The following is a 115343-nucleotide window of genomic DNA, read 5'->3' as shown; positions in this document are numbered from 1 at the left end:
CAATCGTCCATCTCGAACCGCATGCAGCCGAGCGAGGCGACGCCATCGATCATGTACAAGGCCGGGTGGCCGGCGGCATCGATCGCCTTGCGCACGGCCTGCACGTCGTTGACGACGCCGGATGCCGTATCGATCTGCACCATGAGCACGGCCTTGATCTCATGGTTCGTGTCGCGCCGCAGGCGTTCCTCGACGGCCACCGGATCGACCGCTGCGCGCCATGACCCGGCGAGGACCTCGACATCTGCCCCCAGGAAACGGGCCATCTCGCCCCAGCCTACGGCAAAGCGCCCGCTCGCCAGCACGAGAACCTTGTCGCCGCGGGAGAGCACATTGGTCAGGGCCGCTTCCCAGCCGCCATGCCCGTTGGCGGCATAGATGAAGGTCTCGCCCTTGGTGCGGAAGATCTTCCGGAAATCGGTCAGGAGCGTCTCGGTCAGATCGAGGATCGGCTTGGAGCTGAGTTCCTCGGCCGGCCGCATCATCGCCTGCAGCACGCGATCGGGGATATTGGTCGGGCCGGGGATTGCGAGCAAAGCCCGGCCGTTGGCGACACTCATGAAAAACTCCTGCTGGCCTTGCTGCGCCGCATGTCCATGCCCGTTGCGGCCGGGGCTACGACGCATGATGTCCGGCACGATATCCGGAAAGGGGATGTGAGCTAGCGCTGCGCTTCCGTCGCCATCTTCACCGCGAGGCCGGCAAGCACCGTGCCCATCAGCCAGCGCTGCACCACCGCMCAGAACGGCCGTGTGCGAAGGAAGAGGGCAATGCTGCCGGCGGTAAAGATGATCAGCGCATTGACGCTGCCGCTGATCACGATCTGGATCGCGCCGAGCACCAGCGACTGCGTCAGGACATTACCCGCCGCGGGATCGATGAACTGCGGCAGCAGCGCGAGATAGAACATCGCGATCTTGGGATTGAGCAGGCTGGTCAGGAAGCCCATGGCAAAGAGCTTGCGCGGCCCGTCAGGCACCAGCTCGCGAACCTGGAAGGGCGAGCGCCCGCCCGGCCGCAGCGCCTGCCAGGCGAGGTACAGGAGATAGGCCGCGCCACCGAAGCGCAGCGCGTCATAGGCATAAGGCACGGCGAAGAGCAGCGCCGTGATGCCGAAAGTGGCGCAAAGCATGTAGATGACGAAGCCAAGCACGACGCCGATGAGCGAGATCAGCCCGGCAGCATGTCCCTGCGAGATCGAGCGCGAGATCAGGTAGATCATGTTCGGACCGGGCGTCAGCACCATGCCGAACGCGATCAGGGCGAAGGCAAGCAGGCTCGAGAGCTCGGGCATGGCGGGTCTCCGAAACAGCGCCGGCAACCTGCATCGAACCGGAACAATCGACAAGCCGCATGGAACAGTGGGCCGCCATGCCCGTTTCTCACGCCAACCGCCCGAATTTCTGCGGACAGACAGCGCCTCTCATGTTGCTCTTCAGTCGCATCCTCTACACCGCCATTGCGGGTTCCCTGCTCGCCGCCTCGGTGATGCTGATGGTGGTTGCGGTCTGGCGGACGTTCACCGGGTTCCGAACCGGCGACGGCGCACTTGAGACCATGCTCGACGGCATCGGCCTCGTGATCATTGCGGTCGCGGTCGCGGATGTCGGCAAATTCCTGTTCGAGGAAGAGGTGATCAGCGATCGCGAATTGCGGCGCCCGGCAGAAGCGCGCGGCTCGCTGACCAAATTCATGACGATCATCATCATTGCGCTCAGCCTGGAATCGCTGGTGCTGATCACCAAGGCGTCGCGGACCACGATGAGCGACGTCGTCTATCCCGGCCTGCTGGTCCTGCTCGCTGTGCTGGCGATGGTCGGGCTCGGCCTGTTCCAGAAGCTGAGCCAGAACACGACGGCAACCGTGCCTGAAGCGAAAGAAGACAGCGACAAGCCTGCCCCCGTGAAGACTCTGGCCCGGGCGAAACGGACCAAGCAGGCCTGAACCGGAGGGCCGTTCAGCGCGGTTCGTCGACGAGGAGGAGATCGGTATCCTCGGGTCTGGTGCCGGCCGCCGTCAGCATGGCGTGAACCTGCCCGCGATGATGCGTCTGGTGGTTGAACATGTGCATGAGCGCAAAGGCGCGCGGCTTGCCGAGTTCGCGGCCGGCGGCCCCCGAATACCAGATCAGGGTCCCGCGCAGCCAGTTGGCGTCGACGGTAGCAGCCCAGGCCAGGATCGCCTCGTCGCGCTCGGCACGCCGACGGCGGAACTCGGCCCAGTCATCGACATAGATCGGTGCATCGCGGCCGCTGATCGGCGGCTTGGGCGTCCCGATCAGCCGGTGGAGCCAGATTTCGTCGGCCCACAGGATATGGTTCAGCGTACCGTGGATCGACTTGAAGAAGGCGCCGCGATCCCGACGGCGACCTTCCTCGTCAAGCGTATCGGCCGCATCGCACAGGCTCCGGTTCTGCCAGGCGTTGTAGCGCGCCATGGTCTGAACATAAGCCGGATCGACCATGCGTGCCTCCTCAGATGATATTGGCCTCCGTCAGCGGCCGCCCCGCAACGATGCGCTCGTGACCGAGATCGGCAAGATCGAGCGTGCGATAGCCGCCATGCACAATCTGCTCGGCAATCCCCCTTCCCACAGCCGGGGACTGCTGCAGGCCGTGCCCCGAGAAACCATTGGCGAGATAGAGATTCGGCAGGCCGACGGCCGGGCCGAGGATGGCATTGCCGTCGAGTTCATTCATGTCATAGGGGCCGGCCCAGGCGCGACCGGGCTTGATCGCCTCGAAGGCGGGCACACGATGGGCGAGCGGCGCCCAGACATGCTCCTCAAAAAAGGACCAGTCGACATCCTCCACATCGGCATCGGTCTCGATCCATTCGCGATCGAGTTCGGCCGGCGGGGAGGCGCCGCAAATGAACATCTGCCCCTCGCTGCCGCGCTTGCCCTCGGGCCGGCAATAGGCACCGGAGGTATCGATCAGAAGCGGGCAGTTATCGACCTCGCCCTTGCAGGTGAAGCTGAAGACGTAGCGCTTCATCGACCTGACGGGAATCGCGATGCCGGCCGTTGCCGCCAGCCGCGCACCATGCGTGCCCGAGGCGTTGACGACCGCGCCACAGCCGATGCGGCTGCCATCGCCAAGCTCGACGCCGACGACGCGACCGCCTTCCACGATAAAGCGCGCCGCTTCGCCCTGGCGGTACTCGACACCGAGCGCGCGCGCCTTCTTGCGAAAGGCCTGGAGCAGCGCCCAACCGTCGAACCAGCCCTCCCCGCTGACCCCATAGGTGCCGCAGGCGAGATCCTCGACATTGAGCCAGCTAAATTTGCTGCGCAACATATCCGCAGCATAGAGCGCAATATCGGCGCCCTCGTCCTGCTGCAGTTTCTGGTTCGAGGCGAGGACCGGGGCTCCCTCGCCGCTCGCGACATAGAGGTAGCCGCCTTCATGCAGATCGATGGCCGGAACCTCGCCATCGACGGCGAGATGCGTCCCGATATTGCGCAAAAATTCGATGCCGTGGAGCGAGATACGGATGTTCACCGAACTCGAGAATTGCTGGCGGATCGAAGCCGCCGAGAGCGCCGAGGCGGAGTAGCGGTAGGTCGGATCCTTCTCCAGGACCACCACCTTGCCCTTGAAGCCTGGGTCGGCGGCGAGATGATAGGCGACGGAGGAACCGATGGCGGCCCCTCCACAGATCACGACATCGGCGGTCTCGGAAAAGGACGGCATGTCAGTCCTGCGCAGTTCGGGCCACGACGCTCTGTGGCCGGGGTTGGTGAATTTCACGCATGAATGACGCGACTGCGCCGGCTTGTCGAGTGCTCAGGCCGTGAGCCCGCATTCGCCGAGCAGCCAGTCGCGAAAGGCGATCACCGCCGGCAGCGCCGCCCGGGTCTCGGGATAGACCAGGTAATAGCCCTCCGTGCCGCTGACCGGCCGGTCGACCGGAACGACGAGCGCGCCCGAGCGCAATTCCTCCTCGATCAGGAAGCGCGGCACGATCGCAAGACCCAACCCAGCCACGGCCGCCTGCGAGACCATGGCAAATTGCTCGAAGCGCGGCCCCATCAGCGCCCGCTCCGGCGGCAGCCCCTGTTTTTCCAGCCAGTTCGCCCAGGCCCGGGGTCGCGTCGCCTGCTGCAGCAACGGCGCGCGCAGCATATCCGCCGGCTCCTTCAAGCCCAGGCGCTCGACCAGCGAGGGCGCCGCCACGGGAACGACCTCCTCCCCCATCAAGCGATGAAGCACAGCGCCAGGCCAGACCGGATCGCCGAAATGCACGGCGGCATCGATCGGCTCGCGCGCGAAATCAAAGGGCACCAGCTTGGTCGTGAAGTTGATGGTGACGCCGGGATGGGCCTCGATGAAGCGCGGCAGACGCGGAATTAGCCAGCGTGTGCCGAAGGTCGGCAGGATACCGAGATGCAGCACGCCGGCCGCGCCGCGAAAGGCCATGGCCGAGACGGTCGCAGCCGCAAGGCGCGAGAGCCCATCGCGGATCTCGGTCGCATAGGCGCTCCCGGCCGGCGTCAGGCTGACGCGTTTCTTGACGCGCTGGAACAGACTGACGCCGAGCACCTGCTCGAGATGCGCGACCTGGCGGCTGATCGCCCCTTGCGTCAGGTTCAGTTCCTCGGCGGCGCGCGTGAAACTGCCATGGCGCGCAGCCGCCTCGAAGGCCGCGAGCGCCGACAGGGAGGGCACCGAAAGGCGTCCGGGAACGAGATCAAAGGTCATGAGCTATTCTCATCAACTCGTGAGAACATATCGGTTGCCGAGCGCAACCGGAAGAGGGCATTCTGCGCCCTTCCGGCGCGGCGGCTCTTTCCCGCGCCATTTGACATACTAGCAATCGACAGGTCGGAACCAGGACATGGCTTCATCTTTGCCGAAGGATGCGCTCGCGCTGCTCAAGCGTCTCGGCGTGCCGGACACCGTCTTCGCGTCCGCGGGCCTTGCAGCACGCTCCCCCATCACCGGCGAGACGGTGGCGACGCTGCGCGAGACGAGCGTTGCGGAGACCGAGGCGGCGATCGGCCGCGCGCAGTCTGCCTTCCTGGCCTGGCGCAAGGTCCCGGCCCCGCGCCGTGGTGAATTCGTCCGCCTGCTCGGCGAGGAGCTGCGCAACGCCAAGACCGATCTCGGCCTGCTGGTGACGCTGGAAGCCGGCAAGGTCACCTCCGAGGGGCTCGGCGAAGTCCAGGAGATGATCGACATCTGCGATTTCGCGGTCGGTCTTTCGCGCCAGCTCTACGGCCTGACCATCGCCACCGAGCGCCCGAGCCACCGCATGATGGAGACCTGGCATCCGCTCGGCGTCTGCGGCGTGATCTCGGCCTTCAACTTCCCGGTCGCCGTCTGGTCCTGGAATGCGGCGCTTGCATTCGTCTGCGGCGACAGCGTCGTCTGGAAGCCCTCCGAGAAGACCCCGCTGACGGCGCTCGCCGTCCAGGCCATCGTCGAGCGCACCATGAAGCGCTTCGGCCCCGAGGCTCCGGTCGGCCTGTCGGAAGTCCTGATCGGCGGTCGCGAGATCGGCGACGCACTGGTGCAGGATCACCGCGTGCCGGTTCTCTCCGCCACCGGCTCGACCCGGATGGGCAAGGAAGTCGGCCAGAAGCTCGCCGCCCGCTTCGCCCGCGCCATTCTCGAACTCGGCGGCAACAATGCCGCGATCGTGGCGCCTTCCGCCGATCTCGATATCGCGCTCCGCGGCATCGCCTTTGCTGCGATGKGCACGGCCGGCCAGCGCTGCACCACGCTGCGCCGCCTGATCGTCCATGAGAGCGTCTATGACGCGCTGATCCCGCGCCTGATCAAGGTCTATGGCTMGGTCAAGATCGGCGATCCCCGCGAGGCCGGCGTGCTGGTCGGGCCGCTGATCGACGAGGCTGCCTATGAGGGCATGCAGAAGGCGCTCGGCGAAGCCAAGGCTGCCGGCGGCAAGGTCCAGGGCGGCGAGAAGGTCGATGTCGGCAGCGGTGGCTTCTATGTCCGTCCGGCGCTGGTCGAGATGCCCGAGCAGACCGGCCCGGTCGAGCGCGAGACCTTTGCGCCGATCCTCTATGTCATGAAGTACAAGACGCTGGACCAGGCGATCGCGCTGCAGAACGCGGTCGGTGCCGGTCTCTCCTCGTCCATCTTCACCCTCGACATGCGCGAGGCCGAGACCTTCGTTTCCGGCGAAGGCTCGGATTGCGGCATCGCCAACGTCAATATCGGCCCTTCGGGTGCCGAGATCGGCGGAGCCTTCGGCGGCGAGAAGGAGACCGGCGGCGGCCGCGAGGCCGGTTCGGACGCGTGGAAGGCCTATATGCGCCGCGCTACCAATACGCTGAACTACGGCACGACATTGCCGCTGGCGCAGGGCGTCAGCTTCGACGTCGACGCCTGAGCGAACGGGAGAGAAACCATGGCCGAAGCCGCACGCAGCCACTCCGCAAGCCACAAGCTCGCGGAATTCCAGTGGGACGATGCCTTCCTGCTCGACGACCAGCTCAACGAGGACGAGCGCCTGATCCGCGACACGGCCCGCCAATACGCGCAGGAGAAGCTGCTCCCGCGCGTCTCGGAGGCCTATCTCGAGGAGAAGACCGACCGCTCCATCTTCAATGAGATGGGCGAACTCGGCCTGCTCGGCGTGACGGTGCCGGAGGAATATGGCTGCGCCGGCGCCAACTACGTCTCCTATGGGCTGGTGGCCCGCGAGGTCGAGCGCGTCGATTCCGGCTATCGCTCGATGATGAGCGTGCAGTCCTCGCTCGTGATGTATCCGATCTACGCCTATGGCGACGAGAACCAGCGCAAGAAGTACCTGCMCAAGCTCGGCTCCGGCGAGTGGATCGGCTGCTTCGGCCTGACCGAGCCCGACGCCGGCTCCGACCCGGCCGGCATGAAGACCCGCGCCGAGAAGGTGGCCGACGGCTACAAGCTGACCGGCTCGAAGATGTGGATCTCGAATTCGCCGATCGCGGATGTGTTCGTGATCTGGGCGAAGTCGGCCGCGCATGACAACCAGATCCGCGGCTTCATCCTCGAGAAGGGCATGAAGGGCCTGAGCGCGCCGAAGATCGGCGGCAAGCTCAGCCTGCGCGCCTCGATCACGGGCGAGGTCGTCATGGACGGCGTCATCGTGCCGGAAGAGAACCTGCTGCCGAACGTCTCTGGATTGAAGGGGCCGTTTGGCTGCCTCAACCGCGCCCGCTACGGCATCTCCTGGGGCGTGATGGGCGCCGCCGAGGACTGCTTCCACCGCGCCCGCCAGTACGGGCTCGACCGCAAGCAGTTCAACAAGCCTCTGGCCCAGACCCAGCTCTACCAGAAGAAGCTCGCCGACATGCTGACCGAGATCACGCTCGGCCTGCAGGGCTCGCTTCGCGTCGGCCGCCTGCTCGACGACGGCAGGATGGCGCCCGAGATGATCTCGCTGGTAAAGCGCAACAATTGCGGCAAGGCGCTCGACATCGCCCGCCAGGCCCGCGACATGCATGGCGGCAACGGCATCTCGATCGAGTTCCACGTCATGCGCCATGCCGCGAACCTGGAGACGGTCAACACCTATGAGGGCACGCATGACGTTCATGCGCTGATCCTCGGGCGCGCCGTCACCGGGCTGCAGGCGTTCTTCTGAGCCGCGACCTCATGCCTGGGGCTTGCCCCAGGCATGTCTTTTTGCCGCGCACCCTTCAAGGGATGGCTGGGCCAAACCCGGCCATGACGGCAGCCTCGAAGCCGGAATGACCTGATGACGACTCCTCCCCTTGCCGGCCTGCGCGTCCTCGAACTCGCGCGCATCCTTGCCGGCCCCTGGATCGGCCAGTTGCTGGCCGATCTCGGCGCCGATGTCGTCAAGGTCGAAAGCCCAGAAGGCGACGACACCCGCAACTGGGGTCCTCCCTTCGTCGAAGGGACCGACGGCGGCACGCTCTCGGCGGCCTATTTCCACAGCGCCAACCGCGGCAAACGCTCGATCACGGCCGATTTCCGCACGGAGGAGGGCCGCGCCCTGGTGCGCAAGCTCGCCGGCCATGCCGATGTGGTGATCGAGAACTTCAAGGTCGGCGGGCTCGCCAAATACGGGCTCGACGCCGCCTCGCTGCGCAAGCTTCATCCGAACCTGATCTATTGCTCGATCACCGGCTTCGGACAGGACGGTCCCTATGCCGAGCGCGCCGGGTACGACTTCCTGATCCAGGGCATGGCCGGCTCGATGTCGATCACCGGCCAGCCCGACGGCCAGCCGACCAAGGCCGGCTATGCCAAGACGGACATCTTCACCGGGCTCTACGCGACCGTCGGCATCCTGGCGGCGCTGCGGCGACGCGATGCCACCGGCGAGGSCGCAACGCTCKACCTTGCCTTGATGGACACGCAGGTCGCCGTGCTCGGCAACCAGGCGCTGAACTACCTGGTCTCAGGAAAAGCCCCGGCCCGGCTCGGCAACGCCCATCCCAATATCGTGCCCTACGAAGTCTTCCCCGTCGCAGACGGGCACATCATCATCGCGACCGGCAATGACGGGCAATACCGCAGGCTTTGCGACGTGCTTGGCCGCTCCGATCTCGGCAGTCATGCCGATTATGCCGACAACAAGGGCCGGGTCGCCAACCGCGCAATCCTGATCCCGATGCTGGCTTCGCTGACCGCCCGCCGCCACAAGGCCGAACTTCTGGCTGCGCTGGAAGAAGCCGGCGTTCCGGCCGGCCCGATCAACACGATCGACGAGGTCTTTGCCGATCCGCAGGTGGTGGCCCGCGGCATCAAGGTCGACCTGCCTGCCGAGGCTGCGGCCAAGGGCGCGATCCCGACCGTCGCCTCGCCCATCGTCATCGACGGCGAACGGCAGGTCGCATCGCGGCCTAGCCCTCGGCTCGGCGAACATCAAGACGACATCCTGAACGACCCCGCCTGGGGAGGGCATACACATGGCTGAACGGACTGGCGGGCAGATCCTCGTCGACCAATTGCTGATTCATGGCGCGACCGACGCCTTCTGCGTGCCCGGCGAGAGCTATCTCGCCGTGCTCGACGCGCTGCATGACGCGAAGCTGAAGGTCACCATCTGCCGCGCCGAAGGCGGCGCCGCGATGATGGCCGAGGCTGCCGGCAAGCTCACAGGCAAGCCCGGCATCTGCTTCGTCACCCGCGGCCCCGGCGCGACCAATGCCTCGCCGGGCATTCATATCGCCGACCAGGACTCGACCCCGATGATCCTGTTCGTCGGCCAGATCGAGCGCGGCATGCGCGAGCGCGAAGCCTTCCAGGAACTCGATTACCGCGCCGTCTTCGGCACCATGACGAAATGGGCGACGGAGATCGACGACGCTGCCCGCATTCCCGAGATCATCAGCCGTGCGTTCCATGTCGCGACCTCCGGCCGCCCCGGCCCGGTGGTGATCGCGCTGCCCGAGGACGTGCTGACCGACCTCGCCGACGTCGCGGACGCAGAACCCTATCAGGTCACCGAGACGCATCCCTCGCTGCTGCAGACGATCGACCTGCAGAAGCGGCTCTGGGCCGCGAAATCGCCGATTGCCATCCTCGGCGGCTCGCGCTGGAACCCGCAGGCGATCGAGCGTTTCCAGCGTTTTGCCGAGCGCTTCGACCTGCCGGTCGCGGTCTCCTTCCGCCGGCAGATGCTGTTCCCGGCCAACCATCCGAATTTTGCCGGCGATCTCGGCATCGGCCCCAATCCGAAGCTCCTGAAGCGCATCCAGGACAGCGATCTCGTGCTGCTGGTCGGCGGCCGCCTCTCCGAGATGCCGAGCCAGTCCTACACGCTGTTCGGCATCCCCAATCCGGGCCGCCCGCTGGTGCATGTCCATCCCGATCCGGAAGAACTCGGCCGCGTCTACCGGCCAAGCCTCGCGATCAATGCCTCGCCGACCGCCTTCTGCGCCGCCTTGGAGACCGTTCATCCGCCCCAGACGATCAACTGGGCGAGTGCGGCGGCCGAAGCGCATGATGCCTATCTCGCCTGGAGCGAGCAGCCCGCCCCGGTACCTGGCGCCTTCCATCCCGGCGAGGCCGTCACCTGGTTGCGTCGCTACCTCCCCGATGACGCGATCCTCTGCAACGGTGCCGGCAACTACGCCACCTGGGTGCATCGCTTCCATCGCTTCACCAAGTTTGCGACGCAGCTCGCGCCGACCTCCGGGTCTATGGGTTATGGCGTGCCGGCGGCAATCGGCGCCAAGCGGCTGTTTCCCGAGAGAACGGTGGTCGCCTTCGCCGGCGACGGCTGTTTCCTGATGAATGGCCAGGATTTCGCGACGGCCGTGCAGTACGAACTGCCGGTGATCGTCGTCGTCGTCGACAACGGCATGTACGGCACGATCCGCATGCATCAGGAGAAGCACTATCCTGGCCGCGTCTCGGCAACGACGCTGAAGAACCCGGATTTCGCGGCCTATGCCAAGGCTTTCGGCGGCCATGGCGAGCGCGTCGAGACCACGGCCGAGTTCGCTCCGGCCTTCGAGCGCGCGGTCGCCAGCGGCAAGCCGGCGATCATCCACTGCCTGCTCGATCCCGAAGCGATCACGCCGGCAAAGTCGCTCTCCACGATCCGCGAGGAAGCCTTCGCCGCTCAGCGCTGATCGCCGCGGAGCGCGACCCATCTGCGGCCGAACCACATGCGGCGCAGCAGACCGTCACGCCAGATCAGTACGTGAACCAGCGCCGCCGCGACATGAATCGCGGCGAGCGCGAGGAGAAGGTTGCCCGCCCAGGCATGCAGAGCCTGCATCAGCTCATAGGTCGCCTTGTCGGGCCCGATGAGATGCGGGACGGCAAGCCAGCCGAAATAGAGCGTCGGGATCTGCAGCGGCGCGGCCGACACCATGAGCAATCCCGTGACAGGCAGCGCGATCAGGCAGACATACAGGCCTGCATGGACCACGTCGCTGGCCCGCTGCAGCCATCGCCCAGCATTCGCCGGCGGCGGCACAGGGGCGACCATGCGCAGGACAAGCCGCAGCACGATCATGCCTGCGACCGTCAATCCCACCGACTTGTGCAGTTGGTAGAGTTCGAAACGCTCGACGAGGTTGCGGCTTTCATCGCGCATCGGCGACGCGATCAGGAACTGGGCAATGACCAGCAGCAATGTCAGCCAATGCAGCGCGACGAGGGCCGGGTGCCAGCGCATCGGCCGCCCCACCACCTCGCTCATCGCGCAAGCTGCCCCTTGATCACAAGCTCGACCGCGTCATCGACGACATTGACCTCCCGGCCGAGTTCGAATGCAGGGCGCAAAAAGGTGCCATTGGCCTGGAAGGGCAGCTTTTCGCCGCGCCTGGCCCTGTCGATGTCGCCATCGACGACAGCCATCACCGTAATGGGGCGGGTGATCGAACGGATGGTGAGCTGCCCGCGTATCTCGAGGCTGCGGTCGCCGGTGCGGATCACCGCAGCAGAGGTGAAGCTCGCGGTCGGATAGCGCCCCGTATCGAGCATGCTCTCGCCCTTGATGAAGCCATCCATGAGGGCAGAGCCGGCCTGGAGCGAACCCGTCTCGATCGTGACCCTGATGCGGCTGCGTTCAGGCCGATCGAAATCGAGCGCCAATGTCCCGTCATAATGCGTGAAATGGCCGGTCGCGACGACTGCCCCGAAGCGGCGGGTCACGAAGCTGATATCGGTGGCCCCGCGCTCGATACGCCAGGTCGTTTGCGCCGCTGCAGGCTCGGCGACGACCAGGCCGGCAATCACGAGTGCGACATAACGGAGCATCCCGCCATTGTCGCGCCCATGATGGCCGGGCCGTGGCACCCGGCCCCGCACACGCAAAGGTGATGCCGCCCTAATGCATCGGCCTGAAAGGTGGATTGCGGCTTTCGGGAAAGCCGATGCAAACACAAAGGGTTCGATCACCGGACCGGATACGATGTCCGGTCCGGTGATCTAGCCTGCCTGCGGCGTCGCTCGCCTGGCGGCGGCGCCATTGAAGGTCGAACGGATCGCCATGGCCAATGCGATACAAGCCCAGCCCTGGAAGATCAGCTCGATCGCGAGGAAGGTGCCGAGGACCCAGAAGCTCGAGGCCGGCCATTGCGCCAGGATCATCCCGCCGAGCGCGAGTGAAAGCAGCCCGGAGACCAGAACCCAGATCCAGACCGGCGTCGGCCGCGTCTGGAAGGCGACGATGATGCGGAAGATGCCGGCTGCGACCAGGGCAAAGCCCGCCAGAAGCGTCAGCGACGCCGTCGCCACGACCGGGTTGATGAAGGTCATGATGCCGACGCCGAGATAGAGCAGGCCGATCAGCACATGCATCAGCAGGCTTTTCCAGCCGCTGTGCCGGAAGGCGTCGATCAGCATGACCACGCCGCCGGCGAACATCATCGCGCCGAACCAGATGGCGCTGGCAACGCTGAGCAAGGCGGAAGCGCCAAGCCCGAGCACGCCAAGGATGACCAGGGCAATACCGGCTGCAAGCAGCCAGCCCCAGTTACGTCGCAAAGGCAGGAGATGCGTACCGAGAGAAGGTGGTTGATGCGCGGGTGCGTCCGACATGACCAGGCCCCCAGTGGAACTTCACGAAGGCTCCCACCACCGGGGCTCGCCGTCAACTCCGGGCGCACCCTAGGGGCGAACCGCTAATGTTCTCAATAGGTTGCCAGACCGCCCAAAAGATCGAAAACGGCGCCGGCGGAGAAACTGCAGCGCTCACTCGCCAGCCAGGCGACGAGCTCGGCCAGCTCATCGGCCGTTCCCAGCCGTCCGAGCGCGCTCTTGGCGACCGCGCCGGGCCGCCATTCAGGCGAACGCGACCTGAGCCAGCGGCGTGACACGGATCGTCGCGGAACCGGCATCGAAACCATCCAGCAGGGCATTGTGATGCGCCACGATCTGCTCGACCTGCAACGTATCGCTGTCGGCGGTCGTATGCGCATCGGCGACGAGCGTGACATCGAAGCCCAGGCCGACGGCACGCCGGCAGGTGGTGTCGACACAGTACTGCGTCATCAATCCGGCGATCACGAGATGGCCGATCCTCCGTTCCGCGAGCACAACCTGCAGGGCCGTGTCGTGAAAGGAATCGCAGGCCGTCTTGTGAACGACGATGTCGCCGGGTTGTCGCGGCAGGTCGGGATGAAGGTCCCAACCTAGGGTCCCGGTTTCCAGACGGTGTCCGGCCGGGCCGTCATGCTGGATGAAGATCACCGGGCGCTGGGCGGCATGCGCGCGGCCGATCAACTCGGCCAGGCGCTCGCGCACTTTCGCAAAGCGCTCCCCGACGACTGCGCGCGCAGCTACCGGCACGGCCAGGATGTCGCGCTGGACGTCGATGATGACAAGTGCCGACATCAGGCAGCCTTGGCGCCCTCGAGACGGGCATCGACCAGCTTGCGCAGGTTGCGCAGATCCTTGACGAAGCCGCGAATGCCTTCGGCGAGCTTCTCTGTCGCCATTGCATCCTCGTTCAGCGCGAAGCGGAACGCCTTCTCATCGAGCAGCAGCTTCGCGGGTGCCTTCCCGGAATTGTCCGGCGCGAGCCTGCGCGGCAGATCGCCCTGCGCCGCGGCGAGCTCGTCGAGCAGGCCGGGGCCGATGGTCAGCCGGTCGCAGCCCGCCAGCGCCTCGATCTCGCCCGTATTGCGGAAAGAGGCGCCCATCACCACCGTGTCGATGCCGTAAGCCTTGTAATAGGCATAGATGGTGCGGACCGAGACCACGCCGGGATCGGTTTCCGCCGTGTAGGGGCCGCCGCCGGCCTTGACGTGCCAGTCGAGGATTCGACCGACAAAGGGGGAAATCAGGAAGGCCTTCGCATCCGCACAGGCGATCGCCTGCGGCAGCGAGAAGAGCAGGGTCAGGTTGCAGTCGATGCCCTCGGCCTGCAGCACCCTGGCCGCCTGGATGCCCTCCCAGGTCGAGGCGATCTTGATCAGGATGCGCTCCCGCCCGATGCTGCGCTCCTTGTAGGCAGCGATGATGGCACGGGCCTTGTCGATGCTCGCCTGCGTGTCGAACGAGAGATCGGCATCGACCTCGGTCGAGACCCGTCCGGGGACGATTCCGGCAAGTTCGGCGCCGAAGGTCACGGCCAGCCGGTCGCAAACCGCATGCACGCGGGCCTCGCTGGAACCGGCAGCCTTCCGGCCCCAGACAATCGCCTCATCCACGAGATGGGCATAGGCCGGGGTTTCGACGGCCTTGAGCAGCAAGGTCGGGTTCGTGGTGCAATCGACAGGCTTCAGACGGCGCACCGCTTCGATATCGCCGGTATCGGCGACGACGGTGGTCATCTTGCGGAGCTGGTCGAGCTTGGAAGCGGTCATGGCGATCCTGCCGAAATCGGTGTCTTGAACAATGGTCAAACCTGCGGCGCTCTTCCGGTCCGGTCAAGCGAGTAGGCCGGAAGGACGGCTGCGCGCACGGCGCAGATGGGTCAGCTCTTGACTGCCCCCGATGTCAGGCCCCCGACCATGTTCTTGCGGAAGCCATAATAGATCACAGCCGGCGGGATGGCGTAGAGCAGGCCCGCGGCCATCAGCAGATTCCAGGGTGCGTCATCCGCCGAGAGGAAGAGTCCAAGCCCCACTGCCAGAGGCACCGCCTTTTCGCTCGAGAGCAGCAGGAAGGCGTAGAGATACTCATTCCAGGCGAGCAGCAGCGCGTAGATGCCGATGACCACCATCGACGGCTTCATCAGCGGCAGATAGACCATGCGGAAGAGCTGCAGCGAGGTCGCGCCATCCATGATCGCCGCCTCGTCGAGTTCCTTCGGCAGCTTGTCGGAGGCCTGCTTCAGAACCCAGATCGCATAGGGCGAAGCCAGCGCGACCATGGCGAGGATCAGCGCAGTCTGCGTGTTGAGCAGCCCGTAGGAGCCCATCGCCTTGTACATCGGGATGGCGAGGAAGGCGGCCGGGATGAGGTAGGTCGCCAATGCCAGGTTCATGATCGTGCGCCCGCCCCTGACCCGCAGCCGGGCGATGGCGAAGGCGGCGCAGGTGGCAACGAAGAGCGTCAGCAGCCCCGTGGCCACGGCGATGAAGAAGCTGTTGAACATCTGCAGCCAGAAATTGGTCAGGTAATAATGCTGCTGCTTGAAGACGATCTGGAAGTTCTGGAGCGTCGGCTGATCGGGCCAGAGCTTGCCGGCCAGCATCGACTCCTGGTTGGAGATCGAGAGCACGAAGAGATGGTAGATCGGCAGAAGGGTCCAGAGCAGGACCGGGATCGCGATCAGGATCAGCTTGCCTTCGTCGAGAACCTTTTTCATCACTCGGCTCCCTTGGACAGGCGCTTCACCATCACGAAGACCATCGGCAGGATCAGCGGCATCGCGACGATGATGGAGGCGATACCGAGATCCAGGTTGTTGTTGCGCATGTAGCGGATGCCGAGTGTCGCCAGCACATGGTTCAAGTCGCCCGGCCCACCCCCGGTGAGCAGGTAGACGCTGTTGAAATCACCCAGCGTCCAGATCATCGAGAGCATGGTCGAGGTGACATAGAGCGTCGCCAGCGACGGCCAGGTGATGAAGCGGAACTGCTGCCACCCGTTGGCTCCGTCGACGCTCGCGGCCTCATAGAGATCCTGCGAGATCGCCAGGCGGCCGGTGACCAGGATCAGCGTCCAGAACGGCAGCGACTTCCAGATATGGACCATGATCGAGCTCGCGAAGGCGAGTGTCGGGTCGGTGAGCCAGCCCGGCCCCTCGACGATGCCGAACCAGTGGAAGAGCTGCTGGTTGAGCATGCCGTTCTCCGGGTTCAGCATCACCCGGAAGGACAGGATGGTCGGAATCGAGGGCACGGCCCAGGGCAGGATGAACAGCACCAGCACGATGCGCACCCAGGCGCGCTGCTGCACGAAGAAGCCCGAGAGCCAGAGCGCGAGCAGGAACTTGAGGTTCACCGCCACGAACAGGAAGATGATGGTATTGACTACCGTGCGAACGAAGATCGGGTCCGCGAAGAGTGCGCGATAGGACTGCCAGTTGAGCCCCAGCCAGAGGCCGTAACCGACCGGGTAGACCACCATCACGGCGAAGACGAGAATATAGGGCATCAGCATCAGCGCGCCCCAGAGCGCCCTGTCTCGCGTGTGGCCCGAGGTCATTTCGGCCGATACCGTTGCCGGCGCTGACATGGTGGTGGCGGTCATCAGTTGTCCTCCGAGGCCCCGCATTCTTTCGACGGGTCGGCATCCCACGGCGTGTTCGGCCGCAGGATGCCGTTTTCGCGGTCGTTCAGGTCGTCGGGATCAGCCGGCGATCTGCTTGATGCGAGCGATCATCTCGTCCACGGCCTGTTCGGGCGAGATCTTGTCCTGGACAACGCGGTTCACCGCCTTGGCCCAGACGTTCTCGGCATTCACGGTCGTGAAATTGTAGTTGTAGACGAACTGGAACGGAACAGTGCCGTCCTTGTACTGCTTGTAGACGACCGCGCGGTGCGGGTCCTTGCCATCGGACCAGAACGGAGCCTCGATGCCCTTGAGCGTCGTCGGCACCCAGCGCCCGGCCGAGCCCTCGACGAAGGGACGCAGGTTCTCGTCCTTCATCAGGAAGGCCATGAACTCCTTGCCGCGCTTCTTGTTCTTCGCATCGGCGAAGATCACGGCCGTCTTGACCGCCGCCAGGTTCGTCATGGGGCTGCCATCCGGCTTCCTCGGGAACTCGGCCGTGCGGATGTTCTCCTCGTAGTTCTTCTTCGCGGTCGCCCGCTGCTCGGCGGTCAGCGCCGGATTGTTCATGTCGTCCATGTGCTTGCCGGCGATCGAGATCGTGGCGTTATGCGTGGCAACGGTCGTGCGGTTGTGGAATGCGACGTTGTTGTCTGGGTCGAGCCAGTTCACCGACGAGGGCGGGGTGCAGCCGCGTTGGAAGATGTTCGCATAGGCCTTGACCGCCTCGATCATCCCGGCCCGGTTCTTGGGCTGGTCGAGGACGATCTTGCCGTTCTCGTCGACGACCTGCGCGTTGAAGGCGTTGGCGAAGGTCAGGAAGCTGTAGAAAGTGTCGGAGGCGGCGACGCCCATGGGATGGCCGATGCCGTAGATGCGCTTGCCCTTGGCCCGCAATGCGCCCTGAACCTTGTCACACCAGAAATCCCAATAACCGTCCCAGCCCTTGGGGATGTCCGCTTCCTTGAAGCCCGCCTCCTCCAGCATGTCCTTCCAGTAGGTGATGTGCATCATCTGCTGTTCGACGGGGAAGGCGTAGTAGGATTTCTTGCCGGCCTTGTTGTTCATCAGGAAGGTCGTCGCCAGCGCCTGCGGCTGGAACTCTGCCTTCATCGGCTCGATCACGTCGGTGACGTCCTCGAGCTTGCCGTCGAAGGCCCATTTCCCGGTCGTGCGGAAATCATAGGTGGTGCAGAAGCCGACATCGGGAGGCGTTCCGGCCTCGACGGCGCCGACCGATTTGGTCACGCAATCCTCAGTCGCATAGAGCGAGAGATCGACCTTGACGCCCGTCGCCTTCTGGAACTTGTCGACCACCGCGAGCAGGGCATCGTCCTCGCCCTTGTAGAAACCCTTGGTGAACCAGACCGTCACCGTCTCCTGCGCAACGGCGGCGCCGGACCAGCCGGCGGCGATCGCCGCGAAGGCTGCACCGGTCACGAGATAACGCATGGATTTCATTGAGAACCTCCCATTTCAAACGTTTAAATCTGACGTTTTGGTACGCCTTCACCGAGGAGACTAGTCGAAAACCCGTTCGACAAACAAGCCGGGCAGATGCGGGAAATTCGGGCAGGCCGGGCCGTTGGCCCGGTGGCGCATCAGCACCTTGTGGAGCAGTTGCACTGCCGCAAGCGGCCCCGGTGATGACAGGTCACGGATGTGTCATATACGCGGTCTACCGCGAGTGCCGGAGGCCGGCCGGCCGACGGACAGGAGAGAAAGACAATGCATTCGAAGGCGATGATCGCTCTGGCTGCGACGGGCCTTGCCCTTTGCCTGGCCCCTCTCGCTGTCCAGGCGGCCGAGGGCAAGCTGGTTCTTTACACCAGCCAGCCCAATACCGACGCCCAGCAGACCATCGATGCCTTCAAGGCGAAATACCCCAAGGTCGAGATCAGCTTCGTGCGCGACGGCACACCGCGCATCATGGCCAAGCTCAGGGCCGAGATCGAGGCCGGCGCGCCTCAGGCCGATGTTCTTCTGATCGCCGATTCGGTGACGATGGAAGGGCTGAAGCAGGAGAACCGGCTGCTCGCGCATGAAGCCGCCGCGACATCGGCCTATCCCGCCGGCATTCACGACCCGCAGAAGATGTGGTTCGCGACCAAGCTGATCACCACCGGCATCGTCTACAACACCAAGGCGGGACTGAAGCCGACCAGCTGGCTCGACCTCGGCAAGCCGGAGGTCAAGAACCTGCTGGCCATGCCGAGCCCCCTGAACTCCGGCGCAGCTTTGATCCACACCATGACGCTCGCGGGCAACCTGCCCGGTGGCTGGGGCTACTATGAGACCCTCAGGAACAACGGTGCGCTGGCAGCAGGTGGCAATGGCGACATCCTGAGGCAAGTCGCGACCGGCGAGAAGCTCTACGGCATGATCGTCGACTTCATGCCGATCCGCGAGAAGGCCAAGGGCGCGCCGGTCGAGTTCGTGTTCCCGAGCGAGGGCGTCTCCGCCGTCAGCGAACCGGTCGCGATCCTCAAGAGCACCAGGAATCCGGAGGCCGCCAAGGCGTTCGTCGATTTCCTGATCTCCAGGGATGGCCAGGAACTTGCCCTGAAGCAGGGCTATGTCGCGGCACACCCCGACGTTGCGCTGCCCGCGGGCTATCCCGAGCGCGCCGCCATCAAGCTGATGCCGTTCGATGCGGCCAAGGCGCTGGCCGACGAGACCGCAGCGCGCAAGCGCTTCAGCGCGATCTTCGAGTAAGCCCAAGCCAGGCCGGACGCAGCATGACCCTCGTCGCCCGCTCCGACCGGCCGCATATCGGGCAACCTCGGCTCCTGCCGGGGTTGCACCTGCCTTCAGGGCTCGGGCTGCCCGTGCTGGTGGCGCTTTGCGTCCTGGTCTTCGGTGGCCTTCCCTTCCTGCGCCTCCTGCTCGCCGCTTTCGCGCCCGGCGGCCGGTTCATGCCGGATGCAGCCCTCGCCGAAATCGGCAGCCGGGCCGCCCTCACCGCGACCTTGCACAGCATCGAGACCGCCGGTCTCTCTGCGCTCGGCGCCTTCGCGATTGGCGGCGCCGTCGCGATCCTGCTCGCAGTGACCGATCTACGCGGCAAGCGTCCGCTGGCCTTCGCCTTCGTCTTCTCGATGATGATCGCGCCGCAGGTGGCGGCGCTCGCCTTCCTCAGCCTGACCGCCCCCCACTCTCCCATTCTTGGCGCGCTCGGCCTGACACCGGCGCCGGGAACCCCCAATCCCCTGCTGGGCCGCGGCGGGATCATCCTGGTCATGGCGCTGCATCATGCGCCGCTGGTCGCGATCACGCTCTGGAGCGGGCTGCGCAKCATCCCGCATTCCCTGGTCGAGGCGGCGCAGCTCGAAGGTGCGGCGCCACCGACGATCATCACCCGCATCCTGCTGCCGGTGCTGCGCCCGCAGATCGTCGCAGCCGGGTTGATCGCCTTCGTCGCCGGCATCGGCAATTTCGGCATTCCTGCACTGCTCGGACTGCCGATGAACTATCTCACCCTGCCAACCCTGATCTACCGGCGGCTTTCGAGCTTTGGACCGGCGGGGCTGCCGGATGCCGCGGCGCTGTCGTTGCTCGTCGCGCTGGTCGCCGGCCTCGGCATTCTCGCAAGCATCCTTGCGACGCGCCGCGGCGGCAAGGTCGAAATCGAGCGCCCCTTGCAGCCCTTCTGGCCCCTCGGCAGCGCCCGCCCCTTCGTCACGGCCGGCCTCTGGCTCCTGATCGCCCTCAAGCTCGGCCTGCCCTTCCTTGCCTTGCTCAGCGAGGCACTGACGCCAGCGCTCGGCGTCGCGCTCTCCTGGCAGAGCCTGACCTTCGACAAGTTCACCGAGGTGCTGCTGCGCCAGGACGTGACAGCGCGCGCCTTCCGCAATTCCTTCCTGTTCGCCGGCACCGCAGCGGTGATCCTTGCGCTGGCCTCGATCGCCTTCGCCTATGCGCTGGAGCGGCGAATGGGCAAGGCGAGGCGTGTCGTCGAACTCGTCATCGAGCTGCCCTACGCCTTGCCCGGCGTGGTGCTCGCCATCGCCTGCATCCTGATGTTCCTGAAGCCGCTGCCGCTGATCGGCGTCAGCATCTATGCGACACCATTCATCATCCTCTTCGCCTATCTGGCGCGCTTCCTGCCGCTGGCGCTGAAGGCCCCGATCGCGGCAATGGCGCAGATCGAGGCGCATCACGAAGAGGCGGCGAAACTCGATGGTGTCACGCTCTGGCAGATGCTGCGTTTCATCGTGGCGCCGATCCTCGCCCCGGCTGCGACGGTCAGTGCGCTGATGGTGTTCCTCGTGGCCTTCAACGAGCTCACCGTCTCGGCCCTGCTCTGGTCCTCGGGAACCGAGACGCTGGGCGTCGTTCTGTTCAGCCTGAAGGAAGCCGGGCTCGCCGGCGAGGCGGCAGCGGTCGCGATCAGCGCCTCGGCGGTGATCCTTTGCGTGATGCTGCTGCTCGACCTTTGCGCCAAGCGCCTGCCGGAGAATGTCCTGCCCTGGCGGATCTGAGCATCACTCCGCCGCCTGCGTCTCGATCCTGGGCTCGCCCATCATCAGCGAGCGCGCCGCCTTCGCCTCGCGAACAATGAAATCGACGATGGCGCGCACGCGGGCGACATCCTTGAGATCGGCATGGACCAGCAACCAGAACGAGCGCGTGATCGACACCTTATGCGGCAGGACGGGCACCAGGCGCGGCTCTGTCGCCGCCATGAAATGATGGATGACGCCGATACCGGCGCCGGCAACCACCGCATTCATCTGGGCCAGCACATTCGAGCTCTGCACCTGCGCCCGTAGGCCTTTGGCGACCTCGTCGAGATAGTCGAGCTCCGGCGTGAAGATCAGGTCGTCGATATAGCCGACGATCCGATGTTCGAAGAGGTCGTCGGGCTTCGCGACCACCGGCATGCTGTCGAGATACTCGCGCGTCGCATAGAGGCCGAGCCGGTAATCGCAGAGCTTGCGCGCGACGACCTTGCCCTCCTTGGGCGGCGCCAGCGTGATCGCGACATCGGCCTCCCGCTTGGACAGCGACAGCAGCCTCGGCATGGCGATGAGCTGCAGCTCGAGCCCGGGATAGGCCTTGGCGAGGCCGGCCAGGCGCGGCGCCAGGAAACAGGTCCCGAAACCGTCCGGCGCGCCGATCCGCACAGTGCCGGCCAGCGCCATGTCGGCGCCGCCGATATCGCTCTGGATCGCGAGCGCCTCGGTTTCCATGCTCTCGGCCTTGGCCAGCAATCGCTCGCCATGGGCTGTGAGGGTGTAGCCCTGCGGCCGGCGCTCGAAGAGCTTGGCCTTGAGCGATTCCTCCAGAGAGGTGACACGACGTGAGACCGTGGCATGATCGGCGCCCAAACGCCGGGCCGCAGCCGTCAGCCGGCCGGAGCGGGCAACAGCGAGAAAGAAGCGCAGATCATCCCAGTCGAACCTCTCCAAGACGCTCTCCCTGATATTTGCTTTTGCGCACGGCGACCGCTTGATAGTTGCTATAGCCGTGCACAAACGAGAATGGTAGGGGTGAGGCCAATCAAGACACCACACCATTCGTAGGGAGGGCGCGATGCGTCAGGTCGGTCATTTCATTGGTGGCAAGCACGTCGCCGGAACCTCGGGCCGCACGGCCGACATCTACCAGCCGATGGACGGAACCGTGATCGGCAAGGTCGCGCTCGCCTCTCCCGCCGAGATGCGCGCCGCTGTCGAAAACGCACTGGCGGCGCAGCCGAAATGGGCGGCGGTCAACCCGCAGCGCCGCGCCCGAGTGCTGATGAAGTTCCTCGACCTCATCGCGCAGAACAATGACGAGCTGGCCGAGCTGCTCGCCCGCGAGCACGGCAAGACCATCGCCGACGCCAAAGGCGACATTCAGCGCGGCGTCGAGGTCGTCGAGTTCTCGCTCGGCATCCCGAACCTGATGAAGGGTGAATTCACCGACGGCGCCGGCCCGGGCATCGACATCTATTCGATGCGCCAGCCGCTCGGCGTCTGCGCCGGCATCACGCCCTTCAATTTCCCCGCAATGATCCCGCTCTGGAAGCTCGGCCCCGCCATCGCCTGCGGCAATGCCTTCATCCTGAAGCCGTCCGAGCGCGATCCCGGCGTGCCGATGCGTCTGGCCGAGCTGTTCATCGAAGCCGGCGGTCCTCCCGGCATCCTCAATGTCGTCAATGGCGACAAGGAAGCGGTCGACGCCATCCTCGACGATCACGACATCAAGGCCGTCGGCTTCGTCGGCTCGACCCCGATCGCTGAGTACATCTATGCCCGTGGCTGCGCCAACGGGAAGCGCGTGCAGTGCTTCGGCGGCGCCAAGAACCACATGATCATCATGCCGGATGCCGACATGGACCAGGCCGTCKACGCGCTGATCGGCGCCGGCTACGGCTCGGCCGGCGAGCGCTGCATGGCGATCTCGGTGGCGGTTCCGGTCGGCAAGGCCACCGCCGATGAACTGGTGAAGCGCCTCATCCCTCGCGTCGAGAGCCTGAAGATCGGCCCCTCCACCGACTCTTCCGCCGATTACGGCCCGGTCGTCACCAGGCAGGCGCTCGACAAGATCAAGGGCTATGTCGAGACCGGCATCAACGAGGGCGCCAAGCTCGTCGTCGATGGACGCGGCTTCAAGATGCAGGGCTACGAGAACGGCTTCTACATGGGTGGCTGCCTGTTCGACCATGTGACGCCCGACATGCGCATCTACAAGGAAGAGATCTTCGGCCCCGTGCTCTCGGTCGTGCGCGCCAAGGACTATGAGGAAGGCCTCAAGCTCGCCAACGACCACGAATACGGCAACGGCGTCGCTATCTACACCCGCGACGGCGATGCGGCGCGCGACTTCGCTTCCCGCGTCCAGGTCGGCATGGTCGGCGTCAACGTGCCGATCCCGGTGCCGCTGGCCTATTACACCTTCGGTGGCTGGAAGCGTTCGTCCTTCGGCGATCTCAACCAGCACGGCCCGGACTCGATCCGCTTCTACACCAAGACCAAGACGGTGACCTCGCGTTGGCCGTCCGGCGTCAAGGATGGAGCAAGCTTCGTCATCCCGACGATGGGCTGAGACCCCGGACGACAAGGATCGCGACATGTTCTCCCTCACCGAAGACCAGATCGCGATCCGCGACATGGCGCAGGGTTTCGCTTCAGAGACCCTCGCCCCTCATGCCCTGCGCTGGGATGAGGAGAAGCACTTCCCGGTCGAGGAGATGCGCCAGGCCGCCGCGCTCGGCATGGGCGGCATCTATATTGGCGAGGATGTCGGCGGCTCCGGACTGTCACGGCTCGACGCGACGCTGATCTTCGAAGCGCTGGCGACCGGCTGCCCGACGATCGCAGCCTATATCTCGATCCACAACATGTGCGCCTGGATGATCGACCGCTACGGCTCGGAGGATCAACGCCATGCCTGGCTGCCAAAGCTCTGTTCGATGGAGCATCTGGCGAGTTACTGCCTGACGGAGCCCGGTGCAGGATCGGACGCCGCCGCGCTGAAGACCAGGGCGGTCCGCGACGGCGATGATTACGTGCTCGACGGCCAGAAGCAGTTCATCTCCGGCGCCGGCGTCTCCGACATCTATGTCGTGATGGTGCGCACCGGCGAGGCCGGCCCCTCAGGCATCTCGACGCTCGTCGTCGAGAACGGCACGCCCGGCCTGTCCTTCGGGGCCAACGAGAAGAAGATGGGCTGGAATGCGCAGCCGACGCGCGCCGTGATCTTCGAGAATTGCCGCGTCCCCGTGGCGAACCGCCTCGGGTCCGAGGGTATCGGCTTCAAGATCGCGATGGCAGGGCTCGATGGCGGCCGGCTCAATATCGGAGCCTGCTCGCTCGGTGGAGCACAAGACGCGCTCGACAAGGCGCTGGCCTACGCCCAGGAGCGCAAGGCCTTTGGCGCACGCATCGCCGATTTCCAGGCACTGCGGTTCAAGCTTGCCGACATGGCGACCGAACTCGAGGCGGCGCGGACGTTCCTGTGGCGGGCAGCCTCGGCACTCGACCAGAAGGCACCCGACGCGACCAAGCTCTGCGCCATGGCCAAGCGGGTTGCCACCGATACCGGCTTCGCGGTCGCGAACGAGGCGCTGCAGATTCATGGCGGCTACGGCTATCTCGCCGATTACGGCATCGAGAAGATCGTGCGGGACCTGCGCGTGCATCAGATCCTGGAAGGCACGAACGAGGTCATGCGCATGATCGTGGCGCGCTCGCTGGTAGGGCGGGCAAAGGGGAACTAGCCTCAGAGCCGGGATATCCCTGCCCCATGGAAAAGTTTCTCAAACGACGAGGTTAGACCATGACCAGCATCGCCTTCATCGGGCTCGGCAATATGGGCGGCCCGATGGCCGCCAATCTCGTCAAGGCCGGACATCAGGTCAGCGCCTTCGACCTGGTGCAGGCCTCGCAGGACGCTGCGGCCGAACTCGGCGTGCATATCGCGGGCTCGGCCAGGGAGGCGGTCGCCAATGCCGAGGTCGTCGTCACCATGCTGCCGGCGGGCAAGCATGTGCTCGCGGTCTGGGCCGACATCCTGCCCGTGGTGAAGGCTGGCACGCTGATCATCGATTCCTCGACGATCGATGTCGAAAGTGCCCGCAAGGCGCATGCGCTGGCCACCGAACGCGGCTGCCTCTCGCTCGATGCGCCGGTTTCCGGCGGTGTCGGCGGCGCAAGGGGCGCGACGCTGACCTTCATGGTCGGCGGTTCGAAGGAGGCTTTCGAGAAGGGAGACCCGATCCTCTCCGCCATGGGCCGGCGCGTCGTCCATTGCGGACCCTCCGGCAACGGCCAGGCGGCGAAGATCTGCAACAACATGATCCTGGGCATCTCGATGATCGGCGTCTCCGAGGCCTTCGTTCTGGCCGAGAAGCTCGGCTTGTCGCATCAGGCCCTGTTCGACGTCGCATCGACCTCATCCGGCCAGTGCTGGTCGCTGACCACCTACTGCCCCGTTCCCGGCCCGGTGCCGACATCGCCGGCCAATAACGACTACAAGCCGGGCTTCGCTTCCGCGCTGATGCTGAAGGACCTGAAGCTCGCGCAGGAGGCCGCCCAGGCAGCCGGTGCTGCGACGCCTCTCGGCGCAGCCGCAGCCCAGCTTTTCGGCCTGCACAATGCCTGGGGTGAAGGCGGCTCCGATTTCTCTGCGATCATCCATCTGCTGCGCGGACGCGGCGAGCGCTAGATCGCCGATCTTGCATCGGCTTTCCCGAAAACCGCAATCCACTTTTCGGGCCGATGCTTTAAGGCACGACCAACCCGCCGGGAGCAGACCCGCCTCGCGCCTTCCACCTCTGGCGCAGGCGGCACTTTGCCGCTAGCACATCCGCCTATACGGCGGCTGTTCTTAAGCCGCCTGCCAGACGGGTGTGCGCATGAACGATGTCTCCTTTCGACGCGAACGCTCGGCCCTGACCGGCTTTGCCACGAACCCGCTCGACCGCCGCGGCGACCTGCGTGACCGTCCCGACGCGGTCGAGGGCTTTCGGGCTTCGCCCGGTACGCGCCACGCGATCGTCTCCGGCGAGACGCCGATCCTGAAGCGGATCGACGCCGAGACGTTGACGATCTGGTTCGCCGAGAGCGAGGCCGACGCTATCGGCAAGGCGCATGAGGAAGTCTTCCTCGGACTCGACCCGCAAGGGACCGCCTGCTTTGGCCGACTGGTCGACCGGGAGCTCGCCGAGACGCTGCGCGAGCGTGACGACCTCCTGGTCAGCGACCTGCGCTCGATCGCCCTGAAGCGGCTCGTCCCAGCCGAAGAGGTCGGGCCGCTGGGCGAGGCCAAGGCCCTGCTCGACTGGCATGCGCGGCATCGCTTCTGCGCCCGCTGCGGCGGGCTCTCGCCGACGGTGAGCGGCGGCTGGCGGCGCGAATGCTCGCAATGCGGCACGCTGCACTTCCCGCGCACCGATCCGGTCGTGATCATGCTCGCGGTGCGCGGCGATCAGTGCTTCCTGGCCCGTCAGGCCCGGTTCGCGCCGGGCATGTATTCCTGCATTGCCGGCTTTCTCGAGCCCGGCGAGACCTTTGAGGATGCGGTACGCCGCGAAACCCTCGAGGAAGCAGGGCTGCGCACCGGCGCCGTGCGCTATGTCGCCTCGCAGCCCTGGCCCTTCCCGTCTTCCCTGATGATCGGCTGCATCAGCGAAGCGCTGAACGACGACATCACGCTGGACGGGAACGAACTCGAAGCAGGGCGCTGGTTCTCGCGGGAGGAGGCGCTGCAGATGCTGGAGGGGAGGCATCCGGACGGGCTGTCCTGCCCGCCCCATATGGCGATCGCGAACACGATCCTGAAGGCGTGGGCCGAGGACGGCGTCACGCCCTAGCACGTGAGGGCGTCTGCAGCCGACGCGGTTTCCGGTCGGCTGCGATCGGCCTATTCTCCCGGCTCGGCGAGGCTCGCGCGGAACGCGTGCGCCGGGTAGACGCCGAGAATCTTCATCTCCTTGGAGAAATACTCGAGCTCCGTCAGGGCCCGCTTCAGGTCCGCGTCATCAGGATGCCCTTCGACATCGCAGTAGAACATCGTCGCTGAGAAATGGCCGTCGACCATGTAGCTCTCGAGCTTGGTCATATTGATGCCGTTGGTGGCAAAACCGCCCAGCGCCTTGTACAGCGCCGCCGGGATGTTGCGCACGCGGAACATCAGCGTCGTCACGGTCTTCTTCGTGCCCTGGCGGGCGAATTCCGGGTATTTCGAAAGCACGACGAAGCGCGTGGTGTTGTGCTTCTCGTCCTCGATGTCCTCCATCAGGATGTTCAGCCCGTAGACTTCGGCGGCGATATGCGGCGCGATCGCTGCGCGGGTGACGTCGCCGGCTTCCGCGACCTGCCGGGCCGAGCCGGCGGTGTCGGCAGCGACCTCGGCCTTGAGGCCAAGCTTCTTGATGATCTTGCGGCACTGGCCGAGCGCATGGATATGGCTCTGCACGGTCTTCAGGGTGGCGAGCGTCGCTCCCTGCACCGCCATCAGGTGAAAGCGGATCGGCAGGAAATGCTCGCCGATGATGTGCAGGCCGGAACGCGGCAGAAGATGGTGGATATCGGCAACGCGACCGGCGATCGAATTGTCGATCGGGATCATGCCATAGCGGGCCGTTCCGTCGCTGACCGCGGACAGGGCATCCTCGAAGGTTGCGCAAGGCAGCAATTCGCAATCCGGAAAGACCTGCAGGGCGGCCTGAGAGGAGAAGGCTCCGGGCTCGCCCTGGTAGGACACGACGACAGACATGATTCAGGCTCCGAGGCGGGATTTCAGGAGCGCGCGGGCGCGATCCAGGTCAGGAGGCGTGTCGACGCCGCGCGGGACGTGATCGATGACCATCACGTCGATGCGCATGCCGTCTTCCAGTGCACGCAGTTGCTCGAGCTTCTCGCGGAGTTCGAGCGGCGATTGCGGCAGGCTGACGAAGCGATCGAGCGCACGGCGGCGATACGCATAGAGGCCGACATGGTGATAGAGCGGCCCCTCGCCGCTCGGCGCGGTGGCACGGGTAAAGTAGAGTGCGCGCATCCGGCCAGGACTGATCTCGCTGCCGATCAGCTTGACGACGCTCGGTGCGGTCTTCTCGTCCTCGTCGGTAATGACCCCGGCCAGGGTCGCGATGTCGACGGCCGCGTCCGCAAGCGGCTTCACCGCGGCAGCGATCGCGCTCGGCTCAAGCGTGGGAAAATCTCCCTGGACGTTGACGATGATGTCGTGGCGCCCCTGCGGGTCGACGATATCCGCCGCTTCCTTGATTCGATCCGAGCCGGTCTGGTGGTGGATGCTGGTCATCACCGCTCTCCCCCCGGCCTTCTCGATGGCCGCGACGATGCGCGGCTCGTCAGTGGCGACGACCACGGCACCGACGCCCGATTCCATCGCTCGGCGCCAGACATGCACGATCATCGGTTCGCCCAGGATGTCTGCCAGAGGCTTGTCGGGCAGGCGGGTCGCCTGCATGCGGGCGGGAATCAGGATCAGCGGGTCCGACATCGGCAACAGCTCTGGGGGGAAGGTCGCGAGGCTGCGACGGGAGGCGTCAAAAGGTCTCAAAGAGGTGCGTGCTTATACGAGTTGCAATGAAGCGCGCAAAGCGGTTAAGCAACGGCCGTGTGTCGGCGCTCCCAGGCTCCGGCCGGAGCGCTGCTATGCCTTGCCTGTCCTGTGGCGAGGCCCAAGGGTTTCGATGCGATGAATATCGAGCTGAACAAGATTGCCGGCGCGGGACTGTCCACGCTGCTCGTGGTGATGGCCCTGAACATGGCCGCCGGCATTGTCTTCGCGCCGCACAAGCCGGCCGTGCCCGGCTTCGATCTGCCGAGTCCGGAGCCAGCTGCCGCCGGCGGTGCAACCGCTGCGGCTCCAGTTGCGGACGCGCCGATCGTGGAACGTCTCGCCAAGGCCGATCCGGCCCGTGGCGAAAAGGCTGTCGGCGCCTGCAAGGCCTGCCACACCTTCGAGAAGGGCGGCGCCAACAAGGTCGGCCCGCATCTCTTTGACGTCTATGGTCGCAGCAAGGGGTCGATCGACGGCTTCGGCTATTCGGCCGCGATGAAAGGCCATTCCTCCGAGAAGTGGGAAGCCGAGCAGCTCGACGGCTTCCTGAAGGGTCCGAAGGCCTATATGCCAGGAACGACGATGGCTTTCGCCGGCCTGACCAAGCCCGATACCCGTGCCGACGTGATCGCCTATCTCAACACGCTCGCGGATGCGCCGAAGCCGCTTCCGAAATGAGTCTTGCGTCGATTCGGCGCGCCTGAATGATTGCAAGCCGGGCCCTTGAGCCCGGCTTTTGCTTGCTCCCGCCATGCTCTTGCCCTCACCATGGCGAGGAATCTCCTCTCCGCGCTGGTATCGACCTCACGGGTCGACATAATCGGCCAGCGAATCAGTTGCAGGAGGACGAGGCACCATGGCGATGCGCATCACACGCCGCAGGCTGCTCGAAGCCGGTGGAGCAGCGCTGGCAAGTGCGGGCCTGCCCGGCCGGGCCCTGGCCGAGACCGGGGAGGTTCATGGCCTCTCGACTTTCGGCGAACTGGCGCTCCCCGCGGATTTTCCGCATTTCGCCTATGTGAACCCGAAGGCCCCGAAGGGCGGCACGATCACGCTGCAGATCAAGCGGGCCGGCGGCAACCAGAACTTCGACACCTTCAACACGCTGAACACCTTCGTGCTGCAGGGCGATGGCGCCGCTGGCATGGATGCGTGCTTCGACAGCCTGATGTCCGGCTCCGGCGACGAGCCAGGCGCGCTCTACGGCTTGCTGGCGAAGAGCGTCGCAATCTCCGGGGACAGGCTGACCTACCGTTTTCGGCTCAGGCCCGAGGCGCGTTTCCATGACGGAAGCCGGGTGACCGCTTCCGATGTCGCCTTCTCCATGAATATCCTGAAGAGCAAGGGACACCCATCCTACCGCCTGATCCTGAACGAGCTGGTCTCGTCGGTGGCGGAAGGCGACGACATCGTCATCGTCACGCTTTCGCCGAAGCGCGGTCGCGACCTGCACCTCGTCGTCGCAGGCCTGCCGGTCTTCTCCGCGAAATTCTGGTCGACGCGGAACTTCGACGCCTCGACGCTGGAACCACCGCTTGGGTCCGGCCCCTACAAGGTGGGGCGGTTCGAACAAGGCCGCTTCATCGAATTCGAGCGGGTTCCCGACTACTGGGGCAAGGACCTGCCGGTGAATGTCGGCGTCAATAATTTCGACCGCACGCGCTGGGAGTATTTCCGCGACCGGCAGGTCGCCTTCGAGGCCTTCAAGAGCGGCATCGTTACCTTCCAGGAGGAATTCACCTCCCGGATCTGGGCGACCGGCTATGACTTCCCGGCGATCAAGGACGGCAAGGTCAAGAAGGAATCCCTGCCCAATACCGAGCCGACCGGCTCGCAGGGCTGGTATTTCAACCTGCGCCGCGATGCCTTCAAGGACCCGCGCATCCGCGAGGCGATCGGGCTCTGCTTCGATTTCGAGTGGACCAACAAGAACATCATGTTCGGCTCCTTTGCCCGCATGACCTCGTTCTTCGAGAACTCGGATTCCAAGGCTGTGGGCACACCCTCGCCCGAAGAGCTCGCTCTGCTCGAACCCTTCCGTGGCAAGGTGCCGGACGAAGTCTTCGGCGAGGTCTATCTCCCGCCGGTCAGCGACGGCTCTGGAAGCGACCGCGCCCTGCTGCGCAAGGCGGACGATATGTTCCKCGCAGCCGGCTGCAAGCGGGACGGCAATGTGCTGAAGCTGCCCGATGGCAAGCCCTTCGAGATCGAGTTCCTCGATTTCCAGGCCTCGCTCCAGCCACATACCCAGCCGTTCCAGGCCAATCTCAAGCGCCTGGGCATCAACGCGACCTCGCGCATCGTCGATGCCGCGCAGTACCAGCGAAGACTCGATGAATTCGATTTCGACGTGGTCAGTCGTGCGTTGACGGGCAGCGCGATTCCCAGCGATTCCCTGCGCATCGTCTATGGTTCCGAAGCCGCGAAGACGCGCGGCTCGCGCAACGTCGCCGGCATCAGCGATTCAGCCATCGACGCGATGATCGATCGGATCGGCCAGGCCGATAGCTACAAGGACGTCGTAGTGGCGGCCAAGGCGCTGGACCGGCTGCTGCGCGCCGGCCGCTATTGGGTGCCGATGTGGTGGAACCCGAATGAATGGCTGGCTTACTGGGACATGTTCGACCGGCCGGCATCCAAGCCGAAATACACGTCCGGCGCCCCCGCCATCTGGTGGTTCGACGCCGAGAAAGCCAAGCGGATCGGGAAGGCGTGAGGATGGCAGCGGAAGCCCGAGGCCAGGTCAGCGGAACTCCCAGGGTTCTCCTGCGCCTCGAAGGACTTGTGCTCGGCGTGCTGTGCATCTGGCTCTTTGCCGGCACCGGCGCATCGTGGTGGCTCTTTGCTGCACTGATCCTGGCCCCGGATCTCGGCATGCTCGGCTATCTCGCCAATCCGAGGCTGGGCGCCACGATCTATAACGCCGCTCACTCGCTGATCGGTCCGGCCTTGCTGGCAATCGCGGGCCTTTCGCTGGCCCTGCCGACGGCCCTTGTGATCGCGCTGATCTGGGCCGGGCATATCGAGTTCGACCGGGCGCTGGGCTATGGCCTGAAATACCCCTCGCTCTTTGCCGACACCCATCTCGGTGTGCTTGGTCCTTCCCGAAAGGCCGGGTGAACGGATGCTCTCCTATATCGCCCGCCGCCTCGCGCTGATGGTGCCKACATTGTTCGGCATCCTGCTGATCTCCTTCGTCCTCGTGCAGTTCGCGCCGGGCGGGCCGGTGGAGCGCGTGATCGCACAATTGCAGGGCCAGGGAGGCAACGCCTCCGACCGTGTCGGCGGCAGTGCCGGCGGCGATGCCGGAGCACAGCACGGCGATGCAAGCTCATCCTATCGTGGCGCGCAGGGGCTCGATCCGGCCTTCATCAAGGAGCTGGAGAAGCAATTCGGCTTCGACAAGCCGGCACATGAGCGCTTCGGCAAGATGCTCTGGGACTATATCCGCTTCGATTTCGGCCGGTCCTATTTCCGCGACGCACCGGTAATGCAGCTGATCAAGGAGAAACTGCCGGTCTCGATCTCGCTCGGGCTGTGGATGACGCTGCTCTCCTATGCGATCTCGATCCCGCTTGGCATCCGCAAGGCGGTGAAGGACGGTTCGCGCTTCGACACCTGGACCAGCGCCGTGGTCATTGTCGGCTACGCCATTCCGGGCTTCCTGTTCGCGATCCTCCTGATCGTGCTCTTCGCCGGCGGCTCGTTCTGGCAGATCTTTCCGCTGCGCGGGCTCCATTCCGAGAATTGGCAAGAACTCAGCTTGATAGGCAAGGCCACCGACTATCTCTGGCACATTGCCCTGCCGGTCACGGCGATGGCGCTGGGCGCCTTCGCGACCTCGACGCTGCTGACCAAGAATTCCTTCCTCGACGAGATCCGCAAGCAATATGTCCTGACGGCGCGGATGAAGGGGCTCAGCGAACGCGGCGTGCTCTACGGCCACGTCTTCCGCAACGCCATGCTGATCGTGATCGCCGGCTTTCCCGGCGCATTCGTGCATGCGCTCTTCGCCGGATCGCTGCTGATCGAGACGATTTTCTCGCTCGACGGCCTCGGGCTCCTCTCCTTCGAGGCCATCGTCAACCGCGACTATCCGGTCGTCTTCGCCAATCTCTACATCTTCTCGCTGATCGGCCTTGTCGTGCATCTCATCACCGACCTGACCTACACATGGGTCGACCCCCGGATCGATTTCGAAACGCGGGAGGCCTGAGGTGAGCGAGACGCTGATCGACCTGCCGCCGAGCACTCGCAGTGCGGCGCTTGCACCGCCCGAGGCGGGCCAGGGCTGGCTCAAACTCTCGCCGATCAACCGGCGCCGGCTCAACAATTTCAAGGCGAACCGGCGGGGCTGGTGGTCGCTCTGGATCTTCCTGGCACTGTTCGTGCTCTCGCTCTTCGCGGAGTTCATCGCCAATGATCGACCGCTCGTCGTGCGCTACAAGGGCGAGTTCCTGTTCCCGATCGTGGTGAACTATCCCGAGGAGAAATTCGGCGGCTTCCTCGCCACCACCGACTATCGCGATCCGGTCATCGCCAAGGAGATCGATGCCAATGGCTATGCCATCTGGCCGCCKATCCGCTACTCCTACCGCACGCATAATCTCGACCTGCCGGTTCCCGCTCCTGCGCCACCGACCTGGATGCTGAAGGACGAGCAGTGCCGGCCGATCGCCGAGCGAACCGGCGGCATGACCTGCCGCGAGCTCGAATGGAACTGGCTCGGCACGGACGACCAGGGCCGCGACGTCGTGGCGCGCCTGATCTACGGGTTCCGCATCTCGATCCTGTTCGGCCTGATCCTTTCCACGATCTCTTCGGTGATCGGCATCGCGGCTGGCGCCGTGCAGGGCTATTTCGGCGGTTGGACCGACCTGATCTTCCAGCGCTTCATCGAGATCTGGACCTCGATCCCCGCGCTCTATCTCCTGATCATCGTAGCGGCCGTGATCACGCCCGGCTTCTTCGTGCTGCTCGGCATCTTGCTGCTGTTCTCCTGGGTCGCGCTGGTCGGCGTGGTCCGGGCCGAATTCCTGCGGGCCCGCAATTTCGAATATGTCCGGGCGGCGCGTGCGCTCGGCCTGTCCAACGCCAAGATCATGGTCAAGCATCTGCTGCCGAACGCCATGGTCGCGACGCTGACCTTCCTGCCCTTCATCATGAACGGCTCGATCACGACGCTCACCTCGCTCGACTTCCTCGGTTTCGGCCTGCCGCCCGGCTCGCCCTCGCTCGGTGAGCTGCTGGCGCAAGGCAAGGCCAATCTGCAGGCGCCCTGGCTCGGGCTGTCCGGCTTTTTCGTGATCGCCCTGATGCTGTCGCTGCTGATCTTCATCGGCGAAGCGGTGCGCGACGCCTTCGATCCAAGGAAGACCTTCGCGTGAGCGCTCCCCTTCTTTCCGTCGAGGATCTTTCCGTCGCCTTCCGCCAGGGCGGCAGGGAGACGCTCGCCGTCGACCGCATTTCCTTTCATGTCTCCAAGGGCGAGACTCTGGCGATCGTCGGTGAATCCGGCTCGGGCAAATCCGTCTCCGCGCTCTCGATTCTGAAGCTGCTGAACTATCCGGCCGCGCATCACCCGTCCGGCAAGGTGCTGTTCAACGGACAGGACCTGATCGCGGCCGATGAGAACGCGATGCGCAAGGTGCGCGGCAACGACATCACCATGGTGTTCCAGGAGCCGATGACCTCGCTGAACCCGCTGCACACCATTGCGCGGCAGATCGGCGAGATCCTCGAGCTGCACAAGGGCTTGCGCGGCGCGGCGGCTCGCGCCCGCACGTTGGAGCTGCTGGCCCTGGTCGGCATCCGCGATGCCGAGAGCCGGCTCGACGCCTATCCTCATCAGCTTTCCGGCGGTCAGCGCCAGCGCGTGATGATCGCCATGGCGCTCGCCAACGAGCCGGACCTGCTGATTGCCGATGAGCCGACCACTGCGCTCGACGTCACCGTGCAGGCGCAGATCCTGTCCTTGCTGAAGGATCTGCAGAACCGCCTCGGCATGGCGATCCTGTTCATCACCCATGATCTGGGCATCGTGCGGCGCATCGCCGACCGGGTCTGCGTGATGCTCAAGGGCCGGATCGTCGAGCAGGGGCCCGTCGCCGAGATTTTCGACAAGCCGCAGCACAGCTATACCCAGCGCCTGCTCGCAGCCGAGCCCAAGGGTCGCCCCGCCCCGGTCGCCGAAGGCGCCGCGACGCTGCTCGAGGCCGGGCCGATGAAGATCTGGTTTCCGATCAAATCCGGCTTTCTGCGCCGGACCACCGGCCATGTGAAGGCCGTCGATGGCATCTCGATCAAGGTGCGGGAAGGCGAGACGCTCGGCGTCGTCGGCGAGTCCGGCTCAGGCAAGACGACGCTGGGCCTCGCCATCCTGCGGCTGATCTCCTCGGAGGGGCCTGTCGTCTTCCTCGGCGATCGCATCGACGGGTTGACCAGCGCCGCCGTCCGCCCGAAGCGCAAGGATCTCCAGGTCGTTTTCCAGGATCCCTATGGCTCGCTGTCGCCGCGCCTCTCGGTCGCCGGCATCGTCGAAGAAGGGCTGACCGTCCAGGACAAGGGGCTGAGCTACGAAGCCCGCCGCGAGATCGTCGCCAGGGCGCTCAGCGATGTCGGCCTCGACCCGGCAGCGATGGATCGCTACCCGCATGAATTCTCAGGCGGACAACGCCAGCGTATCGCGATTGCGCGCGCCATGGCCCTCGACCCGAAATTCGTGGTGCTGGATGAGCCGACCTCTGCGCTCGACATGTCGGTGCAGGCGCAGATCGTCGAGCTCCTGCGCGAACTGCAGAGCCGCCGCAAGCTCGGCTATCTCTTCATCAGCCATGACCTCAAAGTGGTGCGGGCGTTGTCGCACCGGGTTGTGGTGATGCAGAACGGCAAGGTCGTCGAGGAAGGACCAGCCGAGGAGATTTTTGCGCATCCGCGCGAGGCCTATACCCAGGCCCTGCTCGCCGCCGCGCTCAACCTCGAGCCCGTCGGCAGCGCTGCGGTGAAGGATTGAGATGACCCGCGCCATCCTTATCGTGCTCGACTCCGTCGGCTGCGGCGGCGCGGAGGACGCGCATCTCTATGGCGATGCCGGCGCCGACACGCTGGGCCATATCGCGGAGAGCTGCGCGGCAGGCAAGGGCGACCGCGAAGGTCTGCGGCACGGCGCATTGCAGGTGCCGAACCTCGCCCGGCTGGGCCTGGCCCATGCCTGCGAGGCTTCCACCGGAAGCCCGCTCGCGGGCGTCAGCAAGCCGATCGCGCCACAGGGGCAGTACGGCTATGGCATCGAGACCAGCCAGGGCAAGGACACTCCCTCCGGTCATTGGGAGATCGCTGGCTGCCCCGTTCCGTTCAAATGGGGCTATTTCACAGAGCTGGAAAACTCCTTCCCGCAGGATCTGGTCGCGGCGATCATTCGCGACGGCAGGCTGCCGGGCATTCTCGGCAACAAGCACGCTTCGGGAACCGTCATCATCGACGAACTCGCCGAGGAGCATATCCGGACGGGCAAGCCGATCTGCTACACCTCGGTCGATTCCGTGCTGCAGATTGCGGCACATGAGGAGCATTTCGGGCTGGAGCGGCTCTACGAGCTCTGCCGCACGGTACGCGTCCTGATCGATCCGCTCAGGATCGGGCGCGTCATCGCGCGCCCCTTCGTCGGCACCGCGACAACCGGCTTCACCCGGACGGCGAACCGGAAGGACTTCGCCATTCCACCGCCCAACGACACGATCCTCGACCGGCTCGCGACGCTGGGCCGCAGCGTCATCACCATTGGCAAGATCGGCGACATCTTTGCCCATCGCGCCACCGGAGAAGAGATCAAGCCGTTCGGCAATGCGGCCATGTTCGAGGCCGCCCTCGCCGCGCTCGACCGGTTGCCGGATGGCGGCTTCTGCTTCGTGAACCTCGTCGATTTCGATACCGAGTACGGCCATCGCCGCGACGTGCCGGGCTATGCGGCCGCGTTGGAAGCCTTCGATGCGATGCTGCCGCGGCTGGAGGCGAAGCTCGGCCCGGGCGATCTTGCCATCATCACGGCCGACCATGGCAACGACCCGACCTGGAAGGGCACGGACCACACGCGCGAGCATGTGCCGATCCTCGCCTTCGGGCCAGGGGTGCCGGCACGGGCGATCGGGGGGCGCCGGAGCTTTTCGGATGTGGCCGCGACACTCGGTCAGTGGCTCGATATCGGCAAGATCGGACCCGGCCAGGCCTGGTAACCGAGCCTCGCCCGATCAGGCCGCCGCGACGCGGCCGCAGAACGCCGCGACCTCCTGACGGATGCTGTGCGCCTGCTTCGCCAGCGCATCGGCAGCGTCCTGCAACTGCGCAGCGGCATCATGGGTGCGAACGGTCATCGTCTCGAAATTGCCGACCGCGCCGGCACTGCGCCTTGCTCCCTCGAAGGAGAGCTGGACCTGCCGGGCGATTTCCATGGTCGCCCGGTCCTGCTCGTGGACGGAGACGGCGATCGCCTCCGCCACACGCTCGACCTCGGACATCGCCGTCACGATATCGCGGATCGCCTTCAACGAGCGCTGCGACGCGACCTGCATCGCGCTGATCTGACCGGAGACCTCGTCCGTTGCACGGGCGGTCTGGGCCGAGAGCGTCTTCACCTCGCTCGCGACGACGGCGAAGCCTCGTCCCATCTCACCGGCCCGGGCCGCCTCGATGGTGGCGTTGAGAGCCAGCATGCTGGTTTGCGCTGCGATGCCGCGGATGATCTCGACGACMGCACCGACATTCTMGCTGCTGCGGGCGAGATCCTCGATTTCCGCGCTGGCGCGCCGGGCAAGCTCGGCTGCGCTCTTGGAGCCGTCGGCCGAGTGCGACACATTCTGGCCGATCTCGCCGATCGAAGCTGCGAGTTGCCCGCTGGCAACCGCAAGCTGGTCGATGCTGCGCGTCGTCGCCTCGGCAGCCTCCGAGACATGCCCCATCTGGTGACGCGCCTGATCGGAGGTGCCGGTCAAGGCCCGCGACTCGCCCTGCATGGCCTCGGCCGCACGGTCTAGAACCGCCATGGCCTGCTCCATCTGCCGGCGGAAATTCAGAACGGTTTCGCGCAGAGTCTCGCTGCGGCGGCCGAGCTCGTCGGCGAGGTGCCTCTCCCGCTCTCCGGCCGCGCGTTCGCGCTCGGCGATCGCATTGGCATGACGCAGGCTGTCGCGGTTCATGGCGAACATCCGCCCAAGGATCATGGCAAGCGCCGCCAGGAACGCGGTCTCGATCACCACAATCACGGCATGCAGGAGCACGCGCCAGATATTGCCGCCCTGGTAGAACACGGCTGACGGAAGCAGGTACTGCAGCGCCAGATGGTGAAGTGCGGTCAGGCCAGCCCCCATCACGATCGGGCGCCAGTCGCAAAACCCCGCCAACAGCGCGAGGACCGCGAAATAATACATGTGCGTGTCAGGCTGCCAGGGATGGCCGGCGAAGCTGTAGACCAGCATCGAAACCTGGCCGATCAGCACTATCGCTATCACCAGCTGCGTGACGATCGCCACGCCGAAGCGGGCATAGAGCAGCAGGGCACCAGCGGCGAGAACGAAGGCGAAGGAGGCAGCAAGCAGCACCTCGCCACCGTGGAACCAGACGCTCAGCGCCAATAGCGGAACATGAAGGAAGGCGAGCCCGAGCAGGAAGCGGGCCACGACGACGCGAACTCCGGTCAGGGTCCAGATCATGACGAAGCATCCGCCGACGAACGGGCGTCAAGGCACCCGGCCAGCCCCGAAAGCGCCAGCATCAGCAAGGCCCCCTTCGGTTTCGCCTGTTTGACGCCCGGGTCCACGGAAGGCGCCGTAATGACGATGAAGTGAGCGATCCCGCTGCGCAGGACGCGATGCCCCGCCGCCATCGTCATCGCTAGCGCGTCCCGCTCAGAGGTCCATGGCGAAAAGACAATTGCGCGCGATGGCGCTGCTTCATCCGAGCCCCGGGGCAGGCTGAGCGCTGCCGCCAGGCTGACCGCCACGAGCGCAATGACAATGATGAGCGCATCCCGCAACAACACGCCCCGGCCCTGATCGGCCGGAATCTCGTTCAGGAATCCGGACGTCATGGGAACTCGGTTTCTCCGCGCTATCCGGCAGGCCATATCGGGCCGGACGAAGTCGCTCACCACTCGTAAAGTTTCACTTAAAAGTACGCGTGGCGCAGGTGGGGCCGTGCGTGTCCAGGCGTAACGTCAGGCCCGCAGGCGCTGCTTGATCCGCCGCATCAAGCCATCCCGTACGTCGCGATAGGCGTCGAGCACCTGCTCACGCGAGCCCTGGACGATGGTCGGATCCGGCGTCGGCCAGTACTCGACATCAGCGGCGAGCGTTCTGGTCAACTCAAGGGCCTTGTGATGCGCCTCCGGTGAGAGGGAGATGATGAGGTCGAAGTTCAACCCCTCCCACTCCTCGAGATCCTCAATCGATTTTGGCCTGTGGCGATGAGCGTCGATGCCGATCTCGTCGAGCACGGCCAGCGCGAACTTATCGACGTCGCCCTTCCTCGCTCCGGCCGACTGGACATAGATCGATTTGCCGAAGAAGTGCTTCGCCATGGCTTCCGCCATCGGGGAACGCACCGCGTTATACGCGCACATGAAGAGCACGCTGTGGATCTTGCGCGGCGGCGCTCCCTCCACCGAGCCTAGCCCTTCCAATGCAAGGCATAGATCAAGGTGAACAGGCGACGCGCCGTGTCGTGGTCGATCTCGACCTTGCTCGCCAGGCGCTCGACCAGCATGTGGGCCGCCTCGTCATGCAGCCCGCGCCGGCCCATGTCGATCGCCTCGATCTGCGCAGGCGTCGACGCCCGGATGGCGGCGTAATAGCTCTCGCAGACCAGCCCATAGTCCTTGATGATACGCCGCAGCGGCGTCAGCGAGAGATGATGCGTGACGACCGGCGCTCCGTCGGCCCCCTTGATCTCGAATACGAGGCGTCGCTCGACCAGCGCGAGATGGGCGAGATAGGGGCCGCCATCATGCCCAGGCAACGCGAAATGGTTGCGCTCAACGAGGTCATAGACCGCAACCGCGCGCTCGTGTTCCTGATCCGGACTGCCACGCCCCAGCGAGGCTTCGTCAAAAGTTACACCGACCAGGCATTGGCTTTCCGACATGCAGCCTCCGGACACAGGGCGCGCGGGACTCAGAGATTGAGCCTGATCGTCACGGATCGGCCATGCGCCTGCAAGCCCTCGGCCTCGGCCAGTTGCGTCGCGGCCGGCGCCAAGGCGCGAAGCCCATCGACGCCGCATTTCAGCAACGAGGTTCGCTTCATGAAATCGGCGACACCGAGCCCCGAGGAGAAACGGGCGGAGCGGGCGGTCGGCAGAACATGGTTGGGACCGCCGACATAGTCGCCGATCGCCTCCGGTGTATGTCCGCCCAGGAAGATCGCGCCGGCATTGCGAACCTTCCTTGCCAGGCCGTCGGGATCTGCGGTGACGATCTCGAGATGCTCGGGCGCCAGCCGGTCGACCAGCGGGAGTGCGCGCTCCAGGTCTTCGACCAGCAGGATGGCGCCGAAATCCTGCCAGCTCTTGCCGGCGATCGCAGCGCGCGGGAGCACTGCCAACTGGCTGATCACCGCCTTCTCGACCTCGGCTGCGAGCGCTGCATCATTGGTGAGCAGGATCGACTGGGCGGATTCGTCATGCTCCGCCTGCGCCAGCAGATCGGCCGCGACCCAATCCGGATTTGCACTTGAATCCGCAATCACCAGAACCTCGGAGGGGCCGGCGATCATGTCGATACCGACCTGTCCGAAGACGCGGCGCTTGGCGGCTGCCACATAGGCGTTGCCCGGTCCGACGATCTTGGCCACCGGCGCGATCGACTGCGTTCCATAGGCCAATGCCGCTACCGCCTGGGCACCGCCAATCCGGTAGACCTCGTGGACGCCGGCAAGCCGCGCCGCAGCCAGGACCAGCGGGTTCGTCTCCCCGCGCGGGGTCGGCGCCACCATGACGATGCGCTCGACGCCGGCAACCCTGGCCGGCACCGCGTTCATCAGCACGGACGAGGGATAGCTCGCGGTACCGCCGGGAACGTAGAGCCCGACCGTCTCGATCGCGCTCCAGCGCCACCCGCTCTCGACGCCGAGCGCATCGCGTGTCCAGGAATCCTGTGGCTTCAGGCGCAGGTGATAGGCCTCGATGCGGGCACGCGCGGTTTCCAGCGCGGCCAGCAGATCGGCGGAGCAGGCCGCGACGGCCGCATCGATCTCGGCTTCACTGACCCGAAGGGTCGAAGGGGTCAGATCGAGCTTATCGAAACGGGAGGTGCAGGCGATGACGGCCTCATCCCCCTTGGCGCGAACATCGGCAATGATGTCGGCGGCAACGCGGTMGACGTCCTCGGACACCTCGCGCTTGGTCGTCAGCAGCGCGGCAAAGGCCTGCTCGAAGCCTGCGTCTCGTTGATCGAGCCTGATCGGCATCGCAAATCCTGAAGCTGAAAGAAGAGGTCAGGCGCCATTCGGGTGATCGGGCTTGGCGACTGCCTCCCAGACCGGGCCCAGGTCCTTCATCTGGGCCTCGATGCACTCGACGCCMAGGCGGATAGCGGCACCATCCGAGAAATGCAGCGTGACCTCTCCCGCCGGCGCCTCGGACTCGGTGAAGGTGATGGCGAGGAGATTGAGAACGGCTCCTGTCGCCGTCGGGTCAACCTTCGTGCTCTTGGCGTGAACGACTCGTTCGAAATGCAGGGCGGCAAGGCGCCTGCGCTTCTGGCCATGCGGCACGCCTTCCCAGTCGAAGCGTCGCGCGGCCAGCGCGAAGCGCTTCTGCGCTGGCAGATAGGCGACATCGCCGACGCGCAGGACAGCATCCTGCAAATGTGCGGAGATGATCGCGAGATCCTCCGCGTCGAGCGCGATCAGCTTCAGTGGGTCTGCGGTATCGTCCGACATCGACCTGTTCTGGCGAGCGGACGGTTCGGCGTCAACCGCTGATCCGCTCGACCTCTGCGCCACAGCGCGTCAGCTTGGCTTCCAGCGCCTCGAAACCGCGATCGAGATGGTAGACCCGGTTGATCATCGTGTCGCCCTCGGCCGCGAGGCCACCAATGACGAGCGAGACCGATGCACGCAGATCGGTTGCCATGACCGGCGCACCGGTGAGCTTGCCGACACCCTCGACATAGGCGACGTCACCATCCAGCCGGATCTTCGCGCCGAGGCGGACGAGTTCCTGGACGTGCATGAAGCGGTTCTCGAAGATCGTCTCGCGAATGCGCGAGGTGCCCTTGGCCCGCGTCATCAGCGCCATGAACTGCGCCTGCAGATCGGTCGGGAAGCCCGGGAACGGGTCGGTGTCCACATCGACGGCCTCCAGTGCCCCGCCGTTGCGGCGCACGCGGATGCCTTCATTGGTCTCGCTGATATCGACGCCAGCCTTGACCAGGATATCGAGCGCCGATTGCAGCAGATCGGCCCGCGCGCCTTCGAGCAGCACGTCGCCTCCGGTCATCGCGACAGCCATCGCATAGGTGCCGGTCTCGATCCGGTCCGGCAGGACAGCATGGTGCGCGCCCCCGAGCCGCGAGACCCCCTTGACCACGATCTGCGAGGTGCCGGCGCCCTCGATCTTGGCGCCCATCTTGATAAGGCACGCGGCGAGGTCCGTGACCTCGGGCTCACGCGCCGCGTTCTCGATCACTGTCGTGCCGTCTGCGAGAACCGCAGCCATCAGGGCCGTATGGGTGCCCCCGACCGTCACCTTCGGGAAGACGATCTCGGCGCCCTTCAAGCCCTTCGGCGCGCGCGCCAGCGCATAGCCATTCTCGATGCTGATTTCCGCGCCGAGCCGTTCCAGCGCCATCAGCAGGAGGTCGACCGGCCGCGTACCGATCGCACAGCCGCCGGGCAGGGAGACCTTCGCTTCGCCCATCCGGGCCAGGATCGGAGCAATGACCCAGAAGCTCGCGCGCATGGTCGAGACCAGTTCATACGGCGCGCAGGTGTCGACGATCTGGCGTGCGGTCAGCGCGATGGTCTGGCCCGTCTCCGCCGACTGACCGATGCGCTTGCCAGCGATGGAACGGTCGACGCCGTGGTTCGAGAGGATGCGCGACAGCGCAGTCACGTCCGACAGTCGCGGGACATTGACCAGAGTCAGCGTCTCATCCGTGAGGAGGCTCGCGATCATCAGCGGCAACGCGGCATTCTTCGCGCCCGAGATCGGGATCGTGCCATTGAGGCGCTGGCCACCGGTAATGCGGATACGGTCCATCTGGATGTCCTGCTGGAGGTCGCGGCTATCGGCCGCGCGGCGCGATTGAGGGCGGGATCAGGACCGGGGAGTCTCGGCCTGGGCAGGCAAGGCTTCGTCTTCCCGCTCCGCTTCATCCGCCCGACGAGCGCGCGCCTGCGCCTTGCGGCGCTTCAGGTTCTCGCGCAGGGCTGCGGCAAGGCGCGCCCTCTTTTCGTCGTCTGCGGTTGGTTGGCGACTCAAGGGATCAAACTCGGCTTACGCGGTTCAACGCTGGGATCGCGGCGAAATCGCGGCGCATGGTTAGCTCTGCAACGCCCGTTGGACAAGTTTCCAAAGCGGCGGCACGTCAATCAGCGGTCCCTCGCTCGCCAAGCTGAGACGAAACTGTGCCGCAGCGAGGCGCCGACCCTTTGGGGTTCGCGTTTGCAGCTAGCCCTCAGGACCTCCAGCCGCCGCGGCCGCCGCTCGGCTGCACGCTGAAACCGCCTGCATTTTCCGTCTCTTGCGCTCGGCCGGCATTCGCCTGCGCCGCGCGTTTCGTGCGCTCTTCCCCAGCGGCACACGGCTTGCCTTGCCGGCTCGGCGCGCCGCCTCAAAGGCCAGCGACATCGCATTGAGACAGGCTCTCCAGCAGTACAACTTAGACGACAAAGTTTAATGAAATTAACCATTTCTGCCGGTTATCGTTTACAGTTCATTAACTTCTTCTACCCTGCGGAGGCGTTCCAAATTGTCTGACCTGACGGGATTTGCGGCATGTTCCAGGCCTTCGCTTCACAGACCCATTCGGTGCCCGCCGTCGCTCTGGAATGTTGCGAGGTCATCGACGCGTTGCGGCACAAGGCGGGTTTCCTGCCCGAGGTGCAGTTGGCCTACGAGGCCGAGATCAAGACGCTGTGGGTGACGATCAAGCCGGAGCTGAAGCCGGTCTTCACGCTCCAGCTGCTTGACAGCCTCGGCAAGATCCAGAAGGCGATCTATGCTCTCTGGGGAGCGCCGGATCAGTATCACGGCGCACCGGTGCGCTTCCTCGCCTTCCGCGGGACCGGCCCCTTCTTCACCCTCGGCGGCGATCTCGATTTCTATCTCGACTGCCTCGCCAAGAATGACCGCGCCGCCCTGGCGGAATATGCGCGCCTCTCGATCGAGGGCGCGGTCTGGAACGCCAGCGGTCTCAACGGCCTGGTGATCACGCTCTCGACCATTCACGCCAAGGCGATCGGTGGCGGCATCGATGCGCCGCGCTCCTGCAATGTCATGATCGCCGAGGAGCAGGCCTCGTTCGTCTACCCCGAGATCAAGTTCAACCACTTCCCGATCACGGCAGTGGCGGTGTTGTCACGCCGCATGGGCTCGCGTGCAGCGGAGCGCCTGCTGCTCTCCGGCGAGGAGATGAGCGCCGCCGAATTCATGGCGGCCGGTGCACTGGAAGCGGTCGTGCCGACCGGCACCGGCGAAGACTGGATCCGCAAATATGCCAGCGACTCCCTGCCGGTGCACGCGGCCAAGACCGCGCTGTTCTCCGCGTTCAATCGTCGGGCCGGCGACCTGCGCGAGGAACTGGAGCATCTTGGCGATATCTGGACGGATTGCATGCTGCGCCTCAACCCGAGCGCCATCTCGAAGCTGCAGCGCATCGCGCAGACGCAGGACCGTATGCTGACCCGCGTCTACCAGCGGCCGGCGAGCCCGGTCCTGTCCAGCGCAGCGGCCCTCTGATCCTGCAAAGGCGCCTTCGCGGAGACGCAAGGCGGTTGCAGCCCCCCTCACGAAACATTTACCTGTTCCGCTTAAAGGGTTTATCCGGCGCGAACTCGGGCTCGTGAAAAGCTCGTGTCGCGCGCCTGAAGCCTTGCAAGGCGGGACTGGATGGCGGGTGTTTTCAAAGGGCTTCTCAGCGACAGACCGGGCGACGTCCGCGAGGATTTCGACCTGCCGGACTATCGTTTGCTGGTCAGCTCGCTGTTCTCCTCGCCCGGCTCGATCATTCCGGGCGGCATCGCTGGTATCCTGACCCCCTATCTGTGCTGGCTCGCGACGGGCGCCAGCATTTTCATGACCCTGACGGCGCTGGTGACTCTGGTCGTCGCGCTCCGGATCATGACCGTCATCAGCTATCGCAGGCGCGATCATTCGGATGACAGCTTTGCCGAGACACGGCGCTGGGATCGCGAATACTTCCTCGGCGCAACGGTTTTCAGCGCAGTCCTTGGCTACAGCTGCTACATCGCACTGACGCAGACCGAGGACCCCGCCGCCCATATCACTTCGGTCGCCTCGACCATCGCGCTGGCCTCGGGCTATGTCTCGCGCAACGCCGGCCGGCCGAAATTCGTCGCCGTACAGCTCCTGACCTTCTGCGTGCCGATGGCCATCGGCCTCGTCCAGGCCTCCAACGATTACTATCACTATATCGGCTATTTCGCGTTCCTGTACGTGGCCGCCAACATCGCCATCACCAATTCCCTGCACCGGAATCTCCTCGCGCTCAGCGAAGCGACCAAGCAGTCAAGAGGGTTGGCATCTGCGCTGCATTCCCAGAACCTGACGCTCGACGCCGCGCTCAACACGATGATCCATGGCCTCGCCATGTACGATCGCAGCCTCAAGCTCGCGATCTGCAACGCACCGCATCGCACGCTCTTCGGCATCCCCGAGACGCTCGCCCTCCCCGGCACGCCCTTGACGGCGATCGCCCGTTTCCTGATCGAGCGCCAGGTCATCAGCGCCGACCAGGTTCGCGACATCAGAAGCGCGCTCAGCGAGGTTCAGCAGTCGCAACAGGCGGTCACCCGCGAATTGCAGACCCGTGGCGGCCGGCTGCTGGTGGTCACCATCGCGCCTGCGGCCGAAGGCGGTGTGCTGATGCTGACCGAGGATGCGACCGAGAGGAAGGCGACGGAAGCACGGATCGAGCGGATGGCTCGCTTCGACGAGTTGACCGGTCTCGCAAACCGCTTCGAATTCAACAACCAGCTGTCCGAGTCCTTCCGCAAGCTGGAGCGGACCGGAGAAGCCTTCGCGCTGCTCTATGTCGATCTCGACGGTTTCAAGCAGGTCAATGACAGCCTTGGCCACGATATCGGCGATCGCGTCCTCTCCGAAACGGCTATGCGCCTGCGCGGTGTCATTCGCGGTGGCGACCTGCTGGCCCGCTTCGGCGGTGACGAGTTCGTTCTGATCTTGCCCTCGGCCAATCTCGCCATCGTCACCACGATCGCCCAACGCATGATCGATGCGATGGCCAAGGCCTTCCTGCTTGAGACCAAGACCGTCTACGTGACCGCCAGCGTCGGTATCGCGATGGCGCCGCTCGATGCCGCGACGCCGGCCGATCTGCTGCGCCACGCTGACACCGCGCTCTATAAGGCCAAGGCCGCCGGCCGCAACACCCTGACCTTCTTCAATCCGGCGATGGCCGAGGAGATGCTCGATCGGCACGAGATAGAGGTGGATCTGCGCCGGGCTTGCGAGAACAAGTCGCTCGAACTGTACTATCAGGCCATCATCGATCTGAAGACGCAGGATGTCGTGAACCGCGAGGCGCTGATGCGCTGGCGGCACCCCACCCGCGGAATGATCCCGCCTGGCATCTTCATCCCGATCGCGGAGAGTTCCGGCCTGATCGCCGCCATGGGCGACTGGGCCATCAGGCAGGCCTGCCATGACGCGGCCTCCTGGCCTAACGACGTCGGCGTCTCCGTCAACATCTCGCCGCTGCAGTTCCGTGAACCCCGCCGGATCGTCGAGACCGTCAAGGAAGCGCTCATCGCGTCCGGGCTCGGCTCCCATCGGCTGACGCTCGAGGTGACCGAATCCCTGCTGATCGAGGATAACAAGGGCACGCTCGCCGCCATTCACGAACTGCGCGCGCTCGGTGTGAAATTCGCACTCGACGATTTCGGCACCGGCTATTCCTCGCTTGCCTATCTCTCGACCTACCCCTTCGCCCAGGTGAAGATCGACCAGAGCTTCAGCCGCGACGTGCACGCCAATGAGGCGTCGAAAGCCATCATCGAGGCCGTCTGCCAGCTCGCTCGACGCCTTTCGATGAATGTCGTCGTCGAAGGCATCGAAACCGAACAGCAGCGTATCGCAGTGCAGTTGCTCGGCGCGCACCGGGCACAGGGCTATCTCTTCGGCCGGCCGGAGCCGGTATCCGCCTTCTCGCCCGACAGGGGACGTCACGTCGCCTGAGGAATGTCGCTGAGACGCCGCACGCGCGATACCGATCCCACCGCGACAATGCCTGTCCAACGGCGCGCTGCTCCAGTACTTCCGGCGCGCCGGCCTTGATTCCTGCACTCTGACAACGCATCAGCAGGTAGCGGAAGGCAGATCAGGGAGAGGCGATGTGACCGGCAGTCCGGCGACGGCATCCAATACGACGCCGCTGACCCCCGACATCTGCGTTATCGGAGGCGGCGCCGCCGGACTTTCCCTTGCGACAGCAGCGGCACTCTTTGGCGTATCGGTCGTGCTGGTGGAGCGCGACCGCCTGGGGGGGGGCAAGGACGCTGTCATCTCGAACGCGCTGATCGCCGCCAGCACACGGGCGAGACTGCTCCAGGACGCCGGCCATTTCGGCATCGCTGCCGGTGCGCTGGATATGGATTTCGTCAAGGTGCAGGCGCATATCGCCGGCGTCGTCGCGGCACTGGCCCCCAACGAAACGGCCGAGCGCCTGGCGGCATTGGGCGTCACCGTGATCAACGGCGAGGCCCGGTTTCGCGACCGCAACACCGTACAGGTCGGCGATCGGGAAATCAGGGCAAGGCGCTTCGTCATCGCAACGGGCTCGCGCCCGGCGGCTCCGTCAATTCCCGGCCTGGACAAGACCCCTGTCCTGACAGTGGCATCCGTTCTCACCCTGAACCGCCGCCCGGAACGTCTGATCGTGCTCGGATGCGGCTCGGAAGGGGTTGAACTCGCGCAGGCGATGCACCGCCTCTGCAGCAGCGTCACGATCGTTGGATCCGAAGACCTGCTTGCCGACGAGGACCCGGAGGCCGTGATGCTGATCCGCCGCGCTCTGCTGCGTGACGGGATCGCGCTGCACGAACGGGCCACGATCCTGCGTGTCGAAACCCCGCGCAATCGCGTGCGCCTCGTCCTGGCCGGGACGAAGAGTGAAGCGGAACTGCCCCTGGAGGGCACGCACCTGCTGGTCACGAGTAACCGGCAGCCGGCGATCGCCGCGCTCGATCTCGAACTTGCAGGCATTGCCAGCGATGCCGGCGGCATTGTCGTCAACAAGGGCCTGCGGACGGCCAACCGGCGTGTCTTCGCCATTGGCGGCTGCGCCAGTGGAAACCGACACGGCGCTCACCTTGCTCATGCAGCGAGCCACCAGGCGAGCCTGGTTCTCCGCAATATCCTGTTCCGCCTGCCGGTGAAGACGGACGCAGCGGCGCTACCAAGAGTGACCTCCTGCGAGCCTGAGCTTGCCAGCATCGGCCTGTCGGAGGAGCAGGCCCACAGGGCGGCGCGGGACATCCGGATCCTGCGCTGGCCCTACGCCGAAAGCGACAAGGCGCAGGCCGAACGGCAGACGGAGGGCTTCGTCAAGCTCATCACCGACGGCAAGGGCCGCGTTCTCGGCGCCACCATCATTGGTGCCAAGGCCGGCGAGCTGATCGCGCCCTGGTGCCTGGCGATCGAGAAGGGGCTGAACGTCAAGGATATGGCCGGGCTGGTCCTCCCTTCTTCGACCTTCTCGGAACTCTCGAAGCGGGCTGCCCTCTCGGTCTACTCTCCGCTTGCGTCCCGGCCGGGCATTCGACGGCTTATCGGCTTCCTGCGCCGCTTCGGATAAGCTCGCCGCATGGAGTCGCCACGCCTCGACAAGCAGTCGCTTTCCGTCAGCGTACCACGCAGCCTGACKCGGCTCGGCCTTTCCGCAAAGCTGCTGCTGCTGACCGTGCTTTTCGTGATGCTGGCGGAAGTGCTGATCTACTTGCCGTCCGTCGCGAATTTCCGGCGCAACTGGCTGAATGACCGCCTCGCAGCCGCACAGATCGCCGTGCTGGTTCTTGAAGGCGCTCCGCCGGAGGGCCTGCCTGAAGGCAGCGAGAGCCGCCTGTTGATGGGCGTCGGCGCACGCGCCATCGCCGCCCGTGTCGGGGGTGCGCGGCGCCTTCTCAGCCTCGATTCCATGCCACCCGAAGTGGCGCGAACCGTGGATCTGCGCCAGATGGGCTGGCTCACCTCCATCATCGAGACTCTCGACACTCTGATTACGCCTGCCCATGACACGCCGATCCGGGTCATCGGCGAGGCGGTCGGCGGCGCCGACTTCGTCGAACTGATCATCGACGAGGCGCCGCTGCGCCGCGCGATGCTGGTGTTCTCAGCCAATATTCTGCTGTTGTCGCTGCTGATCTCGGGGCTGACGGCGGGACTGGTCTATMTTGCCCTGAACTGGCTCATCGTCGGCCCGATCCGCCAGGTCGCCGCCAATGTCATGGAGTTCGAGGCCGACCCGGAGAACCCGCACCGGATCATCACGCCGAGCCAGCGCGCGGACGAGATCGGCGAGGCCGAACGGGCGCTCGCACGCATGCAGATGACGCTGGCGGACGAGCTGCGCACCAAGAAGCACCTCGCCGAACTCGGCCTGGCGGTCAGCAAGGTCAACCACGACCTGCGCAATATGCTGGCTGCGGCCCAGTTGATGTCGGACCGGCTGACCGAAACGCGGGACCCGAAGATCAGGCGCTTTGCGCCGCGCCTGATCGCCACGCTCGACCGCGCCATCGCCTTCTGCCAGGCGACGCTGGCCTATGGCCGCGCCGCCGAGGCGACGCCGACCCTGCGCGAGGTCGCGCTTCGGCAGCTTGTGGCCGATGCGGGCGAACTGCTCGGCCTCGCGGAAAGCCCGACCGTGAGCTTCGCCAACGAGGTTCCGGCGGAACTCATCCTGCCCTGCGACCCCGACCAGATGGCGCGCGTCCTGCTCAATCTCATGCGCAATGCCGTCGAGGCGCTGACCCGTGCGGGCGCCGAAGCCGGCCGCCAGCCGACCCTGACCATCAGTGCGGCGCGCGAGCTTCATGAGGTCGTTCTGCGCGTCTGCGACAATGGTCCCGGCGTTCCGGAACGGGCAAAGGCCAATCTGTTCCAGGCCTTTCGCGGCTCGGTCAATCCCGGCGGCACCGGGCTGGGCCTCGCTATCGCGGCGGAACTCGTCCGCCTGCATGGCGGCTCGATCGCGCTCGAACCCTCGAAGATCGGAGCCGTCTTCAAGGTGGCGCTGCCGATCAGAGGCGGGAACTGAGGGCCCTACTGGCTCGCCCAGATCACCCGCGCCATGAAGGCGATCTCGGATGATGCGAGCACCCGGTCGGGCTGCTCGGGATTGAGCGAGGCGAGTTCGACGGTCCTGGCAGTTTCGCGCTTGAGCTGCCTCGCCAGCACCTCGCCTTCAATGGTCATGACCACGACCCGGTCGCCTCGCCTCACGGCAGCCGCCGGAGAAACGATGATGATGTCGCCATCGCGGTAGATCGGCAGCATCGAATCGCCGGCGATCTCAAGCGCATAGGCTTTCTCGTCGGACAGGCCGGGAGACGCGACCTCCTCCCAGCCGGAGCCGGCGGGCAGGCCGCTGCCATCGAAGAATCCACCCAACCCCGCCTGTGCGAAACCGAGCAGGGGAATGGTGGGCGCGGGCGCCGCGGCGCGGTGCATCACCACGCTCATGAACTCGTCGAGCGAAGCGCCAGTAGCCCCCAGGATCTTGGCGATCGACTCGGTCGAGGGCCAGCGCTCGCGGCCATCCGGGCCGATGCGCTTGGAGCGGTTGAAGGTCGTGGCGTCGAGGCCGGCCCTGCGCGCCAGCCCCGACGGCGTGAAGCCGTAGCGCTGGGCCAGTGCATCGATCGCGCTCCAGATCTGGTTATGGGACAGCATCGGACAGGCCTCTGATCCTGATGTGCCGGGAGAGCAGGACAAGGATAGGAAATATCCCCTACTCGATGAGACCTCAATCTGATTTCCGATGAACGGGTCCGGGATGATTTGCCCGGAGCCGGTTGCACCCGCTATGGCGTGTACAACGCCGAACCAACGAGACGTCCCGTGCCCCTCATCTACAAGATCTGCCCCGAACAGCTCTGGCGTGACGCTGAGCTCGCCGGGTCATTCAACGGCGCTGCCATCGATCTCGCCGACGGCTACATCCATTTCTCCACAGGCGGACAGCTTCGCGAAACGGCAGAAAAGCACTTCGCCGGTCAGAGTGGCCTCCTGCTGATCGCCGTGGACGATACGGCACTCGGCTCGGCGCTGCGCTACGAACCCTCGCGCGGCGGCGCGCTCTTCCCGCATCTCTATTCGGCCCTCGCCCCCAAGATCGTGCGCTGGATTGCGCCGCTCGCCACGGGGACGAATGGCAGCCCCGTCATTCCGGAGGACATTTCGTGATCGGCAGCCTCTTCAACCTCGCCCGGCCCCTGATCCACAAGCTGGATGCCGAGATGGCGCATCGCCTGACGGTTGCCGCACTGGCGGCCGCACCGGCGTTGAAGCCGGCTGCCGACGATCCGATCCTGGCGACCGAGGCTTTCGGGCTCGCCTTCGCGAACCCGATCGGCCTGGCGGCCGGCTTCGACAAACATGCTGAGGCGGTCGATGGCGCCCTGGGGCTCGGCTTCGGCTTTGTCGAGGTCGGTGGCGTGACGCCGCTGCCGCAGCCCGGTAATCCGCGCCCGCGTGTCTTCCGGTTGCCCGAAGACGAAGCCGTCATCAACCGGTACGGATTGAACAGCGAGGGCATGGAAGCGGTCGCGGCCAGGCTCGCAGCCCGCCGCAAGCGCGGCGGCATCGTTGGCGTCAATCTCGGCGCCAACAAGGACTCCGCCGACCGCGCCGCCGACTACGCCATCCTGGCCAGGCGGCTCGCGCCGCTTGCCGATTTCCTCACGGTCAACGTCTCCTCGCCCAACACGCCCGGCCTGCGGGATCTGCAGGCGGAATCGGCGCTGGACGACCTGATCGCGCGAGCGCTCGCCGCCCGCGACGAGGCCGGACAGGCCACAAGCCGCYGCACGCCCGTTCTGCTCAAGATCGCCCCTGACCTGACGCTGCCTGAACTCGACGGCATCGTGGCCGTGGCTCGCAGGCGTGCGATCGACGGCATGATCGTCTCCAACACCACTGTCGCACGGCCGGACAGCCTGCGGGGAGCCTCTCGCGGCGAAACCGGCGGCCTCTCGGGCCGACCGCTCTTTGCGTCCTCGACCCGCATCCTCGCCGAGACCTATCGGCGCGTCGAGACGCAGTTCCCGCTGGTCGGTGTCGGCGGCGTCGACTCCGCTTCCGCCGCCTTCGCCAAGATCAGGGCCGGCGCCAGCCTGGTGCAGTTCTATTCGGCGATKGTCTTCAAGGGGCCCGCCCTCGTGAGCGAGGTCAAGACGGGGCTGGTGCGTGAGGCCCGCCGTGCCGGGGCGAGCCGGATTGCGGACCTAGTCGGCCGCGATGCCGAGGCGATCGCGCGGGGAGAGGGGCTGTAAGGCGCAGCCAGCGTCTCGGGCCGTGGCGCTCACGCCATGGCCGGCTTGCGCCGCATCCGATGTTCTAGCCTTCTGTGTTTGCATCGGCTTTCCCGAAAGCCGCAATCCACTTTTCGGGCCGATGCTTTAGCGCCGCGAGGCGAACAGGCGAGAGAGCAGCCAGATCGGGACCACGACCAGCGCTCCTGCGAGCACCCATTGGCCGACCTCGCGCACGGCGCCAAAACCGAGATCACCAAGCGACCGCAGGAAGCGCGCCACGGCGTCGAAAAGTCCGCGCGGCGTCAGCCCGAGAAAGGCCATGGCGGCGCCGACGAGCAGTGAAATGAAGATCAGCCGGACAAGAACGCTGAGAAACGAACCGCCCAGGAAGTGATCGAGATTGCCATTGGCCATTGCCGGAATTCCTATCGATAGACGAGACGGGCCATAGAACGGTTGAACCGCGCCTGAATGGCGAACAGCCGCCTCATCGGAACGCTCAGATCGTCGCCGACGCGCCCGCCGTCGCCCATGCCGTTCCCGCGATCTTCGAGGCGGCTATCACGGCCTGCGTACGGCTGTCGACATTGAGCTTGGTCAAGATGGCCGAAACATGGGCCTTCACCGTCGCCTCGGAGACCCCGAGCTCATAGGCGATCTGCTTGTTCAACAGCCCTTCCGAGAGCATCATCAGGACACGGACCTGTTGCGGCGTCAGCGTCGACAGCCGCCGCACCATGTCGGCGATCTCGGCATCGACCGGCGCTGAAAGATCGACCCCCGGCGGAGTCCAGACGTTGCCCTCGAGCACCGCTCGAATGGCCTCGCCCATCTGCTCGACCTCGGCCGTCTTCGGCAGGAAGCCAAGCGCCCCGAACTCGATGCAACGGCGGATCACAGCCGGGTCGTCATTGGCCGAGACGACGATGACCGGGATTTCCGGGTGATCGGCCCGCAGGAACAGCAGGCCGGAAAAACCCTGGACGCCGGGCATCGTCAGATCGAGCATGACGAGATCGGCGTCCCCGTCCTCGGCCAGCGCTTTCGTCAAAGCCTCGAGCGAACCAACCTCGCTCACTTCCGCCCCTTCCAACGCATGCGATACGGCCTGACGCAAGGCGCCGCGAAAGAGCGGGTGGTCATCTGCGATGACGATATGCGTCGGTGTTTGCCGGTTCATGCTGTCATCCCCTCCACAGCCCTGCCTATTCTGCCCCATAGGCGGGCGCAGGCTCAAGCATTTCAAGCCGATAAGACGGTATGAGCGCTGCAAACCGGCACGGAAGCCTGTGAACCAGAATGGCGCTTGCGGCAACGCAACAGAATATTCGCCTTTAGACTCCGGACCGACACTTCAGCCCTGCACCGGCAGGAGCGTCTCCAGCGCCTCGATACGGTCCGCCTCACGCGGCGGCTTATCCCAGCGAATGCGGCTGATCCGGGGAAAGCGCATGGCGAGTCCGGATTTATGCCGGGTCGAACGCTGCAGCCCCTCGAAGGCGACTTCCAGCACCAGTCCCTTGTCGGCTTCATGCGTGACCTCTCGCACCGGGCCGAAGCGGTTCAGCGTGTTGCGGCGCACGAAGCGGTCGAGCTCCAGCAACTCCTCGTCGGTGAAGCCGAAATAGGCCTTGCCGACCGGCACGAGTTCCTCGCCTTCCTCCGTCGTTCGCCAGACGCCGAAGGTGAAATCCGAATAGAAGGACGAACGTTTGCCGTGACCACGCTGGGCGTACATCAGCACGCAATCGACCAGCCGCGCATCCCGCTTCCACTTGTACCAATACCCTTTCGGCCGGCCGGGCAAATAGGGCGAATCAAGGCGCTTGATCATGCAGCCCTCGACGGCTTCGGCATCGACGCCGGCTCCAGAGGCCTCGGGGTCTGCGCGCGCGGCCGCCAGTTCCTCCCAATCGCTGAAGGCGATCGGCGGTGACAGATCCACCACTGCGGAGGACAGCCGCGCGACAAAGGCCACGAGCCGCTTGCCGCGTTCGGCGAGCGGCAAGTCGCGAATGTCCTCCTCGCCATCGACGAGCAGGTCATAGGCCCGGATATGAGCCGGATACTCCGCCAGCATCTTCGCGGTGACGCTCTTGCGGTTCAGCCGTTGCTGAAGCGTGTTGAAGCTCTGGACGGCATTCTCGCGGCGCACCAGCAATTCGCCGTCGAGTGCGCCGTCGAGAACGAGCGCCTCCGTGACATCCGGGAAGGAGGCGCCGATATCCTCGCCGGTCCGTGAATAGAGCCGGGTGATGCGGGCCCCATCGGCGCGCGTGCCGCTGACCGCCTGAACGCGGATTCCGTCCCATTTCCACTCGGCCTGGAACTCCGCCGGAACGAGCTTGTCGAAATCGCCCTCCTCGATCGGGTGCGAGAGCATGGCGGGGCGGAAGGGCGCCGGATCCGTCGCGGCCGGCCGCGGTCCCCTGCCTTCCAGCCAGGCGAAGAGCGGCTCATAGGGCGGCTCCAGCCCGTGCCAGACCTGCTCGATCTCGTCGGGCTCGACACCGCCGAGGCTCGCCGCTGCCGTCTTGGCGAGCCGGGAGGAGACCCCGATACGCAATGCGCCGGTGATGAGCTTGAGCAATGCCCAGCGTCCGGTCTCATCGAGCGCATCGAGCCAAGACGCGATCAGGCGGGGCAAGTCCGTCTTGCCGGAGTTTCGCAGGCCCGAGACGACATCGGGCAGGTGTGGCGCCGCATTCGCACCGTGCCGGGCCGGCCACATCAGGGCTATGGTCTCCGAGAGATCGCCGACATAGTCGTAGGATAGCGCAAACAGCACCGGGTCCGTACGCTCGGCGATCAGCGCCCGGATCAGGCCCGGCTTGGCGTTCTGGAACACCAGGCCGCCGGTCATCGCGGCCAGTGCCAGCCCCCGGTCCGGATCAGGCGTAGTGCGCAGGTAATCCGCGATCAGCGCGAGCTTCGCATTGCGGCGCGGTTCATAGGCAAGCCTGTCGAGCAACCAGGCGAAACGGTTCATCCTGCCCTCCCCCGCAGCAGTTTCAGGCAAACGTCAAGGCTGGCGCCGGGGCCCTGCCTGTCCCGAAATTCCCTCATCAGGCCATTCACCGGCGTTCAGTCTCCATTCATGAACGAAACCTTACCAGCCAAGGGAGCAGTCATGAGGATGTCGGGATGCGCGCCGCGATGCGGTTCTTTGCCGTGAATCTCATTGTGGCCTTGGCATTCGCAACGTTGCAGATCGGCAGCGCTGCAGCCGCGTCCTTTGAATGCCGGGAAACGCCGATGATGCAGGCGGCGATACCGCTCCCTGCCGTCGCAGCCAAGATCAGCCGCGAGCATAAGCTCGACATCCTGGCCATCGGCTCGTCTTCCACGGAAGGGATCGGCGCGTCCTCCAAGGACAAGAGCTACCCCGCCCGTCTGCAGAAGCTGCTTGGTCAGAGCTGGCCCAATGCCGCCATCAGCGTCACCAATGCCGGGATCGGGGGCGAAACCGCCCCGCAGACGATCGCGCGCCTGAAAAGGGCCCTGAGCGAGCGGCGCTATGATCTCGTCATCTGGCAGGTCGGCACCAATGATGCGGTGCAGGGTGGTGATCTCGCCGCCTTCGAGGCCATGGTCTCCGACGGCATCACGGCAGTCCGCCAGGCCGGCTCCGGTCTCGTGATCCTCGACCCGCAGTATTTTCCGACGGTGAAGGATCCCGAACGGTATCGCAGCTTTGTCGAGGCCATCGCAGACACGGCACGCAGCCGCTCGATCCCCGTTCTCTCGCGCTACAACACGATGCGCGACTGGCATCGGCGCGACGCCAATGCGTTCGCCGCGGTGCTCGCCAGTGACGGCTTCCATATGAGCGACACCGGTTACGATTGCCTGGCGCGGGACATGGCCGTCTCGCTGCTCGGCATGACGCTGCCCGGCCGCTCCCACACCGCGCAGGCCGCACAGTAGAGGCGGCTGCCGGCTGCTAGAGCTGCGCGGCATCGGCCGTCTCGCTCACGGTTTCGGCCTCGCCCTCGTCGCCATAGCCGACAAGATGCAGCGGCTTCGCGTTCAGTCCGACCGTCCCGCACCAATGGACCAATGCGTCGGCCTCACCATGGGTGACCCAGATCTCGCCGGCGCCGGTTTCTCTGATCGTTGCCTGAAGATCGCCCCAGTCGGCATGATCTGAAACGATCAGCGGCAATTCCACGCCCCTCTGCCGCGCTCTCGCCCGGATCCGCATCCAGCCAGACGCGAAGGCGGTCACGGGGTCCGGAAATTTCCGCGCCCAGAGATCCTGAATCGAGCTTGGCGGGCAGATGACGATCTCTCCGGCCAGCGCCTTCCGATCGCTCGCCGAAACCAGGCGCGTCTCCCCGACGGGAACTCCTTCCGAAGCGTAGAACTCCGTCAGGGTCTCGAGCGCACCATGGATATAGATGGGCCGCTCGTAGCCGGCCTCGCGGATCAGAGCCATGACACGCTGCGCCTTGCCGAGCGAATAGGCGCCGACGATATGCGTCCGCTCGGGAAAGAGCCTGACCGATTCCAGCAGCTTGGCGATTTCGGCACCGGCCGGCGGATGGCGAAACACCGGCAGGCCGAATGTCGCCTCGGTGATGAAGACATCACAGGAAACCGGTTCGAAACCGGCGCAGGTCGGGTCGCGTTCGCGCTTGTAATCGCCGGAGACGACGATCCGCAGCCCCTTGCTCTCGACCACGATCTGGGCGGAGCCAAGGACATGCCCTGCCGGGACGAAGCGGATATCGACCGGACCGATCGACGTCATCGCGCCCGGCACCGCCTCCTGCCGGCTCTGCGTAAAGCCCTCGCCATAGCGCAAGGCCATGATCGCCAGCGTCTCGCGCGTCGCCAGGACGGCGCCGTGTCCCGCCCGCGCATGGTCGGAATGGCCATGGGTGATCAGCGCCCGCGTCACCGGGCGAACCGGATCGATATGAATGTCAGCCAGCGGGCAATAGAGGCCGGCCGGCGTCGGGATCAACAGCTCCGAAGGGCGCATTGTCTGGTCTGGTGCATGGGCGTGAGATAAAGTCGATCGCTCATGGAAAAAATCCAGCCTCGTTTCTCGACGTCGTCCGGCGATCCCCGACTCGACCGCCGCTATGAATGGGCGGCCGCCGCGCTCTCCGAGGGAGACGCCGCAACAGCCGTCGATCTCCTCGATCAAACGCTCGGGGAGGCGCCGGGTTTCGTCGCGGCCTGGCATCTCTACGGCAAGGCCAAGGCGAAACTTGGCAGCAAGGAGGAGGCCGCGGAAGCATGGCGGCAATGCCTGGTTCTCGATGATGCGGATCATCTCGGGGCCAGGCTCGATCTCGCGCGCATCGGCGCGATTCCGGCGGAACTGGCCGCCTCCGATGCATTCTCCGGCCGTCTCTTCGACGAATACGCCGAACGTTTCGATAGTCACCTCGTAGAATCCCTGTCCTATCATGGTCCAGCCCTGCTGAAGGACGCACTTGCGCGGGCCTGTGCAGCGCAAAACCGCGCCCTGTCCTTCGCCATGACACTCGATCTCGGTTGCGGCACCGGGCTGATGGGCGAAGCGATCAGAGCCGAAACCGAGTTTCTCGCCGGCTGCGATCTCTCGGCCCGGATGATCGAGAAGGCGCGCGCCAAGTCACGCGATGACGGAGGCCCGCTCTATGACAAGCTCGCCGTGGCGGGCCTCGTCGAATTCCTCGCAAGCCGCCGCGATGCGTCGGCCGATCTGGTCATCGCGGCCGATGTCTTCGTCTATCTCGGCGAACTTGCGCCGGCCTTCGCTCAAACGGCGCGGGTTCTGACAGCCACGGGCCTGGTTGCCTTCACCGTGCAGGATCATGACGGCGAGGACGTGATCGTCGGTGAGGATCGTCGTTTCGCCCATGGCGAACGCTGGCTCCGGCGGCAGTTGTCCGAAGCTCGGTTGACGCCGCTCCTGCTGGAGGCCGCAAGCACGCGGAAGGACCGCGGGAAGCCGGTGCCGGGGCTGGTTGTGGTGGCGGCGCGCGCTTAGGCCAACGCAAGGTCTCAGGGTCCCATGGCCCAAAGGGGCGGGATTTCACTCTCGCCCCGCACCGCCTATCTCTATCCCGCATGGATGCCCCCGCCGCCTCCCTCCCGCCAGGATTCGCCGACTGGTTCGCTTATCGCGGCTGGACTGCACGCCCGCATCAGCTTGCATTGCTGGAAGAGGCGCGCGCCGGGCGCTCGACCCTGCTCGTCGCGCCGACCGGCGCCGGCAAGACGCTTGCGGGCTTCCTGCCCTCGCTGGTCGAGCTCAGCGAGGGCAATGGCCGCCGTGACGGCCTGCACACCCTCTACATCTCGCCGCTCAAGGCTCTCGCTGTCGACATCGCCCGCAATCTCGAGACGCCGATCCGGGAGATGGCGCTGCCGGTCACGGTCGAGACCCGCACGGGAGACACCTCCGCCGCCAAGCGCACCCGGCAGATCGCGCGACCGCCGGACATCCTGCTGACCACGCCGGAACAGCTCGCCCTCCTGGTCTCGCACCGGGATGCGAAGCCGTTCTTCGCCAGCCTCAGGCGCGTCGTGCTCGACGAGTTGCACGCGCTCGTCACCTCGAAGCGCGGCGACCTGCTTTCGCTCGACCTGGCGCGGCTGCGCAAACTCGCGCCAAAACTCTCGGCTGTGGGCCTCTCGGCGACGGTGCGCGAGCCGGCCGACCTGCAGCGCTATCTCGGCGGGGTCGGGACTTCGGCCGGGCTGGTCGCCGTCAAGGGCGGGGCAAGCGCGCGGATCGGCATCCTGCAATCCGCCAACCGCCTGCCGATGGCCGGGCACACCACCGGCCATGCCATTCGCGACGTCTACAAGGCGATCGGCGATCACCGCCTGACCTTGGTCTTCGTCAATACGCGCATGCAGGCCGAGTTCATGTTCCAGGGCCTGTGGAACATCAATGACGACAATCTGCCGATCGCGCTGCATCACGGCTCGCTCGACGCCCAGCAGCGCCGCAAGGTCGAGGCGGCGATGGCCGCGGGCAAGCTGAAGGCCGTCGTCTGCACCTCGACGCTGGATCTCGGCATCGACTGGGGCGATGTCGACCTGGTCATCAATATCGGCGCGCCGAAGGGCGCGAGCCGGCTGATGCAGCGCATCGGCCGCTCGAATCACCGCATGGACGAGCCGTCGCAGGCCCTGCTCGTTCCCTCCAATCGCTTCGAACTTCTGGAATGCCGCGCCGCCCTCGACGCTGTCGCTGAAGCCGCTCAGGACACGCCTGAGCCCCGTATCGGCGCGCTCGATGTGCTGGCCCAGCACGTGCTCGGCATCGCCTGTTCCGACGGTTTTGCTCCGGACGCGCTCTACGAGGAGGTGCGCACCGCGTCGCCCTATGCCGGCCTTGCGCGGGTCGATTTCGACGCCGTGGTCAATTTCGTCGCGACCGGCGGCTATGCCCTGCGCAGCTATGAACGCTTCGCCAAGCTCCGGCGGGGCAAGGACGGGCTCTTCCGCGCAAGCAACCCGCGCGTGATCCAGCAATATCGCATGAATGTCGGCACCATCGTCGAATCGACCATGCTCAAGGTCCGGCTTGGCCGGCTGCGCAGCGCAAGGCCCGGCCAGCCCGGCATGCTGAGCCGCGGCGGCCGTATCCTGGGTGAGATCGAGGAGTATTTCGCGGAGACGATGACGAGCGGCGACACCTTTGTCTTCGCAGGCGAGGTGCTCCGCTTCGAGGGTATCACCGAGAACGAGGTCGTCTGCTCGCGCACCAATCCGGGCACCGACCCAAAGATCCCGTCCTATGCCGGGGGCAAATTCCCCCTCTCGACCTTCCTCGCGGCCCGCGTGCGCGCCATGCTCGCCTCGCCGCAGGAATGGGCCAGGCTGCCGGACGAGGTGTCCTCCTGGCTGCATGCGCAAAGGCTGAAGTCGCGCCTGCCCAAACCCGGCGAGTTGCTGGTCGAGACCTTTCCGCGCGGTGGGCGGTTCTATCTTGTCGCGTACCCGTTCGAGGGCCGCCTCGCCCATCAGACGCTCGGCATGCTGCTGACGCGGCGGCTGGAGCGGGCCCGCATGAGACCGCTCGGCTTCGTCTGCAACGATTACGGTATCGCGGTCTGGACGTTGGGCGACATGTCGGCGGCGGTCGCCCGTGGAGCGCTCTCGCTCGACGAACTGTTCGCCCAGGACATGCTCGGCGACGATCTCGAGGCATGGCTCGCCGAATCGGCTCTGATGAAGCGCACCTTTCGCGCCTGCGCCATCATTGGCGGGCTGATCGAACGCCGCTTCCCCGGGCAGGAGAAGAGCGGCCGGCAGGTCACGATGTCGAGCGATCTCGTCTACGACGTGCTGCGCCAGCACGAGCCTGACCACGTGCTGCTGAAAGCCGCATGGGCCGACGCTGCAACAGGCTTGCTCGATATCCAGCGGCTCGCTCAAATGCTGACACGAATCAGCGGCCGGATCGTGCATCAGCCGCTGGACCATGTTTCGCCGCTCAGTGTTTCGGTAATGCTCGAAATCGGACGCGAGGCGGTTCATGGCGAGGCAGCCGACGAGATCCTGGCGGAGGCTGAAGCGATGATGCTCGAAGAGGCGATGGCGTGACGCTGCCCGCAACCAACGAATTTTCAGCCCGTGAGGCGGGAGCACTCATGCTCGGGCGGCTCGCAATCGTCCCCGATCTCTCGGGCGCGCTGTGGCTGCCCGAAGAGCGCACGCTCGTCGTAGCCGATCTGCATCTGGAAAAAGGCTCGGCCTATGCGGCGCGCGGCATCTTCCTGCCGCCCTATGATTCCGCGACGACGCTGGCGACGCTGACGGCCGCGATCCTGCGTCACGCTCCAGCGCGCGTCATCGCGCTTGGCGACAGCTTTCACGACCGCGGCGCGGAGGAGCGGATCAGCAGTGACGATCTGCGCTCCCTGCACCTGCTGCAAAAGGGCCGTGACTGGCTCTGGGTGACCGGCAACCACGACCCCGCGATCAGCCGGACGATGGGCGGCGAAACTGCGGCCTGCCTCGCGATTGCAGACGTCGTGCTGCGCCACGAACCCGATGCGGCTGAGGCCGGCTTCGAGATCGCCGGGCATCTCCACCCGGCGGCCAAGATCAGGATGCGCGGGCGGGCCCTGCGTCGCCGCAGTTTCGCGCTCTCCGGGCGGCGCTGCATCCTCCCGGCCATGGGCGCCTATGCCGGCGGGCTGAACCTTCGCGATGCCGCCTTCCGTCCGCTTTTTCGCGACGGTCTGACGGCGCATATGCTCGGCGACGGCAGGCTCTTCCGGATCGATCGGCAGTTGCTGCTGGCGGACTGATGCGGGGCCATCGTTCCCGGAGAGCGCCAGCGCACCCGGCTCTGAGCTGAAGCAATCTCTCCATTACCAATGGAGTGCTCGACAGCAGCAGGATCGCCGAGAAGGACCGGTTCCGACTTTTTCACATGCTGTTTGCCCGCTACGGGTTGCGTCCGGCGGGGGCTTGTGGCATCAGGACGCCGCTTCGGAACGACGCCGCGCCTGCCATCGCCGATTTCGCGATTGAACGGCGCTTCAAGGCTTACGGTCCTGCTGCGGTAGCTCAGTGGTAGAGCACTCCATTGGTAATGGAGAGGTCGAGAGTTCAATCCTCTCTCGCAGCACCAGCCCAACACGCCTGAAATCACGCAAATCAATGTGAGCATGGGTTACACACCCGCTTGGCGGTACGTGGGCGGCCGGTATGCCTGTTCTCACAGCTCGCCATCGCCGATATCCAAGGACCGGCATCCGTCCCTTGGAAATACCGATCGGACAGCCACCCCATCACAGATCGTCACATTGTGCTGAAACCGAGCCTCACGGACTGATCGCTCCGTCCTCCCATCGCGCTCGCGACCGCTGCTACCGTCAGACAGGCTCTGCGCGTGCCGTCACGGCCCCGCGCATCTTCTCAGTGTAGTCCGTCAAGCTCGGCCAGACCGAGGCGATGACGTCGAGTTCGGCCAGGGACGACATCGTGTCGCCCTGGGCCAATGCAGGACGCAGTCGTGCCTGGGCTGACAGGAGCGCTTGCCCCTCTGGCGTATTGCGCAGGCTTGCCTCGCCCAGCACCGTGAAGATCGGCGTCGCTTCGGTGCGCCCGCGAACGGCGATGCGGTCGAGTTCAAAGACAAAGAAGGCGTCCTCGATCGCGCGCGCGGTCCCGTCTCCGATGACGACCGGCACCGCGTAATCCTTGGTCACGCCCTCCAATCGCGACGCGAGATTCACGGCATCGCCCAGAACAGAGTAGTCGTAACGCCAGCGCGACCCGATATTGCCGACAACGCACATGCCGGTATTGACCCCCACTCCGACGGCAAGCGGCGGCAGACCGGGCTCCTCCATCTGGAGTTCCCCATTCAAGCGCTCGACCGCCTGCGACATTCTTAGCGCGGCGGCGATGGCAGCACTCGCATGGTTCGGATCGGACAGCGGCGCATTCCAGAATGCCATGACGCAATCGCCCATATATTTGTCGATTGTGCCACGGGCCTCCAGGACCTGTTCCGATAGCGCATCGAGAAGGCGGTTGATGATGCTGGTCAGCCGGATCGGGTCATCTTTCAGGCGCTCCKACAGGCTGGTGAAGCCACGCACGTCGCAGAACAGGACGCTGATCTCGCGCCGCTCGCCGCCCAGCTTCAACGAATCGGGATTGCGCGCGAGTTCCTCGACCAGATCGGGCGTGACGTAGCGGGAAAAAGCCTGCGAAACGGCGGCGCGCAGCCGGCGCTCGCGGGCGTAGTCGATGCCAAAGCGTGCGCCGAACCCTATGAAGGCCGCAAGCGTCGGCGTCACCGGCGGCAGCCAGACTCGGCCGTAGCGCAGCAGGAGCCAGCTGCCGGCGGCAATGGCAATGACGCTTGCCGCCGCGATCACGCCCGTGCGCCAGGTGATGGCCGCCGAGCCCGTGCCGCAGCCGATCAGGGAGCAAACCAGGACGACGGCTGCGATCGCGCTGAGTGGTGCGGGTCTGATCCAGAGCCCATGCCTGAGATTATCGAGCAGGGTCGCGTGGATCTCGACGCCCGACGTCAGTGTTCCGGTTTTCGTGGTGTAGGGGGTGGAAAACGCATCGTTCGCACCGGAAGCAGCAGTCGGGGCCGCCTTCAGGTTGAACCCAACCAGCACGACCTTGTCTTTGAGGAGGCCTGGCGGAAGAAAGGCTGCCGGGTCGAGCGCCTGATAATAGGAGACCGTCGGATAGGTGCGTGGTCCGCCGAGATACTGGATCAGGACACGCTCGGGGATAGCGGGCAGGGGTTCGCCAATCTGGCCAAGGAGCGCGGCGGCAAAGCTGCCTTCGATGCGTGGCATTCGCCGCAGGACGCCGTCGCTGTCGAGATCGACGGAGGTCACACCGGTTTCCGCGCCGTTTTCCGTGAACGCCGGCAGGGGCTCGACCAGCGAGACCTGCGTGCCATGGTCCATGGCGATGACTTCGCGATCTGCCGCCAGCACCATGCCGGGTGCGAGCGCAGCGGCAAGAGCGGCATCGGCGGCTTCACCCGACGGTTCCGAGAAGATGATATCGAGGCCAATGACCTTCGCGCCTGCCTGCTTCAGGCTCTGGACCAGGCGGGCGTGAGTTGCGCGCGACCAGGGCCAGCGCTCGGACAATTCGGCGAAGGACGGCTCATCGATTGCGACGATCACGGCCCCGGGCTGATCCGGCTGGGGCGGGGCGATCATGGTCAGGATATCGAAGACCCTGGCCTCGACGATCCTGATGCCGGCGCGGCCATGCAGCGGCACGATGAGAAGCGAAACCAGCGCTGCCAGTAAAATGTTGCGCAGGCGGGGGCGCCCGCGCAATTCGATCTGCAGGGCCCTGTAGCGGTGAAGCAGAGCCGCGGCGACCCGGCCTTGAGCAGGCGCTGCGCGCGCCATCAGAACCGGACCTTGAGCGAGCCGGCAATCGTGCGGCCCGCACCGAGGATCGCTTCGCTGGTGCCGACGCGCGCGGCGACCTGCTCGTAGCGCCTGTCGAAGACGTTGAGCAGGGAGAGTCCCAGCAGAAAGCGCCGATCCGGCGTTTCGTAGCTGGCCGCGAGGTCGGTGGTCCAGAAAGGATCGAGCTTGACGCCGCCGGGACTGTCGTAGCGCTCACCGATATAGTTCTCGATCACCGAGAACTTGATGCGGCTGGGATGGACGAAAGTCAGCCCGGCGCGCGCGAAGCGACGCGGCACGAACGGCACGTCGACTTCCAGGCCGTTCGCGTCGATCGTACTGGAATTGGCCATGCCGATGGTGCCGAAGACGCCGATGCCATGCGTCAGCCAGATATTCGCGGTCGCCGTGACATAGTCGATCCTGGCCTTGTTCAGGTCGAAGCTGTCGAGCGTGTCGGGGAAATCGAGCCGCAGGTTTCGGGCTCGCTGGTTCTGGTACTCGACTGCGGTGAAAATGTTCTGGGTCCATTCGGCGTCCCAGCGCAGCGCCACCGTTTCCTTGTTGCCGCCGAGCTGGACCGGCAGGGCGTTCGGAACCAGCCCCACCGTGGTCACCGGTGACAATGTGAACCCGTTCGGCAACTCGGTGTCGCGCCGCCAGGCCGCGCGCAGCCAATGGTTATCGATCGGGGAGAAACCTATGCCGATGCGCGGATCGGCATAGGTCTTGGACCGCGACGGCCCCATATCGGCGCCGAGCAGCTGGATGCCACCCTCGATCTGGATCTTGTCGGAGGGCTGCCATTGCAGATTGGTATAGGCGCGACCGGCCGTGAAATTGCTGCGGGTGCCGTCAAAGGTGTCGTTGCTTTCCAGGAACGAAATGAGGGGAATGGACAGCGTCGCGCCTTGCGCGATGAAGCTGCGAATGCGTCCGCTCTGGCCTTCGAGGCCGCTGCGCAAGGTGAAATCGCCGAAGCCGAAGGTATGGCTGAGCGCGGCCGTGACTGAATCGACCTTCGTGTCCTTCCGCTCGCGCGTGTCGAGCGACAGGAAGAACGGCCCGAAGGTTGGATCGTCGATGACGGCGGCATTCGTCACAGTCCGACGCTGTGACTGATCAGCCCCGGTCGCGACCACTGCACCGGTCAGCACGTTGCGGTAGCCGAATGTGTGGCTCCAGCCGGCGCCGGCCTGATAGGTCTTCACGGAATTGGTATCAGCGTCGAAGAGGTTGATCGCCGGAGCGATCAGATCCGGCTTGGCTGAGTTCACCGTGCCCCAGAGCAGGAAGCGATCGGCCGCACTGGGCGCGATACCGACGAATGCCGCCGCCGACTGGCCGTCTTCGCCGCCGGCCCGGCCGCGGCGATTGCCCGTGTCGATCCGGTTATAGGACAGGGAAACCGATGTCGGCACCGGCTCGTTGCTGAAGGCCTGGACCATGGCCTCGCTTTGCCAGCCGTTGCGGCCGTTGCGGCGTATGAGAGAGCCGCCGAACTCGATGTCGATGAAGGGCCGGCGCAGCAGATCGATGCGGCCGATACGGCCGGAGACCGCCAGCGGATCGAAGAACAAGCCCTGCAGGATGAGGTTGCCGGCGACATCGGCGGTACCGCCTTCGATCTGGTCGAGCGTCGGGCGGGCGAAGAGCGGCCGGGCGCGGCGCGCTGCCGATTGGTCGAAATAGCTCGTGGCGCTGAACGGATCGGCGACGCGGTCGGTGTAATAGCGCCCCCAATCCTCGAGGCTCAGCAGGCGATAGGCCTGCCCGAGATAGGAACCACCGGTCTTCGTCGTCGCCAGCGCCGCGAAATAGCCCCCACGGTTGCGATAGCGTCTCACAGCCTCGCGCGCATTGATGATGGCGGCATCGGCCTCGAGCTGGTCGACGGCGATGGCAGTCCGGGTGATGGATATGATGGGATCGTTCTTGTCGAGACGGTCGGCATTGTCGAGCGCCTGGCCAGCCACTTCCAGGTCACCACTCTGATATTGGGCAATGGCGACCGCGAGCAGACTCTGCGCGTCAGCTGGATTGGCGGCGCTTCCGGCGAGCGTGAACTCCAGCGCCTTCGCCATGTCGCCCTTCTGCAGGTAGTAGCGCCCCTTGGCGGTGTAGGCGGCATCGAGCGAGGGATCGAGCGCCAGTGCCTTCTCGATCAGCCTTCCGGCTTCATCGACGCGGCTCTGGTCGAGCAAGAGAGTGGCGAGATTCGCATAGGCAACAGGATCATCGGGATCGACCGCGATAGCCCGCCGGAAGGCACGCTCGGCCTCAAGCGGCGCATCGCGGGCGCTCTCGGCGAGGCCAAGGCCGTTCCAAAGCGTGGCCTCGCCGGGAGCGACCTCCGTGCCGCGCGTGAAATCGGCAACGGCCCCATCGAGATCGCTGTCGATGCTGCTCTTGAGGTAACCGGAGGCCAGCAGCGTCTCGGGGCTGTCGGGATCGATGGTGCGCATGCGCTCGACGGTGGCCCGCATCTCGTCGCGTCGGTTCAGGAGCAACGAGACCTGCGCCGACACCATCGAGGAGAGCAGGTGGCGGGGCGCCGCCTTCTCCGTCTGACGCAGCACGTTTGCCGCCTCTTCCAGGCCTTTGCCGAAGCCCATGACATAGGCGGCACAGACATTCTGGTCCGCTCCACCGACGCGTGGCATTGGCAGCACGCGCTTGGGTTCGGCCATCGTGGCGGCGGCGTAATAACCGCATCGCGCCGTCAGTTGCTGGCGCCCCGTCGTGCCACGTGCCGCCCGCGCGAACAGCGCGGCTGCTTCCTTGTAGCGCTTGGCCGAACCCGCGAGCATCGCCTCGACGAGATCGAGGCGGGCGCTCTGGCTGGAACGGTTCGCCTGCGTCTCGCCCGTACCGCGCCGCGCCGCAGTCCAGTCCTCGTCCGGGCCCGGGATGAAAGCCGGACGCTGGCCGAGGCGCCGGCGCGCCTCCGCCACCGCCTGCAGCACGATCTCGCGCGGATCATGACCCATGCCATTTTCCGCAATCGCGACCCAATCCTCAGTCGTGCGCGCCGGGATCGGGATGGCGGCGAGCCGCGCGCGCTCGCTGCGCCGTGCCGCACCGTCGAGGCGGGTCGCCGGCAGGCCACGGAACAGGCCGCGCAGCTCCATGTAGAACAGCATCTGCTCGCGATCGTCGGACCTGACCAGAACGGTCTTGGTCGGACGTTCTCCGATACGCGCCGTTGCGCCTTCGCCTTGCTGGACCGTGACCGAGCCCTGGGGGTTGCTGAACTCGACTGTGCCTTCCAGCACGACCAGCGACGTGCGGTCGCCCTGGACCGACAGCGACCAGTCGGTGCCGCGGATCGCGGCCGAGGCGGCCGGCGTCTTCACGGTCACGCCAGTACCGCCGCGCGAGGCACGAGCCCAGACATTGCCATTCGGCACTGTCAATTCGGTCGTGCCCGTCGCCGCTGCGACCTGGTTGACGACGAGCGTCGACTGGCGCCCGACGCGGATCGTCGTCTGGTCCTGAAAGGTGATGCCGAGCGTCCCGATCTCACCGGTACGCAGCGTATCGCCACCAACCACGTCCTGGCGCACGACGGCCGGGTGCCAGCGCGGCTCTCGCTGCAGCTGGAGTTCCTCGCCCCCCTTTGCGGAGACGATGGCGCCGGCGCGAGGCGTCGATCGCGGTACAGGCTCCTGGGCCGATCCCGCCGTCGACGTTGCGGCCACAACCATGAGGCCGGCAAATCCCCGGCGAACGACGCGGCGGAACATGGTGAAGCCCCCGGAGCAATCCAAAACCGTCTAACTAGCTTTTGCTGGTTACAGGTATTAGGGGATGACCTACCGTCCGGCTGTGCCTTTTAGGCAACATGCCGGAGAAGATTTCCAAGCTCCGATTAAAGTGACTTGGCCAAAGATATGGCCCATGTCCACGGGACGGCAGTCAACAAGAGTGCAATCAGCCCCCGCTTGAGGCAGCGAAACTTCGAACGCAGTATCCGGGCGTTGACGTAACACTGGTTCAACACGTCATCGAGGTATTCTTCTTCCGTCATCTTGACGAAGCGAGAACGAAACTCGTCCTGCGGGAGGCCTGCGACAGTACCGAAAAAGGAGAGCGATGGTTTTCCAGCCCGCAGGCGAGGAATCTGCCCGCGCATCAACTGGTACAGAACCGTCGCGAACCCGCCCGCCGCAACGGCCAGGGCAAACATAAAAATGCCGTTCCATTGCTTTACGGCAGGCGTTGCAGCCGAGAGCGCGCCCATCATAGCAACTGTGATGCCCATCAGCCCGGCGCTGCGGCTATCATGCCGCCCGATCCAGTCGATCATCTGCGAAAGCGACTTCTCGGCCCGCTCCCTGACCCAGTCCTCAGCCATTTTCTGCCCTCGCCCCCACCAAGTCCCTTTGCGTCAATCCACAATCACGCGCAAGTACTCTCAGTATCGACCCGACGTGCGAGAGAGATCGGCATCGTTGCTCATTCCATCGCGGCATCAGGCGCCAGGACGTCTTCGGTTGGAATACAGCTTCAGCTGGCTTCGAACTTCCGGGCTCGAAACGCGCGCATTTTCGCGCGGTTGCCGCAAACCTCCATCTCGCACCAGCGTCGCCGCCGATTCTTGGTCGTGTCGAACATGAGCCAGCCGCAATGGTCTCCCTCGCAGCGCTTGACCCGCGCGAGATCTTGCTGGGTCATCACGGTGAGAGCCGAGAGCGCAATCGGCCCGAGCACCGCCTCCACGAGGGCCGTGTAGGGGTCCCATGTCCAGGCGAATCCACCGCCTGAGGTCGAGAGCCGCGCCCGGCTCAGGCAATGGGCATGAACCGCCGTCAACGCCGCGCGATCCTCCTCCCGCGGCGTATCGCGCCGGGCCAATGCCGCGCCGATCTCGTAGACGGTTTCCCGAAGCGCATGGGCCTCGCTCAGCAGCCGGGAAGCGAGAACCTCGTCGGCAGCGACCATTGCCAGGGCCGCATCCCTGTCCGTGTCACTAAGCAGTTTTGCGAGATGCGCCCAGAGGACGATATCGGCCCCGTTATGCAGATACTCGGCATGCTGCGTCCCTCCCCGATCCGCGACAGAATTGACAAAATCGAAGGCGAGCTCGCTGGCGATAAGCGGCAAACTCACAGCGCGGCTGGGGGGCGGCAGGTCGTTGGCATCCATGTAACCGCCTATACCCGTTTAAAAGGTTCTATCAAGCGCTTTCCTCGCGCTCCCTCCCGTAGCGGAGAGCCAGCGGGACACTTGCCCTCGGGGATGCCTCTGACCATGTTGCTGGCCCTCCCGCAGACCGGACGCGGCATCTTGCAGGTACGCTGCGACAGCAGTGCGATTTCAGCAAGGAGGCGCCGCGGCCACCCTTTCGAGCCGTTCGAAACACAGTTCGAGTTCGGCATCGGTCACGGTCATGGGCAGAGAAAAGCCGATGCTGGCCGGCCCTTTGGACGTCGTCGAAAGGCCGAACTCGAAACAGCGCGACACGAGCCTGGCCGCGAATGCCGGGCCGGGATTCATGCCGAAAGCGGCGGGGTCGAACTCGATGGCGAGCAGCAATCCGCACCCTCGTACGCCGAGAATGGCGGGGGCCTCGCTTGCGAGAGCGGCGATGCGCGACCTGATGCGCCGTTCAAGCTCGGCAGCGCGCCGCACCAACCCGTCACGCTCGACGATATCGATCATGGTCAGGGCGGCTCGCGTGGTGAGCGGGTTCTTCTCATGCGTGTAGTGACCGAGATCGAGCTCGGGGGCGATGTCCAGCCGCGCGTCGGCGATGACGGCGGCGATCGGCAGGAGCCCACCACCCAGCGCCTTACCGAGCACCACCGCGTCGGGTATGGCGCCGACATGTTCAAAGGCGAAGAAGCGGCCGGTCTTGCCGAGGCCTGATGGAATCTCGTCGAAGATCAGCAGTGCGCCGTGCCGGTTGCAGAGATCGCGCACTTCGGCCCAGAGCCCGTCCGGCGGGACATGGCAGTTGGAACGGATCGGCTCAGCGACAACGGCCGCGATGCCGGTCTCGGACCTCCCAAGAGCTTCGCGCATCTCCGCGAGCATGCGCTGCGCGCCGTCCGGCGCCCAATAGGGCGTCACGTGCCGACGCCCCGGCAGGAAGGGGCCGAGGCGCGGGTCCGCTGCGGCTTTCGACAGGCCAAAAGCGCCGAAGCCGTGCCCGTGATAGGAGCCTTCCAGCGAGATCGTCTCGTGGCGGCCCGTCGTCACGCGCGCCAGCTTCAGGGCGATCTCCATGGCGTCCGAACCGCCGGTCGCGAAGAGAACCTTGGCCCGCGCACCGGGCCAGTACGCCAGCAGCTTCTCGGCCAGCCCAACTGCGGGTTCGTTGGTGAAGCGGCGCGGCGCGAAGGGCAGCGTATCGAGCTGACGCTTCAACGCCGCGATCACCTCGGGGTGACCATGCCCGATATGGTGGACGGTGTTGCCGTGCAGGTCGATGAAGCGGCGCCCCTCGCTATCCTCGAGCCAGATGCCCTCCGCGGCCCGCAGTGCCGACAAACAGGGGCTCGATCCCTTCTGGTGGAAGAAGGCAGTTGCGTCGCGCGATACGAGATTGTCTTCCATGGCCATCGTCATTTCGAGAATGCTGAGAAGCGCGGCAACGTCAGCCAACGCAGTGGCGAGAGCCGGTGCCGACCAGGCTCCCTGCGCTTTTCGATCAATCTTGCGAGGCCGATGGCGGCGAGCGCGAAGGCCAGCAGGACGAGGCTCTTGGCGGCGGCATAGCCGAATTCACCAGAGCTGGCGTGGTTGAAGATCGCCACCGAAGCGAGCTTGTGGTTGCCGGAGACCAGGAAGATGACCGAGGACAGTGTCGTCAGCGCGTCGATGAAGACATAGAGCATGCCGAGCAGCAGGGCCGGCAGCAAGATCGGCAGCGTGACGTTCAGGAAGCGCAGGACGAGGCCGGCGCCAAGACTTTCTGCTGCTTCGTCGATGGAACCGTCCACGCGCTGCAGGGCTGCGCGGGCGGCCAGCACGCCGACGAAGATGTTCGAGAACAGGATATTGACGACGAGGATCGCTGAGGTGCCGGTCAGCGACAGGCTCGGAATGCCGAAGGGGATGTTGAAGGCGACGATATAACCGATGCCGAAGATGATGCCGGGCAGGATCGCCGGCACCAGCACGAGGAAGACGATGAGGTTGGCGCCCGGCGGCCGCAGGCGCTCGACGACATAGGCGATCACCACGGCGAACAATCCACCCACCGGGCCCGCGATCACACCGATACGCAGGCTTTCCCAGACGAGTTCGAGACCGCGCTCGGAGCTGCCATAGCCCGTGCCGGCAAGGCCGACCTTTGCGCCTTCTCCCGTGAAATGGCCGAGCGTCAGGCTCCAGTCGGTGCCCCAGACCTTTGTCACAGCACCCAGCGCCATGGTGCCGTAGACCGCGAAGATGAGCGCGCCCACCATCCCGGCCAGCGTGGCCAGGCCGATGCGCCAGGAGCGCGGCATGGGCAGCTCGGAGCGCCCCGCGATGCTCGCGCTCGAGTAGCCCTTGCGGCGCCCGAACAGCTCGAGGCCGAGATAGAGCAGCAGCGAGGGGATGATCAGCCAGACACAAAGCGCGGCGGCAAGCGGCGTATTCCTGTAGGCGGTGATCTCGTCATAGACGATCCCGGCGAGAACAGGGGTATCCCGGCCGAGAATCAGCGGATTGCCGAAATCCGTCAGGCTCATGATGAAGACGAGCACGATCGCGCGTTTGATCGCGGGCAAGGCCAGCGGCAGCGTGACATGGCGAAAGGTGGTGAAGTGACCAGCGCCAAGTCCGGCTGCGGCCTCGTCGATGCGCCCGTCCTGCCGGCGCAGGACGTTGTCGAGAATGATCAGCGTCGCTGGCATGAAGGACAATGTCTGTGCCAGCACGACGCCGAGAAGACCGTAGAGATTGCTCTCATCAGCGTCGATCAGCCCGAGGCCCTGGTCGAGCAGCGAATGCGTCACCAGCCCGCGCCGGCCGAACAGCATCACGGTCGCGGTCGCGATCAGCACCGGTGGTGCGACCAGCGGCATCAGGAAGACGCCTCTCATCACAGAGGGCCAGGGCACGCCGCCGCAATTGATGCCGTAAGCCAACGCAAACGCCAGGGGCACCGTGAAGACCACCGACAGGCCGGCAAGCGTCAGGCTATTGAATGCAGCGTTTCGAAGATAGGAATCCTGGAAGACCTTCAGGTAGTGGTCGAGCCCCCAGCGCTCCTCGGAGCCATTGCGCAGCGTGTCGAACGCCTGCTGGCCGATCAAGCTCTTCACCCTGAAGGCGAGCGCAGTCCGTTTGTGCAACATCACATGCGCGAGCGCCTGATTGTCGGCCACCTCGGCCCTGTCCTGCGGCCCAAGGGCGGTGAGTGCGGCCTGCATCGCCTGAGCCTGTTCGGAATAGGGCGCGGTGCGATCCCAGGGCGGGGTGAGCCCGGCGAGCCGGAAGGCCGCAGCGCTCCCTTCGACGCGTTCCGGCTCGGTCGCCGTCTCGCTCCAGCGGCGCATCAGGATTGCCCTGTCTTCCGTCGGTAGCTGGTCCAGGGCCTCGACCGTGACCGCCTTCAGGCGCACCAGAGGCATCGGACCGGAGATGACGAAGCTATTGACGAGCACGGCGCCGATCGGCACGCCGATGAAGACCAGCAGCAGCAGCGTGACGACGCCGCTCGCGAGTGCACGCGGCACTTGGCGCAGCAGGCGCGTCATGACCGGCCCCGCGCCGGTATCAGCGCCGCGCGCCGAGCATCTGGCATGACGATGACCGGCGCGCCGCGTGTGCCGATCCGCTCAGCCTCGTGCGACGGGCAATCGGCAATGACGGTCCGCCCGGAGTCCAGCGTCACGGTGAGGCGCACGACGGCACCAAGGAAGGCCGCGCCCGCGATCCGCCCAGGGAGCCCGCTTACCCCAGGGTGGGCAGCTGAGGCGACCCCAATATGCTCGGGCCGATAGACAGCGGTGACGCGTTCGCCGGATCGGATATCGGGCGGGAGCGCCATGGGCCAGATCTCGCCATAGGCGTCCACGCCGCCGGCCACCGCATGCCCTTCGATCAGGTTCGAGACGCCGATGAACTGCGCGACGAAGAGGGAACCGGGGCGGTGATAGATTTCCGCGGGCGTGCCGATCTGCTCGAAGCGTCCGTTGCACATCACCGCGACCCTGTCGGACAGGGCCAGGGCTTCTTCCTGATCATGCGTCACATAGAGGGTTGTGATGCCGAGCCTGTCGATGATCGACCGCAGCTCGTTACGCAGCTTGACGCGGATGCGAGCATCGAGTGCCGACATCGGCTCGTCGAGCAGCAGCACCTCGGGATCGGATGCGAGCGCGCGCGCCAGTGCGACGCGCTGCTGCTGACCGCCCGACAATTCGTGCGGATAGCGTTCGAGTAGTCGCTCCATCTCGACGAGTCGTGCCAATTCGACGACGCGGCGCTCCCGTTCATCGCGGCCGCGCGAGGCGATCATGAGCGCGAAACCGATATTCTCGGCGACGGTCTTCGTCGGAAACAGCGCATAGGACTGGAAGACGAAGCCCATGCGCCGCCGCGCTGGAGCCATGTCGGTGACATCCTGCTCCGCGCGCAGGACGCGCCCGCCATCCGGCCGCACGAAGCCGGCGATGATCCGGAGCAAGCTCGTCTTGCCGCAGCCGGAATCGCCGAGAAGGGTCACGAATTCTCCCTTGGCGAGATCGAGCGAGACGGCATCGACCGCCCGGGCGGAACCGCCATAGGATTTGACGATGTCGCGCACGGCCAGATGCGGCCGGCCCCTCACGAGGGCCGGTCGCTCTGCGGCAAAGGGCGAGGCCGCCAGTTCGATCACGGTGGCCAAATCCGTCACTGCTTGAGGATGCGGCTGGCGAATTCGCGCCGGAACGCTGTCATGTCGACGGGGCGGCGCATCTGCCAGAGCGTGATCTGCTTCAGATCGACCAGACCGTGCCCGGGCACCGCGGTCGCGCCCACCACCTTGCCGAGCACAGCGGCGGCATCGTCGCTCGCCATGAAATCGAGGAAGACCTTGGCCTCGGCCGGGTTGGGACCGCCGGCAACGAGACCACCGCCCTCGGTGACGTTGGGCGTGATCCGGCCATAGACGATCTCGACCGGCTTGCCCGAGGCCTTGGTCTCGAAACAGGTGGTATCGAAGGTCAGGCCGATCGCGACTTCGCCCGCGCCGGCCAGTTGCGCGCCACCGGAACCTCCATCGGAATACTGGTAGACGTTCTCGTTCAGGTTCTCGACGAACGGCCAGCCGAAAGCGTCGACGAAAGTGGTGAGGATGGCGCCGCCGGTGCCCGATTTGAGCGGCGACGGCAGCGAAATCTCCTTGCGATAAGCCGGCCTGATCAGGTCTTCCCAGGTCGCGGGCATCGGCAGGCCCTTCTGCGCCAACCGTTCCTTGTTGACGACCATGCACATCGTCGTGGCGAAGTACTTGTTGTAGAAACCATCAGCGTCGCGGAAGGCGGGCAGGATCTTCGAGCCCTTCGGCTCGTAGGGCTCGAATACGCCGGCCTGCTTGAGTTGCTCCAGAGCGGCGTTGTTGACGAGATAGACGACGTCGGCCTGGGGCTTGGCCTTCTCGGCGATCGCGCGTTCGGCGATCGGGCCGGTCGAACCCGATACGAACTTCACCTCGATATCGGGATGCTTTTTCTTGAAGGCGCCGACCAGCGCGGTGTTGACGCTGTCGGAGGCGTTGTAGATCACGACCTCCCTGGCGTGTGCGGCGCCGCCTGCCAGGGTGAACGCCGCCGCCGCGATGGCGGCGATCCGTGTGAGGCCTTTGATGCTGGGGCTTGGCATGAATGTCTCCGTGCCTTTAGGAGCTGTCGTGATATAAGTGTTGCTAAATTGTGTGACACTGAAATGAAGCTTCACTTATTCTAACGCCGGCCCGCCCCATGAACCTGTCCCAACTCCGTGCCTTCCACGCCGTCGCGAGCCATCGCACGTTCTCAGCCGCCGCCCAGGCGCTGGGCGTCAGCCAGCCTGCGATCACCCAGCACGTGAAATCCCTTGAGGATGCCGTCGGGACGCGCCTGTTCCTGCGCATGGCGGGCGGTGTAGAACTGACGCCGGACGCACTCGACCTGTTGCCGAGAGTCCGGCAGGCAATCCTCATGCTCGACGATATCTCAGCCCGGATGAGCAACGGCCGCAGCCTTGCCGTGGGTCATCTCTCCATCGGTCTATGCGCGCCTTATGTGGCGATGCCGATCCTGAAGCGCTTTGCCGTCGAGCATCCGGGAGTGCAGCTCGACCTGCGGCTCGAAAATTCCAGCAACCTGCTGGACCTCGTCGCGCAGCACCGCGTCGACATCGGCATCGCGACCCTGCGCGAGCCGCATCCGGATTTTGCCTGCAACTTTCTGCTCGATCAGCGGCTGGAGATCCTGGTCCATGCCGGCCATCCCTGGTGGGAGCGCAGCCAGGTCGAGGCAGCCGAACTGGTGGGTCAGCGCCTCGTCACGCGCGAGGCCGGCTCAATGACCCGCCATCTCTTCGAGACGGCGCTGGCCGACCACGGCATCGAGATCACGCCGCATCTGATCCTTGGCAGCCGGGAGGCGGTCAAGGAGGCCGTAGCGGCCGGCATCGGCGTCGGAATCGTGCTCGACCGCGAGCGCGGCTTCGACCCCCGGCTGCGCGCGCTGACCGTCCGCGACTTCGATGTCATGGCCGGAGAGTATCTGGTCACGCGCCGGGAGACCCGCAGCCTCGGAAGCGTCGGCGCCTTCGTCGCCATCGCGCTCGCGGCCTTCAAGGGAGGAGCGGCCGATCGCCGCCTGTAGATCGCAGCCCGGCTGGGGCCGGGCCGCTCAAGGGCTGCCCTGCGCTGCGGACTGGCCAGCCGGTGGCTGGCACATTCCGCAGCTTCAGGTCCGCTCACGTGCCAGCGGCGGCAAGGATCACTCGGCCGGGGCGAGCAAGGGCTCGTCGAGCAGGTCCGGCAGATCGCCGCTCAGCGCGGCCTTGAGCCGGTCCTGATCAAGCTCGCCCTCCCAGCGCGCCACCACGATCGTGGCGACGGCGTTGCCGATGAAGTTGGTCACCGCACGGCATTCCGACATGAACCGGTCGATGCCGAGGATCAGCGCCATGCCGGCAACCGGGACGGCCGGCACGACGGACAGGGTGGCGGCCAGCGTGATGAAGCCAGCGCCCGTGATCCCGGCCGCTCCCTTCGAGCTCAGCATCGCCACCAGCAGCAGCAGGATCTGGTCGCCGAGCGGCAGGTGGATGTCCATGGCCTGGGCGATGAAGAGCGCCGCCAGCGTCATGTAGATATTGGTGCCGTCGAGGTTGAACGAGTAGCCGGTCGGCACGACGAGGCCGACGACGGAGCGCTTGCAGCCGGCCTGCTCCATCTTCTCCATCAGGGTCGGCAGCGCTGCCTCCGAGGAGGACGTGCCGATCACCAGCAGGATCTCTTCCTTGATGTAGCGGATCAGCGCCAGGATCGAGAAACCGTTATAGCGCGCGACCGCACCGAGCACGACGAGCACGAAGATCGCCGAGGTCAGGTAGAAGGTGCCGATCAGCATCGCCAGATTGGCGACGGAGCCGATGCCATAGCGGCCGATGGTGAAGGCCATGGCGCCGAAGGCGCCAAGCGGGGCCGCCTTCATCAGGATGGCGACGAGCTTGAAGATCGGCGCCGACAGGGCCTGCAGGAAGTCGACCACCGGCTTGCCGCGCTCGCCCACCATCGACAGCGACAGGCCAAACAGCACCGAGAAGAACAGCACCTGCAGGATGTCGCCGGAGGCGAAGGCGCCGACGATCGTGTTCGGGATGATGTTCTGGAGAAAGCCGACCACGCTGGAATCATGCGCCTGGGTCGCGTAGCCCTGCACCGATTTCGCGTCGAGGCTGGCGGGGTTGATGTGCAGGCCGGCGCCCGGCTGCAGCAAGTTACCGACCACAAGCCCGATGATCAGCGCCAGCGTCGAGAAGGTCAGAAAGTAGATCATCGCCTTGCCGGCGACGCGCCCGACCTTCTGCATGTCGCTCATTCCGGCGATGCCGGTCGAGACCGTCAGGAAGATGACGGGCGCGATGATCATCTTCACCAGCTTGATGAAGGCGTCTCCGAGCGGCTTGAGGGCAGCGCCCTGCTCCGGCCAGAAATGGCCGAGCAGGATGCCGGCCGCGATGGCCGCGAGCACCTGCACATAGAGATGCTGATAGAATTTCCTGGCAGGGGCCGGCTGGGCCGGCGCCTGGTCGAGCGTGATCGCCATGACTTCCTCCTTGGGGTCGGTCTCGCGGTGTTCTTGCTGTTCTGGACGCCGCTTGGCCGCGCTGTTGGCAATCGCCGTGCCAAGCCCTGAAGACGAATTTAATTGCGTATATTCAAAGGCTTGACCGGCCACGCGCTTCTCGCGGCGATGCACCCTGGCGATCCCCCGCACAGCGAAAGGTTGATTTGTGCGGATTTCCGCACATGATGGGACATGACCATACCCCCGCCGGAAGAGCGCGACCGCTGGGCGGCCAGGCGCCGCTGGATCGCCTTCGGGCTGCTTGTCGCGGTCATCGCCGTCGTCGCCTTCGTGATCGCCGGCGATATCGGCCGCAACCGCGCCATCGCGACCACGCACGCTCGCGCCGAGGATGCCGGCACGCTGGCGCTCGCGATCCTGCGCGGCGAATTGGAGAAGCAGCGCGCATTGCCGGTCATCCTGGCGCGCGATCCCGATGTGCGCGCGGCCCTGGTCGATGGCGACAGGCAGGCCCTCGACAGCAAGCTGGAGGCGATCGCGCGCGAGACCCGCGCCGCCGTGATCTATGTGCTCGGCAAGGACGGGATCACGATCGCCGCGAGCAACTGGCGCGAGCCGACGAGCTTTGTCGGCAACGACTACGCCTTCCGCGACTATTTCAGCGCTGCCGTCTCCGGCGGCGCGGCCGAGCAGTTTGCGCTCGGCACGGTCAGCAAGCGCCCCGGCCTCTACATCACCAGCCGCGTGGATGACGGCGAGACCGCGCTCGGCGTGATCGTGGTCAAGGTCGAGTTCGACCAGGTCGAGGCCGATTGGCGGGCGCTCGGCGGGCAGACCTTCGTCGTCGACAAGCGCGGCGTCGTGCTGCTCTCCACATTTGCGGACTGGCGCTTCCGGGTCGAAGAGGCCCTGGCCCCACAGACAGCAGCTGAGATCCGGCAGTCCCTGCAATTCGGCGCCGCGCCGCTGACGCTGCTGCCCTTGCAGCGCGAGGACGAAATCGTCCGCGGCACCGGCGCTGTTGCCGGAGCGCATGTCGCCTCGCGTATCCCGATCCCGACCACCGACTGGAGGCTCGAGGTGCTCCTCCCGGTCGACCAGGCGATCCGCGACCAGCGGGCGGAACTGCAGACGCTCATCGCGCTCCTGCTCATGCCGGGCGCCGCGCTCGGCGCGCTGGCGCTGCGCCGCCGTCAGGTCAACCTCGCTAGGCGCAGCGCCGAGGCGCGGATCAAGGACGAGCTCGAACGGCGCGTCGCCGAGCGCACCGCCGCGCTCGCCGGAGCGAATGCCCGGCTCGTCGAAGAGATGGCGGAGCGCACGCGGGCGCAGGAGCGCCTCTCCGATGCGCGCGAGGAGTTGGCAAAGGCCAACCGACTCGCAACCTTGGGCCAGGTCACGGCCGGCGTCGCCCACGAAATCAACCAGCCTCTCGCCGCGATGCGGACCTATGCCGAGAATGCCCGCGCCTTCCTCGAGCGTACGGATGCGGCCAGCGTCGACGGCGCGCTGGGCAAGATCGTCAGGCTGACCGAGCGGATCGGCACCATCACGGACACGCTGCGCGGCTTCGCGCGGCGCGGCGGGGGGCCGCTTGGGCCGGTCGATCTTCGAGAGGCGATCGACGGCGCGCTGATGATCCTCGATGCCGCGCTGCGCCAGGCCGGCGTCACGCCGGTGGTCCCGGCGCTGACCCCGCCGGTCTCGGTGCTTGCCCGCCCGGTCGAACTCGAACAGGTCCTCGTCAACCTGATGCGCAACGCCATCGAGGCCATGGCCCAGCGCCGGAACGGGCAGGCACCGCGGCTCGCCATCAGCATCGCAACTGAAGCCGAGCACGTCGAGATCGCCATCGTCGATAACGGACCGGGGCTCGACGCGGAGGCCCTGGCGGCGCTCTTCACCCCGTTCCGCACCACGAAATCGCGCGGGCTCGGCCTCGGGCTGGTGATCTCCCACGACATCGTCGCGGCCTTCGGCGGCACGCTTAATGTCGCCAGCCGCGCCGGAAAAGGCAGCACCTTCACGATCAGCCTGAAGAGAGCCGCATGACCGGTCCCGACAGCACCCACGGCATCATCGAGGTCGCCTTCGTCGATGACGATCCCGATCTGCGAGACGCCAATGCGCAGGCGCTGCGCCTCGCCGGCTTCCGTGCGGTGCCACTGGGCTCGGCCCAGGCCGCGCTCGACCGTATCGGCCCGGACTATGCCGGCGTCGTCGTGACCGATGTACGTATGCCCGGCATGGACGGCATCGCCTTGTCCAGGCAACTGCGCGCCCTCGATCCGGACATTCCGGTGATCGTGATCTCCGGTCATGCGGATATCGCCATGGCGGTCGAGGCGATGAGCGAAGGCGCTTATGACTTCATCGCCAAGCCCTATTCGACCGAGCGCCTGGTCGAAACCTTGCGCCGTGCGGTGGAGAAGCGCGCGCTCATCATCGAGAACCGTCGCCTGCGTGCGCTTGCCGCCAGCTCCGACGAGGAGACCGCGCTGCTCGGCGAGGCGCCTGCCATCCTGCGCCTGCGCCAGACCATTCGCGATCTCGCCGATGTCGATGTCGACGTCCTGGTGCTGGGCGAAACCGGCACGGGCAAGGAGGTCGTCGCCAATCTGCTGCATCGGCTCGGTCGCCGCCGCGACAAGCCCTTCGTCGCGCTGAACTGCGGCGCGCTGCCCGAGAGCGTCATCGAGAGCGAGCTCTTCGGCTACGAGGCCGGCGCCTTCACCGGCGCGCAGAAGCGACGGATCGGCCGCATCGAGCATTCCAGCGGCGGCACGCTCTTCCTCGACGAGTTGGAGAGCATGCCGCCCGCAGCCCAGGTCAAGCTGCTGCGCGTGCTGGAGATGCGCGAGATCACGCCGCTCGGCTCCAACGACCTGCGCCGCGTCGACCTGCGCGTCGTCGCCGCGACGAAGCTCGATCTAGGCGACCCCGCGCAGCGCGGCGATTTCCGCGAGGATCTCTATTACCGCCTCAACGTGGTCACGTTGCGCATCCCTCCCCTGCGCGAGCGGCGCCGCGACGTGCCGCTGCTCTTTGCCCAGTTCCTCGCCCGGGCGGCGCGAAAATACGGGCGCGAGGTGCCGGCGCTGGACCGCAGCGTCGAGCGTCACCTGGTCGAGAATGCCTGGACGGGCAATGTCCGTGAGCTGGTCCATTTCGCCGAACGCGTGGCGCTCGGGCTCTCCGGCGACATGCCGGCTGCGCAGGCGCGCGAGGATGCCGTGCCCTCCAGCCTGCCCGAGCGCCTCACCGCGATCGAAGCGAACCTGATCCGCGAGGCGCTGGAAGCCAATCGCGGCGATGTCCGCGCAACCCTCGAGATGCTGGGCATCCCGCGCAAGACCTTTTACGACAAGCTCGCCCGTCACGGCATCGACCGCGCGGCTTACGCGATGCCCGGGTGAGCTCCGGCGAGGATAACCGCCCGCGCACCGGCGTGCGAGCGGATACCAACGGCACGAAATCGCTTGATGCCCCCCGCAGGGAGGCCGTTGTGGCGCAAAGCCGGACTCGGGCATTATGGCCGGTGTCCGCCATCGTCATCGTGAACGTCAGCGCCAAGTCCTCAGCGTGCGCCGCCGCTCCTGCCGACTGGCGATCAGCTTCAGCCAGGGCGCCATGTGGAAAGCGCTCATCAGCACGTACATCGGCACCATTCCGTTCAACGGAGATGCGCCTTGTGCGGCCGTGCAGAGGATATCCAGCTGACCACCGCCATTCATGCCGGTGAGCAGCGCCATGACCGCGAAGGTCGGCGCTGCCGCGAGGCATAGCCAGTCGGCAGCACCGTGAGCCGCCACGCCGCCGCTTTCGGAACGGATCGCCATGACCTCACTCACCCCTGCTCGTATTCGTCGTGGCGGCGCCACCAGGGACCACCGGCCTCGTTGCGCCMCTTGGGTGCGCGGTCGAGCCAGGGATACATGCCCCAGATGCCATCCACCMCGCGCGCATAGGTGGAATAGGTGTGGTAGACGACGCCATTGTCGCGCACGAAGGCGCTCATGCCCGGCCTGTCGCGCGTATATGTCGGCACATCGGTCCCGGACATGGCCGCGAAATCGGCGACGGGGCCCGTGACCGGCAGTGCGTCCATTACGAAACCGCTGCGCCGATAGTTGTAGTCTATCGCCCCCGCGCGCTGCACGTCCTCGGTGAACGAGACGTTGAAGTCGTAATTGAAGTCGCCGCCGGCCGAGGATGCCCAGGGAAACGTCCACCCCATCCGCTGCTTGTAGGCCTGCAGCTTGGTGAGCGGCGCCCGCGACACCGCCGTGAGCGTCACATCGTGGTTCGCGAGGTGCAGGTAGAAGCCGTTGAACCCATCGGCGATTGCAGAGCAGGACGGGCACCCCGCCTTGTAGTCGGGCCCGAACATGAAATGATAGACGAGGAGTTGCGAGCGCCCTCGAAAGAGGTCCGTCAGTGCGGCGCTGCCATCATCGGTCTCGAAGCGGTACTCCTTGTCGACCTGCACCCAGGGCAGTTCCTGGCGCCGCCGCGCCAGTTCGTCGCTGCGCCGTGTCAGGTCCTTCTCGTCATCGAGCAGCCCGAGCCGGGCGGCCAGCCACTCTTCACGCGTCCCGGTGATATGTATCGTCATTGTCGCAGCTCCTGTCGTCAGGTGACCTTCGCCGCTCGCCCCTCTTGCGAAGCGACGGGTGGTCGGCGGTGATGAGATTGATAGGGACAGCGCCTCGAGGGGTGGGAGTGACAAATGTGACGGGATTCCGATGGACTCTCTGATCACCGCGGCGGCGCGCGCGCTTGCCGCAGGCGATCCCCTCGGCGCCTTGAACCGGGTTGCGCTGCGCGACKATGCGCCCGCGCTCGCGCTGCGGGGCATCGCGATGGCCCAGCTCGGGGATCTCGTTCGGGCGAAGGGTCTCCTGCGGCGCGCGGCCCGTTCCTTCGGCCCGAAAGAGGCCGTGGCGAGAGCACGGTGCATTGTCGCCGAGGCCGAGATCGCGCTCGCCTCCCGCGATCTCGGCTGGCCTGCGAAGGCGCTCGATGCAGCGCGCGCGACACTCGAGGAGCACGGTGACCGGCTGAACGGCGCCCATGCGCGGCATCTCGAGGTGCGCCGGCTCCTGCTGATCGGGCGCCTCGACGAGGCCGAGCGCAAGCTTGCCGAACTCGACCCCATCCCCCTTCCGCCCGCATCGCGGACCGTCCACGAACTGGTGGCGGCAGGAATCGCGATGCGACGCCTCCGGACGAAGGCGGCGCGTGTTGCGCTTGCGCATGCCGAAGATGCGGCGCGCCGTGCCGGTATCCCGGCGCTGACCGCAGAGGTCGAAAGCGCGGCCCTCCTGCTGAGCACAACGGCAGCACGGCTGATCGCGCGTGGCGAGGAGCGCCCGCTCCTGCTCCAGGATGTCGAGACGCTGCAGGCGTCGGATGCTCTCGTGGTGGATGCGTGCCGATATGTGGTGCGCGCCCCGCACAGGGTTGTCTCACTCGCCACCCGCCCGGTCTTGTTCGCATTGGCACGGACACTGGCCGAAGCGTGGCCCGGGGACGTATCGCGCGACATGCTCGTCGCGCGGGCCTTCGGAGCGAAGCAGGCCGACGAATCGCACCGCGCCCGGTTGCGGGTCGAAATTGGGCGGCTGCGCCGATTGCTGCGGGGGCTGGCCGGCTTAAGCGCGACGAAACAAGGCTTCTCGCTAGCGCTGCACCACGCTGGCGATGTCGCCGTCCTGGCCCGGCCCGTTGAGGAACGGCATGCGGACGTGCTGGCTTTCGTTGCCGATGGTGAGGCGTGGTCGAGCTCCGCGCTCGCGCTTGCGCTTGGCGCCAGCCAGCGGACCGTGCAGCGGGCGCTGGACGCGCTTGCGGCAACCGGAAAGGTGCAATCCTTCGGTCACGGACGGGCGCGGCGCTGGATCACCCCGCCGATGCCGGGATTCACGACAACCTTGTTACTCCCCGCTCCGCTGCCAAGCGACTAGGATGAGAGGCATGGAAAAATCAGCAGCCGAAATTCTCCGTGAGTATGGTCCCTTTCCGGGTGTCGACCACGTCCACGGATTGACCTTCGATGGCCAGCACGTCTGGTTCGCGTCCGGCGACAAGCTGAGCGCGCTCGACCCTGCCAGCGGGAAGACGGTTCGCTCGATCGAGGTGGCAGCACATGCCGGAACGGCCTTCGACGGCCAACACCTGTTTCAGCTTGCCGAAAGCCGCATTCAGAAGATCGATCCGAAGACCGGTCATGTGCTTGCGACGATCCCCGCTCCGGGCGGCGGCGGCGACTCGGGGCTCGCCTGGGCCGAAGGGACACTCTGGGTGGGGCAGTACCGGGACCGCAAAATCCATCAGATCGATCCCGAGACCGGGACGATTCTTCGCACAATCGAATCCAATCGCTTCGTCACCGGAGTCACGTGGAGCGACCAGGAACTCTGGCACGGCACATGGGACGGTGACGAGAGCGACTTGAGACGAGTCGACCCTCGAACGGGAGAGGTCCTGGAGGTGCTCGATCTGCCGCCCGGCATGGGCGTGTCAGGGCTCGAGGCCGATGGCGGTGATCAGTTCTTCTGCGGAGGCGGAAACAGTGGCAAGGTGAGAGCCGTCCGCCGACCGAGGCGCCTGGCCTAAGCCTCGATCCCTGCCGGCCGCGCTCGCCTGCAGCGCAGTTCAGTTCGTCAGGACGGTGAACTCAGTCTCGATCGACGAGGCGTGGCGTTGATGATCGAAGCCGTAGATATGGATCGAGATCGCGTCCGTGCTGCCGAGGTTCTGCATGCGGTGGATATTGGGACCTGAGGGCAGCATGCAGCCCACGAAGCCCGGCATGCGCGCATGCTCCTGGGTGGGGACGGCACGGCTCTCGTCGACGGCGCGATACCAGGTCTCGGTGACCGTTCCGCTGACCACCCCGAAGCAGCAGGAGCAATGGTGATCGTGGATCGACGTCGCTGCGCCGGGGCTCCAGACCATCGCCCAGACGCTGACGCCATCGTCACCCACGAGAAGGTTCCGGGCATAGCTGCCGGGCTTGCGCTCCAGGGGCAGGCGCAGAATGGCTTCCGGATTGGCAACGATCTCTTCGAGCACCGCGCGGGCCKYCTTGAGGTAATCGCGGGAAAGCGTGCCGCTATCCGTCCGCAGGACCTGCAGCACGTCTGCGCGCCTGCCCTCGCTCAAGAACCCCTGCATGACGCGAACTCCCCTCTCCATCGCTTGCAGCAAGGATAACTCGGGAGACGGGAAACGCGTTTGCGATCTCGGTCAAAAATTCCCCACTTCTAGAAACTCATACCAATTTGTTCTCTGTCCTTGAAATCTGTTACCCATTCCATGATCAAATGGGCAACCGGATCGCGCGATCGCATGAGGGACCATGGCCAAGCTGGATGAGTTCGATCTCAGAATTCTCTCCTGCCTGCAGAGGGACGCCAGCATGCCGCTGGCCGAGCTGGCCGCAGAGGTTGGCCTCTCGGCCACTCCATGCTGGCGCCGCGTGCAGAAGCTGGAAGGCAGCGGCCTCATTCGAAAGCGGGTGGCGCTGCTCGACCGTACAAGGCTGGGAGCCGGCGTAACCGTCTTCATCGCGGTCAAGACGAGCCGCCACTCGATGGAGTGGCTCGAGCGCTTCCACGCCGCCGTCGCCGACCTGCCCGAGATCGTCGATTTCTATCGGATGAGCGGCGAAATCGATTACCTGCTCAAGGCTTTCGTGCCCGATATCGCGGCCTATGACGCCCTCTACAAGAAGCTGATTTCACGCGTCGACCTCAACGACGTGACCTCCATGTTCGCAATGGAGGAGCTCAAGTCGACAACTGCGATCCCCCTGGCCTTCGCCAAGGACGGCTCCTGAGCCCGGAGCAAGCGCCAGTGGCTGTCGACCCCCGGTCCTCCGGTCGCGCAATGCTCGGCAACCGCCGGCAATCCCGGACGGTTCGGGCTCAACCCTGTCAATGACCGTGGCGACATTGTCCGTGATCGGCCAAGGCCTCGATGATCGCACAGTCGCAAGCCTTGACGCCGCCCGAGCAAGTGGTGGCGATGCGAGCGAGCTCGGTCTCCAGCGAGCGCAGCTTCGCGATCTTGTCGCGGACCTCGTCGAGATGGCTGACCGCGATCGCATGGGCTTCATCGCAGGCCATCGCCGGATTGTCGGAGAGGCGGAGCAGGGTCCGGATGCCTTCTACGGGGAAACCCAGATCTCGAGCGTGCTTGATGAAGGCGAGCCGCTCGATATGGCGTCGTCCGTAGCGGCGCTGATTGCCTTCCGAACGCTCGGGTGGCGGCAGCAGCCCGACCTGCTCATAATAGCGAATGGTCTCGACCTTGACGCCGGTCCGATCGGAAAGTCCGCCGATCGGAACCACCCGTTCGAGTTTTTTTGCCTCGAGCATGATTTCCCTCTTGAACCTCTAGTCACTCCAGATTGTACATGGGGTGTCTCACAAGCCCGTCAAGCGGAGACAAGTCATGTCCAGCACTGCCCAAGCCAAACCGCAGCTCCTGAGCTGGAAGGTTGGCGGCATGGACTGCGCAAGCTGCGCGGCGACCATTCGTGGCGCGGTGGAGCGCCTGCCCGGCGTCAGCGAGGTCAAGCTTTCCGTCATGGCCGAGACGCTGTCGCTGGCCCTCGACGAGAGCCGCACCAAGCCGGCGGCAATCGAAAAGCGCGTCGCAAGCCTTGGCTACACCACGACCTCGATCCAGGCGAAAGCAGCGCCCGTCGCTGAGACCGCTGCGCCCGGAGGATGCGGGCACGATCATGGCTCCGAGGCCCACGACCATCATAGCCATGCTGCACCCAAGCCGGCCCATGTTCACGGTCCCGGATGCTCCCATGACGACCATGATCATCACAGCCACGCCGCACCCAAGCCGGCGCATGTTCACGGCCCTGGCTGCTCCCATGACGATCATGGCCACCCTGATCATGATCACGGCCACGCGCATGCCCGTTCGGATGCAGGCGAAGCGAAAGCTGCGGCACGAACGGCTGACCAGGGGCACGGCCTGCCCGGCCATGTTCACGAAGCGACGCCGAAGGGCGTCTCCTGGTATCAGACCAACAAGGGCCGGCTCGTTCTCGGCACCGGCGCCCTGCTCGGCGGCGCCTGGACCGCGGGCCTGATCTGGCCGGCCGCAGCCCATTGGGCCTTCATTCTCGCCTGCGTGATCGGCGTCACTCCCGTGGCACGCCGCGCCTTCGCCGCCGCCCGCGCCGGCATGCCCTTCACCATCGAAATGCTGATGACGATCGCTGCCGCCGGCGCGCTCTTCATCGGCGCAGCGGAGGAGGCGGCCCTCGTCGTCTTCCTCTTCGCCGTCGGTGAGGTCCTCGAGGGCGTCGCCGCCGATCGCGCGCGTGCCTCGATCCGCGCGCTTGGCGACCTCGTTCCCAAGACCGCCCTCGTCGAGGAGAACGGCGCAACCCGCCAGGTCGATGCGGCCAAGCTCGCGATCGGACAGACGGTCCTCGTCCGTCCGGGTGACCGCATCCCTGCCGACGGCGACATCACCGACGGTATCTCCGGGATCGACGAGAGCCCGGTCACCGGCGAATCCGTGCCGAAGACGAAGGGCGTCGGCGAACCGGTCTTTGCGGGCTCGGTCAATCGCGAAGCCGCGCTGCGTGTGCGGGTGACCAAGGCGGCGCAGGACAACACCATCGCCCGCATCATCCGGCTGGTCGAAGAGGCGCAGGAAGCACGCGCACCGACCGAACGCTTCATCGACCGGTTCTCGCGTGTCTATATGCCTGCGATCGTCGGTCTTGCGCTCGCCGTCGCACTCGTCCCGCCGCTGTTCTTCGGGGGTGAATGGGCGGTCTGGGTCTATCGGGCCCTGGCGCTGCTGCTGATCGGCTGCCCCTGCGCGCTCGTCATCTCGGTTCCAGCCGCGATCGCCGCCTCGCTCTCCTCCGGCGCCCGACAGGGCCTGCTGATGAAGGGCGGCGTCGTCATCGAAACCGCCGCAAAGACCGGGATCGTCGCCTTCGACAAGACCGGCACGCTGACCGAGGGGCGCCCGCGCGTCACCGAGGTCATCAGCCTCGGCAAGACCGAGGCCGATGTGATCGCCCTGGCCGCTGCGGTCGAGACCGGTTCGAGCCATCCGCTGGCAGAGGCGGTTCTGGCACGTGCGAAGCAGGATGGCATCGCGATCCGCCCCGCCTCCGAGGCAGCCGCCATCCCCGGCCAGGGTGTCACCGGCACGCTCGATGGCATCTCGATCTTCGTCGGCGCACCGCGTCACGCGACCAGGCGCGCCGAATTCGACGCCAAGGCGAGCGCTGCGGTCGAACAGCTCGAATCGGCTGGAAAGACAGTGGCGGCCGTGATCGCGAACGGCGCTCTCGCCGGCCTGATCGCGCTGCGCGACGAGCCCAGAGCCGATGCCGCGACAGCGGTCGCAGAGCTGAAGGATCTCGGCGTCCGCTCCATCATGCTGACCGGCGACAATGCCCGCACCGGCGCGGCCATCGCCCGCGCACTCGGCCTGGATCACAAGGCCGAGCTGATGCCCGACGACAAGGTCACGGCGATCAAGGCGCTCGGCGCCGACGCGCCTGTGATGATGGTCGGCGACGGCATCAACGATGCCCCGGCGCTCGCGGCAGCATCCGTTGGCGTCGCCATGGGGTCCGGCACCGATGTCGCCCTGGAGACCGCCGATGGCGCGGTGCTGAAGAGCCGCGTGCGCGACATCGCTGCGATGATCCGGCTGGCGCGGGCCACGATGGGCAATATCCGCACCAATATCACGATTGCGCTCGGGCTGAAGGCGGTCTTCCTGGTCACCAGCGTGCTCGGCTATACCGGGCTCTGGGTCGCGATCCTCGCCGATACCGGCGCGACCGTGATCGTCACGGCCAATGCACTGCGCCTTCTGCGTTTCGACGCAGGCAAGGCCGGCTGATCAAGGGAACGGAAGCCTGCCCATGAGTCCGATGGAGATCGCGAGCTATCTGATGGTCGTAGTCTACGTCATCAGCTTCCTCGCGATGTCGGCCATCCTGGCGAAGGAGGCCGGACGGCCGATCTGGCTGTTCGGCAAGGGCTCGGAGCCGCAGGGCGTGCCGGCCCTGCTCTTCCGGATCGCCTTCATCGGCGGCGTGCTCTGGCCCCTCGGCCTGGCGATCTTCGGCAACCCGATCAAGGCCGACCCTTTGGCAATCTGGCTCGACGGTCCCTGGTTCGACGTGTTCGGCCATCTTCTTGTTGTCGTCGGCGCCTGCATCGCCATCATCTCGCAGCGTTTCATGGGCGTGTCCTGGCGTATCGGCGCGGCCGAGGGCGAGCTTGGACCCATCGTCGATGGCGGTCCCTTCGCGATCTCGCGCAATCCGGTCTTCGTCGGCCAGGCCGTCCTGTTCACCGGCCTCTTCATCGTGCTGCCCAATCTGATCCAGATTGCTTTGACGCTGGCGCTATTCGCGGCGATCGCCCTGCAGGTCAGGATCGAGGAGCGCGTGCTCGCAGCCTCGCTCGGCGAACCCTATCGCGATTATCAGCGCCGCGTCCGGCGTTGGATCGGGACCAGGCGCCCGCGCACCGCCCCTGCGCGATAAGCCTTCGTTCACCATCCCAGCGCTTCCGCCGCTGCACGCATGGCGGGCAACGTTGCCGTAATCTTCACCAGCAATTTGCGCGGTGTTCGACTGATCCGATCCACGGATTCGGGAGCAAGGAGACGCGGCGAGGCCCCCGGCTGCCGCGAGGAGTTATCGATGCATCGTTCAATCCCGATCATGAGCCTCTGCCTGCTGGCAGTGCTTGCGGTCCCAGCGGCTGCGGCGGATCGCCCGGTGCCGCGCACCCAGCAATGGCCGACCCACACCCAGCCGCTTCGCTATAATTGGAACGGCGTCTATGCCGGTATTCACGCTGGCGGCGCATTCGACCGCTTCACAGGAGTGACCAGGAAGAGCCGCAACGAGACGCTGCTTGGCGGCCAGATCGGTTACAACGTCCAGACCGGCAGCATGGTCTATGGTCTCGAGGGCGATATCTCGATGAACGGCTTCGGCAAGGGTTCGTCGCGCAGCACCGTCGGCACCAGCGCCGACACGCGCTATGTCGGAACCGCCAAGGCCCGCGCCGGCGTCGCCTTCGACCGCGTCCTCGTCTATGCCACCGGCGGTCTTGCCTATGGCAACATCAAGGCGAMGAATAACGGGATCTCGAAGACGAAGAGCAAGGTCGGCTATGTCCTCGGCGGCGGCGTCGAGTACGGCATCACCGAGAACCTGTCGGCTAAGGTCGAGTACAACTACGTCTCGCTCGGCAAGCAGAACTTCCAGTTCGGCTCGGCCCGCACCAAGGTCGGTGTCAATGAACATCTGGTCAAAGYCGGTGTKAACTACCGGTTCTGATCCGCTAGACTATCCGGGGCCCGGTCGCTCCGGGCCCGAATAACCTACGGCCCAGAGGGCMGTTCATGAGCATGGATGGGATGTGATGCGTTTGAAGAGCTGCCCCGAGCTTTTCTGCGACGCGTTCCAGCCATGGCCTACGGCAGGAACGACATGCGCGCTCTGATTGTCGAAGACGAACCGGAGCTGATGTCGTTCCTGTCGTCCCTCCTGCTTGGTGCAGGTTTTATTGTCGACCGCACCAGCAGTGTCGAAGCGGCGCTGGCCGCCCTCAAAACGGCGCCCTTCGACATCGCCGTCGTCGACCGGCGTCTGCCGGACGGCGACGGCCTGTCGATCGTCAAGGCGATGAAGACGGCGGAACCCCGTCCAGCCTTCCTGATCCTGACCGCGCGAGATGCGAAATCCGACGTGATCGACGGCCTCAATGGCGGCGCGGATGATTACCTGGTCAAGCCCTTCGAACCGGGCGAGCTGATCGCCCGCATCAGGGTCATTGCGCGGCGCCGCTATCCCGGCCGCTCGCTGGTGATCTCGGCAGGCAACCTCTCGATCGACATCGAGGGTCGCAACGCCTCGGTCTCGGCCGTTCCGCTCGACCTGCGACGGCGCGAGGCGCTGATCCTGGAAGCGCTGGTCCAGCGCGCCGGGCGTGTCGTCACCCGCAACGTCCTGATCGAAGCGGTCTATGGCTTCGATGACCTGATCGAGTCCAACACGCTCGAAGCCCAGATCTCGCGGCTGCGCCGCAAGCTCAAGGAGGCTGCCGCGAATGTCGAGATCTCGTCGCTGCGCGGCATCGGCTACATCCGGAGGAAGTCCGAACAGCCCGTGTGAGGCCGCCGGGCTCGGTCCCTGTCACCAATCGACCAAGATCATCAGTCCAGATATCGTATCGGGCCTGATGATCTGGCCGTCCGTGCTTGCATCGGCTTTCCCGAACTCCGCATTCCCCGTTTCGGGCCGATGGTTGAGCCCGTCATTCTCCTTCAGAGAACAGCAGGCGGACGGTCGTGCCACCGCCGCGCGTCGCCAGGACGGTCAATGTCCCGCGATGTGCGGTCATGATGTCCCGTACGATGGTGAGGCCGAGCCCCGCTCCGGTCGAGCGCGGCGACATGCGGTTGAACGCCTCCGTCACTTCCGAACGCTGGGTTGCCGCGATGCCGATCCCGTCATCCGCCACTTCCAGCACGACGCCATCGATGACCCGCACKATGATGCTGGATTTCGCCTGGGCATGACGAAGTGCGTTGTCGATCAGATTGGCCACCGCGGCGCGAACCGTGGCTTCGTTGGCCATGATCGTTCGCGTGTCGTCGCCCTCCTCCTCGAGCGCCACGTCGATCGCGTTCTGCAGGATCAGCGGCGCGAGATCGACGAGTACGTCACGGGCCACGCTGTTGAGCTGAACCGGCTCGAACGGCAGATCGGTGCTGTGCAGCCGGGCGAGCTGCAGCATCGACGAAACGATCGTCGTCAGCCGGTTCACATCGGTCGCCAATGCGGTGCGCACGACGCCATCGGAAACAGTGTCGATCTTGGTCCGCATGACGGCGAGCGGCGTGCGCAATTCGTGCGCGACGTTGTTCATGAAGCGCCGTTGCACATCCATGTTGCTGGCGATCTGGTCGAGCGCTGAGTTCAGCGCCGTCGTCAGCGGCATCAGCTCGACCGGCGTTTCCTGTGTCGGCAGCAGGCCTCGCGGCGCCCTGGGATCGATGCTGGCCGCAGCTTCGGCCGCACTCCGCAGCCGCGCGGTGATATAGGAGACCGACATGGCGATCGCCGAGGCGATGATGACCCCGAATATGAAAGAGATGACCAGCGCCGGAATCGCGATGGCCCGCAGGAAATAGGCAAGAATCAGGTCCCATCCCGGACGTCCGCCGCCCGTCGCGACGATGACGCGGCTGCCTTCCATCTCGATGATGTCGAAGGCCAGGCCGTTGTCGCCGCCACCACCGACCCGCATCTGCGCAGCAATCGTCGGTCCATCGAGCCTGACATCGATGGGAAGGCTCGGCCGCAATTCTGGGGCATACTCGACAACGGACCGTCCGTCGGAAACCAGATACCAGAGTCTGGGGCTGGCGCTCTCGATCTTGATCAGGGTCGGCGTCTTCTCCACCCGCAACCCGTCAGCCGCAGTCTGACGCACGCCTTGCCGAATGATCTCGGAGGTCACATCGTTGCGTAGCGCCCCAGGATCCTCGGTAATGAAAGTAAAGGCCAGCACAGCGGCGATGACCGCCGCGAAGAGGGCGAAGCCGAGAAGCGTCAGCCGGATCGTCAGGGCGCGTGAGAGCGAGATCACCGGCAGCCCCCGGAGCGAAGATTTGCCGCGCACGGATCGGACAGCACCCGATTGCGCTGGGGCGTCAGGCGCTTCACTGTCGTGGTGCTCGTCGAGCTATGAATCGTCACGGAGCCTCTGTGCGGTTATGGCTTGCGAATCCGGGGACCGCGCCCGCAGTCCATGTCCATGGACTGCATCCCCATCTTCGTTCAACCCTCCCTCGAGTCTGCTTGTCTCATGAGTGCGCACAGAGCCAGATCGGGAGAGCTGCGCTTGCGCTTCGCCTTGGCCGCCATGCTCGCGCTGCTGTTTGGCCTGACGCAGGGCGCCCGGGCTGAGGAGACCATCAGGCCGGGGCAACTGCCGACCGCCCCGGGGCGCGACATTCTGGGTCTCGTCGAACGGGCCTTCGACACCGCTTCCAAGACGGTCAGCATCCCCGTCGAGCGCTCCCTTTCGCTCTTCGGAGAGCCGAACGCCTATATTGTCGGCGGAGAGGTCAGTGGCTCCTTCGTCGTTGGCGGCCGACACGGCGTCGGTGAGCTTCGCTTCGCCGACGGCATGCCCTCCCCGGTGACATGGTCGGCCCTCTCGGTCGGGATCGGGCTCGGGGCCGATTACGGGCGGGTGATCATGCTGGTCTACGGCCTCGACCGACATGAAGACGTCTTCGGGGTCTATGCCAGCCTCGGCGGCGGCGCGCATTTTGTGGCCGGCGCCAATGCGATGGTCCTCGCCTCCGACCGAGCCCGGATCGTGTTGATCTCCTCCGGGCTCGGCCTGCGATTGTCGGGGGAACTCAGCCGCATCCGCATCGAGCCTGCGAATGATCGCGGCGTCCTGCGCCCTCCTGCAAACATCTGCGCAAACCCGGCCGATTGCCCACCGCCGGGCCGACGCTAAAAGGAAGACGAGCACGGTCGGACCGAACGCCTCGCGCGCGTCAGGCGCGATGTCCGAGATGCTGATGCGCCAGGGCATGCAACTCGTCGAGCCGGGCGGTGATCTCCAGCGCAGTCAGGTTGATCTCGCGTTCATCGGCGCATGCCCGGACATAGAGCGGTTCGGACCAGACCACGCACCCGCGTCCGAACGGCAAGGCGATGCTGGCCTTGTCCCAATTGTCGAGATCGACGCGTGCCGTCGTCACTGCGGCGAAGAGATAGATCGGCCGGCCCGACGCCCGCGCCAACTGGATGGCCCCCTTGCCGGCAACCCGCGAAACCTTCGGCACATCGGCCGTCAACAGCACGCTGGTGTCGCCGCGCAGCGCGTCGCGCATCTCGATGAAGGCCGGAACGCCGCGCTTGGCCTGGATCTTCAGCCGGCTCTGCGTGCCCGAGCCGCGAATGACGCGGTAGCCGGCGCGCTCCATCGCCGAGGCGACCACCGAACCGTCGAAATGGAGCGAGGCCAGCACGGCTGTCTTGGGCGCCCCGTCCAGGGCGACAAGGCTCAACATCTGCTGGCCATGCCAGGTCATGGCGATGAACGGTTCGCGGCTGCGCTCCCAGGGCCGCGCGCCGGGGATCACCGGCTTGAAGCGCGTGGTTTGCGCCACGAGATTCAGATACGCATGCAACGCGCGCCCCGCGAGGCCCGCTGATCGTTCTTCCCTGAGATGCATCGCCCCAATCTCCACGGTGAATCACCTGGAGTGGTCGGCGCGTTGGCTTGCTGGAACATTGCACGGACAGGTTGCGGCCCCCGAATGGCGAAACGAGCGGCATGCCCCGTTGCCGGCGGGGTTCGCCCTGCCTATCGTGCAAGGGTTCAGTTTCCTCCAAGTCGGGTTTCATGCCAGCCAAGGATATCGCGATAGCGGGATGCGGCCCGGCAGGGCTGGCGGCCGCACTGATGCTGCATCGCGACGGACATCGCGTCAGGCTGTTCGAGCGCTTCGAGACGCCTCGTCCGGTCGGATCCGGTCTGATGATCCAGCCGACCGGTCTCGCCGTCCTCCGGGAATTGAAGCTCGCCGAAGCCACCCTCGCGGCGGGGGCCAGGATCGACCGGCTCTTCGGGCGCGCCGAACCGTCGCAGCGCATCGTACTCGACGTGCGCTATGCGGCACTTGGGCAGGATGCCGGCCATGGCATCGGCATTCATCGCGCTGCACTGTTCGACATCCTGCACGACGCCGCACGAGAGGCCGGAATTGCGATCGAGGGAGGCCGCAGCGTGGCCTCGAGCGAAATCGTCGGGGCGAACAGGCGCGCGCTCATCTTTGCCRACGGCACACGGACGGAGCCCTTCGACCTTGTCGTGGATGCCCTTGGCACCATGAGCCCGCTCGCGCGCCATCAGGGCCGGCCGCTGGCCTATGGCGCGCTCTGGGCCAGCCTCGATTGGCCCGACGACGCGGGCTTCGACATGGCGACGCTGGAACAGCGCTATATCCGCGCGAGCACGATGGTCGGGGTCCTACCCATCGGCCGGCTGGCCCAAGCGCCGACCGCAAAGGCAGCCTTCTTCTGGTCGCTGCGCTGCGACCGTCTCTCGGACTGGCAACGCTCCGGACTTGCGGCGTGGAAGGCGGACGTCCTCAAGCTATGGCCGGCAACTGCGCCCCTGCTCGCGCAGATCGAAACGCCGGATCAACTGACTTTCGCACGCTATGCCCATAGGACCACGCCCGTCCCAACGGAGCCTGGCCTGATCCATATCGGCGATTCCTGGCATTCGACGAGCCCGCAGCTCGGTCAGGGAGCCAATATGGCGTTGCTCGACGCCTTCGCGCTCGCAAAGGCGCTGCGCGACGGGAACGAGACGACGACTGCGCCAGGTTTTGCCATCGCCGCGCGTCGCCGACATGTCCGGCTCTATCAGACCATGAGCGCGATGTTCACGCCGGTCTATCAATCCGACAGCCGGATCCTGCCCCTGCTCCGCGATCGGATCGTCGGGCCGCTCGCCCGGATCTGGCCGGCCCCTGCCATCCTGGCGGCGATGGTCAGCGGTTTGATCGGCGCACCCCTGAAACGGCTCGGGCTGCCCGCCCCAGCGGCGATCACGCTGGGCGACGCAATCGAGGCGCAGACCCAAGGCAGGCGCGTGATCGTGTTTGACGGTGAATGCGTGATGTGCTCGCAACAGGCACAATTCGTCATGCGCAATGACCATGAACGCCGCTTCACGCTCACCACCGCGCAAGGGCCCCTTGGCCAGGAACTCTATCACCGCCTCGGCCTTCCCAAGTCGGACTTCGAGACGATGCTGCTGATCGAGGGCGGGCGAATCCTGGGCCGGTCGGACGCTGTCATCGCCATTGCGGCAGGGCTGGGCTGGCCCTGGCGCATCGCACTGGCGGCACGCGTCATTCCACGACCGCTCCGCGACCGGCTCTATCGCCTTGTTGCCCGCAATCGCTATCGCTGGTTCGGCCGACGCGAAACCTGCTGGCGCCCCACCCCGGATATGGCGGACCGCATCCTGTGAAGGTTCTCCTGCTCGGTGGCTATGGCGGCTTCGGTGCCCGCATCGCGCGGCGGCTGGCCGATACGGGGCACGAAGTCCTGGTCGCCGGGCGCAGCCTGGAGAAGGCGGAACGCTTCTGCGCTGGCAGACTGCGCCTCACCCCGCTTCTCCTGGACCGGGACCGCGATATCGCGCTGGCGCTCGCCGAGCACCGCCCTGCTGTCCTGATCGACGCCGCAGGCCCCTTTCAGGGCCTGGATTATGCGGTCGCTCGCGCCTGTATCGCCGCGCGGTGCCACTATCTCGACATCGCCGATGCGCGCGATTTCGTCACCGGCATCGGGTCTCTCGCTGAAGCGGCCCTGGCCGCCGACGTGGTCGTCGTCTCGGGCGCCTCCAGCGTCCCTGCTTTGTCGGGCGCTGTGGTTCGCGCCCTCGCAGACGGTATGGATCAGCTCAGCGCCGTCGAGCTCGCGATCAGCGCTTCAAACCGCGCGACCGCGGGCGCTTCGGTCACGAAGGCAATCTTCTCCTATATCGGCAAGCCGATCCCGCTCTGGCGCGCAGCGCGCCGGGCGAACGGCTTTGGCTGGCAGGACATCAGGCGCGAAGACTTTACGATTGCCGGCGAGCCACCTCTTGCTGGCCGCCTCGTGGCCCTGGCAGATGTGCCCGATCTCACTCTCCTGCCCGATCGCCTTCCGGGAAAGCCCTCCGTCAGTTTTAGAGCCGGCACCGAGCTCCGCTGGCAGAACCGTGCGCTTTGGCTGGCAAGCTGGCCTGTTCGATGGGGTTGGATCGAGAACCTGACCCGCTTTGCGCCCCTGGTCCTTCAAGCGCAGCGGCTGAGCTCTTCATGGGGCAGCGATCGCTCCGGCATGATGGTTCGACTGTTCGGGTACGCTGACGGCCGGGGTGTCGAACGGCGATGGACATTGATCGCGAGCAAGGGCGATGGTCCGGAGATTCCAGGCCTGGCGGCCGCAATCCTCGTCGACAGGCTCGCCAGGCGTGACGTTCCAGCCGGGGCCCGCGATGCCGGCGAGATGCTGTCACTGCCAGAGTTCGAGCCGGCCTTCACGCGACTGGCGATCCGGCACGAGATGGCAGAGCTGCCGCAGCCTCCCCCGCTCTATGCCCGGGTCCTCGGCGATGCCTTCGCAACCCTGCCTGCGGCCCTCCGCGCGATCCACACTGTCCTCCGCGATCGCGGCGCCCATGGACGGGCGATGGTGACGCGCGGGCACAACCCGGTTGCACGCGCTATAGCGGCCCTATTCGGCTTTCCGCCTGAAGGGGAGCATGGGCTGCACGTCGCCTTTGCGGAGAGTGGCGGCGTCGAAACCTGGATTCGCGACTTCTCGGGCCGCCGCTTCAGCAGCCGGCTGTCGCAGCAGGGGCGGCTGCTCATGGAGCGCTTTGGCCCGCTGCGCTTCGGCTTCGATCTGCTCGCTGACGACAAGGGGCTCGCGATGCACCTGAAGCGTTGGTGGCTGGGCCCCGTCCCCATGCCACTTGCCCTGGCGCCTCGATCGCTGGCGCGCGAATGGGAGGAGGATGGCCGCTTCCATTTCGATGTCCCGATCGCATTGCCGCTAATCGGACTGGTTGTGCACTATCGCGGCTGGCTCGAGCCGACGGCTGACAATACCGGCGCCTCGCAGCAGAACGCGCCGGACAGGGCCCGGCGCGTTCTGGCTGGTTGAAGCCGTCAGACTCCCCCTCAGGGCAGCCTGTGCCCCGGTCAGGCGGCTTGCGCCAGTTCCGCTTCCGCCTCGACATGCTTCAGCGGCTTGTTTCCGGTCAGGGCCCGCATCAGCACGTAGAAGACCGGAGTCAGGAAGATGCCGAAGGCGGTGACGCCGATCATGCCGGCGAAGACCGCGATGCCCATCGCCTGACGCATCTCGGCGCCGGCACCGGTCGAGATCACCAGCGGGACCACGCCCATGATGAAGGCGAGCGAGGTCATCAGGATCGGACGCAGGCGCAGACGGCTGGCTTCGATCGCGGCCTCGACCGGCGTCTTGCCCTCGAACTCCAGTTCGCGGGCGAACTCGACGATCAGGATCGCGTTCTTCGCAGATAGCCCGACCAGCACGACGAGACCGATCTGGGTGAAGACGTTGTTGTCGCCGCCGCTCCACCAGATGCCAGCCATGGCGGCAAGCAGGCCCATCGGGATGATCAGGATGATCGCGATCGGCAGCGTCAGGCTCTCATACTGGGCCGCCAGCACCAGGAAGACGAGCAGGATCGCGATCGGGAAGACGATCAGCGAAGAGTTGCCCGCCAGGATCTCCTGATAGGTCAGGTCCGTCCATTCGAAGGCAAAGCCCTTCGGCAGCGTCTCGTTGGCAATGCGCTCCGCCGCCGCCTGAGCCTGCCCCGACGAGAAGCCGGGTGCCGGACCGGCATTGATGTCGGCGGCCAGGAAGCCGTTATAGCGCATCGCCCGTTCCGGCCCGGCATCGGCACGCACGTTCAGCACAGCGCTCAGCGGCACCATCTCGCCTGAGGTCGAACGGACCCGGAGCTTGCCGATATCCTCCTGATAGGCCCGGAAGGGCGCATCAGCCTGGACGCGGACGGTGTAGGTACGCCCGAACTTGTTGAAATCGTTGACATAGGACGAGCCGAGATAGATCTGCAGCGTCTCGAAGACATCGGTCACCGGCACGCCGAGCTGGCGGGCCTTGGTGCGGTCGATATCGGCATAGAGCTGCGGAACATTCACCTGGAAGCTCGAGAACATGCCGGCGAGTTCGGGCGCCGTCGCAGCCTTGGCCATGAAGGCCTTGGTCGCTTCATCGAGCGCCTTGTAGCCAAGGCCGGCGCGGTCCTCGATCTGCAGCTTGAAGCCACCGATCGTACCGAGCCCCTGCACCGGCGGCGGCGGGAACATCGCGATGAATGCCTCCTTGATGCCGGCGAACTCCTTGTTGAGCTGCATGGCGATCGCGGCGCCGTTGAGCGAGGGGTCCTTGCGCTGCTCGAAGGGCTTCAGCGTCACGAAGACGATGCCGGCATTCGACGAGTTGGTGAAGCCGTTGATCGAGAGGCCGGGAAAGGACACCGCACTCTGGACGCCGGGATGCTTCAGGGCGATCTCGCCCATCTTGCGGATGACGTCCTCGGTGCGGTCGAGCGTGGCGGCGTCGGGCAGTTGCGCGAAGCCGACGAGATACTGCTTGTCCTGGCCGGGCACGAAGCCGCCCGGGACAGTGCGGAACAGCACGACCGTCAGGCCGACGAGCACGAGATAGACCGCCATCATCGCCGTCTTGCGGGTCAGGATGCGGCGCACGCCGCCGCCATAGGCCTGAGAGCTGCGATTGAAGAAGCGGTTGAAGCCACGAAAGAACCAGCCGAACAGCTTGTCCATGACGCGGGTCAGCGCATCCTTCGGGGCGTGGTGCGAACGCAGCAACAGGGCTGCCAGCGCCGGCGACAGCGTCAGCGAGTTGATCGCCGAGATCACCGTCGAGATCGCGATGGTCAGCGCGAACTGGCGATAGAACTGGCCGGTCAAGCCGCTGATGAAGGCGAGCGGCACGAAAACCGCGACCAGCACCAGCGCGATCGCGATGATCGGGCCGGAGACCTCGCGCATCGCCTTGTAGGTCGCCTGGCGGGGCTCCAGCCCCTGCTCGATATTGCGCTCGACATTCTCGACCACGACAATGGCGTCGTCGACGACGATGCCGATGGCGAGCACGAGGCCGAACAGGCTGAGCGCGTTGATCGAGAAGCCGAAGAGATACATCACGGCGAAGGTGCCGATGACCGAGACCGGCACGGCGACCAGCGGGATGATCGAGGCCCGCCAAGTCTGCAGGAAGACGATGACGACGAGCACGACCAGCGCGATGGCCTCGAGCAGCGTGGTGATGACGGCCTTGATCGAGGCGCGCACGAACTGGGTCGTGTCGTAGACGATCGCGTAGTCCACGCCTTCCGGCATGTTCTGCTTGATCTCGCGCATCACCGCCTGGACGTTGTCGGCGATGGCGATGGCATTCGAGCCCGGCGCCTGGAAGATCGGCACCGCGACCGCCGACTTGTTGTCGAGCAGCGAGCGCAGGGCATAGTCGGCCGCGCCGAGTTCGATGCGCGCGACATCCTTCAGCCGCGTCACAGCCCCGGTCGGGCTGGTGCGGATGATGATCTCGCCGAACTCCTCCTCATTCTGAAGGCGCCCCTGGGCATTGACCGAGAGCTGGAGATCGAGGCCCGGGGCGTTCGGGGAGGCGCCGATGACGCCGGCAGCAGCCTGGACGTTCTGCGCGCGGATCTCGCGCACGACGTCGCTCGGCGAGAGCCCGTGCTCGGAGACCTTCTGCGGATCGAGCCAGACGCGGAGCGAATAGTCGCCCGAGCCGAAGAGCTGGACCTGGCCGACGCCGTCGATGCGCGCCAGCCTGTCCTTGACGTTCAGGACTGCGTAGTTGCGCAGATAGGTCATGTCGTAGCGATCGTTCGGCGAGGTGATGTGCACCACCATCGTCAAATCCGGCGAGCTCTTGATCGTGGTGACGCCGAGGCGCCGCACCTCTTCCGGCAAGCGGGGCTCCGCCTGCGAGACGCGGTTCTGCACGAGCTGCTGTGCCTTGTCGGGATCGGTGCCGAGCTTGAAGGTGACGTTCAGCGTCATCACGCCGTCGGTCGTCGCCTGGCTGGACATGTAGAGCATGCCCTCGACGCCGTTGATCTGCTCCTCGATCGGCGTGGCCACGGTTTCGGCGATGACGCGAGGATTGGCGCCCGGGTATTGCGCGCGCACCACCACGGTCGGCGGCACGACTTCGGGATATTCCGAGATCGGCAGCACACGCAGCGAGAGCAGGCCGGCGACCAGGATGAGAACCGACAGCACGCCCGCGAAGATCGGGCGATCGATGAAGAACTTGGAGAGATTCATGAGATGCCCCCTTCGGGCGCCTCAGGCCTGACGACGGGCGCCATCACGCGACGTCGTCAGCACCCGAGTTCTGATAGGCGTCCCAGCTCAGCGCTGGGCGATTTCCGTGGGTCCTGCACCGGCCACCCGGCGCAGCTCTGACTTCTCGGCCATCGGCACCTGCTCGGGAGCGACAGCTGCGCCCGGACGAATGCGCTGCAGGCCGTTGACGACGATTTTTTCGCCCGGCTTGAGCCCGGCGGTGACGATGCGCAGCCCCTCATTGGCCGAGCCAAGCGTCACTTCACGCCAGCTCGCCTTGAGGTCCTCGCCGACGACGAAGACGAACTTCTTGTTCTGGTCGGTGCCGATCGCGCGCTCATTGATCACCAGCGCAGGCTCGGTCCGGGCCTGGCCCATGCGCAGGCGCACGAACTGGCCCGGCATCAGCGTGCCATCGGGATTGTCGAAGATCGCCCGCACCCGAACGGTGCCGCTGCCGACATCGACACTGTTGTCGACGAATTGCAGCCTGCCGTTGATCGGAGTGCCGTCCTGCGTCGCCGTGCCCATCTGAACCGGGATGCGCTCCAGCGCACGCGGACCATCCGAGGCCGGCAGCGAGCCGAGAGCCCTCAGCACCGTGTTCTCGTCGGCATTGAAGCTGGCATAGATCGGATCGACCGAGACCAGTGTCGTCATCAGCGAAGCCCCCGCCCCGGCTGCGACGAGATTGCCGACAGTGACCTCGAGCCGCCCGATCCGGCCACTGATCGGCGCCCTGATCTGGGTGTAGTCGAGGTTCAGCCGCGCTGTCTGCAGGGCCGACTGGGCCGCGCGGTGATTGGCCTGCGCTTCACGAAGAGCATTCAGACGGGCGTCGAGATCGCGCTGCGACACGTTCTGCGTCGTCATCAGCTTCTGACCGCGCTCATGCTCGTTGGCGGCAAGCGCCACCCGGGCTTCGGCAGCCAGGACCTGGGCCTGGGCGCGTTCGAACTCGGCGAGATAGGGCGCCTGGTCGATGCTGATCAGCAGGTCGCCCTGCTTGACGAGGTTGCCCTGCTTGAAGTGCACGGCCTCGACGACGCCGGCGACGCGCGAGCGCACATCGACGCGTTCGATCGCCTCCAGGCGGCCGGAGAACTCGGCCCAGTTGGTCAGCTCACGCTGCTCGACGAGCGCGACCGAAACCGGGGTCGCCTGCGCGGCCGCCGGAGCGGTATCGCTCTGGGCCTTGTCGGAGCCGTTCATCACAAGCAGGACGGCGGCGAGAGAGATGGTGGCGGCCAGGCTTCCGCCCAGCAGGCCATGACGGATCGTTCCCTGAATCATGGGTTCATTCCTTGCGAGAGAAGAGAGGATCGAGTTGGTCGCGTTGGCCCCGATCAGGACGGCGCGGTGGATTTGAAGAACTCGGTTACATGGTCACATGCCAGGCAGAGGCAGGAACCTTCCTTGGGAGCCTCGGCATAGGCACCGGGCCAATTGGTTGGCGCAGTCTGCACGTAGCGACTGACCGCGACACCCGCTTCCTGCAGCCGACAGGCATAGCTCGCGCATTCGTCACGCAGCGGATCATCCTCCGCCGTGATCAGCAGGGCAGGAGCCAGCCCGGCAAGCCGGGAGGCGTTGAGCGGCGCGGCATAGGGATGAGCCGCCTTGTCAGGCGAACCCAGATAGTCGTGCCAGCCATCGGCCCAGCGACATCCCACCGGACCGGCATCGGCCTCGCGCAGCGAATAGGTCCCAAGGCAGGAATCCAGCATCGGCGAGAGCAGGATCTGCCCGGCGAGCGGCGGTCCCTGCCGGTCCCGCGCCATCATGGCGAGAGCCGCGGCCAGGTTGCCGCCGGCTTCTTCGCCAGCGACGTAGAACGGGGCGCTTTTCGCGACCCAGCGGCTGCGCGCCTTGTAGAGCGCCAGCAAGCCACCAAATACGGCCTCCAGCACATCGGGGAAACGGTGCATTGGCGCGAGCGGATAATCGACCGAAACGACAGCGGCACCGGCGCGAGCCAGGATCGTCGCGACCGCCTCTCCGCTTGCCAGCGAGCCCTCGTTGAAGGTGCCGCCATGCAGGTGCATGACGAGCGCTGTGTTGCGGTTGAGCTCTGCCGGGATGAACACACGCGCTGCCAGCGAGACTGGCTTGGCAGCGATCACCTCGTCCCGCCATGTGACGGAGATGGGGCGATCGAGGGTKGCGGTTTGAGCGGACATGGCGTGTCCCGGCGGCTTCTGTTGCAATGCAACCTGATTTAGACCATCGTGTTTCGGCAATAAATACCCGTAAAGCTCATTMATTATTTCCATATGGAAACAATCGAAGAAGCGACCTGTTAGAAAAAGCCATGGACCAGCTCAGCGCCATGCGCGCCTTTGTCCGCGTCGTCGAAGCCGGCACCTTCACCCGTGCTGCCGATCTGCTCGACATCCCCAAGCCGACGGTGACCAAGCAGATCCAGCAGCTTGAGTCGCATCTCCACGCCAAACTCCTCAACCGCACCACACGGCGCGTGACGGTGACGATGGACGGGGCGGCCTATTACGAGCGCGCGCTCAGGGTCCTGAACGAAATCGACGAGCTCGACGGCAGCATGGCCTCGTCACAGGCCAGGCCGAGCGGGCGCCTGCGCGTCGACGTCAGCGCGCCGCTGGCCATGCGCGTCATCATCCCGAACCTGCCTGAATTCCATGCGCGCTATCCCGACATCCAGCTCGACCTCGGCCTCAGTGACCGACCTGCCGATCTGCTGGCGGAAAATCTCGATTGCGCCGTCCGGGCCGGCGAGCTCACGGACCAGAGCCTGATCGCCCGGCGCATCGGCGAGATGTATCTCGTGACCTGCGCCTCCCCCTCCTATGTCCAGCGCCATGGCGAGCCCCAGCATCCGACCGACCTCGAGGGCGATCATTTCATCGTCGGCTACCGCTATGCCGGGACCAGTCGCACAGCCCCCTTCACCTATGCCGACGGTAAGGAAAGCCACGAGATCAGGGGACGTTTCGTCGTATCGCTGAACGAAGGTGCTGGTTACGTCGCTGCCGCGCTGGCGGGGCTCGGCATCGTTCAGGCACCAACCTTCATGGTGCAGGAGGATATCGCCGCCGGCCGGCTCGTACCGCTGCTGACGAATTGGTGCTCGACCCCCAAGCCGCTGCACATCGTCTACCCACCGAACCGTCATCTCAGCAACAAGGTGCGTGTCTTCGTCGACTGGCTGGCCGAGCTCTTCGCCAAGGACGACCTGATCCAGCGGCGCTCCAGCTTGCCGCATTGCGCCTAGGACCTAAGGCACGCTTTGGAGAGCCGGCCCGGCGCCGGCGGAGAGTCTCATTAAGCCATGGAGACGCACCAGCCCGCAGGGACACAATACGCGTCGATCCCTGCGGCCTGGGCCAGCCATCCAACCTCGTCCTAACTGCTCAGGCAGCTGGGCTCAGGCGGCCTGCGAACTCGCCGTCGGCTTCACATTCTGGTTCATGCGAAACAGGTTCATCGGGTCGTAGCGCCGCTTCAGCTCGGCAAGGCGATGGTAACTGCCTCCGTAAGCCGCCTGGACGCGGTCCATCTCGTCTGCCGGCATGAAGTTGATATAGGCCGTTCCAGCTGAATACGGCCTTGCGGCATCAAAGAGCGCGCGCGCCCAGGCGATGCAGGCCTGATCCATGCCCTGTTCGCGCCAGCGCGCATGAACATTCATGACGAAATGGGAGCTGCGCTGCGGAAAGGCGGTCGCATCCGCCGCAACGCGGCCGGCCGCCCCACCGACATGGCCGATGAAGATCTCGCATTCCGGCCCCGGGAGGCGACGCACCGCGCCAATCAGGATCCTGATCGCCGCGTCCGAGAGCTCGGTGAAGTCGTGGCTCTTCCAGTAGTTGCGGGCACCGGCTGTGAGCAGAGGATCGAAAGCCTGTTGCCACGTCGCGAAAGGCGCCGGCCCCACCACGTCGACGATCGGTTTTCCGATGGAACGCAGCCTGGCGGTTGCCTTTTCGCCTTCGGCGATGTCGCCGCAATAGCACATCGCGAGCACCAGCACTTCCTTGCCATGCCACTCGGCCGGCAGGAACGGCAGGGGCGGCGCCTGCCGCATCACGACCCAACAGGTCAACTCGTCGGGCGCCACTTCGAGCGCCTGACGATATTCCTTCAGGACGGCCTCGGCATCATCGAAGGGATGCACGACAAGGCCAGCCAAAACCTGGGGGCCAAGCTTGTGAAGCCGAAATTCGAACGCGGTGGCCACCCCGAAATTTCCGCCGCCGCCGCGCAGGGCCCAGAACAGGTCCGGATTTTCCGACTGGCTAGCGCGCCTGAGCTCGCCGTCAGCCGTCACCACCTMGACCGACAGCAGGTTGTCCAGGGTAAGCCCGAACTTCCGCGTGATCCAGCCGAAGCCGCCGCCCAGCGTCAGGCCGGCAATGCCCGTGGTCGAATTGATGCCCGTCGGCACCGCCAATCCGAATTCCTGGGTTTCCCTGTCGACATCGGCCAGGGTAGCGCCCGGCTCGACCCAGGCGCGCTGCGATGCTTCGTCGACTCGGACCGATTTCATCGGTGACAGGTCGATCATCAGGCCGCCATCGCAGACGGCATTTCCGGCAATGCCGTGTCCGCCGCCACGCACAGAGAGCAATAGTCCGTTGTCACGCGCAAATCGCACAGCGCTGACGACATCGGCAGCCACCGCACAGCGTATGATMAGGCCAGGTCTGCGATCGACCATCCCATTCCAGATCGCGCGTGCATCGTCATATGCGGCATCAGTCTCGTCGAGCACGCTTCCGTGAAGCTGCGCGGCGAGCGCCTCGATGGCTGAGGCGCTGATGGATTTCGTTCCGGCCGCCAGTGTCGTGAGGCTCTGGGCTTGCATGATCGTTCCTCCCGAATGGGTCATGAACTCTCAGCCCCCCGCCACAAGAATTCTGCGCCTGCGCCGGGCCGCACTCAATGACGCAGATCACAGAAGCTCGGATTTCCACGCTTCAGCGGATGGAGCTTTGGAGCGGGCAGTCATGCGACGATGGTGTCTAGCGATKACCACAGGCAATGGCGCGGGATCCGACGGTTGGAGGTCKGATGGATGCAAGCCTGATCGGCAGCACATCACCTCAGGCGGAACGAGCTTCCTCCCGCGCATCGAGTTCCGCTGCCACGGCAGCGATGCCGCCGAAAGCGAAGCGCTGGAAATGGGCGACCATCTCGTCGACAGCGCCCCGGTCCGACGCCAGGTCGGGAAAGACCTGCGCGAGGACCTGGCGGTTGCCGACGAGCATCACCACGAAGGGGGCGATGACAGTGAGACAGCACCGGGCAACGACGGGGTGATCATGCGGCACTCCCAGGATTTCGCCGACGATCCCGGTGACGATGCGCTTCTTCGGGAGAATCTCGCGATCCCGCAGCACTGCGAAAGCGGGTGTTGGAGCCAGCACCTCACGGCTCAGGACCCGCAAGGACCAGCTCGAGGAGGCGGGCCCCATGATCGTGCGGACCACGAGACCAATGAGGGTGCGAAGCTTGTCCTCCGGAGTCCCTGGGGCTTCTGCCAGCTTGAGCAGCCGATCATAGGTCAGCAGGCGGCGATGCGCCTCGACCAACACCTCGGCATAGAGCCCGTCGATGCCGCCATAATAGTAATTCACGGCAGCAGAATTGCTGCCCGCCCGCTCGGCGATCTCCTTGCCGGTGGCGCGATCAAAGCCCTTTTCCGCAAAGACCTCTCCGGCCGCATCGAGAATCTGCGCCTTGGTGGCCGCACCGTCCTCGCGGCGACCGGGTCGTTTTTGAGGAATCGCTCGTTTCATGACCCGAGCTTAACGCCGATCAAGAATATTTGAAAGATAGAATTTAAATTCAGATTTGACATATTGCACCACGCGCCTATCCTTGAAGGCATGAGCAAGGCACCGCGCATACTGGCTGTCATCGCCCTCTTGGGGGCCGCAGGCGCCTGGTGGTTTAGCCACCGCCCCGCCGCGACATCCGAGTTGGTCCTCTACGGCAATGTCGATCTCAGGCAGGCCTCGCTGGCCTTCAACGGCAGCGAACGCATCGCCGCGATCCTTGTCGAGGAGGGCAATGTCGTTCGCAGCGGCCAGGTCCTTGCGAAGCTGGATACGAGCCGCCTGCAACCGCAGATCGACCAGATGGAAGCGATTGTCGGGGCCCAGAAGGCCGCACTCGATCGATTGCGCAACGGCTCTCGCCCCGAGGAGATCGCCCAGGCCCGCGCCAACCTGGAATCGGCCAGGGCGGATTCGGTCAACGCCGCCGCGCAATATGAGCGGCGGCGCGCCCTGTCCGCGAATGCCGTCAGCCAGCAGGACCTCGATGCCGCCAAGGCTCTTGCCGAGACCTCCAAGGCAAAGCTCGATGTCGCAAAGAGCGCCCTCGACCTTTCTCTCGCCGGCCCGCGCTCGGAGGACATCGCGCAGGCAGAGGCACAGCTCCGCGGCAACCAGGCGCAGCTTGCGCTCGCCCGGCGCCAATTGGTCGATGCGCAGCTGCTTGCTCCCTTCGACGGCGTGGTTCGCTCGCGGCTGATGGAACCCGGCGAGATGGCCTCGCCCAGCCGCCCGGTGCTTTCACTGGCCATGACCGGCACGAAATGGGTGCGGACCTATGTGGCTGAGCCGAAGCTCGGACAGGTCCGCTCTGGCATGCGGATGCAGGTCACCACGGACAGCTTTCCGAACCAGCCGCTCGAAGGCTGGATCGGCTTCATCTCACCCGTCGCCGAGTTCACCCCGAAAACGGTGCAGACCGAGGATCTGCGCACGAGCCTCGTCTACGAGATGCGTGTCTTCGTCGAGGACCCGCAGGACAGGCTGCGCCTCGGCATGCCAGCCACCATCAAGATGTTGCCGGGAGCCGAGGCTGCGGTCGCAAACAGCGCTGCTGTACCCGAGACCGGGAAGACCAAGCCATGACCCCCGCCGCGCCCGTTTCACCCGTCACGGCGCGGACCCTCCACAAGACGTTCCGCCGGGCCACCGGCGAAACCGTCAAGGCACTCGACGATGTCTCCTTCGAAGCCAGGGAAGGCACGCTGACCGCCCTCGTCGGCCCCGACGGTGCCGGCAAGACCACATTGCTACGGCTGATCGCCGGGTTGATGAAACCCGATGAGGGTATGCTCGACGTTCTCGGCATTGTCGTCGCTGACGATCCCCAGGCCGTACAGGACCGCATCGGCTACATGCCGCAGAAATTCGGGCTCTATGAGGATCTGAGCGTCCAGGAGAACCTCGATCTCTATGCCGATCTGCACGGCGTCGGTGCCGACCAACGCGAGCACATCTACCCTCGCCTCTTCGAGATGACCCAGCTCGGGCGTTTTCGCGAGCGGCTGGCCGGGAAGCTGTCCGGCGGCATGAAGCAGAAACTGGGGCTCGCCTGCACCCTCGTCCGTGCTCCCGAACTACTGCTGCTGGACGAGCCGACCGTCGGCGTCGACCCACTGTCGCGGCGCGAGCTCTGGGCGATCGTGCTCAAGCTGGTGCGCGAGGATGGGCTCACCGTCATCGTCAGCACCTCCTATCTCGACGAGGCCGAGCTCTGCKACCATGCAGTCGTCATGCATGCCGGAAAGGTGCTGTCGCAGGGCACGCCGAGCGAGATCACGGCGAAAGCTGAAGGCCGCACCTTCATCATCGAGACGCCCAAGGGAATGCCGGCACGTTCGCTGCAGGCACGCTTGTTTCAGCAGGACGGCGTCATCGATGCCGTGCCCGAAGCCGGGCAAGTCCGCGTCGTGCTCGCAGCTCCGAGCGAAACGGGCGCCCTGCCCCTCGGCGACGGCACGCTTCGGCATCGCCGCGTGCCGCCACGTTTCGAGGACGGGTTCATGGTGCTGTTTGCTGCCGTCGCCGAGCGCACACGCAGCAGTGCCATGACGCTCGACCAGCCCACCTCCCCGGGTTCCGGCGCCATGGCGGTCGAGGTGCGTGACCTCGTCCGCACCTTCGGCGATTTCACCGCTGTCGATCATGTCAGCTTCGAGGTTCGGAGCGGCGAGATCTACGGGCTTCTCGGCCCCAACGGCGCCGGCAAGAGCACCACGTTCCGGATGCTCTGCGGGCTGCTGCCAGCCTCGCACGGCGCGCTGCGTGTCGCTGGCGCGGATTTGCGGACATCTCGTGCCGAGGCGCGGCGCAGGCTCGGCTACGTCGCCCAGAAATTCTCGCTCTACGGCCAGTTGAGCGTCGACGAGAATCTCGATTTCTTCGCCAGTGCCTATGGGCTGCGTGGGAGGCGCAAGGCGGACCGGATCACCTGGGCGAAGCAGCAATTCGAGCTCGATGCCTTCTCCCGGCTGCCGAGCGGGCAATTGCCGGGCGGCTTCAAGCAGCGCCTCGCGATGGGCACCGCCCTGCTGCACGAGCCGGACATCCTCTTCCTCGATGAGGCGACGAGCGGCGCCGATCCGATCGCGCGGCGCGAATTCTGGGGCCGGATCACGGCGCTCTCCGAGCAGGGCGTCACCGTGATCGTGACCACGCATTTCATGGAGGAAGCAGAATATTGCGACCGGATCATCATCCTCGATGCCGGACGCAGCCTGGCAGAAGGCACGCCGGCCGAGATCAGGGCCCATGCCACGGCCCAGGACGGACGCCAACCGACGATGGAAGATGCCTTCATCGCCATCGTCGAGACGTCGCGTGACGGGCGTGCCGAGCAGAGGCCCGCAGCATGACCGCCGTGACCTCACAGACCGGCGGAATGGCAAGGCTGCGCCGCATCGCGGCGCTGATCCGGAAGGAGGGCTGGCAGGTCGTGCGCGACCCGAGCAGCATCGCGATCGGCGTGATCATGCCGATGCTGCTGCTCGTGCTCTTCGGCTACGGGCTTTCCTTCGACGTCAAGAACGTCCCGGTCGCGATCGTCATGGAGGACATCTCGGCCGAGGCGCGCGGCGCGGCGTCGAGTTTCGAACTCTCCGACTATTTCAACGCGGTGCAGGTCAAGACCATGGCCGAGGCCGAGCGGATGATGCTCGACAAGCGCGTCCACGCCATTGTCCGCATACCGCCCGATTTCGCGCGCCGGATGGAGCAGGGCACGGCCGAGATCCAGGTGCTGGTCCATGGCACCGACGCCAATACCGCCCGCATCTCGCTCGGCTATGCTCAGGGTGCCGTTGCAACCTGGATGGCGCGCGAGGCCGCGATGGGCCGCATCATCGCCGGTCCGCCAGTCTCGATCGAGAGCCGGCTCTGGTTCAACGATGCCAATAACAGCAGCTACTTCCTGGTTCCCGGCCTGATCGTGCTGGTGATGACGCTGATCGGTGCGCTGCTGACCGCGCTTGTCGTTGCGCGGGAATGGGAGCGCGGAACCTTCGAGGCGCTGTTCGTCACGCCCGTGCGTCCCGGCGAGATCCTGCTTGGCAAGACCGTGCCCTATTTCATCCTCGGCATGATCGGGCTCGCCCTCTCGATCCTTGGTGCCAAGCTGCTCTTCGGCGTGCCGATCAGAGGCTCGCTCGGGCTGCTCGTTGCCGTGTCGATGCTCTATCTGATTGTCGCGCTCGGCATCGGCCTGTTGATCTCCTCACTGACCAAGAGCCAGTTCGTCGCGAGCCAGATCACGATCATCGCCACCTTTCTCCCGGCGATGATGCTGTCCGGCTTCATGTTCGACATCCGCAGCATGCCGGTCGCGATCCAGGTGATCACGCATATCTTCCCGGCGCGCTATTTCGTCAGCGTTCTGCAGACCCTGTTCCTCGCCGGGGACATCTGGCCGGTAATCCTGCCGAATGCTGCGGTGCTGGCCGTCATGGCCGCAGTGCTGATCGCGCTTGCGATACGCGCGACGCGCAAGACCATCGTGTGAGGTGGGCCATGCTCGACACGCTGCTGCGCATCCTCGCCCTAATCCGCAAGGAACTGCTCGCGATCCTGAAGGATCCGAAGAGCCGCATCTCCCTGATCGCCCCACCGGTCCTGCAGTGCCTGATCTTCGGCTATGCCGCGACCTATGACCTCAACAACGTGTCCTATGCACTGCTCGACCACGATCGAAGCGCCGTCTCGCGCGCACTGATCGCGCGCCTGGACGGTTCCGGCACCTTCACGCGGGTCGCCACGCTCGACGTCGAGCGCCAGATCGCCGACATCATCAACGACCAGCGCGCCTTGCTGGTGATCACCATTCCCTACGATTTCGAGCGCGGTCTGCAGGCGGGGACCGCGCCCGCCGTGCAAGTCATCGCCGACGGGCGCAACTCAAACACCGCGGGTACCGCCCAAACCTATGTCAGCCAGATCGTCACCGGCTTTGGAGCCGACTGGCAGAGTTCGCACGGCCAGCCCGGCCCACCCGTTCGCATGACCACACGGGCCTGGTACAACCCCACCCTCGAAACGCGCTGGTACATGGTTCCGGCCCTGATCGGCACCATCACCATGATGATGACGATGATGCTGACTGCGATGTCGGTGGCGCGAGAGCGCGAGGAAGGCACATTCGATCAGTTGCTGGTGACGCCGTTCCGGCCCTCGGAGATCATGGTCGGCAAGGCAGTCCCCGCCATGCTGATCGGGCTCACCCAGTCGACGCTGATTCTGCTGGTGGCGCAACTCTGGTTCCAGATCCCGTTCTCCGGCAGTTTTGCGATGCTCTATCTCGGCCTCTTCCTGTTCCTCTCGGCATCGGTCGGGATCGGCCTCTTCATCTCGTCCATCGCGGGCAATATGCAGCAGGCAATGATCGGCTCATTCGTGCTGCTGATGCCGTTCATGCTGCTCTCGGGCCTGACGGCGCCGATCGGCAACATGCCCGAGATCCTGCAGTACTTCACCCTGATCAACCCGCTGCGCTACGCCATCAGCATCACGCATCAAATCTATCTGGAGGGTGCCGGAATCAGGCAGCTCTTGCCGGAGATGCTGGCGCTCGTCGCCATTGCCGCCGTGACCCTGCCCTTCGCCGCCTGGATGTTCAGGAACAGGCTCACCTGAGCCGATGGCGCCAACCATCGGCCCGAAGAGCGGATTGCGATCGTCGGGGAAGCCGACGCGATCACAGAAGGCCAAGCCCTCCGGCAGGATACGATATCCGCTCTGCGGAACTAGCCGCCGGTGCGCAGCACGGAGAATTCCGCCCGCCGCCCCGGCGCGATCCGGCCATGGCTGGTGGATAGGCCGAGATAGGCCGCAGGCGTTGCGCTCGCCATCGCCAAGGCCTGCTCAAGCGTCGCGCCGCCGTGCCGATAGGCATTGAGAATCGCGGCATTCATGTCGAGATGAGCGCCTGCGAGGCGGCCCTCGGCATTGACGAGCCGGCCGCCGCTGACATGAATCGTCTCGCCGAAGAGTTCGAAGGCATCCCCGTCGGCGCCGATCGTCGCCATCGCGTCGGTGACAAGCATCATCCTGTCCGGCCCGATCGCGCGAAACGCAGCCTGAAAGGACGGCCAGGCGACATGGTGCCCGTCCGCGATGATGCCCGCGGTCAACCCCATGCCCGACATCACGGAACCGACCACGCCCGGCTCGCGCGAGCCGAGCTGCGACATGGCGTTGAACAAATGGGTGGCACCGCTCAGGCCCTCGGCATGGGCCGCCGCCATCTCAGCCGCGCTCGCGTTGGAATGGCCCGCGCAGACCTTGACGCCACGCGCGACCAGCGCGCGGATGAAGCCGGAAGGCACGCATTCGGGCGCGAGCGTCACCAGTGTCACGCCAGCGGCGCCGAGCGACGTCAACAGATCGACATCCTCCGGCTCGGGCCGCAGGAGATTGGCGACCAGATGCGCGCCACGACGTTCGGGATTGATGAAGGGGCCCTCGATGTGAATGCCGAGAACGCCCGGCACAGCGCGCGCAATCGCTTCGCGTGCGGCTGCGATGGCCTTCGCGATATCTGCCCTGCTGGCGCTGATGAGGGTCGGCAGCAGGAACCGCGTGCCGAAGCGGGCATGGGCAGCGCTGATCGCAGCTATGCCGTCGCAGCTCAGTGTATCGTTCAGCATGACGCCGCCACCGCCATTGACCTGAACATCGATGAAGCCCGGCGCGAGCACGCCGTCATCCGGCAGTTCCTCGATCACGCAGTGCGGCTGCGCGCTTGACGGCAGCATCTCGGTGACGATCCCATCCTCGGCGATGACGAGGCGATCCGGCCAGATCCGCTCGCCATCGAACAGGCGCCGCGCACGCCAGCCCTGCCGCCGCGCTGCCATCACAGCGTCTCCGTGACCTTGACCAACCCCGGTGGACGGTCGACATCGCGGCCAAGCCGCACCGCCTCGGCTTCCAGCGCGCGATAGACGGGCACCAGCAGCGCGATCGCGTCGAGCGCCGGGTCGCCCGCTGCCAGTCCCGGGAGTGTCGGCCGCAGTCCGCTTCCCGAGAAGATCGACGCCCCCTCGTGACGAAGCGTCGCCAGGGCCTCCTCGATGCTCTCCGAAACCTCACCACCGGCATTGAGGCCGAGGATCGGATGCTCGCTCCGGATCGCGGCCTTGGGTCCGTGCAGGACTTCCGCCGAGCTGAACGCCAGCACGGGCACGCCCAGGACCTCGGCCGCCTTGAGCGCGGCCTCGCGCGCTGGTCCCAGCGTCAGACCGCGCCCGATGACGAAACCCGCCGGTGCATCGGACAGCCGGCGCGCCCAGGCCGACCAGTCGAGGGTGAGCGCCTGGGCAAGACGTTCGGGAGCCGATTGCGCAGATGTCGCGAGCGCAGCGTCCCTGCTCAGACGCGCGACCAGCAGCATGCCGGCCAGCATCGTGTTCACAACGGTCTTTGTTGCGGCCACGGCGAGCTCGGGACCTGCCGCGATCGGGATGACATGGCGGCAGGCCCGAGCGGCAGGGGAATCGGGATCATTGACGATGGCGACCGTTTGCGCCCCGGCCTCTGTCGCCTGCTCGGCCGCCGCCACCAGATCGGGGCTGCGGCCAGACTGCGAGATCAGGATATAGAGCGCCTCCCTGAGACGCGGGCTTGCGCCATAGCGCGTCACCACCGAAGGGGCCGCCGCCGCAGAGCTCAAGCCCAGGCGGGTCTCGATGAGATAGCGCAGATGCGTGCCTGCATGGCCGGAACTGCCCCGGCCGCTGACGACGACATGGCTGACGCGCGACATCTGCAGCGCATCGGCGACGCGCGCAATCTCGCCTTGCCCCTCCTGCAGAAGCCGCGTCGCGGCCTCGGGGATTTCAGCGATCTCGGCTGACATGCGGGAGGGGTTTCGATCCTGCAGTGTCACGATTGCGGCCCCATCGCTTCGCCCTTCAAGGTCGCGACAAAATCATAGCGATCGCCGCGATAGGCGGAGAGCGTGAACTCGACCGGCTTGCCATTGCCGAGAAACGCACGGCGCTCGATCCTGAGCAGCGCGCTGCCTGCCGGAATGCCGAGATGCTTTGCCTCATCCGCCGTCGCGAGGCCGGCATGGATGCGCTGCACGCCATGGGCAGGTGCTGCCCCCCTCTGCGCGAGCGCGGCGTAGAGCGAGGTTTCGATCAGATCCGGCGACGGCAGGATGGTGGCGGGCACGACGGCGCATTCGATCGCCAGCGGCTCTCCATCCGCCGTTCTGACCCGGATCAACCGGACGACAGCGTCGCTCGGTCCGAGACCCAGCGCCATCGATTCCTGCGGCTTCGGCCGCGCCAGCTCCTTCGACAGCCAGATCGAGCCCGGCCGGCCGCCGCGGTTCTCGATATCGGTCGAGAAACTCGCCAGGACCGAGAGCGGCTGCTCCATACGCGAGGCGACGAAGGTGCCCGAGCCATGCCGTCGCGACAACGCGCCGCTGCGAATGAGCTCGTCGATGGCATTGCGCACGGTGACCCGGGCATAGCCGGTCAGCTGGGCGAGGTCGCGCTCGGAGGGAACGGCATCGCCGGGAAGGAAGACCTCGGTCTCGATCAGCCGGGACAGAGCGCCGGCGAGCCTGAGATAACGTGGCGTCGGGTCGTCTCCGGCGAGCGCCTGAAGGATCGCCTGCTGCTTGGCCGGCATCGCTTCGGGGGCAGCGTCGGACGCGCCCTCGCGCGGACGCCGCGGACCGCGCCCGGGTGAGGTTTCGCTCACCGGGCCGCCCTTGGAGGCGCCTTGGCCGGGCCGTTCGTCCCGACGCCGAGATCGAACAGGGCCAGGCGCAGATTGCCATGATGGCGAGCGAGCAAGCTCTCGGCCAAGGCAGCCTCGGCGCCGCTTGCAAGCAGCACGGCGCGCTTCACATCGCCGCCGGCGCGGTCGAGATGGCGGGCGGCGGCCTCCATGCCGCATCCGGTGATCATCTCGACCATCTGCGCCGCCCGCAGCCGGAGCTTGGCATTGGTCGCGCGCATATGGACCATCAGGCCGCGATAGACCCGGCCGAGACGAATCATCAGCAGCGTCGAGAACAGGTTGAGCACGATCTTCTGGGCGGTTCCGGCCTTCATCCGGGTGGAGCCGGCAACGACCTCTTCCCCGGTTTCGGTGAGGATGCCGAGATCCGCCGTGCGCAGCAGTGCCGAGCCGCGGTTATTGGCGACGCCGATGGTCAGGGCGCCACGCGCCTTGGCTTCCCCGATGGCGGCGAGCGTGTAAGGCGTGCGGCCGCTGGCAGCGAGACCGATCACGACGTCGTTCGGCCCGACATCGGTGCGGCGCATCGCGCCCGCGCCGTCATCAACCGAATCCTCGGCATTCTCGACGGCGTGGAGGATCGCCTCGTCGCCGCCAGCGATGGCGAAGGCCAACCGCTCTTCCGGCCAGTCGAAGGTCGGGGTCAGTTCCGCGCCGTCCTGCACGCCGATGCGGCCCGAGGTGCCGGCACCTGCATAGATCAGGCGGCCACCGGCCTCGAGGCGCGGCACGGCCGCGGCAACGGCTTCCGCAATCGCCGGCAAGGACGACGCGATGGTGGCGACCGCTGCAAGCTGGCCTTCGTAAAGCGCCTTGAGGATGTCGAGGTCGCCCCAGGCATCAAGTTCTCGAAAGCGCGCGCTGACGTCTTCAGTCGCCATGGATAGCCCCTCGTGACCAGACCAAAATAAGTCCACTTTAGCCCAGTAGCAAGCGAGGAACCGACAGGGAAGAGTTGTTTCGTCTGGAAGGCATGCGGCCTCGACCAGCGTCCCTCGTTTTGCTCGGTTGTCGGACCAACCACGCCGACCCGATTCTCGCTTCACGGCAAGGCAAGCCAGCCGATCGCGCCGCGGCGGGCCAATTCATCATTGGGCTGCGCCGCCAAAGGTCGGATTGCGGATGCTGCGATGCGGGGCCCGGCGCTGGCTGCCCGAAGCGCGCCGCCGACGCGAAGACTAGGCTCAGGACTTCGGTAACGGGGCCGTCTCAGTCAACTGGATTTTGGCGCAGATCATCGTTCGGCCGCTCTGATCGCGCGGTCGCGTGGCGATCCACATTGGCCGACACCGTCCAGCCTGGCTGGCTACGCGGCCTCGCCCTGAGA

The 115343-nt window shown here is 65.6% G+C and carries 98 protein-coding genes and 1 tRNA gene (1 of these 99 running past the window's edge); 47 read left to right on the top strand and 52 right to left on the bottom strand.

The genetic code is table 11. The features are described 5' to 3' along the window. Together AC1DIO_RS09030 and AC1DIO_RS09025 are read right to left on the bottom strand one after the other, a co-directional pair. A protein-coding gene (locus tag AC1DIO_RS09030) for a pyridoxal-phosphate-dependent aminotransferase family protein (protein ID WP_441490102.1) crosses the window boundary here: on the bottom strand, nucleotides 1–560 show its beginning. 616 nt of this gene lie to the left of the window's left edge; the window shows 560 of its 1176 coding nt (coding positions 1–560); the start codon lies at nucleotides 558–560; its stop codon lies beyond the left edge, outside the window. A 101-nt stretch (nucleotides 561–661) separates the two neighbouring features. Then, on the bottom strand, nucleotides 662–1294 hold the full coding sequence (locus AC1DIO_RS09025) for a LysE family translocator (protein WP_476853346.1): 633 nt from the start codon (nucleotides 1292–1294) through the stop codon (nucleotides 662–664). Between the two features lie 131 nt (nucleotides 1295–1425). Here AC1DIO_RS09025 and AC1DIO_RS09020 point away from each other — a divergent pair, with 131 nt between their 5' ends. Further along, nucleotides 1426–1944 carry a GNAT family acetyltransferase gene (locus AC1DIO_RS09020; protein WP_441506053.1) on the top strand — a complete coding sequence of 173 codons (519 nt, stop codon included), beginning with the start codon at nucleotides 1426–1428 and terminating at the stop codon, nucleotides 1942–1944. A 13-nt stretch (nucleotides 1945–1957) separates the two neighbouring features. On the opposite strand, the gene AC1DIO_RS09015 is transcribed toward AC1DIO_RS09020, so the two are convergent. From AC1DIO_RS09015 to AC1DIO_RS09005, 3 genes are all read right to left on the bottom strand, one after another. Then, nucleotides 1958–2464, bottom strand: coding sequence for a DinB family protein (locus AC1DIO_RS09015; protein WP_441506052.1), 507 nt, complete (start codon nucleotides 2462–2464; stop codon nucleotides 1958–1960). Nucleotides 2465–2474: 10 nt separating this feature from the next. Next, nucleotides 2475–3695, bottom strand: a complete 1221-nt coding sequence (locus AC1DIO_RS09010; RefSeq protein ID WP_441506051.1) for an NAD(P)/FAD-dependent oxidoreductase — start codon at nucleotides 3693–3695, stop codon at nucleotides 2475–2477. A 93-nt stretch (nucleotides 3696–3788) separates the two neighbouring features. Continuing rightward, nucleotides 3789–4703 carry a LysR family transcriptional regulator gene (locus AC1DIO_RS09005; protein ID WP_441506050.1) on the bottom strand — a complete coding sequence of 305 codons (915 nt, stop codon included), beginning with the start codon at nucleotides 4701–4703 and terminating at the stop codon, nucleotides 3789–3791. 136 nt (nucleotides 4704–4839) lie between these two features. Between AC1DIO_RS09005 and amaB the strand changes: the two genes are divergently transcribed. From amaB to AC1DIO_RS08985, 4 genes are all read left to right on the top strand, one after another. Further along, nucleotides 4840–6360 (top strand): L-piperidine-6-carboxylate dehydrogenase, encoded by a 1521-nt coding sequence (gene amaB / locus AC1DIO_RS09000; RefSeq protein ID WP_476853345.1) that lies wholly within the window; start codon nucleotides 4840–4842, stop codon nucleotides 6358–6360. A gap of 18 nt (nucleotides 6361–6378) precedes the next feature. Beyond that, on the top strand, nucleotides 6379–7596 hold the full coding sequence (locus AC1DIO_RS08995; RefSeq protein ID WP_476853344.1) for an acyl-CoA dehydrogenase: 1218 nt from the start codon (nucleotides 6379–6381) through the stop codon (nucleotides 7594–7596). Between the two features lie 114 nt (nucleotides 7597–7710). Then, entirely contained in the window at nucleotides 7711–8898 is a 1188-nt protein-coding gene (locus tag AC1DIO_RS08990; protein ID WP_476853343.1) for a CaiB/BaiF CoA transferase family protein, read from the top strand. After that, nucleotides 8891–10561, top strand: coding sequence for a thiamine pyrophosphate-binding protein (locus AC1DIO_RS08985; RefSeq protein ID WP_441506048.1), 1671 nt, complete (start codon nucleotides 8891–8893; stop codon nucleotides 10559–10561). Before AC1DIO_RS08990 ends, AC1DIO_RS08985 begins: the two co-directional genes overlap by 8 nt. On the opposite strand, the gene AC1DIO_RS08980 is transcribed toward AC1DIO_RS08985, so the two are convergent. The 8 genes from AC1DIO_RS08980 to AC1DIO_RS08945 form a co-directional block, all read right to left on the bottom strand. After that, nucleotides 10552–11136 carry a cytochrome b gene (locus AC1DIO_RS08980; RefSeq protein ID WP_441506047.1) on the bottom strand — a complete coding sequence of 195 codons (585 nt, stop codon included), beginning with the start codon at nucleotides 11134–11136 and terminating at the stop codon, nucleotides 10552–10554. The two genes, AC1DIO_RS08985 and AC1DIO_RS08980, sit on opposite strands and share 10 nt — an antisense overlap. Continuing rightward, nucleotides 11133–11696 carry a YceI family protein gene (locus AC1DIO_RS08975; RefSeq protein WP_441506046.1) on the bottom strand — a complete coding sequence of 188 codons (564 nt, stop codon included), beginning with the start codon at nucleotides 11694–11696 and terminating at the stop codon, nucleotides 11133–11135. Before AC1DIO_RS08975 ends, AC1DIO_RS08980 begins: the two co-directional genes overlap by 4 nt. A 171-nt stretch (nucleotides 11697–11867) precedes the next feature. Continuing rightward, entirely contained in the window at nucleotides 11868–12479 is a 612-nt protein-coding gene (locus AC1DIO_RS08970; protein ID WP_441506045.1) for an HdeD family acid-resistance protein, read from the bottom strand. Nucleotides 12480–12722: 243 nt separating this feature from the next. Next, entirely contained in the window at nucleotides 12723–13274 is a 552-nt protein-coding gene (locus AC1DIO_RS08965; protein ID WP_441506044.1) for a cysteine hydrolase family protein, read from the bottom strand. Continuing rightward, nucleotides 13274–14248, bottom strand: coding sequence for a transaldolase (gene tal, locus AC1DIO_RS08960; RefSeq protein ID WP_441506043.1), 975 nt, complete (start codon nucleotides 14246–14248; stop codon nucleotides 13274–13276). The genes AC1DIO_RS08965 and tal overlap by 1 nt, the downstream gene beginning before the upstream one ends. Nucleotides 14249–14358: 110 nt before the next feature. After that, a complete protein-coding gene (locus AC1DIO_RS08955) occupies nucleotides 14359–15195 on the bottom strand; it encodes a carbohydrate ABC transporter permease (RefSeq protein ID WP_113515117.1) in 837 nt (278 codons plus the stop codon). Further along, nucleotides 15195–16082 carry a carbohydrate ABC transporter permease gene (locus tag AC1DIO_RS08950; protein WP_441490115.1) on the bottom strand — a complete coding sequence of 296 codons (888 nt, stop codon included), beginning with the start codon at nucleotides 16080–16082 and terminating at the stop codon, nucleotides 15195–15197. The genes AC1DIO_RS08955 and AC1DIO_RS08950 overlap by 1 nt, the downstream gene beginning before the upstream one ends. Before the next feature lie 99 nt (nucleotides 16083–16181). Then, nucleotides 16182–17555 (bottom strand): ABC transporter substrate-binding protein, encoded by a 1374-nt coding sequence (locus AC1DIO_RS08945; RefSeq protein ID WP_441506135.1) that lies wholly within the window; start codon nucleotides 17553–17555, stop codon nucleotides 16182–16184. Between the two features lie 276 nt (nucleotides 17556–17831). On the opposite strand from AC1DIO_RS08945, the gene AC1DIO_RS08940 reads away from it, so the two are divergent. Both AC1DIO_RS08940 and AC1DIO_RS08935 read left to right on the top strand, forming a co-directional pair. Further along, complete coding sequence (locus AC1DIO_RS08940; protein WP_441506042.1) at nucleotides 17832–18818, top strand: ABC transporter substrate-binding protein; 987 nt, start codon at nucleotides 17832–17834, stop codon at nucleotides 18816–18818. 23 nt (nucleotides 18819–18841) lie between these two features. Further along, nucleotides 18842–20584 (top strand): ABC transporter permease, encoded by a 1743-nt coding sequence (locus AC1DIO_RS08935; protein ID WP_476853342.1) that lies wholly within the window; start codon nucleotides 18842–18844, stop codon nucleotides 20582–20584. Nucleotides 20585–20587: 3 nt separating this feature from the next. On the opposite strand, the gene AC1DIO_RS08930 is transcribed toward AC1DIO_RS08935, so the two are convergent. Further along, entirely contained in the window at nucleotides 20588–21514 is a 927-nt protein-coding gene (locus AC1DIO_RS08930) for a LysR family transcriptional regulator (RefSeq protein ID WP_441490118.1), read from the bottom strand. Nucleotides 21515–21638: 124 nt separating this feature from the next. On the opposite strand from AC1DIO_RS08930, the gene AC1DIO_RS08925 reads away from it, so the two are divergent. The 4 genes from AC1DIO_RS08925 (at nucleotide 21639) to nudC (ending at nucleotide 26403) form a co-directional block, all read left to right on the top strand. Next, nucleotides 21639–23135 (top strand): CoA-acylating methylmalonate-semialdehyde dehydrogenase, encoded by a 1497-nt coding sequence (locus AC1DIO_RS08925; RefSeq protein WP_476853341.1) that lies wholly within the window; start codon nucleotides 21639–21641, stop codon nucleotides 23133–23135. Nucleotides 23136–23160: 25 nt separating this feature from the next. Next, a complete protein-coding gene (locus tag AC1DIO_RS08920) occupies nucleotides 23161–24309 on the top strand; it encodes an isobutyryl-CoA dehydrogenase (protein WP_441506040.1) in 1149 nt (382 codons plus the stop codon). A 59-nt stretch (nucleotides 24310–24368) separates the two neighbouring features. Next, nucleotides 24369–25256, top strand: coding sequence for a 3-hydroxyisobutyrate dehydrogenase (gene mmsB, locus AC1DIO_RS08915; protein ID WP_441506039.1), 888 nt, complete (start codon nucleotides 24369–24371; stop codon nucleotides 25254–25256). 190 nt (nucleotides 25257–25446) lie between these two features. Beyond that, nucleotides 25447–26403, top strand: a complete 957-nt coding sequence (gene nudC / locus AC1DIO_RS08910; protein ID WP_441506038.1) for an NAD(+) diphosphatase — start codon at nucleotides 25447–25449, stop codon at nucleotides 26401–26403. A gap of 50 nt (nucleotides 26404–26453) precedes the next feature. Here nudC and AC1DIO_RS08905 read toward each other — a convergent pair whose 3' ends face one another. Together AC1DIO_RS08905 and AC1DIO_RS08900 are read right to left on the bottom strand one after the other, a co-directional pair. Next, on the bottom strand, nucleotides 26454–27308 hold the full coding sequence (locus AC1DIO_RS08905; protein ID WP_441506037.1) for a prephenate dehydratase: 855 nt from the start codon (nucleotides 27306–27308) through the stop codon (nucleotides 26454–26456). A gap of 3 nt (nucleotides 27309–27311) precedes the next feature. Further along, on the bottom strand, nucleotides 27312–28055 hold the full coding sequence (locus AC1DIO_RS08900; RefSeq protein ID WP_069877650.1) for a 3-deoxy-manno-octulosonate cytidylyltransferase: 744 nt from the start codon (nucleotides 28053–28055) through the stop codon (nucleotides 27312–27314). A 198-nt stretch (nucleotides 28056–28253) separates the two neighbouring features. Here AC1DIO_RS08900 and AC1DIO_RS08895 point away from each other — a divergent pair, with 198 nt between their 5' ends. From AC1DIO_RS08895 to AC1DIO_RS08865, 7 genes are all read left to right on the top strand, one after another. Then, entirely contained in the window at nucleotides 28254–28796 is a 543-nt protein-coding gene (locus AC1DIO_RS08895) for a c-type cytochrome (protein WP_441490124.1), read from the top strand. A 178-nt stretch (nucleotides 28797–28974) separates the two neighbouring features. Next, nucleotides 28975–30834 carry an extracellular solute-binding protein gene (locus tag AC1DIO_RS08890; protein ID WP_476853340.1) on the top strand — a complete coding sequence of 620 codons (1860 nt, stop codon included), beginning with the start codon at nucleotides 28975–28977 and terminating at the stop codon, nucleotides 30832–30834. Nucleotides 30835–30836: 2 nt separating this feature from the next. Next, nucleotides 30837–31238, top strand: coding sequence for a DUF4260 domain-containing protein (locus AC1DIO_RS08885; protein WP_441506035.1), 402 nt, complete (start codon nucleotides 30837–30839; stop codon nucleotides 31236–31238). Nucleotides 31239–31242: 4 nt separating this feature from the next. Next, nucleotides 31243–32334, top strand: a complete 1092-nt coding sequence (locus AC1DIO_RS08880) for a microcin C ABC transporter permease YejB (protein WP_441506034.1) — start codon at nucleotides 31243–31245, stop codon at nucleotides 32332–32334. 1 nt (nucleotide 32335) lies between these two features. Then, on the top strand, nucleotides 32336–33505 hold the full coding sequence (locus tag AC1DIO_RS08875; protein WP_113515093.1) for an ABC transporter permease: 1170 nt from the start codon (nucleotides 32336–32338) through the stop codon (nucleotides 33503–33505). Further along, nucleotides 33502–35130 carry an ABC transporter ATP-binding protein gene (locus AC1DIO_RS08870; protein ID WP_441506033.1) on the top strand — a complete coding sequence of 543 codons (1629 nt, stop codon included), beginning with the start codon at nucleotides 33502–33504 and terminating at the stop codon, nucleotides 35128–35130. The genes AC1DIO_RS08875 and AC1DIO_RS08870 overlap by 4 nt, the downstream gene beginning before the upstream one ends. A 1-nt stretch (nucleotide 35131) precedes the next feature. Further along, nucleotides 35132–36349, top strand: coding sequence for a phosphopentomutase (locus AC1DIO_RS08865; RefSeq protein ID WP_441506032.1), 1218 nt, complete (start codon nucleotides 35132–35134; stop codon nucleotides 36347–36349). Between the two features lie 15 nt (nucleotides 36350–36364). Here the strand turns inward: AC1DIO_RS08865 and AC1DIO_RS08860 are convergent, their stop codons facing one another. The 7 genes from AC1DIO_RS08860 to murA form a co-directional block, all read right to left on the bottom strand. Beyond that, a complete protein-coding gene (locus AC1DIO_RS08860; protein ID WP_476853339.1) occupies nucleotides 36365–37822 on the bottom strand; it encodes a methyl-accepting chemotaxis protein in 1458 nt (485 codons plus the stop codon). After that, nucleotides 37819–38259: a hypothetical protein gene (locus AC1DIO_RS08855; protein WP_441506030.1), complete on the bottom strand. Its 441-nt coding sequence runs from the start codon at nucleotides 38257–38259 to the stop codon at nucleotides 37819–37821. The genes AC1DIO_RS08860 and AC1DIO_RS08855 overlap by 4 nt, the downstream gene beginning before the upstream one ends. Before the next feature lie 66 nt (nucleotides 38260–38325). After that, complete coding sequence (locus AC1DIO_RS08850) at nucleotides 38326–38730, bottom strand: arsenate reductase/protein-tyrosine-phosphatase family protein (RefSeq protein WP_441490133.1); 405 nt, start codon at nucleotides 38728–38730, stop codon at nucleotides 38326–38328. A gap of 47 nt (nucleotides 38731–38777) precedes the next feature. Then, the gene (locus tag AC1DIO_RS08845; RefSeq protein WP_441506029.1) at nucleotides 38778–39251 is read right to left on the bottom strand and encodes a UPF0262 family protein; all 474 of its coding nucleotides are present in this window, start codon (nucleotides 39249–39251) and stop codon (nucleotides 38778–38780) included. 29 nt (nucleotides 39252–39280) lie between these two features. Continuing rightward, nucleotides 39281–40573 (bottom strand): histidinol dehydrogenase, encoded by a 1293-nt coding sequence (gene hisD / locus AC1DIO_RS08840; RefSeq protein WP_476853338.1) that lies wholly within the window; start codon nucleotides 40571–40573, stop codon nucleotides 39281–39283. 27 nt (nucleotides 40574–40600) lie between these two features. Beyond that, nucleotides 40601–41047 carry a DUF2948 family protein gene (locus AC1DIO_RS08835; protein ID WP_069877660.1) on the bottom strand — a complete coding sequence of 149 codons (447 nt, stop codon included), beginning with the start codon at nucleotides 41045–41047 and terminating at the stop codon, nucleotides 40601–40603. Nucleotides 41048–41078: 31 nt separating this feature from the next. Further along, nucleotides 41079–42368: a UDP-N-acetylglucosamine 1-carboxyvinyltransferase gene (gene murA / locus AC1DIO_RS08830; RefSeq protein WP_441490136.1), complete on the bottom strand. Its 1290-nt coding sequence runs from the start codon at nucleotides 42366–42368 to the stop codon at nucleotides 41079–41081. 738 nt (nucleotides 42369–43106) lie between these two features. Between murA and AC1DIO_RS08825 the strand changes: the two genes are divergently transcribed. The 4 genes from AC1DIO_RS08825 to AC1DIO_RS08810 all read left to right on the top strand — a co-directional run bounded on the left by AC1DIO_RS08825 (nucleotide 43107) and on the right by AC1DIO_RS08810 (nucleotide 49626). Then, complete coding sequence (locus AC1DIO_RS08825; RefSeq protein WP_069877662.1) at nucleotides 43107–44069, top strand: enoyl-CoA hydratase-related protein; 963 nt, start codon at nucleotides 43107–43109, stop codon at nucleotides 44067–44069. A gap of 150 nt (nucleotides 44070–44219) precedes the next feature. Further along, nucleotides 44220–46547, top strand: coding sequence for a putative bifunctional diguanylate cyclase/phosphodiesterase (locus AC1DIO_RS08820; protein WP_441506027.1), 2328 nt, complete (start codon nucleotides 44220–44222; stop codon nucleotides 46545–46547). A gap of 157 nt (nucleotides 46548–46704) precedes the next feature. Next, nucleotides 46705–48165 (top strand): dihydrolipoyl dehydrogenase family protein, encoded by a 1461-nt coding sequence (locus AC1DIO_RS08815; RefSeq protein ID WP_441506026.1) that lies wholly within the window; start codon nucleotides 46705–46707, stop codon nucleotides 48163–48165. Between the two features lie 9 nt (nucleotides 48166–48174). Next, nucleotides 48175–49626 carry a sensor histidine kinase gene (locus AC1DIO_RS08810; protein ID WP_476853337.1) on the top strand — a complete coding sequence of 484 codons (1452 nt, stop codon included), beginning with the start codon at nucleotides 48175–48177 and terminating at the stop codon, nucleotides 49624–49626. A gap of 5 nt (nucleotides 49627–49631) precedes the next feature. Here the strand turns inward: AC1DIO_RS08810 and AC1DIO_RS08805 are convergent, their stop codons facing one another. After that, nucleotides 49632–50261: a S24 family peptidase gene (locus tag AC1DIO_RS08805; RefSeq protein WP_441506025.1), complete on the bottom strand. Its 630-nt coding sequence runs from the start codon at nucleotides 50259–50261 to the stop codon at nucleotides 49632–49634. A 168-nt stretch (nucleotides 50262–50429) separates the two neighbouring features. On the opposite strand from AC1DIO_RS08805, the gene AC1DIO_RS08800 reads away from it, so the two are divergent. Both AC1DIO_RS08800 and AC1DIO_RS08795 read left to right on the top strand, forming a co-directional pair. Beyond that, complete coding sequence (locus AC1DIO_RS08800) at nucleotides 50430–50774, top strand: DUF952 domain-containing protein (protein ID WP_441490141.1); 345 nt, start codon at nucleotides 50430–50432, stop codon at nucleotides 50772–50774. Beyond that, on the top strand, nucleotides 50771–51862 hold the full coding sequence (locus AC1DIO_RS08795) for a quinone-dependent dihydroorotate dehydrogenase (protein ID WP_476853336.1): 1092 nt from the start codon (nucleotides 50771–50773) through the stop codon (nucleotides 51860–51862). Before AC1DIO_RS08800 ends, AC1DIO_RS08795 begins: the two co-directional genes overlap by 4 nt. Nucleotides 51863–51988: 126 nt before the next feature. On the opposite strand, the gene AC1DIO_RS08790 is transcribed toward AC1DIO_RS08795, so the two are convergent. The 3 genes from AC1DIO_RS08790 to AC1DIO_RS08780 all read right to left on the bottom strand — a co-directional run bounded on the left by AC1DIO_RS08790 (nucleotide 51989) and on the right by AC1DIO_RS08780 (nucleotide 54833). After that, nucleotides 51989–52258 carry a DUF6460 domain-containing protein gene (locus AC1DIO_RS08790; RefSeq protein ID WP_069877667.1) on the bottom strand — a complete coding sequence of 90 codons (270 nt, stop codon included), beginning with the start codon at nucleotides 52256–52258 and terminating at the stop codon, nucleotides 51989–51991. A gap of 85 nt (nucleotides 52259–52343) precedes the next feature. Further along, the gene (locus AC1DIO_RS08785; RefSeq protein WP_441490143.1) at nucleotides 52344–53024 is read right to left on the bottom strand and encodes a response regulator; all 681 of its coding nucleotides are present in this window, start codon (nucleotides 53022–53024) and stop codon (nucleotides 52344–52346) included. Nucleotides 53025–53198: 174 nt separating this feature from the next. Continuing rightward, on the bottom strand, nucleotides 53199–54833 hold the full coding sequence (locus AC1DIO_RS08780; protein ID WP_441506024.1) for a cisplatin damage response ATP-dependent DNA ligase: 1635 nt from the start codon (nucleotides 54831–54833) through the stop codon (nucleotides 53199–53201). A 155-nt stretch (nucleotides 54834–54988) separates the two neighbouring features. Between AC1DIO_RS08780 and AC1DIO_RS08775 the strand changes: the two genes are divergently transcribed. Next, on the top strand, nucleotides 54989–55771 hold the full coding sequence (locus AC1DIO_RS08775) for an SGNH/GDSL hydrolase family protein (protein ID WP_441490145.1): 783 nt from the start codon (nucleotides 54989–54991) through the stop codon (nucleotides 55769–55771). Between the two features lie 16 nt (nucleotides 55772–55787). Here the strand turns inward: AC1DIO_RS08775 and AC1DIO_RS08770 are convergent, their stop codons facing one another. Beyond that, on the bottom strand, nucleotides 55788–56831 hold the full coding sequence (locus tag AC1DIO_RS08770) for a ligase-associated DNA damage response exonuclease (protein WP_476853335.1): 1044 nt from the start codon (nucleotides 56829–56831) through the stop codon (nucleotides 55788–55790). Between the two features lie 42 nt (nucleotides 56832–56873). Here AC1DIO_RS08770 and AC1DIO_RS08765 point away from each other — a divergent pair, with 42 nt between their 5' ends. From AC1DIO_RS08765 to AC1DIO_RS08750, 4 genes are all read left to right on the top strand, one after another. Then, complete coding sequence (locus AC1DIO_RS08765; protein WP_441490147.1) at nucleotides 56874–57830, top strand: class I SAM-dependent DNA methyltransferase; 957 nt, start codon at nucleotides 56874–56876, stop codon at nucleotides 57828–57830. Between the two features lie 80 nt (nucleotides 57831–57910). Then, nucleotides 57911–60400, top strand: coding sequence for a ligase-associated DNA damage response DEXH box helicase (locus tag AC1DIO_RS08760; protein ID WP_441506022.1), 2490 nt, complete (start codon nucleotides 57911–57913; stop codon nucleotides 60398–60400). Nucleotides 60401–60447: 47 nt separating this feature from the next. Continuing rightward, nucleotides 60448–61110, top strand: a complete 663-nt coding sequence (gene pdeM, locus AC1DIO_RS08755) for a ligase-associated DNA damage response endonuclease PdeM (protein ID WP_441506134.1) — start codon at nucleotides 60448–60450, stop codon at nucleotides 61108–61110. A gap of 251 nt (nucleotides 61111–61361) precedes the next feature. After that, a tRNA-Thr gene (locus AC1DIO_RS08750) sits at nucleotides 61362–61436 on the top strand. Between the two features lie 244 nt (nucleotides 61437–61680). Here the strand turns inward: AC1DIO_RS08750 and AC1DIO_RS08745 are convergent. The 8 genes from AC1DIO_RS08745 to AC1DIO_RS08710 form a co-directional block, all read right to left on the bottom strand. Further along, nucleotides 61681–63705 (bottom strand): CHASE2 domain-containing protein, encoded by a 2025-nt coding sequence (locus AC1DIO_RS08745; RefSeq protein WP_476853334.1) that lies wholly within the window; start codon nucleotides 63703–63705, stop codon nucleotides 61681–61683. Continuing rightward, nucleotides 63705–67454: a FecR domain-containing protein gene (locus AC1DIO_RS08740; protein ID WP_441507229.1), complete on the bottom strand. Its 3750-nt coding sequence runs from the start codon at nucleotides 67452–67454 to the stop codon at nucleotides 63705–63707. Before AC1DIO_RS08740 ends, AC1DIO_RS08745 begins: the two co-directional genes overlap by 1 nt. A 125-nt stretch (nucleotides 67455–67579) precedes the next feature. Continuing rightward, nucleotides 67580–68065, bottom strand: a complete 486-nt coding sequence (locus tag AC1DIO_RS08735) for a Pycsar system effector family protein (protein ID WP_441507230.1) — start codon at nucleotides 68063–68065, stop codon at nucleotides 67580–67582. Between the two features lie 152 nt (nucleotides 68066–68217). Further along, nucleotides 68218–68856 carry a CGNR zinc finger domain-containing protein gene (locus AC1DIO_RS08730; RefSeq protein ID WP_441490151.1) on the bottom strand — a complete coding sequence of 213 codons (639 nt, stop codon included), beginning with the start codon at nucleotides 68854–68856 and terminating at the stop codon, nucleotides 68218–68220. A gap of 171 nt (nucleotides 68857–69027) precedes the next feature. Next, complete coding sequence (locus tag AC1DIO_RS08725; RefSeq protein WP_441507231.1) at nucleotides 69028–70275, bottom strand: aminotransferase class III-fold pyridoxal phosphate-dependent enzyme; 1248 nt, start codon at nucleotides 70273–70275, stop codon at nucleotides 69028–69030. A gap of 2 nt (nucleotides 70276–70277) precedes the next feature. Then, nucleotides 70278–72401 (bottom strand): ABC transporter permease, encoded by a 2124-nt coding sequence (locus AC1DIO_RS08720; protein WP_441507232.1) that lies wholly within the window; start codon nucleotides 72399–72401, stop codon nucleotides 70278–70280. Then, a complete protein-coding gene (locus tag AC1DIO_RS08715) occupies nucleotides 72398–73543 on the bottom strand; it encodes an ABC transporter ATP-binding protein (protein WP_441507233.1) in 1146 nt (381 codons plus the stop codon). The genes AC1DIO_RS08720 and AC1DIO_RS08715 overlap by 4 nt, the downstream gene beginning before the upstream one ends. Further along, on the bottom strand, nucleotides 73540–74511 hold the full coding sequence (locus AC1DIO_RS08710; protein WP_441507234.1) for an extracellular solute-binding protein: 972 nt from the start codon (nucleotides 74509–74511) through the stop codon (nucleotides 73540–73542). The genes AC1DIO_RS08715 and AC1DIO_RS08710 overlap by 4 nt, the downstream gene beginning before the upstream one ends. A gap of 98 nt (nucleotides 74512–74609) precedes the next feature. On the opposite strand from AC1DIO_RS08710, the gene AC1DIO_RS08705 reads away from it, so the two are divergent. Continuing rightward, on the top strand, nucleotides 74610–75500 hold the full coding sequence (locus AC1DIO_RS08705; protein ID WP_441507235.1) for a LysR substrate-binding domain-containing protein: 891 nt from the start codon (nucleotides 74610–74612) through the stop codon (nucleotides 75498–75500). A gap of 117 nt (nucleotides 75501–75617) precedes the next feature. Here AC1DIO_RS08705 and AC1DIO_RS08700 read toward each other — a convergent pair whose 3' ends face one another. Beyond that, nucleotides 75618–76952: a dicarboxylate/amino acid:cation symporter gene (locus AC1DIO_RS08700; RefSeq protein WP_441490156.1), complete on the bottom strand. Its 1335-nt coding sequence runs from the start codon at nucleotides 76950–76952 to the stop codon at nucleotides 75618–75620. 213 nt (nucleotides 76953–77165) lie between these two features. On the opposite strand from AC1DIO_RS08700, the gene AC1DIO_RS08695 reads away from it, so the two are divergent. Then, on the top strand, nucleotides 77166–78986 hold the full coding sequence (locus tag AC1DIO_RS08695; protein WP_441507236.1) for a sensor histidine kinase: 1821 nt from the start codon (nucleotides 77166–77168) through the stop codon (nucleotides 78984–78986). Continuing rightward, nucleotides 78983–80350 carry a sigma-54-dependent transcriptional regulator gene (locus tag AC1DIO_RS08690; protein ID WP_441507237.1) on the top strand — a complete coding sequence of 456 codons (1368 nt, stop codon included), beginning with the start codon at nucleotides 78983–78985 and terminating at the stop codon, nucleotides 80348–80350. The genes AC1DIO_RS08695 and AC1DIO_RS08690 overlap by 4 nt, the downstream gene beginning before the upstream one ends. A gap of 147 nt (nucleotides 80351–80497) precedes the next feature. Here AC1DIO_RS08690 and AC1DIO_RS08685 read toward each other — a convergent pair whose 3' ends face one another. Next, on the bottom strand, nucleotides 80498–80773 hold the full coding sequence (locus AC1DIO_RS08685; protein ID WP_476767783.1) for a hypothetical protein: 276 nt from the start codon (nucleotides 80771–80773) through the stop codon (nucleotides 80498–80500). 8 nt (nucleotides 80774–80781) lie between these two features. Then, a complete protein-coding gene (locus AC1DIO_RS08680) occupies nucleotides 80782–81549 on the bottom strand; it encodes a DUF899 domain-containing protein (protein WP_476853333.1) in 768 nt (255 codons plus the stop codon). Between the two features lie 130 nt (nucleotides 81550–81679). On the opposite strand from AC1DIO_RS08680, the gene AC1DIO_RS08675 reads away from it, so the two are divergent. Beyond that, nucleotides 81680–82900 (top strand): helix-turn-helix domain-containing protein, encoded by a 1221-nt coding sequence (locus AC1DIO_RS08675; RefSeq protein ID WP_476853332.1) that lies wholly within the window; start codon nucleotides 81680–81682, stop codon nucleotides 82898–82900. Between the two features lie 10 nt (nucleotides 82901–82910). Continuing rightward, nucleotides 82911–83552 (top strand): Vgb family protein, encoded by a 642-nt coding sequence (locus AC1DIO_RS08670; protein WP_441507241.1) that lies wholly within the window; start codon nucleotides 82911–82913, stop codon nucleotides 83550–83552. 39 nt (nucleotides 83553–83591) lie between these two features. On the opposite strand, the gene AC1DIO_RS08665 is transcribed toward AC1DIO_RS08670, so the two are convergent. After that, the gene (locus tag AC1DIO_RS08665) at nucleotides 83592–84113 is read right to left on the bottom strand and encodes a cysteine dioxygenase (protein ID WP_476853331.1); all 522 of its coding nucleotides are present in this window, start codon (nucleotides 84111–84113) and stop codon (nucleotides 83592–83594) included. A 193-nt stretch (nucleotides 84114–84306) separates the two neighbouring features. Between AC1DIO_RS08665 and AC1DIO_RS08660 the strand changes: the two genes are divergently transcribed. Further along, complete coding sequence (locus tag AC1DIO_RS08660) at nucleotides 84307–84777, top strand: Lrp/AsnC family transcriptional regulator (protein WP_441490492.1); 471 nt, start codon at nucleotides 84307–84309, stop codon at nucleotides 84775–84777. Nucleotides 84778–84874: 97 nt separating this feature from the next. Here AC1DIO_RS08660 and AC1DIO_RS08655 read toward each other — a convergent pair whose 3' ends face one another. Next, on the bottom strand, nucleotides 84875–85291 hold the full coding sequence (locus AC1DIO_RS08655) for a MerR family transcriptional regulator (protein WP_441490493.1): 417 nt from the start codon (nucleotides 85289–85291) through the stop codon (nucleotides 84875–84877). A 103-nt stretch (nucleotides 85292–85394) separates the two neighbouring features. Between AC1DIO_RS08655 and AC1DIO_RS08650 the strand changes: the two genes are divergently transcribed. The 4 genes from AC1DIO_RS08650 (at nucleotide 85395) to AC1DIO_RS08635 (ending at nucleotide 90132) form a co-directional block, all read left to right on the top strand. Continuing rightward, nucleotides 85395–87839, top strand: coding sequence for a heavy metal translocating P-type ATPase (locus AC1DIO_RS08650; RefSeq protein ID WP_441507242.1), 2445 nt, complete (start codon nucleotides 85395–85397; stop codon nucleotides 87837–87839). A 22-nt stretch (nucleotides 87840–87861) separates the two neighbouring features. Continuing rightward, nucleotides 87862–88491 (top strand): methyltransferase family protein, encoded by a 630-nt coding sequence (locus AC1DIO_RS08645; protein ID WP_441507243.1) that lies wholly within the window; start codon nucleotides 87862–87864, stop codon nucleotides 88489–88491. Nucleotides 88492–88650: 159 nt separating this feature from the next. Beyond that, the gene (locus AC1DIO_RS08640) at nucleotides 88651–89295 is read left to right on the top strand and encodes an outer membrane protein (protein ID WP_476853330.1); all 645 of its coding nucleotides are present in this window, start codon (nucleotides 88651–88653) and stop codon (nucleotides 89293–89295) included. Between the two features lie 153 nt (nucleotides 89296–89448). Then, nucleotides 89449–90132, top strand: a complete 684-nt coding sequence (locus tag AC1DIO_RS08635) for a response regulator transcription factor (protein ID WP_476853329.1) — start codon at nucleotides 89449–89451, stop codon at nucleotides 90130–90132. Between the two features lie 142 nt (nucleotides 90133–90274). Here the strand turns inward: AC1DIO_RS08635 and AC1DIO_RS08630 are convergent, their stop codons facing one another. Beyond that, nucleotides 90275–91645 carry a sensor histidine kinase gene (locus AC1DIO_RS08630; protein ID WP_441490168.1) on the bottom strand — a complete coding sequence of 457 codons (1371 nt, stop codon included), beginning with the start codon at nucleotides 91643–91645 and terminating at the stop codon, nucleotides 90275–90277. A 222-nt stretch (nucleotides 91646–91867) separates the two neighbouring features. Between AC1DIO_RS08630 and AC1DIO_RS08625 the strand changes: the two genes are divergently transcribed. After that, nucleotides 91868–92497, top strand: coding sequence for an EipA family protein (locus AC1DIO_RS08625; RefSeq protein ID WP_441507247.1), 630 nt, complete (start codon nucleotides 91868–91870; stop codon nucleotides 92495–92497). A gap of 40 nt (nucleotides 92498–92537) precedes the next feature. Here the strand turns inward: AC1DIO_RS08625 and AC1DIO_RS08620 are convergent, their stop codons facing one another. Next, nucleotides 92538–93176 carry a lysophospholipid acyltransferase family protein gene (locus AC1DIO_RS08620; protein WP_441490170.1) on the bottom strand — a complete coding sequence of 213 codons (639 nt, stop codon included), beginning with the start codon at nucleotides 93174–93176 and terminating at the stop codon, nucleotides 92538–92540. A 215-nt stretch (nucleotides 93177–93391) separates the two neighbouring features. Here AC1DIO_RS08620 and AC1DIO_RS08615 point away from each other — a divergent pair, with 215 nt between their 5' ends. Together AC1DIO_RS08615 and AC1DIO_RS08610 are read left to right on the top strand one after the other, a co-directional pair. After that, nucleotides 93392–95032 carry a DCC1-like thiol-disulfide oxidoreductase family protein gene (locus AC1DIO_RS08615; protein ID WP_476853328.1) on the top strand — a complete coding sequence of 547 codons (1641 nt, stop codon included), beginning with the start codon at nucleotides 93392–93394 and terminating at the stop codon, nucleotides 95030–95032. Further along, complete coding sequence (locus tag AC1DIO_RS08610; RefSeq protein ID WP_441490172.1) at nucleotides 95029–96717, top strand: saccharopine dehydrogenase family protein; 1689 nt, start codon at nucleotides 95029–95031, stop codon at nucleotides 96715–96717. Before AC1DIO_RS08615 ends, AC1DIO_RS08610 begins: the two co-directional genes overlap by 4 nt. Nucleotides 96718–96755: 38 nt before the next feature. On the opposite strand, the gene AC1DIO_RS08605 is transcribed toward AC1DIO_RS08610, so the two are convergent. The 3 genes from AC1DIO_RS08605 to AC1DIO_RS08595 all read right to left on the bottom strand — a co-directional run bounded on the left by AC1DIO_RS08605 (nucleotide 96756) and on the right by AC1DIO_RS08595 (nucleotide 102133). Beyond that, nucleotides 96756–99932 carry an efflux RND transporter permease subunit gene (locus tag AC1DIO_RS08605; protein WP_441490173.1) on the bottom strand — a complete coding sequence of 1059 codons (3177 nt, stop codon included), beginning with the start codon at nucleotides 99930–99932 and terminating at the stop codon, nucleotides 96756–96758. Between the two features lie 87 nt (nucleotides 99933–100019). Further along, nucleotides 100020–101246, bottom strand: a complete 1227-nt coding sequence (locus AC1DIO_RS08600) for an efflux RND transporter periplasmic adaptor subunit (protein WP_476853327.1) — start codon at nucleotides 101244–101246, stop codon at nucleotides 100020–100022. Nucleotides 101247–101299: 53 nt separating this feature from the next. After that, nucleotides 101300–102133, bottom strand: coding sequence for an alpha/beta hydrolase fold domain-containing protein (locus AC1DIO_RS08595; protein ID WP_441490175.1), 834 nt, complete (start codon nucleotides 102131–102133; stop codon nucleotides 101300–101302). A 131-nt stretch (nucleotides 102134–102264) separates the two neighbouring features. Between AC1DIO_RS08595 and AC1DIO_RS08590 the strand changes: the two genes are divergently transcribed. Beyond that, entirely contained in the window at nucleotides 102265–103200 is a 936-nt protein-coding gene (locus AC1DIO_RS08590; RefSeq protein WP_441490176.1) for a LysR family transcriptional regulator, read from the top strand. Nucleotides 103201–103353: 153 nt separating this feature from the next. On the opposite strand, the gene AC1DIO_RS08585 is transcribed toward AC1DIO_RS08590, so the two are convergent. Beyond that, on the bottom strand, nucleotides 103354–104793 hold the full coding sequence (locus AC1DIO_RS08585; protein ID WP_476853326.1) for an FAD-binding oxidoreductase: 1440 nt from the start codon (nucleotides 104791–104793) through the stop codon (nucleotides 103354–103356). A 238-nt stretch (nucleotides 104794–105031) separates the two neighbouring features. Next, a complete protein-coding gene (locus AC1DIO_RS08580) occupies nucleotides 105032–105727 on the bottom strand; it encodes a CerR family C-terminal domain-containing protein (protein ID WP_441490178.1) in 696 nt (231 codons plus the stop codon). A 90-nt stretch (nucleotides 105728–105817) separates the two neighbouring features. Here AC1DIO_RS08580 and AC1DIO_RS08575 point away from each other — a divergent pair, with 90 nt between their 5' ends. The 4 genes from AC1DIO_RS08575 to AC1DIO_RS08560 are packed head-to-tail and all read left to right on the top strand — an operon-like array spanning nucleotide 105818 to nucleotide 110890. Continuing rightward, nucleotides 105818–106852: an HlyD family secretion protein gene (locus tag AC1DIO_RS08575; protein WP_441490179.1), complete on the top strand. Its 1035-nt coding sequence runs from the start codon at nucleotides 105818–105820 to the stop codon at nucleotides 106850–106852. Further along, entirely contained in the window at nucleotides 106849–108621 is a 1773-nt protein-coding gene (locus AC1DIO_RS08570) for an ATP-binding cassette domain-containing protein (RefSeq protein WP_476853325.1), read from the top strand. Before AC1DIO_RS08575 ends, AC1DIO_RS08570 begins: the two co-directional genes overlap by 4 nt. Continuing rightward, nucleotides 108618–109763, top strand: coding sequence for an ABC transporter permease (locus tag AC1DIO_RS08565; protein WP_441490181.1), 1146 nt, complete (start codon nucleotides 108618–108620; stop codon nucleotides 109761–109763). The genes AC1DIO_RS08570 and AC1DIO_RS08565 overlap by 4 nt, the downstream gene beginning before the upstream one ends. 8 nt (nucleotides 109764–109771) lie before the next feature. After that, nucleotides 109772–110890, top strand: coding sequence for an ABC transporter permease (locus AC1DIO_RS08560; RefSeq protein ID WP_441507253.1), 1119 nt, complete (start codon nucleotides 109772–109774; stop codon nucleotides 110888–110890). 110 nt (nucleotides 110891–111000) lie between these two features. Here AC1DIO_RS08560 and nagA read toward each other — a convergent pair whose 3' ends face one another. The 4 genes from nagA to AC1DIO_RS08540 are packed head-to-tail and all read right to left on the bottom strand — an operon-like array spanning nucleotide 111001 to nucleotide 114897. Continuing rightward, nucleotides 111001–112113: an N-acetylglucosamine-6-phosphate deacetylase gene (gene nagA, locus AC1DIO_RS08555; RefSeq protein WP_441507254.1), complete on the bottom strand. Its 1113-nt coding sequence runs from the start codon at nucleotides 112111–112113 to the stop codon at nucleotides 111001–111003. Next, nucleotides 112113–113114, bottom strand: a complete 1002-nt coding sequence (locus tag AC1DIO_RS08550; protein ID WP_441507255.1) for an SIS domain-containing protein — start codon at nucleotides 113112–113114, stop codon at nucleotides 112113–112115. Before AC1DIO_RS08550 ends, nagA begins: the two co-directional genes overlap by 1 nt. Nucleotides 113115–113140: 26 nt before the next feature. Continuing rightward, nucleotides 113141–113974 carry a GntR family transcriptional regulator gene (locus AC1DIO_RS08545; protein WP_441507256.1) on the bottom strand — a complete coding sequence of 278 codons (834 nt, stop codon included), beginning with the start codon at nucleotides 113972–113974 and terminating at the stop codon, nucleotides 113141–113143. Then, nucleotides 113971–114897, bottom strand: a complete 927-nt coding sequence (locus AC1DIO_RS08540) for an N-acetylmuramic acid 6-phosphate etherase (RefSeq protein WP_441507257.1) — start codon at nucleotides 114895–114897, stop codon at nucleotides 113971–113973. Before AC1DIO_RS08540 ends, AC1DIO_RS08545 begins: the two co-directional genes overlap by 4 nt. Nucleotides 114898–115343: the final 446 nt, after the last annotated feature.

The organism is Allobosea sp. 05T439 (assembly GCF_056396005.1).
This window is presented reverse-complemented; position numbering and strand designations above follow the sequence as displayed.

What these genes read in the sequence shown, in the direction of transcription:
- AC1DIO_RS09020 (WP_441506053.1), top strand. Translation starts at nt 1,426, where the DNA reads ATGTTGCTCTTCAGTCGCATCCTCTACACCGCCATTGCGGGTTCCCTG.
- AC1DIO_RS09015 (WP_441506052.1), bottom strand. Translation starts at nt 2,464, where the DNA reads ATGGTCGATCCGGCTTATGTTCAGACCATGGCGCGCTACAACGCCTGG.
- AC1DIO_RS09010 (WP_441506051.1), bottom strand. Translation starts at nt 3,695, where the DNA reads ATGCCGTCCTTTTCCGAGACCGCCGATGTCGTGATCTGTGGAGGGGCC.
- AC1DIO_RS09005 (WP_441506050.1), bottom strand. Translation starts at nt 4,703, where the DNA reads ATGACCTTTGATCTCGTTCCCGGACGCCTTTCGGTGCCCTCCCTGTCG.
- AC1DIO_RS08985 (WP_441506048.1), top strand. Translation starts at nt 8,891, where the DNA reads ATGGCTGAACGGACTGGCGGGCAGATCCTCGTCGACCAATTGCTGATT.
- AC1DIO_RS08980 (WP_441506047.1), bottom strand. Translation starts at nt 11,136, where the DNA reads ATGAGCGAGGTGGTGGGGCGGCCGATGCGCTGGCACCCGGCCCTCGTC.
- AC1DIO_RS08975 (WP_441506046.1), bottom strand. Translation starts at nt 11,696, where the DNA reads ATGCTCCGTTATGTCGCACTCGTGATTGCCGGCCTGGTCGTCGCCGAG.
- AC1DIO_RS08970 (WP_441506045.1), bottom strand. Translation starts at nt 12,479, where the DNA reads ATGTCGGACGCACCCGCGCATCAACCACCTTCTCTCGGTACGCATCTC.
- AC1DIO_RS08965 (WP_441506044.1), bottom strand. Translation starts at nt 13,274, where the DNA reads ATGTCGGCACTTGTCATCATCGACGTCCAGCGCGACATCCTGGCCGTG.
- tal (WP_441506043.1), bottom strand. Translation starts at nt 14,248, where the DNA reads ATGACCGCTTCCAAGCTCGACCAGCTCCGCAAGATGACCACCGTCGTC.
- AC1DIO_RS08955 (WP_113515117.1), bottom strand. Translation starts at nt 15,195, where the DNA reads ATGAAAAAGGTTCTCGACGAAGGCAAGCTGATCCTGATCGCGATCCCG.
- AC1DIO_RS08950 (WP_441490115.1), bottom strand. Translation starts at nt 16,082, where the DNA reads ATGACCGCCACCACCATGTCAGCGCCGGCAACGGTATCGGCCGAAATG.
- AC1DIO_RS08945 (WP_441506135.1), bottom strand. Translation starts at nt 17,555, where the DNA reads ATGCGTTATCTCGTGACCGGTGCAGCCTTCGCGGCGATCGCCGCCGGC.
- AC1DIO_RS08940 (WP_441506042.1), top strand. Translation starts at nt 17,832, where the DNA reads ATGCATTCGAAGGCGATGATCGCTCTGGCTGCGACGGGCCTTGCCCTT.
- AC1DIO_RS08920 (WP_441506040.1), top strand. Translation starts at nt 23,161, where the DNA reads ATGTTCTCCCTCACCGAAGACCAGATCGCGATCCGCGACATGGCGCAG.
- mmsB (WP_441506039.1), top strand. Translation starts at nt 24,369, where the DNA reads ATGACCAGCATCGCCTTCATCGGGCTCGGCAATATGGGCGGCCCGATG.
- nudC (WP_441506038.1), top strand. Translation starts at nt 25,447, where the DNA reads ATGAACGATGTCTCCTTTCGACGCGAACGCTCGGCCCTGACCGGCTTT.
- AC1DIO_RS08905 (WP_441506037.1), bottom strand. Translation starts at nt 27,308, where the DNA reads ATGTCTGTCGTCGTGTCCTACCAGGGCGAGCCCGGAGCCTTCTCCTCT.
- AC1DIO_RS08900 (WP_069877650.1), bottom strand. Translation starts at nt 28,055, where the DNA reads ATGTCGGACCCGCTGATCCTGATTCCCGCCCGCATGCAGGCGACCCGC.
- AC1DIO_RS08895 (WP_441490124.1), top strand. Translation starts at nt 28,254, where the DNA reads ATGAATATCGAGCTGAACAAGATTGCCGGCGCGGGACTGTCCACGCTG.
- AC1DIO_RS08885 (WP_441506035.1), top strand. Translation starts at nt 30,837, where the DNA reads ATGGCAGCGGAAGCCCGAGGCCAGGTCAGCGGAACTCCCAGGGTTCTC.
- AC1DIO_RS08865 (WP_441506032.1), top strand. Translation starts at nt 35,132, where the DNA reads ATGACCCGCGCCATCCTTATCGTGCTCGACTCCGTCGGCTGCGGCGGC.
- AC1DIO_RS08850 (WP_441490133.1), bottom strand. Translation starts at nt 38,730, where the DNA reads ATGTGCGCGTATAACGCGGTGCGTTCCCCGATGGCGGAAGCCATGGCG.
- AC1DIO_RS08845 (WP_441506029.1), bottom strand. Translation starts at nt 39,251, where the DNA reads ATGTCGGAAAGCCAATGCCTGGTCGGTGTAACTTTTGACGAAGCCTCG.
- murA (WP_441490136.1), bottom strand. Translation starts at nt 42,368, where the DNA reads ATGGACCGTATCCGCATTACCGGTGGCCAGCGCCTCAATGGCACGATC.
- AC1DIO_RS08825 (WP_069877662.1), top strand. Translation starts at nt 43,107, where the DNA reads ATGTTCCAGGCCTTCGCTTCACAGACCCATTCGGTGCCCGCCGTCGCT.
- AC1DIO_RS08820 (WP_441506027.1), top strand. Translation starts at nt 44,220, where the DNA reads ATGGCGGGTGTTTTCAAAGGGCTTCTCAGCGACAGACCGGGCGACGTC.
- AC1DIO_RS08805 (WP_441506025.1), bottom strand. Translation starts at nt 50,261, where the DNA reads ATGCTGTCCCATAACCAGATCTGGAGCGCGATCGATGCACTGGCCCAG.
- AC1DIO_RS08790 (WP_069877667.1), bottom strand. Translation starts at nt 52,258, where the DNA reads ATGGCCAATGGCAATCTCGATCACTTCCTGGGCGGTTCGTTTCTCAGC.
- AC1DIO_RS08785 (WP_441490143.1), bottom strand. Translation starts at nt 53,024, where the DNA reads ATGAACCGGCAAACACCGACGCATATCGTCATCGCAGATGACCACCCG.
- AC1DIO_RS08780 (WP_441506024.1), bottom strand. Translation starts at nt 54,833, where the DNA reads ATGAACCGTTTCGCCTGGTTGCTCGACAGGCTTGCCTATGAACCGCGC.
- AC1DIO_RS08775 (WP_441490145.1), top strand. Translation starts at nt 54,989, where the DNA reads ATGCGCGCCGCGATGCGGTTCTTTGCCGTGAATCTCATTGTGGCCTTG.
- AC1DIO_RS08770 (WP_476853335.1), bottom strand. Translation starts at nt 56,831, where the DNA reads ATGCGCCCTTCGGAGCTGTTGATCCCGACGCCGGCCGGCCTCTATTGC.
- AC1DIO_RS08765 (WP_441490147.1), top strand. Translation starts at nt 56,874, where the DNA reads ATGGAAAAAATCCAGCCTCGTTTCTCGACGTCGTCCGGCGATCCCCGA.
- AC1DIO_RS08760 (WP_441506022.1), top strand. Translation starts at nt 57,911, where the DNA reads ATGGATGCCCCCGCCGCCTCCCTCCCGCCAGGATTCGCCGACTGGTTC.
- pdeM (WP_441506134.1), top strand. Translation starts at nt 60,448, where the DNA reads ATGCTCGGGCGGCTCGCAATCGTCCCCGATCTCTCGGGCGCGCTGTGG.
- AC1DIO_RS08740 (WP_441507229.1), bottom strand. Translation starts at nt 67,454, where the DNA reads ATGTTCCGCCGCGTCGTTCGCCGGGGATTTGCCGGCCTCATGGTTGTG.
- AC1DIO_RS08735 (WP_441507230.1), bottom strand. Translation starts at nt 68,065, where the DNA reads ATGGCTGAGGACTGGGTCAGGGAGCGGGCCGAGAAGTCGCTTTCGCAG.
- AC1DIO_RS08730 (WP_441490151.1), bottom strand. Translation starts at nt 68,856, where the DNA reads ATGGATGCCAACGACCTGCCGCCCCCCAGCCGCGCTGTGAGTTTGCCG.
- AC1DIO_RS08725 (WP_441507231.1), bottom strand. Translation starts at nt 70,275, where the DNA reads ATGGCCATGGAAGACAATCTCGTATCGCGCGACGCAACTGCCTTCTTC.
- AC1DIO_RS08720 (WP_441507232.1), bottom strand. Translation starts at nt 72,401, where the DNA reads ATGACGCGCCTGCTGCGCCAAGTGCCGCGTGCACTCGCGAGCGGCGTC.
- AC1DIO_RS08710 (WP_441507234.1), bottom strand. Translation starts at nt 74,511, where the DNA reads ATGCCAAGCCCCAGCATCAAAGGCCTCACACGGATCGCCGCCATCGCG.
- AC1DIO_RS08705 (WP_441507235.1), top strand. Translation starts at nt 74,610, where the DNA reads ATGAACCTGTCCCAACTCCGTGCCTTCCACGCCGTCGCGAGCCATCGC.
- AC1DIO_RS08700 (WP_441490156.1), bottom strand. Translation starts at nt 76,952, where the DNA reads ATGGCGATCACGCTCGACCAGGCGCCGGCCCAGCCGGCCCCTGCCAGG.
- AC1DIO_RS08695 (WP_441507236.1), top strand. Translation starts at nt 77,166, where the DNA reads ATGACCATACCCCCGCCGGAAGAGCGCGACCGCTGGGCGGCCAGGCGC.
- AC1DIO_RS08690 (WP_441507237.1), top strand. Translation starts at nt 78,983, where the DNA reads ATGACCGGTCCCGACAGCACCCACGGCATCATCGAGGTCGCCTTCGTC.
- AC1DIO_RS08685 (WP_476767783.1), bottom strand. Translation starts at nt 80,773, where the DNA reads ATGGCGATCCGTTCCGAAAGCGGCGGCGTGGCGGCTCACGGTGCTGCC.
- AC1DIO_RS08670 (WP_441507241.1), top strand. Translation starts at nt 82,911, where the DNA reads ATGGAAAAATCAGCAGCCGAAATTCTCCGTGAGTATGGTCCCTTTCCG.
- AC1DIO_RS08650 (WP_441507242.1), top strand. Translation starts at nt 85,395, where the DNA reads ATGTCCAGCACTGCCCAAGCCAAACCGCAGCTCCTGAGCTGGAAGGTT.
- AC1DIO_RS08645 (WP_441507243.1), top strand. Translation starts at nt 87,862, where the DNA reads ATGAGTCCGATGGAGATCGCGAGCTATCTGATGGTCGTAGTCTACGTC.
- AC1DIO_RS08635 (WP_476853329.1), top strand. Translation starts at nt 89,449, where the DNA reads ATGCGCGCTCTGATTGTCGAAGACGAACCGGAGCTGATGTCGTTCCTG.
- AC1DIO_RS08605 (WP_441490173.1), bottom strand. Translation starts at nt 99,932, where the DNA reads ATGAATCTCTCCAAGTTCTTCATCGATCGCCCGATCTTCGCGGGCGTG.
- AC1DIO_RS08600 (WP_476853327.1), bottom strand. Translation starts at nt 101,246, where the DNA reads ATGATTCAGGGAACGATCCGTCATGGCCTGCTGGGCGGAAGCCTGGCC.
- AC1DIO_RS08590 (WP_441490176.1), top strand. Translation starts at nt 102,265, where the DNA reads ATGGACCAGCTCAGCGCCATGCGCGCCTTTGTCCGCGTCGTCGAAGCC.
- AC1DIO_RS08580 (WP_441490178.1), bottom strand. Translation starts at nt 105,727, where the DNA reads ATGAAACGAGCGATTCCTCAAAAACGACCCGGTCGCCGCGAGGACGGT.
- AC1DIO_RS08575 (WP_441490179.1), top strand. Translation starts at nt 105,818, where the DNA reads ATGAGCAAGGCACCGCGCATACTGGCTGTCATCGCCCTCTTGGGGGCC.
- AC1DIO_RS08565 (WP_441490181.1), top strand. Translation starts at nt 108,618, where the DNA reads ATGACCGCCGTGACCTCACAGACCGGCGGAATGGCAAGGCTGCGCCGC.
- AC1DIO_RS08560 (WP_441507253.1), top strand. Translation starts at nt 109,772, where the DNA reads ATGCTCGACACGCTGCTGCGCATCCTCGCCCTAATCCGCAAGGAACTG.
- nagA (WP_441507254.1), bottom strand. Translation starts at nt 112,113, where the DNA reads ATGGCAGCGCGGCGGCAGGGCTGGCGTGCGCGGCGCCTGTTCGATGGC.
- AC1DIO_RS08550 (WP_441507255.1), bottom strand. Translation starts at nt 113,114, where the DNA reads ATGTCAGCCGAGATCGCTGAAATCCCCGAGGCCGCGACGCGGCTTCTG.
- AC1DIO_RS08540 (WP_441507257.1), bottom strand. Translation starts at nt 114,897, where the DNA reads ATGGCGACTGAAGACGTCAGCGCGCGCTTTCGAGAACTTGATGCCTGG.